Raw genomic sequence first — 88,262 nt, forward strand, 5'->3', positions numbered from 1 at the left:
TACGTTTATAATCAAGCGAAAGCGTGTCTGCGACGAAATATACAAACAGTAAAACGGACTATATAAAAACAATAAAGTATAGATTTTTGGATAAAAACTATTAGTCTTTAAAGCAGTAAATATAAAAGATGTTTAATTTCACATCTTAATCATATCATTTAGTTAGCCAAAAAAAGTAAGAGTTTTCAACATTCAACATTTAGACATTTATATAATCTGAAATTTATAGCAAGTCATCTATATATACCAATGTATATTTTTTAGTAGCAGTTTTAATATGTTAGTACAATTTACTCTTGAAAATTATAGGTCTGTAAAAGACAGTGTAACTTTTGATTTGCAGGCATTGAACAAAGTTCATGAAAAAACGGAACACATAATTGAGAAGTTTGATGATAAGATTCTTCCGTTTGCGGTTATATTTGGTGCGAACGGAAGTGGTAAGTCAACAATTGTTAATGGTCTTACACAACTTAGAGAAATTATTCTTGGGGAGATTCCGCTTACATCTATCACTCCTTATTATTTTTCTGAAGAAAAGAAAAAAGAAAGCACCACATTTGAACTTGTTTTTACAGTAAACGAAAATGAATACCGCTATATAATAAAGATTCTTAGCGGTAAGATAGAATACGAAAGTTTGGAAATGGTCAGATTTTCAACTGGAAGAAAATCACTTCTGTTTGAACGAAAGAAAAATGAATACCATTTTGGAAGATGTTTTATCAACCTGAAAATACTGTCTGAATTGTATGATCAGGAATCCTTATTTAAAGTTTTATATGACAGATATCCTGGAAATGACATCCTTAGCGAAACAATGAATTTTATAAAAAATGAAATAGATTATATTGGTACCAAAGATATGGCGGAGCATATTCTTCCTGATATTTTCAAGAAGGATAAAGTATGGGATCTTTTTAGACAGATGTTACAGGAACTTGACCTTGACATAAAAGAAGTAAAAGTTGTGGGTGAACATGTAATTGTAATACATCAGGTTAAAGATACCTGCATGCACCTTCCACTTGCTGCAGAGTCAAATGGAATAAGAGAATTATTAACTCTTTTGCCCAAAATTGCAGATAGTCTTTTGTCAGGAAAAGTGCTTATAGCCGATGAAAGTATAAGAGGACTTCATCCTAATGTATTAAAACATATCATTGGATATTTTATCAATAATGAAAGTAACAAATTTGGAGCTCAACTTCTCATGACATCCTGTGACATATCGATTTTAAAAAAAGAATTTCTTAGAAGAGATGAGATATGGTTTGCCGCCAAAAATGAGGAACAGAGTACTATTTTGTATAGCCTTGCAGACTTTTCTAAGGTTCGGGATAATAGAAAAACTGTTGATTATGATAAAAGGTACCTTGATGGCGTATATGGAGCTAACCCGTATATAAGAGATACTATTAACTGGACAAAGTTTTTTGGATGTGAATGAAAAATAGCCGATAATTCGTTGATTTTGCAAAAATATATTGACGAAACACACTAATATGTGGTAAGCTAGCGTAGCGGCGAGAAAGATTTAGGTCTTTTTTTTATGCATAAATTTAAATAAATTAAAAAATTCAGCTACAAAAAGCGCACGGAGGTAAAGAGATGCGTACAAGAATTACACTCGCTTGCACAGAGTGCAAGAATCGTAACTACGATACAACTAAGGATAAGAAGACACACCCAGAGCGTATGGAAATCAAGAAGTACTGTCCGTTCTGCAGAAAGCACACTCTTCACAAAGAGACAAAATAATCTAGTGATCTAGAAATCTATTATGATTTCCGGAAGGGAGACCAATAGTTATGGAAGAATCCAAAAAGGCAACACAAGTTAAGACAAATGTTTCAAAATCTTCTGACAAACAAAAGAGTGCTCCCGAAAAGAAAGGGAAAATCAGCGCAATTATAAGCGCCATCAGCGCATTCACAAAGGGCTTGAAAACTGAGTTTTCTAGGATAGTTTGGCCGACTCGTGATACAGTTGTTAAACAGACTTTCGCAGTTGTTGTTATTTGTGCGATTGTTGCTGCTCTGATTGGTATCCTTGATTATGGTTTCGAAGCAGGTTTGAATTTCCTTCAGACGCTTTAAATCTGAGGGTAGTGACTTAGAGGATATTCCCTAAAGCCGCAGTTGTGCATCCAATGAATTTTGATGAGGAGATTCAAATGGCAGAAGAAGAAAAAAACGTTCAGGATGAGCCTGTTGAAGAAGGTTTGACAGAAGAAGTTGAATCTGTTGAAACAGTTGAATCACTTTCAGAAGAAGCAATATCTTCTGATGCAAAGTGGTATGTTGCTCATACATATTCTGGGTATGAGAACAAAGTAAAGGCAAATCTGGAAAAAACTATCGAGAACCGTCACCTTGAGAACCAGATTCTTGAGGTTCGTGTTCCACTTCAGGATGAAGTGGAAGTTAAGAATGGTAAGAAGCGTACTGTTCAGCGCAAGATGTTTCCTGGATATGTTCTTGTTCATATGATTATGAATGATGATACATGGTACGTTGTCCGTAACACAACTGGTGTTACTGGATTCGTAGGTCCTGGATCAAAGCCGGTACCGCTTTCAGATGCTGAAGTTAAACCTTTAGGAATCAAGACTGAGACTGTTAAGATTGACTTTGGTGTAGGCGATGAAGTTAGAGTCATTGCCGGAGTTTGGAAAGATACATCTGGTTATATCGATAGAATCGATATGAACAAGCAGACAGCTACAATTAGTGTTGAATTGTTTGGTCGTGAGACACCAGTAGAGATTAGCTTTGCTGAAATTCGTAAGATTGACAGCTGAGAAATCTTTTGATATAGTATCTAATTGAGTTAAAATTCAAGTAGTAGGGTGTGATGCATCCAAACTGAGAGTAATCTCTACGCTTGCGGACATGGTATTATGCTTTTGGCATAGGCTGTGGTTGAAACAAGAAGCTTGCAAATAATTGCAGGAATGTCGATTATAAACCCTATGGAGTGGGAGTGAGAGTGCTATGCACTAACACGTCCAACCACATAAATTCTTAGGAGGAAGCCACAATGGCAAAGAAAGTCGAAGGATACATTAAGTTACAGATCCAGGCTGGAAAAGCAACACCAGCACCGCCAGTTGGACCAGCACTTGGTCAGCACGGCGTTAACATCGTTGAATTCACAAAGCAGTTCAACGCAAGAACAGCAGATAAGGGTGACCTTATTATCCCTGTTGTTATTACAGTTTACACAGACAGAAGCTTTACATTTGTTACAAAGACTCCACCTGCAGCAGTTCTTTTGAAAAAAGCTTGCAACCTTCAGAAAGCATCTGGCGTACCTAACAAGAATAAGGTAGCTAAGATTTCTAAGGACAAGATTCGTGAAATCGCTGAGATGAAGATGCCTGATTTGAATGCTGTTGATATCGATGGTGCTATGAGCATGATCGCTGGTACAGCACGAAGCATGGGTATCGTAGTAGAAGACTGATAGGAGGAGAGCAAATCATGAAGCACGGAAAGAAATATACAGAAGCTGCAAAGCTGATTGAAAAAACAAAGCTGTATGAGCCTGCAGAAGCAATTGCTCTTGCAAAGAAGTCTGCTACAGCAAAATTTGATGAAACTGTAGAAATGCACATCAAGACTGGTTGCGATAGCCGTCATGCAGATCAGCAGATTCGTGGAGCTGTTGTACTTCCTAATGGAACTGGTAAGACTGTTAAAGTTCTTGTATTTGCAAAGGGAACAAAGCTTGATGAAGCACAGGCTGCTGGAGCTGACTTTGTTGGTGGACAGGAACTTGTTCCGAAGATTCAGAACGAAGGCTGGCTTGATTTCGATGTTGTAGTAGCTACACCTGATATGATGGGTGTTGTTGGTCGTCTTGGTAAGGTTCTTGGTCCTAAGGGACTTATGCCAAACCCTAAGGCTGGCACAGTAACTATGGATGTTACAAAGGCTATTAACGATATTAAAGCAGGTAAGGTTGAGTATAGACTTGATAAGGCTAACATCATCCATGTACCGCTTGGAAAAGCTTCTTTCACAGAAGAGCAGCTTAACCAGAACTTCGATGCTGTTATGGAAGCTATCGTAAAGGCTAAGCCATCAACAGTTAAAGGTCAGTATCTTAAGTCAATCTCCATTGCTACAACAATGGGTCCTGGCGTAAAGGTTATTGCAAACCGCTATTAATTAAAATATTCGTAGCTGAATATTAATAATGAGCGTCATCTTGATTTATATCAGGGTGACGTTTTTTATTATATAAAAATTTTGGTAGTCATTGTGTTATACTTAGAATAGATTGATGTACATAAGTGATTATTCATGAATTGAGTTTTGATGGATGCGAATATGATTATTTGCCAAAAAACATATGCTCAAGACGGTTTCTGAATAAATTCTAATCAAATACAATGTAAAGGTGACAGCATATATGAAAAAGAAGAAACGCTACAGTGGTCAAATAAAAAAAAATAGTAAAAGAGAAAAATCGGAACGAATGCTATTATTTTTAACAGTTGTAGTAGTGGTATTGTTTTTCATGGCGTTAGAGCTAGGATTTAGATGTATTTTTGCGTCTGAAAGAAACCAAAATAATATAGGCAAGGCAGAAAATAACGATTATTCAAAAGTGGTTGCATCGGAGAATAATAATTCTTCTGATGCTGAGTATGCAGTGGCGGTTCCGTTTGAAGGAATAGATACTGTTACATCAGCAAATGATAATACTACTGATAGTAATCTTAGTAATGAGCAAGATGGAACTTCTTTTTCTTATCCTTCAGGCGGTTGTGTAATTACAGAAAATATTTATAATAATGATTATTCTGTAAAACTGCCGGATGGACAAGATACAATAACTGTGTCGTTTGCCGGAGATGTGTTGTTTTCGAATGATTATGCAGTTATGTCAAATATTAGACGAAATGGTGGAAGTATTGAAGGAGTAATGGATGCTAATCTTCTTGATTTAATGAAGAATAGTGACTTATGTATGGTTAACAATGAATTTCCATATACACTTGAAGGAAGTCCTAATCCAGGCAAAGAATGGACATTTCATGCTAGCCCTGACACTGTAGCTTATTTGTATGGCATGGGTGTGGATTTTGTGACTCTCGGAAATAATCATGTTTTTGATTATGGCGAAGTTGGAATGAATAATACGTTTACAACATTGAAAAATGCAAAGATTCCGTATATTGGTGCAGGTGAAAATATTGATGAGGCTTCTAGGATTCTTTATTTCACAACCAGTAATGGGATAAAACTTGCTTTTATTAATGGATGTGATATTGAAAAAGGAGATAACCCATTTACACGTGGTGCAACACAGACGCAGGGGGGAGTTTTTAGAACCAGGGATGACTCATTATTGTGCAGTAAGATAAGTCAGGCAAAGTCAAATGGAGCATTTGTGATAGTGTATATGCATTGGGGCGTTGAACAGACAACTCAGCTCAATCATATTCAGCAGTCACAATCAGTAGATATTGCGAGGGCTGGAGCTGACTTAATAGTAGGAGATCATCCACACTGTCTTCAAAAAGTGGATTATGTAGAAGGTGTTCCGATTATTTATAGTCTTGGAAACTTCCTTTTTAATTCTAAAACAGTGGATACAGGTTTGCTGCAGGCAACATTTAGCACGCAGGGTGTAGTTTCCTGGAAATTTGTTCCTGCTATACAGAGAAAATCATCTTGCAAACTTGCTACAGGCGCTGAAAAAATACGTATATTGAATTATCTTCAGTCGCTATCATCAAAAGTTATAATAGATGCAGATGGGAATATAAGTCCAAGATAATCAATAGAAAGTTGCAGTATAATGCTGATTTAAAGCGTTTTGGAAAAAACAGATAATAAAAAATAAATTAAATACAGTTTAGTACTTGACAATAAACTATGATTAATTGTATAGTACTAAAGGTCGTTGACCAAGCCGAAGACAGCAGGTGGTGTAAACCGTAAACATGATAGTACCTGCCGAGGAGAAGTTTATAATTTGACTTTTCGCCTCCCTATGTCTTTGGGAGGTTTTTTGTTCGGCCAAAATCTATAAGGAGGTTAGAAACATGGCAAAGGTTGAATTAAAGCAGCCTGTAGTAAAGGAAATCGCTGAAGTGGTTAATGGTGCTCAGGCAGCTGTTCTTGTAGATTACCGCGGACTTACAGTTGCTGAAGATACAGCTCTTCGTAAAGCACTTCGTGCTGAGGGTGTATCTTACAAGGTATACAAGAACACAATGATGAAGCGTGCATTCGAGGGTACAGATTTTGCACAGCTCGATGAGCTTCTTGATGGACCGAGCGCACTTGCAGTATCCAAAGAGGATCCAGCAGCTCCAGCTCGTGTTATCGCTGAATTTGCTAAGACTGCAAAGGCACTCAGCATGAAGGGTGGCGTTGTAGAAGGCAAGTTCTATGATGAGAACGGTATTCAGGCAGTTGCAGCTATTCCACCAAAGGATCAGTTGCTTTCCAAGTTGCTTGGATCTATGCAGTCTCCAATTACAAACTTCGCTCGCGTTATCAAGCAGATCGCAGAGAAGAATGCAGAAGGTGGAGAAGCAGTTTCTGCAGAAGCAGAAGCACCTGCAGCAGAGTAATTTTGTTGCTTGCTTTTGGTTATACACTGAATGTTTTTCAGTTGTTATACCTAATTGAATCTTCTACTAGGGAAGAATTATATTATTAAAAATTAACCAATTTTATATGGAGGTAATTATCATGGCAAAGTTATCCACACAGGAAATTATTGATGCTATTAAAGAGCTTTCCGTTCTTGAGTTGAACGATCTTGTAAAGGCTTGTGAAGAAGAGTTTGGTGTATCTGCAGCAGCAGGTGTTGTAGTTGCAGCAGCAGGTGCTGGCGCAGCAGCTGAAGAGAAGACAGACTTCAATGTAGAGCTTACAGAAGTAGGTCCTAACAAGATTAAGGTTATCAAGGTTGTACGTGAGATTACAGGTCTTGGTCTTAAGGAAGCAAAGGAACTCGTTGAGGGTGCTCCTAAGAACCTTAAGGAAGGTGTTGAGAAGGCAGAAGCTGAAGACATCAAGGCTAAGCTTGAGGCTGAAGGCGCTAAGATTACTCTTAAGTAATTTTTGCTTTTTTGATTTTTCAGGGGGGTGTATTTATACACTCCCCGTTTTTTTACCAAAAGTTCTATAAATGTGACTTCTTTTCTTACTTCTACTTAAATAAAGAAAAATTCTTACCGTATCTAAAACAATAATCGTTATTCTTTATTCTTTATTATCTTTAAATCATACTAGTATGATTTATTTTTTTGTTTCAATACGTTATTTTATAAAAAAGAATATTGACATTTGACAATAAAAGAGTTATTATATAAAGTGCACTTATTGTGGAGCGATAGGCTCAAAAAGTGAGTCGTAAGCTCTTTTTTATATAAAACTTAGAACGGGGTGAATGTCAATGGAAAAGTTCAGAATACATCCTACTGGTTCGGACGAAAGTGTCCGCATGAGTTTTCAGCGCCAGAAGGAAAACCTTGAGATGCCTAACCTCATTGAAGTCCAGACTAACTCTTACAAGTGGTTTTTGGATGAGGGACTTAAGGAAGCCTTCGACGATATTTCTCCAATTGAAGACTATGCTGGTAAGTTGAGCCTGGAATTTGTAGACTTTAAACTTTGTGAAGATGAAGTAAAGTATTCTATAGAAAAATGCAGAGAAAGAGATGCTACTTATGCAGCGCCTCTTAAAGTGAAGGTTCGCCTTCATAATAAAGAGAAGGATGAAATCACAGAACATGAGATTTTCATGGGTGATCTTCCTCTTATGACCGCTAACGGTACATTCATTATCAATGGTGCCGAGCGAGTAATTGTATCACAGCTTGTACGTTCACCTGGTATTTACTATGATATAACATTTGATAAACTAGGTAAGAAGCTTATTGCATGTACAGTTATTCCTAACCGTGGTGCATGGCTTGAGTATGAAACTGATTCTAATGATGTATTTTATGTACGTGTAGACCGTACTCGTAAAGTCCCGGTAACTGTACTTATTCGTGCACTTGGAATTGGTACAAACGAAGAAATTATCGATCTCTTTGGAGACGAACCTAAGTTACAGGGCTCTTTCTCCAAAGATCCTTCAACAGATTATCAGTCGGGTCTTCTTGAATTATATAAGAAGATTCGTCCTGGTGAACCACTTTCTGTTGATAGTGCTGAATCTTTGATTAATGCAATGTTCTTTGATTCTAGAAGATATGATCTTGCTAAGGTTGGACGATATAAGTTCAATAAAAAGCTTCATTTCAAGAATCGTATTGCTGGTCATGTTCTTGCAGAGGATGTTGTTGATGAGACAACAGGTGAAATGATTGCTGCTGCAGGCACTAAAGTTGATCGCAAGCTTGCTAAAGAGATTCAGGATTCAGCTATTCCTTATGTTTGGCTTCAGGAAGAAGACCGTAACGTTAAAGTTCTCTCCAATATGATGGTTGATTTAACTCATTATGTTGATTGTGACCTTAAGGAACTTGGAATCAACGAAGATGTATACTATCCAGCACTTCGTGAGATTTTGGATGAGTACGCAGCTCTAGATGATGGCGAAGCTTTAGCAGAAGCACTTGCTGCAAGAGTACGTGATCTTATTCCTAAGCATATTACAAAGGAAGATATTCTTGCTTCCATTAACTATAATATGACTCTTGAATATGGCATTGGTTTTGATGATGATATCGATCATCTTGGGAATCGTCGTATTCGTTGTGTGGGCGAACTTTTACAGAACCAGTATCGTATTGGATTGTCAAGACTTGAGCGTGTTGTTCGTGAGCGTATGACAACAAGAGATGCTGAAGAAGTTTCTCCTCAGACTCTTATTAACATTAAGCCAGTACAGGCTGCCGTTAAGGAGTTCTTTGGTTCTTCACAGCTTTCTCAGTTCATGGATCAGAATAATCCACTTTCTGAGCTTACACATAAGAGACGTCTTTCAGCACTTGGTCCTGGTGGTCTTTCAAGAGATCGTGCCGGATTCGAGGTTCGAGATGTACATTATACACACTATGGTCGTATGTGTCCTATTGAGACACCTGAAGGACCTAACATCGGTTTGATTAACTCTCTTGCATCCTATGCGAGAATTAATGAGTATGGTTTTGTAGAGGCTCCTTATAGAAGAGTTGATCATACAGATCCACAGAATCCTGTTGTAACAGATGAAATTGCATATATGACAGCAGATGAGGAAGATAATTATCATGTAGCTCAGGCTAATACACCTTTGGATGAAGATAATCACTTCATTCGTAATAGTGTATCCGGTCGTTTCAGAGAAGAAACTTCTGAGTATCCAAAGGCTCAGATTGATTATATGGATGTATCTCCAAGAATGGTATTCTCTGTTGCTACAGCACTTATTCCTTTCCTTGCAAACGATGATGCTAACCGAGCTCTTATGGGTTCTAACATGCAGCGTCAGGCAGTGCCTCTTCTTACAACAGAAGCACCTGCAGTAGGAACAGGTATGGAGAGAAAAGCAGCAGTCGATTCAGGAGATAGCGTAGTAGCTCGTAAGGCAGGTGTCATTGACTATGTTGATGCTAAAGTTATTCGTGTAAGTTATGATGATGGAGATAAGGAAGAATTCCATCTTCTTAAGTTCCAGAGAACTAACCAGAGTAACTGCTATAATCAGAGACCTATCGTATTTAAGGGTGATCATGTAAATGCAGGACAGGTTATTGCTGATGGTCCTTCTACACATGATGGAGAACTTGGTCTTGGTAAGAACCCTCTTATCGGTTTTATGACATGGGAAGGTTACAACTACGAAGATGCTGTTCTGCTTTCAGAACGTCTTGTTCGTGATGATGTATTTACATCCATACATATGGAAGAATTCGATGCAGAAGCACGTGAGACAAAGCTTGGACCAGAAGAAATTACTCGTGATGTTCCTGGTGTTGGTGATGATGCACTCAAGGATTTGGATGACAATGGTATCATCCGTATTGGTGCTGAAGTTCGCGCCGGAGATATCCTTGTAGGTAAAGTTACACCAAAGGGTGAAACAGAATTAACAGCAGAAGAGAGACTTCTTCGTGCAATTTTTGGTGAGAAGGCAAGAGAGGTTCGTGATACATCACTTAAAGTTCCTCATGGATACTATGGTATCGTAGTAGATGCTAAGGTATTTACACGTGAAAACGGTGATGAATTAAGTCCTGGAGTTAACAAGGCAGTTAGAATCTACATTGCACAGAAGAGAAAAATTGGCGTTGGTGATAAGATGGCTGGACGTCACGGAAACAAGGGTGTAGTTTCACGTGTACTCCCAATCGAGGATATGCCTTATCTTCCAAACGGAAGACCGCTTGATATCGTACTTAATCCTTTGGGTGTGCCTTCACGTATGAATATCGGACAGGTTCTTGAAATTCACCTTTCTCTTGCAGCTAAGGCTCTTGGCTTTAATATTGCAACACCTATTTTTGATGGTGCTAATGAGAAAGATATTGCCAATATGCTTCAGATGGCTAACGATTATGTTAACTTCGAATGGGAAGAGTTTGAGGCTAAATATAAAGAAAGTCTTGATTCAGGTATTATGGATTATCTTTATGAACATAGAGATCACCGTGAACTTTGGAAAGGCGTTCCGATTACAACAGATGGTAAAGTACAGCTTCGTGACGGTAGAACAGGTGAGAAGTTTGATGGAAAGACAACAATTGGTCACATGCATTACCTGAAGCTCCACCACCTTGTAGACGATAAGATTCATGCTCGTTCAACTGGTCCTTACTCTCTTGTTACTCAGCAGCCACTTGGTGGTAAAGCACAGTTTGGTGGACAGCGTTTCGGAGAAATGGAAGTTTGGGCATTGGAAGCTTATGGTGCTGCATATACACTTCAGGAAATCCTGACAGTTAAGTCTGATGACGTTATCGGACGTGTTAAGACATATGAAGCAATTATCAAGGGCGAGAATATTCCTGAACCTGGTGTTCCTGAATCATTCAAGGTTCTTTTGAAAGAGCTTCAGGCACTTGGTCTTGATATCCGTGTACTTCGTGATGATGATACAGAAGTTGAGATTCTTGAATCAAGCGAATATGATACAAGCACAGATTATCGTTATGAAATTGAAGGCGAGAAGCGTAGCCGTGATTTCAAGAGCGAAGGATTTGCAGAAAACGGATTTAGTGAACAGGGCTTCGATGAAAATGGAGAGCTTGTTAACAGTGAAGATTCTGTATCCAGTGAATTTGATGCAGCCATGGATATGCAGGCTGATGACGATAATATGTAATTTTGTTACTGTACATGAACCAAAAGTAAATGAACAGTAAAATAAGGTTGAAGATGGCACCAGAAAAATATTCTGGTGCCGGACAAGGAGAATAGATAGCATGTCAGATTCAACAATGAATAAAGCAATCAATGAAGCTTCCAGCGGCAAATCGACTCTTCAGCAGCCGTATCAGCCGATGACCTTCGACAAGATCAAAATTGGTCTTGCTTCTCCGGAAAAGATTCGTGAGTGGTCTCATGGTGAAGTAACAAAGCCAGAGACAATCAACTACAGAACACTTAAACCAGAACGTGATGGTTTGTTTTGCGAGAGAATCTTCGGACCTACAAAGGACTGGGAATGTCATTGTGGAAAATATAAGAAAATTCGTTACAAGGGTGTAGTTTGTGATAGATGTGGAGTAGAAGTAACAAAGTCTTCTGTACGTCGTGAACGTTTAGGACATATTGAGCTTGCAGCTCCGGTATCTCATATTTGGTATTTCAAAGGAATTCCTAGCCGAATGGGACTTCTTTTGGACATTTCTCCTAGAATTCTTGAGAAGGTGCTCTATTTTGCATCTTATATAGTTCTTGATCCAGGAGAATCAACACTTGAGTACAAGCAGGTTCTTTCTGAAAAAGAATATCAGGATGCTCGCGAAGAATTTGGTAACAGATTCCGAGCTGGAATGGGTGCAGAGGCTATTAAAGAGCTCCTTATGGATATTGACCTTGAGAAAGAATATCAGCAGCTTAAAAGCGAGGTGGACACTTCAAGCGGACAGAAGAGAGCAAGAGTTATTAAGAGACTTGATGCTATTGAAGCTTTCCGTGAGTCTGGTAATCTTCCTAGTTGGATGATAATGGATTGTATTCCTGTTATTCCACCAGATCTTCGTCCTATGGTACAGCTTGATGGTGGACGTTTTGCAACATCAGATCTTAATGATTTGTACCGCAGAATTATTAATAGAAATAATCGACTTAAGAGATTGTTAGAGCTTGGTGCACCTGATATCATCGTTCGTAACGAAAAGAGAATGCTTCAGGAAGCAGTAGATGCTCTTATCGATAATGGACGTCGTGGTCGTCCTGTAACAGGACCTGGTAATAGAGCGCTTAAGTCACTCTCTGATATGCTTAAGGGTAAGTCTGGACGTTTCAGACAGAACCTTCTTGGAAAGCGAGTTGACTATTCTGGACGTTCAGTTATCGTAGTAGGACCAGAACTTAAGATTTGGCAGTGTGGTCTTCCAAAGGAAATGGCAATCGAATTGTTCAAGCCTTTCGTTATGAAAGAACTTGTTTCCAGAGGAATTTCACAAAATATTAAGAATGCAAAGAAGCTTGTAGAACGTTTGGATACACGCGTTTGGGATGTACTTGAAGATGTAATTAAAGAGCATCCTGTTATGCTTAACCGTGCCCCCACACTTCACAGACTTGGTATCCAAGCATTTGAGCCTATTCTTGTAGAAGGTAAAGCTATTAAGCTTCATCCTCTTGCATGTACACCTTTCAATGCCGACTTTGATGGTGACCAGATGGCTGTACACCTTCCATTGTCTGTAGAGGCTCAGGCAGAAGCTAGATTCCTTATGCTTCTTCCAAACAACTTGTTGAAGCCAGCTGATGGAGGACCGGTTAACGTACCTACACAGGATATGGTACTTGGATGCTATTATCTTACACAGGAACGACCAGGAGCAATCGGCGAAGGAAAGTATTTCAAGTCTGTAAATGAAGCAATTCTTGCTTATGAAAATGGTGCAGTAACACTTCAGTCTCGTGTATTTATTCGTATGAGTAAAAAGCGTGCTGACGGAGAAGTTGTAACCGGATTTGTATCAAGTACAGTTGGACGTTTTATTTTCAATGAGGGAATACCTCAGGATCTTGGATTTGTTGATCGTTCCAAGGAAGAAAACTTCCTTAAACTTGAAGTAGACTTTATGGTAGGTAAGAAACAGCTTAAGCAGATTATTACAAAGTGTATTAATGTGCATGGTACATTTGGAACTGCTCCTGTTCTTGATTACATCAAGGCTACAGGTTATCACCTTTCAACAAGAGCAGCTATGACAGTTTCAATTTCTGATATGACTGTACCACCACAGAAGGCACAGATGCTTGAAGAAGCTCAGAAAACTGTTGATAGAATTTCTGCAAACTACCGCCGTGGTCTTATTACTGACGAAGAGCGTTATCGTGCAGTAATTGATACATGGATGGCTACCGATAAGGAACTTACAGAAGTTCTTCTTAAAGGTCTTGACAAGTATAACAATATTTACATGATGGCTGATTCCGGTGCACGAGGATCTAACCAGCAGATCAAACAGCTTGCAGGTATGCGTGGACTTATGGCTGATACAACAGGTCGTACAATCGAACTTCCTATCAAGTCAAACTTCCGTGAAGGTCTTGATGTTTTGGAATACTTCATGTCAGCGCATGGTGCTCGTAAGGGTCTTTCTGATACTGCTCTTCGTACAGCCGATTCAGGATACCTTACACGTCGAATGGTTGATGTATCTCAAGAACTTATTATTCGTGAGATTGACTGTTCACTTGGAAAAGAAGAAATTCCAGGAATTGTTGTTAAAGCATTCATGGATGGAAAAGAAACAATTGAGCCATTGATTGATAGAATTACAGGTAGATTTACTTGTGAAACAATTAAGGATAAAGATGGTAATGTAATTGTTAAGAAAAATCACATGATTACACCTACAAGAGCTGAAAAAGTTCTCTCTGAAGGAGTTGACAATAATGGTAATCCAATTGATGCAGTAAAGATTAGAACAATCCTTACATGTAGAAGTCATGTAGGAATCTGTGCTAAGTGTTACGGAGCTAACATGGCTACTGGTGAAGCAGTTCAGGTTGGTGAAGCAGTTGGTATCATTGCAGCTCAGTCAATCGGTGAGCCAGGTACACAGCTTACAATGAGAACATTCCATACAGGTGGTGTTGCCGGTGGTGATATTACACAGGGTCTTCCTCGAGTAGAAGAGTTGTTTGAAGCACGTAAACCAAAAGGACTTGCAATTATTTCAGAACTTAAGGGACGTGTAGAAATTAAGGATACAAAGAAGAAGCGTGAAGTCGTAGTAACAGACGATGAAAGCGGAGAATCAAAGACTTATCTCATTCCTTATGGTTCACGTATTAAGGTTCAGGATGGACAGATGATTGAAGCTGGTGATGAACTTACAGAAGGTTCTGTAAACCCACATGATCTTCTTAAGATTAAGGGTATTCAGGCAGTTCAGGATTATATGCTTCGTGAGGTACAGCGTGTATATCGTCTCCAGGGTGTTGATATCTGCGATAAGCATATCGAAGTAATTGTTCGTCAGATGCTTGGAAAAGTAATGATTGATGAAGCAGGGGATACAGGATTCCTTCCAGGAACACTTGTGAACTTCCTTGATTTTGAAGAGAAAAATGAGGAACTTGAAGTTGAAGGAAAGAAACCTGCAATTGGTAAGAATGTAATTCTTGGAATTACAAAAGCAGCACTTGCAACAGATTCATTCCTTTCAGCCGCATCTTTCCAGGAAACAACAAAAGTACTTACTGATGCAGCTATTCGTGGAAAGATAGATCCACTTCTTGGACTTAAGGAAAACGTATGTATTGGTAAGCTTATTCCAGCTGGTACAGGTCTTAAGAGATACAGAGATGTAGGTCTTAATACCGACGAAAACTTCCGTGATCCACAGAAGATGATTTTAAGAAACCAGCCAAAGGTTAAACATACAATCACAATAGATGATGTAAATGATTCTGATAGCAAGGATCGTGAAGAAGACATTATCAGTGTTGGTGATGATGTTGAATAAAGTATTAGAGGAAAATACTTTATAAAAATTTCTTTAATATAATATAAAAAAGAAATTTAAACCAGGATTTCAGGCTTTTTCGCACGAAAAGGCCTGAAATTTTGTTTAAAAAAATTATGTCGGTTATACAGAAAAAGATTGACAAGAATTTGCAAATTCATTATAATATCGAGTTGTGTGAAAATGGGAATTGAGAATGGTTAAGAGCTCAATTCGGTCACACGTTGATATACATTTTTTAAAATCCAACAGGAGGTGAAAAGAATGCCAACATTTAACCAGTTAGTCAGAAAGGGTCGTCAGACAACTGTAAAGAAGTCTACTGCTCCTGCACTGCAGAAGGGTTTCAATTCTCTTCATAAGAAGGATATTGCAACATCTTCTCCTCAGAAGCGTGGTGTATGTACAGCTGTTAAGACAGCAACACCTAAGAAGCCTAACTCTGCTCTTCGTAAGATTGCAAGAGTACGTCTTTCAAACGGTATCGAAGTTACATCCTATATTCCTGGCGAAGGTCACAACCTTCAGGAGCATAGCGTTGTTCTTATCCGTGGTGGAAGAGTTAAGGATTTGCCAGGTACAAGATATCACATTATCCGTGGTACACTTGATACAGCTGGTGTTGCAGATCGTAAACAGGCTCGTTCAAAGTATGGCGCTAAGAGACCAAAGGCTTCTAAGTAATTATAATTGAAGCTAAGAAAAATTAATTAAGTGTTGGAATTCTTTAAACATATATAGATATAATAGTCATTTATTGATGCAAGTTATATTGAAAGTTTTGGAAAACCGCACGAACACTTATATTGCAGACAAAGATTCTGCAAGTGAGTACCGATGATTTATTGAATAATTCGTAAGGAGGGAAGAACCGTGCCGCGTAAAGGACATATTGTAAAACGTGATGTATTGGAAGATCCGATGTACAACAGCAAGGTTGTAACAAAGCTTGTAAACCAGGTAATGCTGGATGGCAAGAAAGGTGTTGCACAGAAGATTGTATATGGCGCTTTCGCACAGATTGAAGAGAAGGCTGGTAAGCCAGCTCTTGAAGTATTCGAAGAAGCTATGAACAATATCATGCCTGCACTTGAAGTAAAGGCTAGACGTATTGGTGGTGCTACATATCAGGTTCCGATTGAGGTTAGACCTGACAGACGCCAGGCCTTGGCTCTTCGCTGGCTTGTAATGTTTTCACGTAAGAGAGGCGAGAAGACTATGATCGATCGTCTTGCTGGAGAGATTATGGATGCATCTAACAATACAGGTGCAGCTGTAAAGCGTAAGGAAGACATGCACAAGATGGCAGATGCAAACAAGGCTTTCTCACACTATCGTTTCTAATAGTTGAGACCTTGTTTCAGCTCTATTTTTTAAGGAGGAAGAACCATTGGCTAAAAGAGAATACCCATTGGAGAGAACCAGAAATATAGGTATTATTGCTCATATCGATGCTGGTAAAACAACATGTACAGAGCGTATCCTCTATTACACTGGTGTTAACTACAAGATTGGTGAAACACACGACGGCGCTTCTACCATGGACTTCATGGAGCAGGAGAAAGAGCGTGGAATCACAATTCAGTCTGCTGCTACAACTTGCCACTGGACTCCACAGGAATACGGAAAGAAAATTGAAGGAGCACCTGAGTATCGTTTGAATATCATTGATACTCCTGGCCACGTTGACTTCACAGCTGAAGTAGAACGTTCACTCCGTGTACTTGATGGCGCAGTTGGTATTTTTGACGCTAAAAATGGCGTTGAGCCACAGTCTGAAAACGTATGGCGTCAGGCTGACACATACGGCGTACCTCGTATCGCATTTATCAACAAGATGGATATCGTAGGTGCAAATTTCTACCATGATTTGGACATGATTCGTGATCGTCTTGGTAAGAACCCAATCGCTATCAATATCCCGATTGGTGCTGAAGATACATATGAAGGACTTATTGATCTCTTTGAAATGAAAGCATATTATTTCAAGGGAGCAAATGGTGCTGATGAAGATTGTGAGGAAATCCCAGAGGAACTCAAAGATCAGGCTGAAGAATGGCACAACAAGATGGTTGAGCAGATTGTAGAGCTTGATGAGGAACTTATGGAGAAATTCCTTGAAGGCGAAGAGATTTCTAATGCTGAACTTAAGGCAGCTCTTCGTAAGGGAACAATTGCTTCTGAGGCAGTTCCGGTTTGTAACGGAACAGCTTATAGAAACAAGGGTGTTCAGAAGCTTCTTGATGCTGTTATCGAGTATCTTCCAGCTCCAACAGATGTACCAGATGTTGAAGGTACAGATATGGATGGTAACGAAATTACATGTAAGTCTACAGAGGATGGACCTCTTGCAGCACTTGCATTTAAGATTGTATCAGATCCATTCGTTGGTAAGCTTGCATTTATCCGTGTCTACAGAGGAATTCTTAAGTCCGGATCTTATGTACTTAACTCAACAAAGGATAAGAAGGAACGTGTAGGTCGTATCATGCAGATTCATGCTGATAAGCGTACTGAGATCCAGGAAGCATTTGCTGGTGATATCGCTGCAGCAGTTGGATTTAAGGATACAACTACAGGTGATACAATCTGTGATGAAAGCAATCCAGTTATCCTTGAGTCTATTGAGTTCCCTGATCCAGTTATTGAGCTCGCTATCGAGCCTAAGACAAAAGCTGGTCAGGCTAAGCTTGGTGAAGCTCTTGGTAAGCTTTCTGAAGAAGATCCTACATTCCAGGTACACACAAACCATGAAACAGGCCAGACAATTATCGCTGGTATGGGTGAGGTTCAGTTGGAAGTTATCGTAGACCGTCTCCTTCGTGAGTTTAAGGTTGAAGCTAACGTAGGTGCACCTCAGGTTGCATATAAGGAAGCTTTCACAAAGGCTGTTGATATCGAATCTAAGTATGCTAAGCAGTCTGGTGGACGTGGTCAGTACGGACACTGTAAAGTTAGATTCGAGCCAATGGATGCTAACGGAGAAGAGCTTTATAAGTTCGATAACGAAGTTGTTGGTGGTGCTATTCCTAAGGAATTCATCCAGCCAATTTCTGAAGGTATCGAAGAAGCTATGAGAGCTGGTAATATTGCTGGCTTCCCAGTTGTTGGTGTTCATGCTACTGTATATGATGGATCATATCATGAAGTCGATTCTTCTGAAATGGCATTCCACATTGCAGGTTCTATGGCATTCAAGGATGCTATGGCAAAGGCAGCTCCAACTCTTCTTGAGCCTATCATGAAGGTTGAAGTAACAATGCCAGAAGAGTACATGGGTGATGTAATTGGTGATATCAACTCTCGTCGTGGACGTGTTGAAGGTATGGATGATCTTGGAAATGGTAAGATTGTTCGTGCATACGTTCCACTTGCTGAGATGTTTGGTTATGCTACAGATCTTCGTTCTAAGACTCAGGGACGTGGTAACTACTCAATGTTCTTTGAGAAGTATGAGCCAGTTCCAAAGAACGTAGCTGATAAAGTTATCGCTCAGTACAAGCAGGGTTAATTTAAGTTTGAACCTATCCTGAGATAATTCAGCTTTCTAAACAGTTTTTATCAAATTGCGATGGAAAGCTTGAATTATTGACGGAATTTTAATATAATCGATATTAGTCGGTTAAAAAATTAATGTTGTCACACATTTATTTTAAGGAGGACATTTAAAATGGCAAAGGCACATTTCGACAGAACAAAGCCGCATGTTAACATCGGTACAATCGGACATGTCGATCACGGTAAGACAACTCTCACAGCTGCTATCACAGCAGTTCTTGCTGAGAGACTTGGTGTTGATCCAGCAGTTCCGTTCGATCAGATTGATAAGGCACCAGAAGAAAAGGCTCGTGGAATAACCATTTCTTCTGCTCATATCGAGTATGAGACAGCTAACAGACACTATGCTCACGTTGACTGCCCAGGTCACGCTGACTACGTAAAGAACATGATCACAGGTGCAGCTCAGATGGATGGTGCTATCCTTGTTGTTGCTGCTACTGATGGTGTTATGGCTCAGACAAAGGAGCACGTTCTTCTTGCTCGTCAGGTAGGCGTTCCTTACATCGTTGTATTCCTTAACAAGTGCGATATGGTTGATGATGATGAGCTTCTTGATCTCGTAGAGATGGAAGTTAGAGATCTTCTTAACGAGTATGATTTCCCAGGCGATGATACTCCAATCATCCGTGGATCTGCTCTTAAGGCTCTTGAAGATCCTAAGTGCGAGTGGGGCGACAAGATCATGGAACTTATGGATACAGTTGATTCCTATATTCCAGATCCTCAGCGTGATGTTGATAAGCCATTCCTTATGCCTGTTGAAGATGTATTCACAATCACAGGTCGTGGAACAGTTGCAACTGGCCGTGTAGAGAGAGGTCAGCTCAAGATGAACGACGAAATCGAAATCGTTGGTATTAAGGAAGAGACAAAGAAGTCTGTATGTACTGGTATCGAGATGTTCAGAAAGACTATGGATTACTGCGAAGCTGGTGATAACGTAGGTCTTCTTCTCCGTGGTGTAGATCGTACAGATATCGAAAGAGGTCAGGTTGTTGCTAAGCCTGGTACTGTAACTTGCCACAAGAAGTTCACAGCAGAGGTTTACGTACTTACAAAGGATGAAGGTGGTCGTCATACTCCATTCTTCAATAACTATCGTCCTCAGTTCTATTTCAGAACTTCTGACGTTACAGGTGTTTGCGTACTTCCAGAAGGAACAGAGATGTGCATGCCTGGTGATCACGTAACAATGACTGTTGAATTGATTCACCACATGACAATGGAGCCAGGTCTTACATTCGCTATTCGTGAAGGTGGACGTACAGTTGGTTCAGGTCGTGTTGCTACAATCATTGAGTAATTACGAGCGAACAGCCCAACCCAAATTTTAAATTTCAGCTCTCGAGGATTTTCCTCGGGAGCTTTTTTAGATTTTTATACTAATAACAAAAATTTTAACCTTGATTTTTTGAGTGATATGCAGTAGGATGTACAGGGTTTTCATAATATAAACACATTTACGGGGTACAATAATCTTAATCTTTTGATAAAAACATATTATAAACAAGTTATTTTTCTATTTTAGAACTTTTTGAAAAGTAACATAGACGAGGAGTTTGATGGAAAGAGATAGAAGACCAGCAGATAGAATGCTTGGAAATATAGCATTATCAGATTTGAAGACAATTTCACAGGAAGATATTAATAGATTGCTGTTATTTACAGATCAAGTTGATTCGTTTCAAGATTTGATGATGCGATATGAATGTGCGATGTATGAAATTCGTACTAAGCTTGATGTCTTGAATAAAGAGTTATCACTCAAAAATAATCGTAACCCTTTTGAATCTATAAAGACAAGAATCAAAACACCATTAAGCTTGTATGAGAAAATGCAGCGTAAGGGAATAGAATTTTCTGTAGAGAACATAGAAAAGAACATTAATGATGTAGCTGGAATTCGTGTTATATGTTCATTTCTTGATGATATATACATGCTGGCTGATTGTTTGAGAAAACAGGATGATATTGAACAAATTGAAGTTAAGGATTATATAAAAAATCCAAAGCCAAGTGGTTATAGAAGCTTACACTTAATATTGCAAGTGCCTATTTTTTTGACACATCAGAAAAGCTTTATGAAAGTAGAAGTCCAGTTTAGAACAATAGCAATGGATTTCTGGGCAAGTCTTGAACATAAAATGAAATATAAAAAAGATGTTCAGGATGCTGAGATGATTACAGAAGATTTGGCTTTTTCTGCAGATTTAATTAACCAGTTGGATAGAAGAATGCAACAAATAAGAGAAAGAATTGATGCTGATAAGAATTCTAATGATGTGGTTGATAAAATAACTGCTAAGGATTTTGAGTTGGAAACAGAAAACATACAAGTTTTGGATGAAACAAAGTCAGAATCTAATGTAAAAAATAAAAGCGCAAATGATGCTCCTAAAAATAAAGAAGATTCATCTGATCCAGATTATTTGTATGATTCTATGATTGAGTCGGATAAATTGGATATTAAAGAAAACTATGATGGCGCAGGTAACAAATACTTGTATGTAAGAGCATCTAGTGATGAAAGAAAAAAAGCAAATTATGTTCAATCGTCAATTAATGAATAGAGAGTAATAAAAGCTTAATTAGATTTTATTATTGTGTTTCGTAATAGAAAAACTAGCGTTTTAAAGCCGAGAGGCATAAAACGCTAGTTTTTTGTATAAAAGAAAAATAAATTATAATTTAAAATCTATTAACAAGATGTCCATCTTCCGCTTGCTCCACATGGTAATACAAGACCGTTACTACTAATAGGAATTCCTATTTCTTGTGCCTCAACAACACCTTTATGAATTGGATTTAGAACAGTATTGAGCATGTAAGATAAAACTGCCGGCTGTAATCCCGTGGTATATGAATTAATAAGGAAAAATAAAGGATCATCAGATAACAATTTTGAGCACAATTCAACAAATGGGAAAATATTATCTTCAATCTTCCAAATTTCTCCTTTTGGACCTCGACCGTAAGAAGGAGGATCCATGATAATAGCATCATAATGATTGCCGCGCCTGATTTCGCGCTGAACAAATTTAATACAATCATCAACAAGCCATCGAATGGGCGCATCAGCCAAACCTGAGGAACATGCGTTTTCTTTTGCCCAAGTAACCATTCCTTTGCTGGCATCAACATGAGTAACACTTGCACCAGCAGCCGCAGCTGAAACAGTTGCTCCTCCTGTATATGCAAAAAGATTTAAAACTTTAATAGGTCTGTTGGATTTTTTGATTAATTCAGAAAACCAATCCCAGTTAGCTGCTTGCTCCGGAAAAAGACCAGTATGCTTAAAACTAAAAGGTTTAAGGTGAAATGTTAGTTCGTTATAATGAATTGTCCATTCTTGTGGAAGATTATTAAAATCCCATTCGCCGCCACCTTTGTTGCTTCTATAATAGTGACCATTTGGTTTTTTCCATCCAAAGTGATTTTTGGGTGTATTCCATATTACCTGAGGATCTGGACGAACAAGAAGGTAATCACCCCATCGTTCAAGTTTTTCACCATGTGAAGTGTCAATTACTTCATAATCTTTCCAATTGTTAGCTAACCACATAAATTACTCCATTCTAAAACATCAATATAAATATAATAGAAACGTATCAAAAACGTATAGCAAATAACTAAACAAAATATTTGTTGTAAAAATTATTTAGCCATTCAAATCGTACATCTTGTAGAAAGACATCTTCATTCTTTACAAGAGTACATGAATGCGCAAAAATCATTTTTGTAGCGTTTACTAATAAATTATTATTTGGTTAAACAATATATTTTAAAGCATAGCTTTGATTATACATTATTTATCGGAATGTTGAAAGGTGATAATATATTTTTTGCAAAATGAAGTTAGAAAAGAAATAAGGCAAGAAGAGAATAAAATAAGAAATGAAACAAAGTAAGAATTGAAATGGAGAAAGATATGAAATAGAGAAAGAAACAAGAAAGAAAATAAAGTAATAGGAAGTAAAAGCGAGATAATTTCAGTAGGTATAGAAAGGGGGATTCAGGCTGGATAGGTTAATTATATAATGTTAATAAATTATTTATACTATAAATATAGTATTTGAGACGAAAAAGTGTAGAATGTTTAAATGTAAGGCAATAAAACAAAAAATAATAATCAATAAACTTGATTATTATTATCTAATTTAGTAATTCAGAAACTTTTTTTGATAAACCACTTGCAAATAAACAAAAAAAGGAATAATATAGCAAATGCTGTGACATGATAGCGATGAAGCGTGAGGTTGCCACATAATCCAGTGATGTGGGTTTTCCGCGGAGCGAATGTCCTGAGGCTTAATTTTTAAGCCACACAATCATGACGACAAGTCACTGTACAAGCAAATGATGTCTGTTACAAATCCAAATGGATTGATGGACAGAAACGACGTGAAAGTGAAAATCTGGTTTATTTTGATGATGGACCAGGACACACACGGGAGAGTGTACAGTCACCGCTTGTCGTACTTATCAAAAAGTGCGAAAAGGAGGCGACTTTTTTTATGGCAAATCAGGTAATGAGAATCACACTTAAGGCATATGATCATCAGTTGGTTGATGCATCTGCTAAGAAGATTATCGAAACAGTCAAGAAGAACGGATCTCAGGTTAGTGGACCTGTACCGCTTCCAACAAAGAAGGAAGTTGTTACAATTCTTAGAGCCGTACATAAGTACAAGGATTCTAGAGAACAGTTCGAACAGAGAACACATAAGAGATTGATCGATATCATCACCCCTACACCTAAGACAGTCGATGCATTGCAGAGACTTGAAATGCCTGCAGGTGTTTACATTAACATTAAGATGAAATAATCATCACGAAACATTAAATTCACCTCTACTAGTATGATGCAAGGCGCATGATGCCGCGACACTGGAAATTATCATCATTATGGATAATGAAACGACATTGCGATCGTAACACGCATCCGCTGTAGATGAATAAAGGAGGTAATTTTCATGAAGAAGGCTATTTTAGCTACTAAAGTCGGAATGACACAGATCTTCAAGGAAGACGGTTCCCTTGTTCCGGTAACTGTACTTCAGGCAGGACCTTGTGTTGTAACACAGGTTAAGACTGTTGAAAACGATGGCTACGAAGCTGTTCAGGTTGGCTTTGTAGATGCAAAGGAAAAGGTTTACATGGATGGCAGACTTAGACACACACATGGTGTTAATAAGCCTGAGGCTGGTCATTTCAAAAAGGCTGGCGTTACATCTAAGAAGTATGTAAGAGAGCTTAAGCTTGAGAACGCTACAGAGTATCAGCTTGGTGCTGAAATCAAAGCAGATATCTTTGAGAACGGCGATAGAATCGATGCTACAGCAATCACAAAGGGTAAAGGATTCCAGGGCGCTATTCGTAAGAATGGTCAGCATAGAGGACCTATGGCTCACGGTTCCAAGTTCCATCGTCATCAGGGTTCTAACGGTTCAAGTTCTGATCCTAGCCGTGTATTCAAGGGCAAAGGGATGCCTGGTCACATGGGTAGCGTAAGAGTTACAATTCAGAATCTTGAGATTGTTAAGGTAGACGCTGAGAAGAATCTTATTCTTGTTAAGGGCGCTATCCCAGGACCTAAGAAGGGCCTTGTTACAATCAAAGAGACAACGATCGTTGAGGCATAACGAAGGAAAGGAGGAACATTCAGATGGCTAATGTATCTGTTTTAAATATGGAAGGCAAAGAAGTTGGCACAATCGAATTAAGCGATGCTGTATTCGGTGTTGATGTTAACGAGAATCTGGTTCACCTTGCAGTTGTTCAGCATTTAGCTAACAAGCGTCAGGGAACACAGAAGGCAAAGACACGTTCCGAAGTTTCTGGAGGCGGTAGAAAGCCTTGGAGACAGAAAGGAACAGGTCATGCAAGACAGGGTTCAACAAGATCTCCTCAGTGGACAGGTGGTGGTGTTGTATTTGCACCAGCTCCAAGAGATTATTCCTTCAAGATGAACAAGAAGGAGAAGCTTGCAGCTCTTAAGTCTGCTCTCACAGACAAGGTTCAGAATGGTAACCTTATCGTTGTTGATGAACTTAAGCTTGATGAGGTTAAGACAAAGAAGTTTGCAGAGGTTATGACTAACCTTAACGCAACACGCAAAGCTTTAGTTGTAATTCTTGATAATGATCAGAACGTAGTTCTTTCCGCAAGAAATTATGCAGAGGCTATGACAACTCAGGCAAATCTGTTGAATGTTTATGATATTGTTAATGCAAGAACACTCGTTCTTACAAAAGACGCAGTGAACAAGATTGAGGAGGTATATGCATAATGGCAGCACTTGAATATTATGATATTATCCTTAAGCCAGTTGTAACTGAGAAATCCATGAACATTATGGAAGGAAAGAAATACACATTTCTCGTAAATCCTGAAGCAAACAAGATTCAGATTAAAGAAGCTGTTGAGAAAATGTTCGAAGGCACAAAAGTTGCTAAGGTTAATACACTCAATGCTAAGGGAACAAAGAGAAGAAGAGGTATGACAGTAGGTTACACAGCTAAGACTAAAAAGGCTATTGTTACTCTTACAGCAGACAGCAAGGATATCGAGCTGTTCTAAGGGCTTAATTTGAAAATAACTATGCGTACAGGCTCTTCTAAGTCCTAGAGCCGAGGGAAAAATCCCTAGTATGCGATAAAGCTTATGAAGAGTCACAAGTGATTCTTCATAAATAAAGGAGAAAAATAATCATGGGAATTAAGAAGTATGGTCCTTATACCCCATCCAGAAGAAATATGACTGGTTCTGATTTCGCTGAAATCACTAAGAAGACTCCAGAAAAGAGCCTCTTGGTTTCTAAGAACAGCATTGCTGGACGTAATAATCAGGGTAAGATTACAGTTAGACACAGAGGATGTGGAAATAGAAGAAAGTACAGAGTTATCGATTTCAAGAGATACAAAGATGATGTACCTGCAAAGGTTATCGGTATCGAGTACGATCCTAACCGTACAGCTAACATCGCTCTTATTTGCTATCAGGATGGTCAGAAAGCTTATATCCTTGCTCCTGCAGGATTAACAGATGGAATGACTGTTATGAACGGTGTAAATGCTGAAATCCGTGTTGGTAACTGCTTACCATTATCTGCTATTCCAGTAGGTACTCAGGTTCACAATATCGAGCTTTATCCTGGAAAGGGTGGTCAGCTTGTTCGTTCAGCTGGTAACTCTGCTCAGTTGATGGCTAAGGGTGAGAAGTATGCAACTCTTCGTCTTCCTTCAGGTGAAATGAGAATGGTTCCTATTGAGTGCCGTGCTACTATCGGAACAATCGGAAATATTGAGCATAACCTCATTAATTATGGTAAGGCTGGACGTGTTCGTCATATGGGTATCCGTCCAACAGTTCGTGGTTCTGTTATGAACCCTAATGATCACCCACATGGTGGTGGAGAAGGTAAGGCACCTGTTGGTCGTCCTGGTCCTTGCACACCTTGGGGCAAGCCTGCTCTTGGATATAAGACTCGTAAGTCTAAGAAGGCTTCTAACAAGTTGATCATCAGAAGAAGAAATGGTAAGGCTATCAAATAATTAAGGAGGAACATAATGTCCAGATCATTAAAAAAGGGACCATTTGCTGATGCAAGTCTCTTAAAGAAAATAGATGCTATGAACGCAAACAATGACAAGCAGATCATCAAGACCTGGTCTCGTCGTTCCACGATTTTCCCGTCTTTCGTAGGACATACAATCGCTGTACACGATGGTAGAAAGCATATTCCGGTATATGTTACTGAGGATATGGTAGGTCATAAGCTTGGTGAGTTCGTTCAGACAAGAACTTTCCGTGGCCATGCAGGCAATGAGAAGTCAACTGGAGCTAGATAATAGCTGATCGAAAGGAGGTTCGTCATGGCAGAAGAAAAGAAAAAGTCCAGATCTCAATATAAAGTTGAGAGAAATAAAACAAATAGAGAAACCAGACCGCATGCTAAGCTGACTAACGCTAGAATCCCGGTTCAGAAGGGTTGCTTCGTTATGGATGCTATCCGTGGTAAAGATGTAACAACAGCTCTTGCTATCTTACAGTTCAATCCAAGATATGCTTCCAGCGTTATCTATAAGCTTCTTGCATCCGCTATTGCAAATGCAGAATTCAAGGGAATGAATCGCGAGAATCTGTATATCGCAGAGTGCTATGCAAACAATGGCCCTATTATGAAGAGAATTCAGCCTCGTGCACAGGGCAGAGCTTACAGAATCAACAAGAGAATGAGCAATCTTAGCATCATTCTTGGTGAGAGATAAGAAAGGAGACTGAAATCAAATGGGACAGAAAGTTAATCCGCATGGCATGAGAGTAGGCGTTATCGCTGACTGGAATTCCAGATGGTACGCTGAAAGTGGTGCATTTGCTGATAATCTTGTTGAAGATCATAAGATTAGAGAGTTTCTTAAAAAGAAACTTTATGCAGCTGGTGTTTCCAAGATCGAGATTGAAAGAGCATCTGATCGTGTTAAGGTTATCGTTTTCACAGCTAAGCCTGGTGTTGTAATAGGTAAGGGCGGCGCTGAGATCGAAGCTACAAAGAAAGAGCTTCAGAAGATAACAGATAAAAAGGTTATGATCGATATTAAAGAGATCAAGAGACCTGATAAGGATGCACAGCTTGTTGCTGAGAACATTGCACAGCAGCTTGAGAACCGTGTATCTTTCAGAAGAGCAATGAAGTCTTGTATGAGCAGATCAATGAAGAGCGGCGCGCTTGGTATTAAGGCATGCTGCGGCGGTCGTCTTGGTGGTGCTGATATCGCTCGTAAGGAGTTCTACAGCGAGGGTACAATCCCGCTTCAGACACTTAGAGCAGACATTGATTATGGATTTGCGGAAGCTAATACAACCTATGGTAAGGTTGGTGTTAAGGTTTGGATTTATAAGGGAGAAGTTCTTCCTAACAAAGCAAACTCTGTTGACGCAGTCAAGGAAGGGAGCGATAAATAATGTTAATGCCAAAGAGAGTGAAACATCGTAAACAGTTCCGTGGTTCTATGGCTCACAAGCTTAACCGCGGCACAACAATTAGTTACGGTGAGTTCGGAATTGTTGCTCTTGATCCTTGCTGGATCAAGTCAAACCAGATTGAAGCAGCCCGTGTTGCTATGACACGTTTCACAAAGCGTGGTGGTCAGGTTTGGATTAAAATTTTCCCTGATAAGCCGGTTACAATTAAGCCTCTCGGAACTCGAATGGGTTCTGGTAAAGGTGCTGTAGACGGTTGGGTTGCAGTTGTTAAGCCAGGTCGCGTAATGTTCGAGATCGGTGGAGTTGCCGAGGCAGATGCTAGGGAGGCTCTTCGTCTTGCTATGCACAAACTTCCGTGCCGTTGCAAGATTGTTTCCAAGGCAGATTTGGAAGGCGGTGTATCTAATGAGTAATGTAAGAAACGCATATGTACAGGAGCTTAAGAATAAGGACACAAAGGCTCTGCAGGAAGAGCTTGTTGCTGCCAAGAAAGAGCTTTTCAATCTGAGATTCCAGAAAGCTACCAATCAGCTGGATAATACTGCAAGAATCACTACAGTTAGAAAGAATATTGCAAGAATCCAGACATTCATAACAGAGAAGTCCAAGGCAGCTGAATAATTCCGGTATCCGGGAAAGGAGAAACAATCGTGGAAAGAAATCTTAGAAAAACACGTGTTGGTAAAGTAACAAGCGATAAGATGGATAAAACCATCACTGTTTCCATTGAAGACCATGTAAAACATCCGCTTTATAAGAAAATCGTAAAGAGAACTTATAAGCTTAAGGCACATGATGAAAACAACGAGTGCCATATCGGTGATACCGTTAAGGTTATGGAGACAAGACCGCTCTCTAAAGATAAGAGATGGAGACTTGTTTCAATCATTGAGCGCGCAAAGTAATTTTGAAAGCTCACGTTTATTAGAAGGAGAATTAGCATGATTCAACAGGAAAGCAGACTTAAGGTCGCTGATAATACTGGTGCTAAAGAGCTTTTATGCATTCGTGTTATGGGTGGATCTACAAGAAGATATGCAAGAATCGGCGACATAATAGTTGCGTCCGTTAAAGAAGCAACACCCGGTGGTGTTGTAAAGAAGGGTGACGTTGTTAAGGCTGTTGTCGTTCGTACTGTAAAGGAAACACGCCGTAAAGACGGTTCCTATATAAAGTTTGACGAGAATGCTGCAGTTGTTATCAACGACGAAGGCAACCCAAAGGGAACTCGTATTTTTGGACCGGTTGCAAGAGAACTTCGTGAGAAGAAATTCATGAAGATTTTGTCACTTGCTCCGGAAGTATTATAAGGAGGAACCAATAATGGCTACAAGAATTAAAACAGGTGATACAGTTAGAGTAATTGCTGGTTCCTATAATTACAAAGGTAAAGAAGGAAAGGTTCTTTCAGTTGATGAGAAGAATCATCGTGTAGTTGTTGAAGGTATCAACAAGGTTAAGAAGCACGAGAAGCCTTCTATGCAGAACCAGAACGGCGGAATCGTTGAAGTTGAAGCTCCAATCGATATCTCAAATGTAATGCTTGTCGTTGATGGTAAGACAACTCGAGTTGGTTATAAGTTCGAAGAAGGTGCTGATGGTAAGCTTGTAAAGAAGCGTTATGCTAAAGCTACTGGTAAAATCCTTGACGAAGTTAAGACTAGAAACAAGGGTAAACTCGACAAGCAGGATAAATAAGGAAAGGAGGTATCATTGTGAGCAGATATAAAGATTTATATAAAAACGAGATCGTGGATGCCATGACAAAGAAGTTCGGTTATAAGAACGTTATGGAAGTACCGAAGCTCGATAAGATTGTTGTTAATATGGCAGTCGGTGAGGCTAAGGAGAACGCAAAGGTTCTTGAGAATGCTGCTGGTGATATGGAAATTATCACTGGTCAGAAGCCTGTATTGACAAAGGCTAAGAAGTCAATCGCTAACTTCAAAATCAGAGAGGGCCAGGCAATTGGTTGCAAGGTTACTCTTCGTGGTGAGAAGATGTATGACTTCTTGGATCGTCTTGTAAACTTGGCATTGCCTCGTGTACGTGACTTCCGTGGTATTAATCCTAACTCTTTTGATGGCAGAGGTAACTATGCTCTTGGTCTTCGTGAGCAGCTGATCTTCCCTGAAATCGAGTATGATAAAGTTGATAAGACCAGAGGTATGGATATAGTTTTCACAACTACAGCTAAGACAGACGAGGAAGCAAGAGAGCTTCTTAGACTGTTCAACATGCCTTTTGCAAAGTAATTATTAGGAGGAAAGATTAAACATGGCTAAATTATCCATGAAGAGAAAGCAGCAGATGAAACCGAAGTTCTCTACAAGAGCTTATACTCGTTGTAAAATCTGCGGTCGTCCTCATTCAGTTCTTAGAAAGTACGGAATCTGCAGAATTTGCTTCCGTGAACTTGCTTACAAGGGCGAGATTCCTGGCGTAAGAAAAGCTAGCTGGTAATTTAAAAATCGTTGCGGCTTCGTGTCTCTGCCCCTTTCGGTGGGCAGTAAGGCGAAGCAATAATAAATAATAATTAAGGAGAGTATTTAAAATGGCAATGAATGATCCTATCGCAGATATGCTTACAAGAATTCGTAACGCTAACGCTGCAAAACATGACACTGTTGATGTTCCATCTTCTAAGATGAAGCTCGCTATCGCTAACATTCTTCTTGAAGAAGGTTATATCAAGAAGCTTGACGTTGTTGATAATAAAGGATTCAAAGATCTTCACATTACTTTAAAGTATGGTGCTGATCGTAATGATAAAGTTATCACTGGTATCAAGAGAATCTCTAAGCCTGGTCTTCGTGTTTACGCTGGTAAGGAAGATCTTCCTCGCGTACTTGGCGGTCTTGGAATAGCTATTATTTCAACAAACCACGGTGTTGTAACTGATAAAAAGGCAAGAGAGCTGCAGGTAGGTGGCGAAGTTCTTGCATTTGTATGGTAAATTGGAGGTACGGGCATGTCACGAATCGGAAAAATGCCAATCGCAATTCCTGATGGAGTAACTATCAGTGTTGCAGAAAATAACAAGGTGACTGTAAAAGGTCCTAAGGGAGAACTTTCAAGAGAGCTTCCTAAGGAAATGACAATTGAGCAGAAGGATGGCGAAGTTGTTATTTCAAGACCTAATGATGATAAGAAGACAAGAGCTCTTCATGGTCTCACTAGAGCACTTCTTCATAACATGGTTGTAGGTGTACACGAAGGTTTCGAGAAGAAGCTTGAAGTTAACGGTGTAGGTTATAGAGCTGCTAAGAAGGGTAAAACACTCACACTTTCTCTTGGATATTCTCACCCGGTTGAGCTTGAGGATCCTGAAGGTCTTGAATCTGTTGTTGAAGGACAGATCATTACTGTTAAGGGTATTGACAAGGAAAAGGTTGGCCAGTACGCTGCTGTCATCAGAGAGAAGAGAAAGCCTGAACCATATAAGGGTAAGGGTATTAAGTATGTTGATGAAGTCATCAAGCGTAAGGTTGGTAAGACCGGTAAGAAGTAATAGATAAGGAGAGTGTAAAATGGTTAGTAAAGAATCCAGACAGGAAATTCGTGTTAAGAAGCACCTGAAGGAACGTAAGCGCTATAGTGGCACTGCTGAGAGACCTAGAATGGCAGTGTTCAGAAGCAACAAGAATATCTATGTTCAGGTTATTGATGACGTAGCACAGACAACTCTTGTTTCTGCTTCTACTCTTGAAAAGGATATCAAAGCTGAGCTTAAGCACACAGATGATGTAGAAGCTGCTGCATATGTTGGAGATGTAATTGCAAAGAGAGCCCTTGAAAAGGGAATCAAGACTGTTGTATTTGACAGAGCTGGTTACATCTACCAGGGTAAGGTTGCGGCTCTTGCCGATGCTGCCAGAAAAGCTGGCTTGGAATTCTAAGAGAGGAGAAGAAATTAAATGAAACATACAATCGTTGATGCAAGTCAGCTTGAGTTAACAGATAAAGTCGTTACCATCAAACGTGTTACCAAGGTTGTTAAGGGCGGACGTAACATGAAATTTGCAGCTCTTGTAGTTGTTGGTGATGGTAATGGTCATGTTGGTGCTGGTCTTGGTAAAGCTACAGAAATCCCAGATGCAATTCGTAAGGGTAAAGATGCAGCAATTAAGAACATGATTACTGTTGCTCTTGATGAAAACAATAGTGTTACACATGACTTCGTTGGTAAGTTTGGTAGTGCTTCTGTTCTTTTGAAGAAGAGCCCAGAAGGTACTGGTATTATCGCAGGTGGTCCAGCTCGTTCTGTTTGCGAACTTGCAGGTATCAAGAACATCCGTACAAAGTCTATGGGTTCCAATAACAAGCAGAATGTTGTATTTGCAACCCTGAGCGGACTTAGTCAGCTCAAGACACCTGAGGAAGTTGCTAAGATGCGCGGTAAATCAGTAGAAGATTTAAAGGCTTAAGTTACAGCAACTTATTGAAAGGAGTAAATCAATGGCAACAAATGAAAAGAAACTCAAGATCACATTGGTTAAGTCCACAATCGGTGCTGTACCTAAGCAGGTAGCTACCGTAAAATCAATGGGATTTAAGAAGCTTAACAGTGTTGTTGTTCTTCCGGATAACTCTGCAACAAGAGGACAGATCCAGCAGATCAGACACCTTGTTAAGGTTGAAGAAGTTTAATTTAAAAGCATAATTGCGAGCGAGCCGTGTCCACCTTACGCTGCGAGACACGGCTTGCGTTATAGTGATTTCGCAGCGGGAAATGAGGATGTAAAATGGAATTATCCAATTTAAGACCAGCAGAAGGTTCTGTACACAGCGATAACTTTAGAAGAGGTCGTGGTCACGCTTCAGGAAACGGAAAGACTGCAGGTAAGGGTCACAAGGGTCAGAAGGCTCGTTCTGGAGCACCAAGACCAGGATTCGAAGGTGGTCAGATGCCATTGTTCAGAAGACTTCCTAAGAGAGGTTTCCAGAACATCAATTCTAAGCACATCGTAGCAATCAACTTGGATAGATTGGAAGTATTTGAAGACGGAGCTGAAGTTACTGTTGACGCACTTAAGAATCAGGGTATCATCAAGAAAGAGTATGATGGTGTTAAGATTCTTGGAAGTGGTGAGCTGACTAAGAAGCTTACGGTTAAAGTAAATGCATATTCTGCATCTGCAAAAGAAAAAATCGAGGCACTTGGTGGAACTGCTGAGGTGATCTAATGTTCACAACCTTAAAGAATGCATTCAAAATCAAAGATATTAGAAATAAGATTTTCTTTACTTTTTTGATGCTTGCTATTGTCAGACTTGGAACTGCAATTTCAGCTCCAGGAATTAAATCAGATGTATTTACTAACTGGTACAATGGCATGACATCTAATAAGGCTCTTGGTTTTATGGATCGTTTTACAGGTGGTTCATTTGAAAAAATGTCTATTTTGGCATTAAATATAACCCCCTATATCACATCCTCTATTATCATTCAGCTGCTGACGATTGCAATTCCTAAATTGGAGGAGTTGCAGCATGATGGAGAAGAAGGACGTAAAAAGCTTACTGCCTATACTCGTCGTGTTACTATTGCTCTTGCTCTTATAGAATCAATAGCAATGTCTGTTGGATTCTATCGAAATGGCAATATGATTAAGTCTCAAAATATGATTTATTGTGTAGAGATAGTATTAGCTCTTACAGCTGGTAGTGCATTCCTTATGTGGATTGGTGAAAGAATCACAGATTATGGTGTAGGCAATGGTATATCCATTGTCTTGACAATTAATATTGTGTCTAGAATGCCGCAAGATTTAGGAGCACTCTATACAAAGTTTTTGAGCAATCATTCAATTGTTCAGAAAGTTGTATATGGACTAATTATTTTTGCGATTATTGTAGCAATGGTAGTTGTTGTAGTAATCTTAAATGATGCTGAAAGAAGAATTCCTGTTCAATATGCAAAGAAACTTCAAGGGCGTAAAATGGTTGGAGCAGGCGGAGCTGAAATTCCTCTTAAGGTTAATACAGCTGGTGTTATGCCAATTATTTTTGCTATGTCACTTTTTCAGTTCCCACTTATTGTATCTCAATTAGTTGGATATAACGGAACTGGTGTTTGGGGCGAAGTACTTAAGTATTTGAACGAAGGAAACTGGTTTGACAAGACTGCTCCAAAGTATTCTATCGGTCTTGTTGTTTACCTTTTGTTGATGATCTTTTTTGCTTATTTTTATACATCGATTACTTTTAATCCGTTGGAAGTTGCTGATAACCTGAAAAAGCAGGGTGGCTTTATTCCTGGAATTCGTCCTGGAAAACCAACAAGTGATTATTTGAATACTGTATTAAACTACATTATTTTTATCGGTGTATGTGGCCTTATGATTGTCGCAATTCTTCCGATTATGTTTAGTGGTCTGTTTGGAGCGAATATTTCATTTGGTGGTACATCAATGATAATTGTAGTAAGTGTTATACTTGAGACAATTAAACAGATTGAATCACAGATGCTTGTTCGTAACTATAAGGGCTTTTTAGACGATTAAAAATGACAGAGGCCGGAAAACATGGAATTGCCATGCTCGGTCTCTGCCTTTTTCTATTATTGACTGTAGTGGGTATTTTCGGTTTAAATTTAGGTTTTGTTAAATCTTATTTAAGAAGAAAAGGAGCAAAAGGATGAAAATAATTATGCTGGGTGCACCTGGTGCTGGAAAAGGCACACAGGCTCAAATGATCTGTGATAAGTACAGTATTCCACACATTTCTACAGGAGATCTTTTCCGTTCAAATATTAAGAACGGTACTGAATTAGGAAAAAAAGCTAAAGAGTACATGGATAAAGGACAGTTAGTACCAGATGAATTAACAGTTCAGCTTTTGCTTGATAGAGTAGCAAATGATGATTGCAAAAATGGTTATGTGCTTGACGGATTTCCACGTACTATTCCACAGGCAGAAGTTCTTGATAAAGAACTAAGCGGTCTTGGAGATAAAGTAGATTTTGCAATTAACGTAGATGTCCCAGATGAAAATATTGTTCGAAGAATGTCTGGTCGTCGTACTTGCCCTAAGTGTGGTGCAAGCTATCATATTGAGCATATTCCTCCGAAAAAAGAAGGTGTATGTGATAGATGTGGTGCAGAGCTTATTCAAAGAGATGATGATAAGCCAGAGACCGTTCAGAATCGTTTAAGTGTTTATCATGAACAGACTCAGCCATTAATTAATTTTTATGATGAAAAAGCTATTCTTAAAACAGTTGATGGCACTAAAGATTTGAATGATGTTTTTGCTGACATTGTGGCTATTTTAGGATAATGGAGTTTTATCATGTCGGTTGTTATTAAGACAAAGGATGAGATTGCTCTTATGAGAGAATCTGGTCATATTCTTGCTAAAGTTCATCAAGAATTGCATGAGGCTCTTCATCCGGGAATGTCAACTTTAGAAATAGACCAGTTAGGTGAAAAATTAATTCGACAGATGGGTGGTGTACCTAATTGTAAGAATTATGAAGGGTTTCCAGGATCAATTTGCATTTCAATAAATGATGAAGTTGTACATGGCATACCAAAATCTGACAGATATGTAGAAGAGGGTGATATAGTTACCTTTGATACAGGTCTTATATATAAGGGATGGCATTCTGATGCTGCTCGAACATGGGGAGTTGGAAAAATATCAGATGATGCCAAACAATTAATTGATGTAACAAAGCATAGTTTTTTCGTTGGTATAAAAAAGGCAGTAGCAGGCAATAGATTATTTGAGATTTCTAAATCCATTGATAAATATGTTACTTCTTATGGTTATGGAATTGTTCATGAATTATCAGGGCATGGAATCGGAAGAGAACTTCATGAAGATCCGATTGTTCCTAATTATAGGCAGTTGAGAAGAGGAATTCTTTTAAAAGAAGGAATGACTATTTGCGTTGAGCCTATGATAACAATGGGACAACGATATGTCGATTGGCTTGATGATGAGTGGACTGTAGTTACTGCGGATCATAGCCTTTCAGCTCACTATGAAAATACAATAGCTATTACTGATGGAGAACCAGAAATATTAACCATGCTTGATGATGAACAAGGAGAATAAAATGTCGAAAGCAGATGTTATTGAAATCGAAGGAAAAGTAATTGAAAAGCTTCCTAACACAATGTTTCGTGTTGAGCTTGAAAACGGTCACATCGTTCTCGCTCATATAAGTGGTAAGCTTAGACAGAACTTTATCCGTATTCTTCCTGGAGATAAAGTTACAATGGAGCTTTCTCCATATGATCTTAGTAAAGGAAGAATTATTTGGAGAGATAAGTAATTACAAAACAGTTTATTTTCGAAAAAATTGTATAAATCGTAGAAAAAAATTGTCGAAAATTTACAAAAAGTTATTGCAATAAAAAAAACAATGATGTATACTTTAAAACGGTCTTTTGTGTAGAGACCTATATTTGTGTCCTCAAGGCACAAAATTGAGGTATTTCATTATATATGCGTTTAATCGCAAGAAAGGAGTCAGGATGAAAGTCAGATCTTCTGTTAAGCCAATGTGCGAAAAGTGCAAGGTTATTAAGAGAAAGGGTGTTATCAGAGTTATCTGTGAGAACCCTAAGCACAAGCAGAGACAGGGTTGATTCGATTCGTCTGGACTTAGAAGTCTGTTCGATTAATATATCGTAGAGCCTACGTATATTACTTTTTGATACCAAGCGTATTGGAAAGATCGGATGAAAAAACCTGTCCGATTGGGCATATAGATTTCAGCTTTTAGCGAAGTTATGAATTATTATTAATTCAGGTGCCTCAATCAATAAGTAACCGTATGCCACAATAATAAAAGCATTCTTACACTGAACCGGTAGGAATAGCAGTGACATACCTATTCAATATTATGGAGGAATTTTTAAAATGGCTCGTATTGCAGGTGTTGATTTACCTAGAGACAAGCGCGTTGAAATCGGCTTGACTTATATCTATGGAATCGGTAGAACAAGTTCTAATAAGATTCTCGCTAAGGCTGGTGTTAATCCAGATACTCGTTGCCGTGACCTTACAGATGAAGAGGTTAAGAAGCTTAGCGAAGTAATTTCAGATGATTATATGGTAGAAGGTGATCTCCGTCGTGATGTTGCTATGAACATCAAGAGACTCACTGAGATTGGTTGTTATCGTGGATCTCGTCATAGAAAGAACCTTCCTTGCCGTGGTCAGAGAACAAAGACCAATGCAAGAACTCGTAAGGGTCCTAAGAGAACAATTGCTAATAAGAAGAAGTGATAAATTTCGTGTGAATTAAGGATTATTAGTATAGTCACTCGTAAATTTGATTCACAAATAGGAAGAAAGTAGGTTAGTTTACTATGGCAAATATAAAAGCTGGCGCTTCTAAGAAGCGTGTTAAGAAAAACGTTGAACACGGTCAGGCACATATTCAGGCATCTTTTAACAACACAATTGTAACATTAACAGATGCTGCTGGAAATGCTCTTAGTTGGGCAAGTGCTGGTGGACTTGGATTTAAAGGTTCAAGAAAATCTACTCCTTATGCTGCACAGGTAGCTGCTGAGACAGCAACAAAGGCTGCTCTTATTCACGGTCTTAAGACAGTAGATGTATTCGTAAAGGGACCAGGTTCAGGAAGAGAAGCTGCAATAAGAGCTCTTGCTGCGAACGGTCTTACAGTAACAAGCATTACAGACGTAACACCAGTTCCGCATAACGGATGTCGTCCACCAAAGAGAAGACGTGTATAATCGTAACCTTTGATTATTGGTGTATTAAGTTATTATAGTTGTTTTATATGATGTAATATCATAATTTGATATTACATCATTGTATAAATGAAAGTTGGAAGAAGGTTTATAACTGTAAACAACAACAGGATTTTTCCTGAAAGAAAGGAGCCCAAAATGGCAGTAAATAGAACTCCCGTCCTTAAGAGATGCAGATCTCTTGATCTTGATCCTACATTCCTTGGATATGATAAGAAGTCTAAGAGAAATTCTCAGAGAGCAAATCGTAAGTTATCTGAATATGGTCAGCAGCTTCGTGAGAAGCAGAAGGCTAAGTTCATCTATGGCGTACTTGAGAAGCCTTTCAGAAATTACTACAAAAAGGCTGATCAGATGAAAGGCCAGACTGGTGAAAACCTTATGATTATCCTTGAGAGAAGACTTGACAATGTCATCTTCCGTCTTGGTTTTGCAAGAACAAGAAGAGAAGCTCGTCAGATCGTTCTTCACAAGTTTGTTACAGTTAATGGCGCTACAATAAATGTACCATCTTACATGATTAAAGCTGGTGATGTAGTAGCTATTAAAGAGTCTGCGCAGAATATGCAGAGATTTAAAGATGTTGCAGAAATTGCTGGATCACGTCTTGTTCCAGAGTGGATTGATGCCGATAAAGAAAATTGGAAGGGTACAATTAAGCAGCTTCCTGCTAGAAACATGATTGATGTTCCTGTAGATGAAATGCAGATCGTCGAGTTGTACTCCAAGTAATTAGTGTATTAACTGGATTGCAGCCATTGATGAAGCATATAAGGAGGAAATATCAGTGTTTGATTTTGAGAGACCAAATATTGAAGTTGCAGAAATCTCAGATGATAAGAAGTATGGAAGATTCGTTGTAGAGCCTCTGGAAAGAGGTTATGGTATTACACTTGGTAATTCCCTCAGAAGGATCATGCTTTCTTCATTACCCGGTGCTGCTGTAAGTCAAGTCAAAATTGATGGTGTTCTTCATGAGTTCAGTACTATTCCAGGAGTAAAGGAAGATGTTACTGAAATAATCATGAATATCAAGAGTCTTGCTATTAAGAATAATTCCGAGACAAATGAGCCAAAGACTGCTTACATCGAATTTTCAGGTGAAGGTGTTGTTAAAGCATCTGATATTCAGGTTGATCAGGATATCGAGATTATGAACCCTGATTTGACTATCGCAACTCTTTGTGGTGCTGATGCTAAGCTTTATATGGAGCTTACAATTACAAAGGGAAGAGGATATGTAAGTTCAGACAAGAATAAATCACCTGAACTTCCAATTGGTGTTATTGCAATTGATTCTATTTATACTCCAGTTGAGCGTGTGAATGTAATCGTTGAAAATACTCGTGTTGGTCAGGTAACAGATTTTGATAAACTGACATTGGATATTCATACAAATGGAACACTTGGTCCTGATGAAGCTGTTAGCCTTGCAGCTAAGGTTTTATCTGAGCATTTGTCTTTGTTTATTGATTTATCCGAGAATGCTAAGGCTACTGAGATTATGGTAGACAAAGCAACAGATACTAAGGGTAAAGTTCTTGAGATGAATATTGATGAACTTGAACTTTCTGTTCGTTCTTTTAATTGTCTTAAGAGAGCCGGAATCAATACTGTTGAAGAACTTTGCAATAAGACTCCGGATGACATGATGAAGGTTCGTAATTTAGGACGTAAATCTTTAGAGGAAGTATTAGCTAAGTTGAAAGAGCTTGGTCTTGCCCTTAGAGATTCAGAGAATTCAGAGCTTTAATTATATTTGAGTGTTATTTAATTAATAAAATAATACTCAATCCGTTGATGGTAAAACCAAAGAGTACGGAAACGGATTCTCAAACGGTGTAGTTAACATTTTGTAGGTAAGTCCGATGAGCACTGCATTATGTACCTTGTAGAGAGAACTCTACATAGAGAAAGGAAATAAAAAAATGGCAATGTATAGAAAGCTTAGTAAAGCAACAAAACCTAGAAAGGCTCTTTTGAGAAATCAGGTTACAGCTCTTCTTTATAATGGAAAGATCGTTACAACTGAGGCTCGTGCAAAGGAAGTACGTAAAATTGCTGAGCACCTTATAACTCTTGGTGTTAGAGAGAAAGATAACACAGTTGAAGGTGTTGTAAAGGTTAAGCATGTAAAGAAGGACGAGAACGGAAAGCGTATCGTTCTTAAGAAAGTCATGAATGCTGAACACAAGAGTGTTAAGGTTTATGATTATGTTGTTGAAGAGAAGACAGTAACAAAGGATCAGCCTTCTCGTCTTCACGCTAGACGTCAGATGTACAAAATGCTTTATGCAGTAACAGAAGTACCTGCTGATGGTAAGGCTCGTAAGAAGAATACAAACAGAGTTGATCTTACAGATAAGATTTTTGATGAGTATGCTCCAAAGTATGCTGATCGTAAGGGTGGTTACACTCGTATTATCAAGCTTGGAACTCGTAAGGGTGACGCAGCTGAGATGGTTATTCTTGAGCTTGTTTAATTTTTATTGTTTTTTATAAAAAAATATCGGTCACTAGCTTAGTGACTGGTATTTTTTTTTGTGTGACAAAAATGTATTCGCGACGTTCTTGTAGCGTATGCAAATATTTACATAGATATTTATATAAGAGTTTGTACAAAATTTTTCGCAGGCTTTGCCTGGTTCAAATATGGAAGAAATGTGTCCATTCAACCTATATGCTGCTATTGTAAAAATTCCCGTATGAATATAAAATGATTAGAGTATGTTTAAAAATAACTTTTTTATGTTGTTCGAAAAATGATGCTTAAATTGGTAATTAAAAAGCTTTGTAGGATAAAAAATTAACGTCTAGTCTTGGCTATGATGTTTTTTATTATTTGATTAAAGCATGAATCTATTGATTTTTGTCACTGTGTTCCGAAAAATGCGCAAACTGACCATTTAAAAAGGCTTCGCCTTGGATCATTCTGCCGCTTGACTTTTGTTCTCACGAAACTCGCAGTAAATGCGAGTTTCTGAATATAAGTGACAAGAAGTTTAGGACAACGCCAAGAATCCTGCTTTGCAGGACAAAATTTGTCTTAACGACAAATTTTGGTCTGGTACGGTTCTTGATTTTTCTGATGAAAGCAAGAACCTATAGATTTTTGTCACTACGTTCCAAAAACTACGCAAACTGGCCATTTAAAAAGCCTTCGCCTTGAACCAGTTTGCCGCTTGACTTTTGTTCTCACGAAACTCGCAGTAAATGCGAGTTTCTGAATATAAGTGACAAAAAGTCATGCTATTAAGTATAATACTAATATTGTTAAATAATATGACCGATTTCTAGGAGATTAACATGAACACTAGAATTGATGAGATGATTAAAGCTCAAAATGTAAAGTTTAAATATATAAAGCATGATGAAGAAGGAAATCCTGAAGGTGAAATTACTGCAATTGATGATGTTTCTTTAAAAATTAAAAAGGGTGATTTTGTTGCTATTTTAGGCCACAATGGTTCAGGTAAGTCAACGCTTGCAAAACACTTCAATGCATTATTATTTCCATTAGATGGAACGATACAGATAGATGGAATGGATACGCAAGATGAGTCTCTTTTGTGGGATATTAGGCATAATGCAGGTATGGTATTTCAAAATCCTGATAATCAGATTATTGGACAGATTGTAGAAGAAGATGTAGGATTTGGACCTGAAAATATGGGTGTACCTACAGATGAAATATGGCAGAGAGTTGAAAACAGTCTTAATATTGTAGGAATGAACAAGTATAGAAAAAAATCTCCAAATCATTTATCAGGAGGTCAAAAACAACGCGTTTCAATTGCTGGTGTTATTGCTATGCAGCCTAAGTGCATAATCATGGATGAACCCACTGCAATGCTTGATCCAAGTGGTCGCAGAGAAGTTATTCGCGCTGCACATGATCTTAACAAGAATCATGGAATAACAATCATTCTAATTACTCACTATATGGAAGAAGTAGTGGATGCTGATTATATATATGTTATGGAAAAAGGGAAAATAGAGATGCAGGGCAAACCTAGAGAGATTTTTTCTAAGGTTGAAAAGCTGAAAGAGTTGAGACTTGATGTTCCTCAAGTAACACTTCTTGCTCATGAACTCAGAAAAAAGGGTATTCCTTTATCTGAATGCATCCTTTCACGTCAGGAATTGGAAAATGAATTATTAAATTTGTATAGAAACAAATAAATATTTTATCTACATTAAAAGATATTCAAATTTTTGTTTGAATATTTGGTTTAATATTTTTGAATAAATACATCGATATATAACAACGAATTTATGTAAGTTAAGTGAATAAATTATTGGAAGGAAACAGTAGAAGATGTCAATTAAACTAGAGCATGTACAGCATATATATGAAAAAGGTACAGCGATGGAGCAGATTGCTCTAGATGATATAAATTTAGAAATTCTTGATGGACAGTTTATTGGGTTAATTGGACATACAGGATCTGGTAAATCTACTCTTGTAACACATCTAAATGGATTAACAAAACCAACAAGTGGAAGAATACTATGGAATGGTGAGGATATTAATGCATCAGGTTTTGATATGAAAAAACTTCGCTCAAAGGTAGGACTTGTTTTCCAATATCCAGAGCATCAGCTGTTTGAAGCAGATGTTTTTAGTGATGTGTGTTTTGGACCCAAAAACCTTAAACTACCAAAAGAAGAAGTTGAAAAAAGAGCTTACGAAGCTTTGAAAATGGTAAAACTAGGAGATGAATTTTATAAACAATCTCCATTTGATTTGTCAGGAGGACAGAAGAGAAGAGTAGCAATAGCAGGAGTACTTGCAATGAATCCAGAAGTGTTGATTTTGGATGAACCAACTGCGGGGCTTGATCCAAAGGGAAAGAAAGATATTTTAAATTTGATTTCTGATCTTCATAAAGAAAAGAAAATAACTATAGTACTTGTTTCACATAGCATGGAAGATGTTGCTGAATATGTAGAACGAATAATAGTGATGAATTTTGGAAAAGTAATGTTTGATGATACTCCAAAACTTGTTTTTAGAAATATACAAGAACTTGAAAAAATGGGGCTTGCTGTTCCTCAAGTTACATATGTGATGCATGATTTGTATAATGCAGGCATCCCGGTTGATAAGGATGTCACTACAATAGAAGAAGCAAAGAATGAAATTTTAAAAATTTTCCATTCTTAAAGGACGGGTAAAAGTATGTTAAGAGACATAACAATTGGACAATACTATCAAGCCGATTCGTTAATACATCGTCTTGATCCTCGAGTAAAAATTTTATCAACTTTTGTATTTATAATTTCATTATTTGCTGTAAATAACTTTTTTGGCTATTTTATTGCCGCGTTATATTTAGCTATTATTATAAAAATTTCAAAAGTTCCATTTAGATTTATCATGCGAGGGATGAAAACTATCTTTTTTCTCTTGCTAATAACAGTGGTGTTTAATTTGTTTTTAACGCCAGGAAATACTATTTTTAAACTTGGTTTTTTGACTATTTCTGATCAGGGACTAAAAATGGCTGTAAGAATGGCTGTTAGACTTATTTTTCTATTGATTGGTTCATCAATTATGACATTGACAACAACTCCCAATCAGTTAACAGATGCTCTTGAGTCTTTATTAAAACCACTAAAAAAAATCGGAATTCCTGTTCATGAAATTTCCATGATGATGTCAATTGCACTCAGATTTATTCCGATACTGATGGAAGAAACAGATAAGATTATGAAGGCACAAATGGCTAGAGGAGCAGATTTTGAAAGTGGAAATCTATTACAGCGTGCCAAGAGTTTAATACCAATTTTAGTGCCATTATTTATATCTGCGTTTCGAAGAGCCAACGATTTAGCAATGGCTATGGAGGCAAGATGTTATCGAGGTGGTGATGGTAGAACAAAGATGAAACCGCTTATATATAAAAGATGCGATTATTACGCTTATAGTTTTATGGCTGTATGTAATATTGCTATTATAGTTCTTGGACGAATTAGTAAAATTTATTGAAAGGTATTTTAGACATGCGTAGAATTATGCTGACAGTAGCATATGATGGCACAAATTATAATGGTTTTGCTTATCAGGTTGGAATAAAATCAGTTGAAGGAATATTAAATAATGCAATATATGGATTAACGGGCGAGAAGGTTGCTGTTATTGGCGCAAGCAGAACTGATGCAGGAGTTCATGCATATGGAAATATTGCAGTTTTTGATACTGAGTCTAAGATTCCAGATACAAAATTCACTCCAGCGTTAAACCGGCTTTTGCCAGACGATATTAAGATTATGAATTCAAGAGAAGTTAATGTAGCTTTTCACCCAAGACACTGTTCAAGTAAGAAAACATATGAATATAGAATTTGGAATGGTGATATAATCCCGCCTACAAATCGATTTTATTATTACCCTTGCAGTTATAAATTAGATGTACAAAAAATGGAAGAGGCAGCGCAATATTTAGTAGGCGAGCATGATTTTACTTCCTTTTGCAATGTCGAATCACAAGCACTTACTAAGATTAGAACCATTTATGAAATAGAAGTAATTAGAGAAAATAATACTGTTACCATAAAGGTTGTAGGCGGCGGTTTTTTATATAATATGGTTCGTATAATTGCAGGAACATTACTTTTGGTAGGAAGAGGCAAAAAAACTCCTGAAGAAGTTAGAGAAATGTTGGAAGCGTGTGACAGGAAAAAGGCTGGACCAACAGCGCCTCCTCAGGGGCTTTTTCTGATAGGATATGATTTTTTAGAGCCGGAATTGCTTTCTTGTATCGATACTAGTGAGGATTGAATGTTAGTGAGTTTGTTATCGCTTTTTGTTGAAAAATCAAATTCCGCGTTTGACATTTTAATTTATAATTTACCTTTTCACTAGTTGTTTTTTGGTTTCTTTTTATTAATAAAATAGAGTTAATAGGATTGACAGAATAGAGTGAATTAATATATAATGTTTTACTGTCTGAATAGATATTGTTTAAATTTCCCGGTAAGAGTTTAAACAATGAGTAAGGTTCCGCGTCACGAACGGAGAAGTCGAATCCACCGGCTTTATGCCTTACATATAGTTCAAGGTGGAAATCAGGTGAAGGGTTTCTGCATCACGGAAGAGACTGGCGGCAGTTGATTTCGTCGGAAAGTTATTGAACAGTAATTATGGAGGTAACATAATGAAGACATTTATGCCGAGCGCAACTACAGTTGAGAAGAAATGGTATGTAGTTGATGCTACAGATAAGACTCTTGGTCGTTTAGCTACAGAGGTTGCTAATGTTTTAAGAGGAAAAAATAAGCCAATTTTTACACCTAACATTGATACAGGTGATTATGTAATCGTAATTAACGCTGAGAAGATTAAGGTTACTGGTAAGAAGATGGATCAGAAGATTTACTGGCATCACACAGACTACGTTGGTGGTCAGAAGCAGGCAACTCTTCGCGAGATGCTTAATACACATCCAGAAAGAGTTATCGAGCACGCAGTAAAGGGTATGCTTCCAAAGAATTCTCTTGGAAGAGCTATGTACACAAAGCTTCATGTATATGCAGGAGCCGAGCACAATCATGCTGCTCAGAAGCCTGAAGTACTGGATTTTTAATACAGGGATTTGAAAGGAGAATTCAAAATGGCTAAAGCAGCTAGTTTTTATGGAACAGGTAGAAGAAAGAGCTCTGTAGCAAGAGTATATCTTTTCCCTGGTAAAGGTAATATTACAATCAATAAGAAGAATATTGATGAGTATTTCGGTCTTGAGACTTTGAAGACAATCGTTCGTCAGCCACTCGTTGCAACAGAGACTGTTGATAAGTTTGATGTTGTTGTAACAGTTAAGGGCGGCGGTACAACTGGTCAGGCTGGTGCTATTCGTCATGGTATTTCCAGAGCACTTCTTCAGGCTGATACAGAAGAGTACAGACCAACTCTTAAGAAAGCAGGATTCCTTACAAGAGATCCTCGTATGAAGGAGCGTAAGAAGTACGGCTTAAAGGCAGCTCGTCGCGCACCTCAGTTCTCAAAGAGATAATCAATCTGCTATTGCAGATTTCAAAGGCTCGGTACGAAAGTACCGGGTCTTTTTTGTGTGCCGTTGAACAGGATGATAGATATAGGTATAATTATAAACAGTTGCTACAAAGTAAAAATTTAAGTATTTCTGAATAGATTAACTTTAAGTTTAAAATATCTAACAGGGGAGAGTATGAAGACTATCATTAAATCAGATATAGTAAGTGCATTAAAAAGTGTTGGGCTCCAGAATGGTGATTCAGTAATGGTACATACATCACTTGGACAGATTGGATATGTATGTGGTGGTGCACAGACTATTATTGAAGCTTTGATTGATGTTGTGGGGCAGAATGGAACTATTATGATGCCTACACAGTCATGGAAAAACCTTGATCCGGAAACAGGAGTTCATTGGGATGCAGATGAGGCTGACTGGGATACAATACGCGAAAACTGGCCGGCATATGATAAGGCAATTACTCCGACAAACACTATGGGTGCGGTTGCCGAAATGTTCCGTTCATGGCCGGGAACATTAAGGAGTGACCATCCTGCCAGATCTGTTGCGGCTTGGGGAAAGAATGCTAAGTATTTAACTGAGAACCATGATCTTTCGAATATATTTGGAGACTCATCACCAATTGGGAGGCTTTATAAACTCGATGGGAAAGTTTTACTGATTGGAGTTGATTATGATAAGAATACTTCCATTCATTTAGCGGATGCGCGTGCAGAATACTCAAGCAAACATACCTGCATTGAACACAGTGCAGTCATGGAGAATGGTGTTCGGGTCTGGAAAGCGTATGAAACATTGTATGTTGATGGAGAGGACTTCAAAGATATAGGAAGGGCATTTGAAGTAGCCTATACTACATGTAAGGTAAAAGTGGGCAATGCTGACATAAAGCTGATGAACCAACGTGAATTAGTAGATTTTGCTGTATCGTGGATAGAATGTAACAGAAAATAACTTCCAGTATAACTTAGAATAGGAAACAGTATTTGTAGGGAGAATTATATGTGCGGAATATGTGACAGAATTAAAGAAACAAAGGCTGGCAACAATCCATTTCTTGTAAAAGAACTTGAAACTGGATATGTGGTAATTGGAGATTTTCAACATTTTAAGGGGTATACGCTTTTTTTATATAAAGACCATGTTGTTGAACTGTTTGATTTGGATGAGAAGACAAGGGCAAAGCACTTATATGAAATGACACTGATTGCTGAAGCGGTGAAAAATGCTTTCGGAGCCGAAAAAATGAATTATGAATGTCTGGGAAACGGTGAAGGTGGTGCACATATTCATTGGCATCTGTTTCCAAGAAGGGCTGGCGACATAGATAACTATGGAAACCAAGGCAAGGGACCTGTCTGGTGTTATCCAAGCGAAAAAATGTATGCTGACATAAACAGACCCAGCAGTGAAGAACTAGGAGAAATGAAAGAGAAGCTCCTTTATGAGCTGGATAAACTATTGATGATGTTATAAAAATGTTTTGTAGGTATATTACGACGTAAAATCAAACGAGGAAAAGAGGGGATTTTTGAAGATATTGGAGGACAGTATGTCTGAAAGACCTACACTAACGTTGGGATTAAAGAGACAAGATTTTCTTGAATATTATTACCTGAAGGAAGAACTTGTAAAGTTCTGCCACGATAACGGGTTGCCTGCTTCCGGCGGAAAACAAGAGCTTACTGAGAGGATTGCATACTATCTTGATACGGGGAAAATCAAGAATTCATCGGGGACAGCATCTACTAAAAGAAAGGCAAAGATAACCACTATAACAGAGGCCAGTAAAATTGAAGAGAACATTATTTGTTCGGAGGTTCATAGAGCCTTTTTTAAGAGCAAAATAGGGGAGTCATTTTGTTTCAATGTGACATTTCAAAAATGGCTCAAAGCGAATTCCGGGAAAACATATAGTGATGCCATTGATGCTTATTATGAGATCAAAAGAACAGTAAAGCAGGGGCAGACTGTTATTGGAAAGCAGTTTGAGTATAATACCTATATCAGGGATTTCTTTGCAGATAACAAAGGTGCTTCGCTGGATGATGCTATAAGATGCTGGAAGTATAAGAAAAGCCTCAAAGGTCAAAACAAATATGAGAGATCTGATCTTAAAGTGTTGGAACAGTAAAACGGAATATATTTCAGTAAAAACGACTAAACTTTAATTCGAAAAAAGTTAATATTTATTTTCAATCGTATAAATGTCTAGAAGCAAGGAGATTTATTATTTGATTAAAATAGAATTATTATCAGAAAAGAATTTCTCTATTAATTCATTGGATTCATATAACAGAAAACAGGATGTAAATAAGGTATATCGCAGAATTGACGGGGAATATATATTGATTGAATGCAAATATACCGAAGATTGGGATCTAAATAAAAAACGTTCAGTAGCCAAGCAAATAAGCAGTGATGAATATATTACATACATTGCATTAGAAAATGATAGAGTTGTTGGTTTTATAGGACTATTAAAACAGCTAAAAGGTCGATATATGATTCTTGATATGATGCAGGTATCTTCTGAATGTAGAGGTCTAGGCATCGGCAGACGATTATTTGAAGTAGGAAAAGATGAAGCAAGAAAAAATGGTGCGGAAGCTTTGTACATATCTGCTTGCTCTTCAGAGGAGACGATTGCGTTTTACAGAGTGATGGGGAGTGATTTGACAGTTAACCCAATAAAAGAAATTGCTGAAGAAGAACCATTTGACCTTCAGATGATGTGCCCTGTGTAAGATTAATTTCAGTTTTATTTACGATGGGGGATTTTTATATGATAGTGATGAAAGAAATGGAAGCAATATTTGGAGAAAGTTCATATATCGATTCGTGGATGCAGCTTGTTCGAAAGGTTAGCTGGAATTTCCCCGGGCTCGAAACAGAAGAGAATTTAGAAGAACATAAGCAGACTGTATTGAAGTTTATGAACAAGCTGCAAGCTGTATGTGTCAAAGACAGTGAAACTATTGTGGGAGTTCTTCTGTTTTCACGTAATAGAAATATGATCTGTTGTCTTGCTGTGGATCCTGAATACAGGCAGCAAGGGTTTGCTTCAATCCTTCTGAGAAAAGCGCTTGCTGAATTGGATAGAAGTAGGGAAATCACGGTATCAACGTTTCGTGAAAATGATGAAAAAGGAATTGCTCCGAGAGCTTTGTATAAAAAATTCGGATTTCAAGAGGGCGAAATGACTGAGGAGTTTGGGTATCCCAATCAAGTATTTGTTTTACATCCTTAAATTCCAGGATAACTGAGAAAAAACGCTGTTTGTAGGAAGGGGATAAGGATGTTTTATTTTATATTTAATCTTATTATGGCACTCATTATGTTTCTGCTGGGGATATGTTTTTATAAATCTAACGGAAAAGCTGCTGAATTTTTAACCGGTTATAATTCAAGATCAAAAGAAGAACGAAAAAACTATGATGAAAAAACTATGTGCGAGGCTTATGGAAGAAGGATTATGTTTATGGCTTTTCCTTTTATAGTTGGGACAATTATTGATTTTTTCTATCAAGGAATTGGATGCTTGATCGCGTGGGCAATATGGTGTGTCATGTTTGTTTTATTACTTATTAACAGACATATGACAGAACACTAACTTCAAGTTTGCTGAGGAAATAAAAATGGAAATAAGATATGTGGAGCTAAAAGATAAGGAAGAGTGGTATTTGCTGGATAGACATTTGCCTGATTCTGGATTTGAGGAGAAAGTCAGAAACAAGCAGGGTTATGTTGTGGTTGATGAGGATAAAATTGTAGGCGTTTTACGTTACAACCTTTTCTGGGATAATACGCCTTTTTGTACTATGCTTTATGTCGACGAAAAATATCGGAGCCGTGGATATGGAAAACTCCTAATGGAACACTGGGAAAACGATATGAAGGCCATGGAATATGGAATGCTTATGACTTCAACACAAGTTGATGAGAATGCGCAGCATTTTTATCGAAAGTTGGACTATAAGGACTGCGGAGGCTTCATTGTTGATGTGCCGGGATATGAGCAACCGATGGAAATGATCATGATCAAGGCTGTACAGTAAAGCTTGAAGAAGATATCTTGCAGAATAACAATCGAAAGAGGAGACAAACTAAATGGCTGAAATAACAGTAAAAGAGGCAAATCCATCGGATGCTCAAAAGATACTTGATTATATGAAAATAATCGGTGGAGAGACAGATAACCTTACTTATGGGGCAGAAGGAAGAGATATTTCTGTTGAGAAAGAAGCAAGTATTCTGAAAACTATGCATGATGATAATAAAAGCGTATTTTATTGTGCGTGGGATGGATCAGAGTTAGTAGGAACGGCTAATATGAGTGGGATGCCACGAAGAATGGCGCATAGGGCTGAAATAGGGATTTCTGTCCTTAAGGCATATTGGAACAGAGGGATAGGCACTAAGTTGCTTCGGCATCTTATAGATTATTCCAAGGAACATGAAATTGAAATAATAAACTTGGAAGTTCGAAGTGATAATGCAGCGGCGATTCATCTTTATAAAAAATATGGATTTGATAAGACTGGAACAATACCGGCTTTTTTCAAAATTGGAAATGAATATATTGATTTTGATCTTATGAGTTTGGATATGAGGAAATAAATATATGACACTGAATGTGTAGATATTATTAAATGTAATAATAACCGGAAGATAATCTTACAAAAGACAGACAAAGATTTAATGAGTAGAAAGTAAAATCAGAGAATTATTTTTGATCGCTGATATTAAAGTTGCCACCAGCCGCATACAGTAGCCCTGAGCTTTCTACCGTACGCAGCAGGTAAACAGCAACTCGCTTTACAAATGCCCAAAACAAGGCACTTAAGGCAGTGAAAAAGTTCTCAAAGAGGTAAAACATCCCTTTGGATGTTTTACGGGCACGTATTCGAGCACTATGTGCGAGAGTGCCCCGGTGAATCAATCTGCGTTGCAGATTTCAAAAGACTCGGTACAATGTAACGGGTCTTTTTTTGTGTGCCGAAAGCCTTTAAAACATTCAACGAATGGTGGGACAGGACTAAGAAGCCTGAGATAGCTGAAAAGGCTAAAATGAGCATTTTACAAAAGCTAAGAGAAAGCCAGGAAATAGTTGATTAGAGAAAAGAGCAACAAGTCCCTAATCTTAATAGGAATAATCTCAGTCTGGAGAGATGAGTACTCTGCTGTGGTAAGCAGGTGCGTGAAAACGTCCTTGTTTTACGTATGTACATTGGATAAAATAAGGAATAGAGGTTATAAATTCAATCACAGAGTTTGTAGCAACATATTACATTACAGGGCAACTTAGAATGGCATGGGGAGAAGAATATCAATGATAAGACTGGTTGAAAAACGTGATAAAGAAGCATGGTATGCTCTCGACAAGCATTTGCCAGAATCTGTGTTTGATGAAAAGGTAAGATGTGGACAAGGGTATGTATATACTGAAGATGAGGTAATCATCGGGGTGCTCAGATATAATCTTTTCTGGGATAATACTCCGTTTTGCACAATGCTATTCATAGATTCCGATTATCGCAATCAGAAATATGGAAAACAGTTGATGGAATACTGGGAACAGGATATGAAGTCACGGGGATACGGAATGCTGATGACATCCACTCAGGTCGATGAGTATGCACAACACTTCTATCGCAAGTTGGGATATAAGGATTGCGGAGGATTCGTCGTAGATGTTCCCGGGTATGAACAGCCAATGGAGATGATAATGATAAAGGGAGTGTAAAATGGCATCAAGTAAAGAGTATTTGGATTTCATATTGGAGCAGCTTTCGGAGCTGCATGAAATTTTATCTCGGGCGATGATGGGAGAATACATTATATATTATCGCGGCAAGGTGGTGGGAGGTATCTATGATGATCGTTTTTTGGTAAAGCCGACAAAATCCGCTGTGACAATGATGCCTGATGCTGATTTGGAACTGCCGTATGATGGGGCAAAGGAAATGATCCTCGTGGATGATGTTGATAGCAAGGCTTTTCTGCGAGATTTGCTGGAAGCGATGTACAATGAACTGCCGGCGCCAAGGAAGAAATGATTATATTCCAGTATAATGTACTAACCTGAATGATGAATAAGTTGATTTTTTTGCCTTAGGGATATACAATGTATATACAAAGGAGGTATTGCTTATGCAAGCTCAAGTTAAAGCATGGGGAAATAGTCAAGGAATTAGAATACCCAAAGAAGTGCTTCAGGAAGCAGCTGTTTCAGTTGATGATGTTCTCGATGTCAAGGTATCTAATGGCATGATAATGCTTGTTAAACCATTTAGACATAGAACGCTGGAAGAACGTGCTGCAGAATATGGTGGGCAGCTCCATTTAGACGGTGAATTTGACTGGGGTGAATCGGTAGGAAGAGAGATTTGGGAATGAAGGAAGAATTGCATCAGGGGGATATACTTAAGATTGAGCATATCAAGAAACCGGTTCTTATTGTGAGTAAGGATTTCTTTAATCAGACCTTTGAAATAATCGGCTGTCCTATTTTTGAAAAAGGGGAAGCAGGACCCTTACATATACATATCAAAACTGAAGATGTAGAAGGTTATGTGCAATGCGAAAAAATGGCACTCCTTGATTTAAATATCAGGGGTTATTCGATGATTGATAGGATACATTATCATGACATTATAAATATCACAGACGCTATTCAAGGAATCTTTGACTACATCTGAAAATGAATGAACTACCCTCACAGACTCCACTTTGGAAAGGGTAGTTTATTTACGAAAGATAATATAGACAATCTGTTGTTCCAACTGGCAAAAGAGTACAAAAAGATCAATAGAAAGAATACACTTGCAGAGATTGTTATTATAGGTGGAGCAGTAATAGTGTTAAAATATGGCTGCCCGGAGATTGTAAAAGGTTTTTGTGATGCAGATGATATCTGTTATGCAAATATGCATTCAAAGTTATCCTGGGATAGGAACAGCTTTGGTAAATACGATTATCCGAGAGGCTGAGCAATGTGGATATTGGAGCATATATTCTGCAATATTTTCAATTAATAAAGCAAGTATAGCATTACACAAAAAATGTGGTTTCAGGGAAATTGGCTATAGGGAAAGAATAGCTAAAGATCGATTTGGAAAATGGCAGAACACAACTCTTATGGAGTACAGAGCTTCATAATTAGTTTATAGGAGAAACTAATTATGACTATTGAAGAAAAAGCAAACAGGATTATTGAAGATATACGTGATGAAAAAGGCGTAAATCCTATCAAGATGTTTAAGTCAATGGCAAAAAAAGAGTATATAAGCATACATGGGCCAGGGCATCATATATTAGATTTTAATGGCTTATCATAATGCTGGTGGTAAAATAGATATAGACTCTGCGTTGGAGATGCTTTTGAAAGAAGGACTCCGGATGCCGGGAGCAATGTGCGAGAGTGCCCCGGTGAATCAATCTGCGTTGCAGATTCGAAACCCCCAGATTTTATCTGGGGGTTTTCTTATATTAATCATGTAGTTCAGATATTCTACGGCCGTTCTAAATCTTCATCGTTGCCTTGTTCTTAATTATTACGGTATTCACGAGGTGAACAGTGGAACAGTTCCTTAAATGATTTAGAGAAATAACTGTTGTTATCAAATCCACATAACTCATAAATTGTTTGAACTGAGTAAGTGCTGCTTTTAAGCATATATGCCGCATTTTGCAATCTGAAATTCTTAAGATATTTAATTGGTGAAATATTGATAATTGACTTAAAGCACCTAAGAACTTCACTTTTACTAACATTTGCAGCATTAGCCAGGTCATCTAACGTTATATTTTTAGAATAGTTTGAATGGATGTAGTTTAGGATTATCTGTACGCGCTCCTCTAACAGTGGATTTACTGTGTGGGTAAGCATACTTTCTGTTAGATTCATATGATTTAGTACAGCAAAAAAATCAGATAATTCATTTCTGACTGATATCTCGTAATCCTCTGGTTCATGATTTATTATTTCCCATACAGTTTTGATAATATTGTCCAATTTGCTAAAGAATATGGAATCTGACTTCAGTATAAAATCTCTAATACTTGCGCTATGGATGATAGGATGTAAATACTTTTTATAATAAATACTTTCTGTATTGCTGCTTATAACAGAGCTGTCAAATATGACAGATTTAAAAATTGCTGCATTGACGGGGGTATGATTACGCATGGAATGCAAAACATTGGTATTTATGAAAAATAAGTCTCCTTCTGAAAGTATATATTTTCTGTTACCGCATTCTAAAAGAATAACGCCCTTTTCGACATGGCCTATCTCAATTTCAGCGTGCCAGTGCCAGTTGACAAAATCTTCGGTGATATCATCTCTATATATGGCAACTGGAAACTCTACAGTTCCATGGGTTCCAGTTTCATCTATATTGAATGGAGTTGCTTGTTTTGATAATGATATACATGATGAGAGTGCCATAATTATTCCTCTTGAAGATATAGTTATACTATTTGACCATTTTATTCCTTTTATTATATTAATAATACGATATAATTACAATAATTTCTTTCGATTAACAAAAAAGCACTAACAAAAAGAGGAGGCTGTAGATTATGTTTGATAATTTTAAATGGATCAATAAAGGTGAGATAAAAATTGAAGAGAATAAGGTTACAATAAAAGCACCGGCTTTGACAGATTTCTTCTGTGGTGGAAGTACAACAAGTGAAGAAGGAATTCTTCCTGAATCACTTTGTAATGCTCCATATTTCTACACAGATGTTAAGGGCGACTTCGTTCTTAATGTAAAGGTATCTCATGATTTTAAGGAAACTTATGATTCTGCATCTGTAATGGTTATGCAGGATATGGACAACTGGGCTAAATGCTGTTTTGAACTTACTGACTTTGGAACACACGCTGCTGTAAGTGTTGTAACTAAAGATGGTGAATCCGATGATGCTAATGGATGCGATATTGAAGGACAGAATTTTGCATATCTTAGAGTTTGTCGCGTGGGCAGAGCATTTTCTTTTCATTACTCCCTGGATGGAGTGCATTTCCACATGACAAGATATTTCTTAATGAAAGATGCTGAGTCTGTGAAAGTAGGTTTACTTGCTCAGGCACCTACAGGCCAAGGTGGAGACAGAATATACGAGAATCTTTCTATTGAAAGCAAAACGGTAAAAAATATCAGGGCCGGGGAATAAAAATGGAAGTAGAAAAGAATTATAAAAAAACACAGCTTGCATGTTATCTGGGATTTGTAACACAGGCCATCTGCGCTAATTTTGTACCGCTATTGTTTATAACATTTCATAATACATACAATATATCATTTGGAAAGCTGGCCGCTATTTCAACAGTATTCTTTGTTACACAGCTTGTAGTTGATTTTTTATGTGCAGGTATAGTAGATAAACTGGGTTACAGAGTATGCGTAATAGCTGCAGAGATTACATCAGGATTAGGACTTGCAGGACTTGCTGTATTACCTGACTTATTGTCAGTACCATTTTGGGGAATCCTTGTGTGTGTATTTATATATGCTGTTGGAAGTGGATTGACAGAAGTGCTGGTAAGTCCAATTGTAGAAGCATGTCCATTTGAAAATAAGGATACAATGATGAGTCTTCTTCATTCCTTTTATTGCTGGGGATGGGTTGGAGTTGTCTTGGGCTCCACAGCCTTCTTTACGGTTTTTGGTATAGAAAAATGGAGAATAATGGCACTTATATGGTCGGTCATTCCGCTTTATAACATTTTCAATTTTGCAACCTGTCCAATCGAACCACTGGTAGAAGATGGTAAGAGCATGACAATGCCCCAACTGTTGAAAACAAAAGCATTTTGGATTTTTATTATACTCATGATCTGCGCAGGTTCTTCAGAAATAGCGATGGGACAGTGGGCATCCGCCTATGCTGAATCAGCACTACATGTTTCCAAAACAGTTGGAGATTTGGCTGGACCCTGCGGATTTGCAGTGTGCATGGGAATCAGTAGACTTCTTTATGGAAAGTTCGGTGAAAAAGTTGATCTGACAATTTTCATGATGGCATCCGGAGTAATGTGCCTTATGTGTTATCTGGTTGCCGGACTGGCAAATATACCATGGGTTGGATTGATTGGATGTGCATTATGCGGATTTTCTGTAGGTATAATGTGGCCAGGTTCAATTAGTATATCATCACAGATACTTCCAACTGGAGGTACAGCAATGTTTGCACTTCTAGCGCTCGCAGGAGATTTAGGGGGAGCAATGGGCCCTGCTATTATTGGAAGTATATCTGAAAAAGCGGCTAATAATTTGCAGGCAGGAGTATTGGCAGGTATAGGTTTTCCTATCATTTTAGTAATTTCAGTGTTCTATATTCGAAATAAGTATCGATAGATATTCAAATTGGTGGAAGTAATATAGCAGGCAATATCGTCATATTATAAACTTTCGTTGCTAACAGCCTCGCACAGTAGCCCTGAGCTCTCTACCGTACGCAGCAGGTAAACAGCAACTAGATGAAGAAATGCCTCAAATACGGCATTTTCACTTCATTAATCGTTCTCAAAGAGATAATCGTTTCACAACGTATTACGTCTTTGGACAATCATATACGACTTATTACACCTCAGGACAATTGTCCTGAGGTGATTTTTTGATACTCGCTCTACCAAAAAAAGGTTAAAAAACTTATTGACATAAAGGTATAATATGAATACTATTAAGTTATGAGGATGAAAGGAGAAACAGCATGTATACGAAATTTGGTGAATTTGTCAGAATTCTTAGAATTAAGAATCATGAGGTGATGGGTGATATGGCTAAAATGCTTGGAACTACGACACCATTTTTATCAGCTGTTGAAAACGGACGAAAAAATGTACCAAAGGACTGGATGGGGAAAATATCAACCCATTACAATTTATCATCAGAGGATAAGACCTTATTAAAAAAGGCAATAGATGAGTCTAAATTACAGACAAAGATTGATATGAAGGATTCATCCATTATGCAAAGAAGGGTAGCGCTTCAGTTTGCAAGATCATTTGATGATATTGATGATGAGACAGCAGAAAAGATAATTGCATTGTTGAAACAGAAGGAAAAATAGCTTTGGATTATATTACAAAACCTGTTAGCAGAAAACAACTGAGACAGTATGCAGTATTATTTAGAGAATTGTTTGATGTTTCGCAAGGAGGCCCATTTCCGGTGTTAGATGCACTGGAAATGTTGCCTGATGTATTTGAGGGGAGCACATATGTAGTTGTCCAAGATGATGAACTGCCTAAGAATGTTGTAGCTCAATGCGTAAAGAATGAAGGAAAAGGATTCACTATCGAGATTAAGCAATATGTCTACGATGGTGCATTAGAAAGAATAGGTGCATATTGTGGATTTATATTGCATGAGATGGCACACATATTTATGTATGAGATAGGTTACACTCCAATATTACAGAGATCATTTGAAAAAATGCCACTTTATTGTAGTGTGGAGTGGCAAGTTAAGGCGCTGACTGGTGAAATTGCTATGCCTTATGAAGAAACAAAAGAAATGTCTGTTCCTGAAATAATGAAAAAATATAACGTATCAAAAGGCTTTGCTAAGAAAAGACAACGATATTAAGGAGGGATGATGCCTATGATTTAATTGATTTTGAAATGTACTGTATACTGTTGGCGCAGTTCCAATACATTTCAAATACTATTTAAAACTGAATATGGAACTGGAAGTGATGATGTGTTAAACATACCAAATCGTATATGTTATGCATATCACATCCCAAACAATGTTAAACGGAGGGTATGAAAATGCATATCAAAAGTTTAAAAGACATATTTGTAATAATTGATGAGCTATACTTGTATCTCGAGGGGGAAGAGATTTCTTTTGACAAAGATGGCTTTCCGATATTCACTAATGAGATGTTTTTAAGAGATTGGCCAGACTTAGTAATTCCTTTTTCTCAGCGAAAAAACAAAAGAGTCATTAATAGAAAAAAGACTGTATTATGTTTTTTTGACAAGGATCATCATTTATATCCAAGGCTGAGCAAGCTACTGAAAGAGATCGACGAATACAAAATGTATATGGGTGTTATAGGGCTGGATGTTACTTTTACGGATGATATGGACGAAGAGTGGCAGAGCGCAATGGCTTTATTAAACCAACTCTTTCTAGCAGTTTTAGCTGTTAATGGAATTAGTATTGTTTTGAACACGAGGACTGCAGGATTAGATGCTGCTTGTGTGTGGCAAAATATTCCGCAAGGAGTGATGGCTGCGTCAGGTTTTCTGGGATGCGATCCATTAGATTCTGAGGATGATTTTTCATACCTGAAAAAAATCTTAATGCTTTTGCCAGAAAAGCTCATCATATATGGCAAACACGACGAAAAGGCTGAAAAACAGCTGGACACCATGGGCATTGATTACAGGGTCTACACTGACTTTCATAGATTGTGTAAGGAGGTGCGCCACGGCTGATAGTAAAGCGAGATATTCACAGGCTGCAAAACACTATGCTCGAATACTGATTCATAGTTCTATGCTTGATGCTATAAGATACTATAGGAGCAAAGTACGTGAATCAAAATTCAACGAGAATTGGAAAAAGCATATGGTTAATCTCAATGATGTGGTTAATCAGTATACTCTAGGAGTAAAAGGAAAACCGAAGGGCGTTAAATACCAGTTCGAAAACAACAAGTACATTATAAAAGTGGACATGCCGTCTGGATATCTTAGGATATATGACAAAAGTGCAAAGATGTATACAAAAATTGACGGAACCCCAAGTACAGACTTTGAATTAACGCATTTCAAAATAATGAAAAGAAAGGAGATGTCAAGATGAGATTATATTTAGCTAAAACATTAGAAGGGCTTAGAATGTACGGACCCATATATGATCTTGGGAGCGGTGTGCCAGATAAAGTTGAAGATTATGTGATGGAATTCGATGAGCATGACTGGTTGATGGATAATTTAGTCGATAAAATAAATGCTACTTGTGACACATTACTTGATGATGGTGATGTTGACTATATACCTGCAGAGAAATGTGAGAAGCTTATTTCATTACTCGATGATCTTCCGGATCAATTTGTGCCTCAAAAGTATATTAAAGTGGTTTCAGTGTTGAAAGATTTCGCGACTCGTGCACTTGAGTATAACACAGGCATTGCTATTGAAATGTAGGAGGTACAGATATGAAAACATCATATAAATTGTTTGGTACCTTTTGGGATAACAAAGATGTTTCGAGTAAAAAACTCATGATAAACATCTCTGGAGAACACGCAAACTCAGAAAGCTGTTTGTCACTATCAGAGGTGTTAAGCAATGAGCAGCCAATAGAACAAAGTTGCGTCGTAGGGGAAAGTGTTGTTTTATTATTGGATTATATGCCAGTGAATGAGTCTGCGATAGTATGGGATTTTTTTCTGAAAAGACTGCTTCAAATCGTAGAATACTATAACGTTGAGGCTATTAATTGCATAGATCAACAGCAGGTATCGCGATTGGAATATGCTATTGATAATTATTTAAAAAAGAAAACACCGAATAGATTGTTGGCGCAATCAAACGGTGTTCTCTAGATGATATGTTAAACATACCAAATCGCGTCTTAATTGTATCATCGGATTTGTAATTGTTCAATAGTGAGTATAGAGTTGTCACAAGAGTTGTCACAAGCCGCATACAGTAGCCCTGAGCTTTCTACCGTACGCAGCAGGTAAACAGCAACTTGAAGGAGAAATGCCTAAAATACGGCACTTTCACTTCATTAATAGTTCTCAAAGAGATAATCTTTCGAGATTCAAAAAGAATTTACAAATCTCAGAAACTCAGTGTTTCTGGGGTTTTTCTTTTATCTATAATTGTATTAAGTGGCGGAATACAACAAAGGTAAAAGAAGTGACAGACAGATTCATGACTATCTGGAGTATGTATCCGAAAGTAAAAAGAATGATGTGGCTACTGAGGTAATTCTCCAAGTAGGGATAAGGAATTCTGGGCAGATAAGACGAGAGAACAGTGGAATGCAATGAAGCCACTCTTGAGGGAACAGCTTGAATATGTAAAAGAGATAGTTCCGGAATTCAAAATTGCTTCGGCAGTAACACACTTGGATGAGGATTCACCTCATATGCACGTAGTAGGAGTTCCGGTAGCAACAGGATACAAACGAGGACTAAGCAAACAGGTGGCAAAAACAAAAGTGTTTGATCAGGAGAGACTAGAAAAAATACAAGATCTAATGCACGATTTTGTAGAGCATCAGATGAAAGACCACCCGGAGATCTTTGGAGATGAAACCTTAATGAAAAAGGAATTCATGAGATACGCAACACTTGAAAATCCCAAGACTACACTGGGAAAAATAGTCTCAAAAGCCTTCAAAACATTTAAGGAGTGGTGGGACAAGACCAAGAAGCCTGAGATAGCTGAAAAGGCTAAAACAAGCATTTTACAAAAGCTAAGAGAAAGCCAGGCAATAGTTGATCAGAGAAAAGAGCAACAAGTCCCTAATCTTAATAGGAATAATCTAAGACCTGAGAGATGAATAACTGATAGCAGTAAGCAAGGGCGTGAAAACGCCCTTGTTTTCTGAGGCTATATGTTGAAGAGGATAATAGAAATAAGTATAATTGTAGTGTTTGCTGCATGAATATGGAAGGTTAGAATGGGATTTATTGATATATGGATATTAGAATAACTAAACAAGTCACGGATTCAGATATCAAAGAAATATATGAAAGATTAAAAAAGTTTAATCTAAGTAATAGAGAAGAGTCTGAGAACGTTCCTATAGGTGTTTCTTTGAAGATAAAGATGGTAAAAAAACAGCTGTATTGACAGGGGAAACTTTTGGGAATTGGCTTTGCATACAATACTTATATGTGGATGACGAATACAGGGGGCAGGGAATAGGCCGTAATTTATTACTTGCTGCTGAGAAAGAGGCGGCTGAACGAGGGTGTAAATATGTATTTGTAGACACTTTTTCTTTCCAAGCACCTGAATTTTATAAAAAAATGGGATATGAAACAGTGTTTGTCTTGGATCAATATCCATATACCGGGAAAAGGTATTATTTTTCAAAGGTATTATCCCAGTGAGATTATAAGGAGATGACAAATGGCAACTTATGTATTAACCAGTATGTATGAAAAAGAATTTCCTTCAGAAACAATCAAGATGCTTAAATCCGAAATTAAAGGGAGGCACAGCATTGTTTGCATAGCATCCGACTTTTATTCATACAAAATGACAGACCATTTTTGGAGCATATTCTATGATATGTTCTGTAATGCCGGATTAGAATTTGAAAGCTCAATGGTCATAGATTCAAGAATTACCCCGGAGATGGCAAGAGAATATACTAAAAATGCTGATGTGGTATGGATTTCTGGTGGCGATACTCCTACAGAATATAAATATATAAAAGAATATGGATTAGATGACATTTTGAAAGAATATGATGGGGTAGTAATCGGTATGAGTGCTGGAACGCTAAATCTTGCACAAACAGTCATTTGTGCTATTTGTAATGGCCATTACGAGCAAGTTATTTATGATGGACTTGGCTTAGTGGATATAACTGTTATATCACACTATGACATGAAGGAGGTACAGCAGGAAATACTTGATCTGTCAATGAAATACGAAATCTATTTAATGACAGATGGTAGCCATATTCTGTGCAATGAGAATGGAAAGCGTTACTATGGCGATATAATATGCTTAAACAAGGGTGAGATCAAGACTATAAGTAATTTATAAGTCTATATGAGGATGAAAATGAAAAAATGCAGACTGACATATGATGAGTGGAAGAGTATGAAAAAGAAGAGAAGATATGGCGTTGATGCGCATACTTCTGATTTCAACGGATACATTGGTTTATTGTCAATAGATGAGGTTTCAGAACCTCAAAAATGGAAATATCAAAATGACACTATTACTGTGCTTGATAATGGTTATAAGTGGCTTTCAATTATGCCCGATGATGATTATTATTGTATAACTGTCATGATGAATCAGAATTACAGGATAGTTGTAAGCTACATTGATATGATTGATACGCATGGGAGTGATGAAGATGGCGTTCCTTTCTTTTATGATTGCTACCTGGATTTGATTGTTTATCCTGATGGAAATATTATTGTTGATGACAGGGATGAACTTGACGAAGCTTTAAAGACTAATGATATTTCTGAAGAACAATATCAAAGAGCTCTGTCAACCGCAGAGAAACTACAGAATGGATTGTTATCTGATTATAAGAAATATGAAGTGTTTATAGCGAAAATGCTAAATATAACCGGTTCCAAATAGGTTGCAAAGAATTCAAATCGTGTTATACTATGATTAACAGAGTTGCCAGGTGCGAATAACACTTGGGACCAAGCCGAGCGTTGAGCTTGGCTTTTTTACTTTATGGAGATTGTATGGATTTAAAGAAACCTTATACATTAGATGAACAGATAAAAAAGCTAAAAGATCATGGAGTAGTAATATCTGATGATGCATTTGCAAGAAATGTACTTCGGAAAGTCAGCTATTATAGACTTTCGGGATATATGTTGCAATATAGGTTGTCAACTGATAGTCATGAGATGATTAATGGTATTCGTTTTGAAGATATTTACACGGTTTATTGTTTTGACGAAGAAATCAGATCATTGCTTAGACAGTACATTGAAAAAGCAGAATTCTTCTATAAAGATTTGATAGGAAATAAATTTGCAGAACTAAAATGTCAGACACCACCATATGATCAGCACTATGATGTGAAGAACTATTACGATAAAGTTGGAATTACAAAGACATTGCAGAATTTCACCAAAGAAAAGTCATATTATAAGGATAGTGCAATTGTTAAGCATCATTTCAATAAATATGCTGATAAGATGCCGGTATGGGTTATGTTGGAACTGATGACTTGTTCAAGTGTTTCTCTGTTCTATCATGCATTGTATTTATCGGATAAGAATGTGATAGCATCTGAGGTTGGCATAAGCACAGCAACACTTGAGAATCACCTACATGCCTTGTCTGTGCTCAGAAATAAATGTTCTCATGGTGTGCGTTTGTATAATTCTACGATGAATCCTCCGGTAAAGTTCAATAAAAGTTTTTTGAGGAATAACCCGGCAATAAGGAATGATTCGCTGTTTGCGTATATACTTATGCTTATTAAGAGGTTACCTTCTGATGATGAAAGAAAGCAATTTAGAGATAAGCTTAATCGTATAGTAAAGAAATATGAGAAGGATATAGATATTAACCTTATAGGATTTCCCAAAAGCTATAGGGAACTTATGTATATAAAGAATTTGAAGAATATTACTTAAAGTTGCCACCAGCCGCATACAGTAGCCCTGAGCTTTCTACCGTACGCAGCAGGTAAACAGCAACTCGTCCTAGAAATGCCACAAACACAGCACTTAGGACATTGAAAAAGTTCTCAAAGAGATAATCACTGCTTCGGCAGATTTCAAAAGACTCGGTACAATGTACCGGGTCTTTTTTGCGCCGAAAGTGGACCTGGGGGACGGGGTTAGTGGTTCACTTTTGTGCTAAAAGATTAAGGGTAAGGCTTGCTTATTTTAATATGACTTTATTAAAATGTAAGAAAGCACCATGGAATAATATTGGATTAACCGATGAGAGAAGATAGATTATGGACAAATTATGGTCAGAAAACAATAAAGAAATACAGAAATTGTTGACGAAGGAAGCAACCTTTAAAGATGCTATAAAGAAGCTTTTGGCTTTCCGCGAGGAAATGTTTGAGCAGATTACTCAGATTGTGAGTGGATACCCGGATGAGGCCTTTGCCAAAATGCCTTTTGCGGGTGCAGATGGATATCACAGTAAAACCCTTGCCTATTCTATCTGGCATATTTTCAGGATTGAAGATATAGTTGCCCATGAGATGATAGCAGGGGATAGTCAAATCCTTTTTACACATGACTTTCATAATCGCATTGGCGCACCTATTATTACTACGGGTAATGAACTTCAGTGGAACGAGATTGCAGAGTTTTCAGAAAAACTGAATATTAAAGAACTATATCTGTATGTAAAAGCTGTAAAGGAGTCTACGGATCAGATTCTTGGAGATCTGACATACAAGGATTTAAAGCAAAAATTCGGCGGCGATGTAAAGGAAAAACTTATCCGGAGTAAATGTGTCAGTGAGAATGAGAATGCCTTTTGGCTGATTGATTACTGGTGCGGAAAGGATATAAAAGGACTGATTCAGATGCCATTTAGCCGTCACTGGATCATGCATATCGAAGCCATGCGCCGCATCAAGAATAAACTTTGCAAGATAGCACGAAAGGGTGTTGATCCTGTTGCTTATTGTGGCTTTTCCTGTAATCACTGTTTCCTTTCAGAGTGGTGCGGATCCTGCAGAACGAAGTACAATGTCTGCTCTTTTGCTACCTGTGAGGAGGACAGAATATGTCCGAATGTGAAATGCTGTAAGGAAAAAGATTTGGACGGATGTTATGAGTGTGATGAGCTCGAAAATTGCAATAAAGGATTCTATATTTCATCAAATGACGGAGCAAATGCAGCAAAGGCTCAGGCATTATATATAAGGAAATACGGAAAGAAAGAGTTCTTAAAGGTTCATGACAGACTACATGAGAAGTATGACTTCCAAAAGACACAGGAAGTTTTGGGACAGGATTATAAGGAAGGACTGAGAATTCTGGAGGAAAGCTATATGGAATAAGGAACTGGGAGAGGGCTGGCTGACGGAGATTCAGTTGCCAATATAGCCTATTAAATGATGAATCCGGTGAAGCAAACCGGTTTGTCTAAAAACGCTACTTATGGTATCTTTATTATAGTGAACGTACTGGAGAAACTTGTGAAGCCTCTGGTCCGGAGGGTCCCTGCGGGGGCCTTTCGTTATTTTTAGGAGATATTATGGACAAAATCATTTAAGACATACAATGAGTTGCTGGATTAAAAAAGAAGGAGACTGGACATGAATATAAGGCAAGCTAAGCCATCGGATGCTTCTAGAATTGCAGAAATGATTGTTACAAATTATAGAAAGAATTTCTTTCCGATATTTAAAAATGAGCAATTTTATTTTGGGGAGTTAAATGTTGTTGATGTAGCTAAAGAGTACATTGATAACAAGAAAATACTGCAGGATACGTATGTATATGATGATGGTGCTGTTAAAGGAGTTATTCGATTAAATCATGATGAAATAGTAAAGCTTTATGTTGAACCCCAGTTTCAAGGGGAGAAGATTGGCAGTAAATTACTAAACTTTGCGATCTTAGACAAAGGAGCAAAATGGCTGTGGGTTTTAGAACAAAATGAGCGAGGCATTAAGTTTTATAAGAAGAATGGATTTGATTTTACTGGCGATACAATGATAGAGGACGAATGGATCCCATTAAAGAAAATGTCGATTGAATGAAAACTATGTATTTGTAGGGTAATGCGATATGAAGATTCCTAATGGCATTAGGAAAATGATTGAGATTTAAGGCGGATACAGAAACGTGATAAGAAAAGCAGAACCAATAGATATATCTAGAATTGCCGAAATCCTGGTGTTTACAAAAAGAATGAAGTACAGAGCAATATTTCACAATGATGATTACTCTTTTAACGAATTGCAGGTAGTAAAGGTCACCAATGAATTCAAGGATCCTGAACTTCTCAATAAAGTTTGGGTATATGATGATGGTATAGTTAAGGGGATGATGCATCTGGAGGGAAAAGAAATTTCGGAATTATATGTAGATTACTTCTTTTGGAAACAGGGCATAGGAGCCAAATTGATAGAGTTCGCAAAAGAAAAATATGATAGCAGATTCCTATGGACGCTGGAGAAGAACAAAGAAGCTATTCATTTTTACGAGACACATGGTTTTTATCTCAACGGGAAAAGACAATTAGAAGAAGGCACACCTGAATATATCGTGATGCTAGAGCGAGACTGAAACTAGGATTATTTTTGAAAGAAATAATAAAGTTGCCACCAGTCGCATACAGTAGCCCTGAGCTTTCTTGCGTACGCAGCAGGTAAACAGCAACTCGCCTTACAAATGCCCAAAACAAGGCACTTAAGGCAATGAAAAAGTTCTCAAAGAGATAATCGTTTCACAACGTATTACGTCTTTGGGCAATCAAATACGACTTATTACACCTCAGGACAACTGTCTTGGGGTGTTTTTGTTATGCCCTCATGTTGTTAAGTAGTTGGCTAGTAAAGCGCAATAATGATATGTAAAGAAGGAGATTACAGGATTTGAGCTAACTGAATTCATTATAAAAAGCACAGGAACGTCATATGATGCTATGGTTTCAGACATAACTCGTGATAAGCTGACGTTTGAAGCGTTCAAAAAAAGATATCTTGATGTACTGTCTGGTAATCACGATTTTGAAGAAGATCTTATTAGCTTTAGATTAATGCAAGAAGACGGACAAATGACAAACGCAGGTGTTGTGTTTGCTGATCATGTAGAGAGCCTTGGCATGAAATTTGGCCTGTGGTTTGAACCGGAGATGGTCAATGAGGATTCTGATCTTTACAGGGCACATCCCGACTGGGCACTCACTGATCCCGGCAGAAAGCCGGTGATGGCAAGAGATCATTTGGTGCTTGATATGTCAAGGTCTGAGGTTATATAATATTTGTATGAGAGTATTTCAGCGGTGCTTAGGAGAACTAAGATATCCTATATCAAGTGGGACTTCAACAGATCACTGTCAAATGTCTTTTCCAGAGGGCTCTCCGCAGACAGGCAGGGAGAAGTTGCCCACAGGTTTGTTCTCGGTTCATACCCGGCGATACAACTTTATTTTAGAAAGAAATGTTAAGAGACATCAATGGATTTTAAAATAGTTTTTTCAGATATAGACGGAACAATTCTAAACAGTGAACATAGAATGCTTAAGGGCACACTTGATGCAATATTTGCCCTAAAGAAAGCCAATATCCCTTTCGTCATTGCGACAGCAAGAGGGCCATCCGGAGTACGGCCGATTTTTAAAAGATACGGGTTTACCTGCCCGATGATCTGTTATAGTGGGGCGCTTATCATTGATGAAAACGATAAGATAATGCACTCGGAGGGATTTGATGCCGATGACGCGAGGGATATTATTTCTTATATAGAGGCGGAGAAGATTGACTGTACATGGAATATCTATTCAGAAGAATTGTGGATTGTAAATGACAGGAATGACCGACTGGTCCGCGCAGAAGAGGAAATCGTTGAGGTCTGTGCAACAGAGGGCGGCATAGAGCTTCTTCCAAAAGATGCAATCATAGGAAAGCTCCTTTGCATATGTGAGCCTGAAGCAATATGTGGTATAGAAAATGAATTGAAAAAGAGATTTCCAAAGCTGTCGATAGTTAAATCCTCAGATGTTCTTCTTGAAATCATGGGAAAGGGAATTACAAAGGCCGCCGGAGTCAGGCGAGTATGCTCGTATATGAACATTCCGCCGGAGAAAGCGGTTGCTTTTGGTGATCATTTTAATGATGCAGAAATGCTACGATCTGTAGGATTTCCTTTTCTGATGGGAAATGCTCCGGAGGAATTGAAGAAGGAATTCTCGTGTGTGATCGGAAGTAATGATGACGAGAGCATTTCAGAAGCCTTTAGGAGTATTGGCCTATTATTGGAGTGAGGGAGATGACAGTGTGGATAGAGCTCATATGTCATAACTTTCCATTTCATTTTTCTCACAGATATATTTAATGAGTAGAAAGTAAAATCAGAGTATTATTTTTGATCGCGGTTATTAAAGTTGCCACCAGCCGCATACAGTAGCCCTGAGCTTCCTTGCGTACGCAGCAGGTAAACAGCAACTCAACTTGAAAATGCCGAAGGCACGGCACTTTCGAAGTAGTAATAGTTCTCAAAGAGATAATCATCTGCTATTGCAGATTTCAAAAGACTCGGTACATTTGTACCGGGTTTTTTGTGTGCCGAAAGCCTTTAAAACATTCTAATCTTAATAGGAATAATCTAAGACCTGAGAGATGAATAGCTGATATGCAGTAGGCAGTGGCGTGAAAACGCCCTTATTTTATGCACATAATATTGGACAGGATGGTAGATATAGGTATAATTATAAACAGTTGCTACAAAGAAATAATTTAAGTATTTCTGAATAGATTAATTTATATAATAACTGATTATAATACAGATGAACTACGGGAAAGGAGATTCGAGAAAAATATGAGCAAAGAGATAAAATGGGCTGTACTGGGAACAGGTGTAATTGCAAATGAAATGGCTGCAGGTCTTCAGAAAATGGGTAAATCTCTTTATGCAGTAGGAAATCGAACCTATGATAAAGCGGTTGCTTTTGCAGAAAAGTATGGTATCGAAAAAGTCTATCCGTCAATCGATGAAATGTTTGCCGATGAAGATGTGGATATTATCTACATAACGACTCCTCATAATACCCATTATGGTTTTATGAAAAAAGCTTTGGAAAATGGTAAACACATCCTGGTTGAAAAATCTATCACTTTGAATTCTTCAGAACTATGCGAAATGATCAGCCTGGCAAATGAAAGAGGCCTTATACTTGCAGAAGCAATGACAATCTGGCACATGCCGATATACAAGGAACTGTGGAAGATTATAGAAAATGGAGAGCTTGGAAAAGTTCAGATGATAACGGTGAACTTTGGAAGCTTCAAAGATTATGATATGAAGAACAGGTTTTTTAATCGAAAATTGGCTGGTGGAGCAATGCTTGATATTGGAGTATATGCCCTAAGCATTGTCCGTAGCTTCATGGAAGAAAAACCCGAAAAACTGATGAGCCAGTGGAAGAGTGCACCGACCGGAGTTGATGAGCAGGCGACTATTCTATTACAAAATGATAAGAATCAGATGGCAACTGTAGCTCTTACCATGCACTCAAAGCAACCTAAACGAGTAATGATAAGTTGTGAAAAGGGCTATATAGAGATAATGGAGTTTCCACGTGCTGATAAAGCGATTATTACAGAAGCCTTAACCGGCGAAAAAAGGGAAATATCAGCAGGGAATACGGCAGATGCTTTGTACTATGAGCTTACAGATATGGAAACAGCAATTAATAGCGGAGATGCTTCTGTTATGAAACTACAGTATTCGATTGATGTAATGGATATTATGACAAGGCTTAGAAATGAATGGGGATTGAAATATCCTGAGGAAGAGTAAATCAGAAGATAATCTTACAAAAGACAGACAAATATTTAATTACCAGAGATAGCATCTGTAGCACAAAGAAATGATGTGATTAAGGATTTGGCAAAACAGAAAATTAATCAAGAGACCATAGCTGCTATGTTAGACATTTCTCAATCAACGGTGTCCAATGTTCTTAGAAAGAAATGATTAATTAGAGGTGTCAACGGTCAGTGAATTTATAGATGGATTATGCTCGAACAACAAACTTGTTTTAAATAAAGGTTTTTATGATATTTTGGAATTTAGTTCTGACAATAAAAACGTAAAAAAAGAAGAGGTATTTGATGGAAATGAATTAGTTTTGTCAAATTTGTCAAATATTACAATTGTGGGGGATAATTACACACTTTTAGTAAGCCCTAGATATGCAAATGTAATGAATTTTTGTGGATGTAGCAATATTAAACTTATAGGATTAACAATAGGGCATACTCCACATAAAGGTAGTTGTACAGGAGCGGTTTTACGGTTTAGTGATTGTAATAATATACAGGTGGATTCGTTGGAACTGTTCGGTTGCGGTACGTATGGTATCGAATTAGAAAATTGTTCAAATGTGAGAGTTAATGGAACAAGAATATATGAATGTACGTATGGGGCATTAAATATTTTGCATTCAAGCTTAGAGTTTACTAATAGTATGATATATGATTGCAATAAGACAGCTGGATGTTTAATTGAAGCAATTAAGCGCATCATTAGTTCTTGTGGGAAGATAGAAGAAATGATTTTCGAAGATGGAAATATGACGATTGTGGCAAATCTAGAATCGTATGATAGTTATATGAAAGTTAATTCGTTAATAGAATCTTACGGTAATATGGATATAATTTGTGGATAGGTTATTTTAAATTATAGACTGTTGGCGATTAAGACGATTGTATTATTTTTAGTAACTAGGGGAACCTGAAGTACATAATATGTAAAGAATAAATGAAGTGTGTAATGCATTGAAATGAACGCAAAAACGAACGCAAAAAAATACGTTTGTTTTTGCGTTCGTTTTTTGTTAGAATATATTCATAAGGAGAGAGAAGGCAGATGAAAGAAAATAAAAACCTTGAATTTAAAAGTGATCTTACAAATTCGTTTTTAAAAACGGTAAGTGCCTTTGCAAATTATGATGGAGGCAAGATTATTTTTGGAGTTGATGATAATGGCGAAAATATTGGAATTGAAGATCCTAAAAACTTTTGCTTGGATGTTGAAAATAAAATAAATGATAACATAAAGCCTTTACCGGATTATACGCTGGAAGTAAATGAAAGAACAAAAGTTGTTACTTTATCGGTGAAAGGTGGTAATTATAAACCATATTTTTACAAGTCAAAGGCATATAAACGAAGTGATACAGCTACGATAGAGGCGGATGGATTTGAACTTAAAAGGCTGATACTTGAAGGTGAAAACTTGTCTTATGAAGAATTGAGTGCGCAAAATCAAGAGTTATCATTCAATGAATTGGAGAAAAGCCTTCGAAATCAACTTGGAATTACGTCTTTTTCTAAAGATATATTAACTTCATTGGGACTATATGATAAGGAAAAAGGATACAATAAAGCCGCAGAGTTATTGTCAGATTCAAATAGTTATCCAGGTATAGATGCAATTAGATTTGGCTCTAACATCAGTATAATTTTGGATAGAATGACTTTTGAAAACAGCTCTATTTTGGAACAATATGATGGAGCTGTAAATCTGTTTTGCAAGTATTATCAGTATGAAGAAATCATTGGTAGTAAAAGAGAAAACAAGGAATTAATTCCTGAAAAAGCTTTCCGTGAAGCAATAGCAAATGCACTTGTGCACAGAACTTGGGATGTACCTGCAAGTATTAATGTTTCAATGTTTGAAAAGTGCATAGAGATTACTTCACCAGGAGGCTTACCGAAAGGAATTACTATAGATGAGTATTTGGCGGGAGGACTTTCTATTCCAAGGAATCCAATTATATGTTCTATATTTTTGAGATTGAAACTGATTGAAAGATTTGGAACGGGAATTCGTAGAATAAATGAAGCCTATAAGGATTCTGAAACTAAACCCCAATATTTTGTCACAGATTCTATGATAAAAATTTCCTTGCCCTTGATAGAATCACAAGTTGACATTAGTGATAATGAGAGATTGGTTTTAAATATTCTGAAGAAATATGGCAATATGAACCTGACAAGCACTGAGATAGCAGAATATGCAAATGCAGGAAAAACTAAAGTTGTAGCTACATTAAATAAGCTCGTTGAGTCCGGCCAGGTTACAAAAAATGGTAATGGGCGAGGAACGACTTATACTGTGTCAAAATAAATATTTAAGGAGAAATGATATTAGTTTGGAAATACAATGTATTTGATATGAGTGTATGAAAGCACTGATAAATATATAGATGCATTTTATGATGGCGCAAAAAGAATTAGATGACATATTTTCAGTATATGTAAGGGAAAATGAGTTGAGATAGTATTGAGGTAGAGGGGACAGACGTATGAATGAAGATCGGGATCTGACTAAGGGGAAACCATTATCACTGATTTTAAGTTTTGCTTTTTCGTTGATAGTTGGTAATGTTTTTCAGCAGCTCTACATTATTGTAGACAGCATCATTATAGGTCAAAAAGTTGGCGCAAAAGGGCTCTCAGCCATAGGCGGAACTGATTGGTATATATTTCTGGTGAATGGATTTGTCATAGGCTTAATCCAGGGATTTTCAGTTTTATTGGGTAATAAGTATGGGGAAAAAGACGAAGCTGCTTTTTCTCAGTACTATAAAAAGGCTAAGGCAATCTGTTTCGGTCTAACCATATCTCTTGTGGCGCTTCTGCTTGGCACTTCCGGATTTGTACTAAGAGTGCTTGATACAAAAGATGAGGTGTTCTCTTTTGCTAAAACCTACGTTGATGTCATATTTGCAGGGCTTCCTTTTCTTATTTTTTATCAGCTTTTTGCTGCGGTTTTAAGAAGTAGAGGAAACAGCAAAACTCATCTTATGGCGATGACTGTTTCTTCACTGTGCAACATTGTTTTGGACATATTGTTTGTAAGCGCCCTGAATATGGGGGTAGGAGGAGCGGCTCTTAGTACAATCCTTTCGGAATGCCTAGTTATGCTTATCTGTGGTTATAACGTATATAAAAACAGGCAGGGCATTGCTGATGCGACTTCCGCAAAGAGCTCCGGATTAAAGAGTGGATTTACCGTGGTAAAAGAGCTGATGACAATTGGCCTTCCAATGGCGCTTCAGAGTGTGATCACTGCAATAGGGGGACTTATCGTCATCAATAGGATCAACCAGTATGAGCTCTCTTTTCTCACCGGATATACCATAGCAGGAAAAATATATGCACTTCTTGAGATTGCAGCATCTTCTTATGGATTAGCTGTAGTTGCATATGTGTCGCAGAATATGGGGGCAAAAGATTATGAACGTGTACGCAGCGGAGTAAAAGTAAGCGTACTGCTTGGTATTATAACGGCTCTTTTATGTTCTGTGGTGATGATCATTTTTGGGCAGCCTTTGATGAAACTATTCATAGATACAGGGACTGCAAACGCCAAGGTATTTTCATATGGATACAATTATCTGCAGGTACTGGCTGCATTTTTCCCGCTTCTCTACATTTTGTATATTGTCAGATCAACCTTGCAGGGTATGGGAAACAGCATAATTCCTATGCTTTCAAGCTTTGCGCAGCTGATAATGAGGGTGGCCTGCGCGATTTTCTTAACTCGTATCATAGGATATTATGGTATCTATTTTGGGGAAATCTGTGCCTGGGCACTTGCTAATTGTATTTTGATAATTACATATTTTGTATCTTTGCGGAGCTTGACGATCAATAAGTTGGCCACTGACGGTGTAATAAATTGATTCAGCATTAAGATTACTTTAAGATGCGCGTAATATTGGGATAAAAACCATCGAATATCAGCATGATTGGTTTTTACGAGCTTATTTGCACACAGTCGATAATGATTGTGTGCAAATATACGGGAGGAGATGGACTAATATGAATATAGATATGACAGTGCCATGTGACAATGGACTTATAAATATAAGAGTAGGAGCAATCATTCTGAAGAATGGCAAATTTCTCATGGTCGGAAATAATATCAGACCAGAGTATTTGTATTCCGTAGGCGGCAGAATCAAATTCGGAGAAACTGCGGAAGAGGCAGTAATTCGTGAGGTATATGAAGAGACGGGTGTCCGTATGGAAGTGGACAGGCTTGGATTCATAAATGAAAACTATTTTTATGGGGACGCAGAGTCTAATCTCGGAAAGTTAATATATGAGATATCTTTCTTCTTTTACATGAATGTGCCCGAGGACTTTGAGCCGAAGTGCAACAGTTTCACAGAGGATGATCATGAAGAGTTTCTTAAATGGATTGATCCCGATGATCCGATTAAATTTTATCCAGAGTTTTTCAGAAAAGAATTACTGCATCCTGTAAATGAAGTTAAACATTTTTTGACAGATGAGCGGTAAAGCATGATTATTACAAAACAGACAGATTAAGAGGAATAACAAAGTTGCATAAGTGTAAAACTTTCCATAACGGAAAGTTTTTATTTTATAACTAGTACAACCAGTGTATTATACTTAGTGTAAGTTCCATATAGAATGAAGTCATGAAAACAAGTAAGGAGGCTTCAGATATGGAACAGAACAGGAAAATGTATGGGGAAATCATTAAGGAACGTGAATATAGAAAGCTGATTTTTGCTACGGTGATAAACCGATTTGGTGATTCTGTAGATGCAATCGCTTTTACATGGCTGGTTTATCAGATTACACACAGTGCAGCATGGTCAGCAATAGTTTTTGCACTTAATACACTTCCAAACGTGGTGGTTCAGCCCTTTGCCGGAGCTATTGTTGAGAAGATGGACAAGAAGCATGTGATTGTAGCAACACATCTTCTTAGGGCAGTCATTATTACATTGTTTGCACTTCTATATAGAGCAGGCCTGGTGAATGCACTGGTTATGGCAATCTTTACTTTGGTCATCACAACAGTGGAATCCTTTAATCTTCCTGCAACTACAGCATTTACAATCCAGGTGGTCAAGAAAGAGCATATGACCTGCTGAATGAGCCTTAATTCAATGCTTTCAAGAGCAGCATCACTGGCAGGTACAGGTGCTGCCGGTGTGATCATTGCAACAGCAGGCGCTTTAACAGCAATGATGATCGATGTGGCTACTTTTGCAGTGGCAGCAGTATTTATTGGTGCAATGAAGGCCGGCAGAGCTGCAATTAACGATGAAACACAGGATGATACTACCCAGCTTAAAGCACATGAGGTAGCATCCTTAACTGGAAAAACAGAGAACAAAAAAGAGCAGAGCAAACTTGAATTCTTTTTAGACGGCTTTAGATATGTGGCAAATTCACGAGTTATCTGCAATTATGGCTTACTTGCAGTTGCCCTTAATTTTATGCTCATTCCAATAAATGCACTTCAGGCACCAATTGCAAGCGAGATATTCAAGATGGGCGGAGAAATCCTTAGTATTGCAGGTGCATTTGCTGCAATCGGAGGTATTGCCGGATCCGCATTTGTACCGGTTCTTTCACAGAAGCTTTCACCACTTAAGATGATCATGCTTGGAACATCCCTTCTCGGAGCAGGAATGCTTGGTATGGCTTGCGGCGGAGTTTTTGTTGGAAATAATATTGCTTGTTCTATGGACGTAGCAGCTTCATTTTTTATCATGATGGTGGCAGCTTCAATCATAGGCGGTACAATCAATATCCAGTTTATGAAAAATGCTGATCCAAAATATATTGCAAGAGCAGCCGCAGTAATGGGTGCTTGCGGAGAAGCATGTATGCCTGTGGGTTCACTTCTTTTAAGCGCAGTTGTAACTAAGGTCAGCATAGAAGCAATTCTTGTATTCTGCGTGATTTTTGCAATAGCTATTCTTGCAATCTTAGTCTTTGTAAAGCCACAGATGGAGATTGAGGAAGGCTCCCTTGGAATTAAAAACGAGAAAGTATCAGCAAATTTAGGATAATAATTCTTTCATTAAAGGAGTTTGCAATGCAGATAAAGCTTAATGAAAACATAAAGAAGTACCGAAAGAGCATGAATCTGACCCAGGAAGAATTGGCAGAAGCCTTTGGAGTTACTGTTGGAGCTGTATCAAAATGGGAAAGCGGCAGTAACGTGCCGGATATTCTAACTCTTATGCAGCTTGCAGACTTTTTTAGCATATCTGTCGACGTGCTTCTGGGATATAGCATGTCCTCCAAGAACGTCAAAGACATTTCTGACAGGTTGGATGCTCTTTTACATGAGGATAAATATGACGAGGCTATCGCTGAGGCAGAAAAAGCACTGGTTAGATATCCGGGTAACTTTAAGATTCTCACAAGCTGTGCGGACACATACCATATCGTTTCATCGATGAAAGATTTGAAGGATTATCGGGACAAAGCAATCGAACTTTATGAGTCGTCTCTTCGCTATATTTCACAGAGTGACAATCCGGAGCAGGAAACCTTTAGCATTAAATATCGCATAGCAACTATAAAAGGTCGTGATAACCCTGAGAAATCTCTTGAGGAGTTTAAAAAGATAAATTATCAGGGGATAGCAGACATCAATATAGCTAATATTTTAAGAATGACGGGCAAGCCGGAGAAAGCAATGGAGGTTTATACTAGAGTTCTGGTTTCAATTCTGGTAAAGACCTTGGAGTTTTCTACAGAGATGTTTATGGTGCTGGTTTCTATGGACAATACGAAGGCTTACAAGGAAGCTGGTGAGATTATGGATTGGTATATGACTATAGTAGATGCTACCAGCATTGATAGGAGCAAGAACAGCTATCTTTCCAAGATGAAGATCATGGGGCTTGTCTTTAAATCATTGGTTCTTTGTTGCCTCAAAAAGGATGATGAAATGAAAAACTGTATTGATACAGCCTTAGAAATAGCAAAGCAATACGACAAAAAACCTTCAAATGATTTTGCCGGAAAGATCAAATTCTGGCATGGAAGTAAGGATTATCACATTTCTCTATATGATAATTTTGGTGTTGGTGCCGTGGCCGGTATCGATAATCTTTTTAATATGGGACCTAAGGTGCTGCCTCCTAAGGTTATAAAAAAGATGGAAGCAGCGCTTGAATACTGGAATAGCGTAAGATAGACTGATCATGAAGAATTAAAAAAGAATTGACTCTTTCACCGGAGGTATCATATTGGAGTAGGGAGGGGAGTATAATCTGATGAAAACAAGAGAAGAAGCATTAAGCTATGGATTGTCTTTTCCTGACACCTACCAGGAGGCGCCATTTCATGACCTTAATTGGCAGCTTGTAAGGGTAAAAAAAACCAGGAAAGCTTTTCTGTGGACCTATGAAAAAGGCGGTTTTATCAATTTGAATCTGAAGGTGGATCCGCAGTGGCGAGACCTTTGGAGAAAAACATATACAGCTGTACTTCCTGCATATCATCAGAACAAAGAGCACTGGAATACTGTTGTTTTGGATGGATCGATTCCTGATGATGTCATAAAAAGAATGATTGCAGAGAGCTATGATCTTGTCACAGATTCCCCAACCAAAAGAATTTATGAAGCGGTAAAGAAAATTCCAAAAGGGAAAGTTGCCACATATGCTGATGTTGCACAGATGGCTGGAGATAGGAAAATGGCAAGAGCAGTTGGAAATGCTCTCCACAAAAATCCTGATCCGGGCACAATTCCCTGCCATCGCGTTGTCAATTCGAAGGGAGAACTTGCAGGTGAATATGCCTTTGGTGGAGCATGGAAGCAGGCGCAGATACTGGAAAGCGAAGGTGTTGAGATTGTTGGCAATAAGGTGAATCTTGAAAAATACCGCTTGGTGGACCTGGGGGACGGGGTTAGTGGTTCATTTTTGCGATTATGAGTGTGATGAGCTCGAAAATTGCAATAAAGGATTCTATATCCTATCAAATGACGGAGCAAGATTATTTCTACAACGTTGCAGAAGATGCTTGTTTTGATAAAACTGTTTTGTAGGTATATTACGACGTAAAATCAAACGAGGAAAAGAGGGTATTTTTGAAGATATTGGAGGACAGTATGTCTGAAAGACCTACACTAACGTTTGGATTAAAGAGACAAGATTTTTTTGCAGATAACAAAGGTGCTTCGCTGGATGATGCTATAAGATGCTGGAAGTATAAGAAAAGCCTCAAAGGCCAAAACAAATATGAGAGATCTAATCTTAAAGTGTTGGAACAGTAAATTGGAATATAATGTAATAACTAATTCAAGGGAGCCATTGTGCTCCCTTTTCTTATTTTTCTGGCGGCGATTCAGCCGTAAAAATCCCCAGAGGCATTTAGAGGCAAAAAAAGGCAAAATTATTTATTTTTCGCTTGACTATGATATCTTTTGCGCATTATTCTTTCTGCATATAACTTTCAACAGGCCCCAAATAAGATTCCGGAAGTTTTATTCCGCTTCGTACAAGTAAAATCCTTTCCAATACTATTCCGGGGCTTATGGCATAAAACCTGAGCTTATTAACTCCTGCCGTGCATAAAATCTTATCTTCAACTGTTTTCACATTTTCCTTTGCTTCTTTCTCCCACTGAGGACTGAGAAAAAAGGGAATCTCAGGCTGTCTGACGGTATTTAACACCCGAATGTCGCCCTCGTTTACAGAATATCCCATAAACTGCTCATTCTTGAATGTAACCGGTGTAGTAGGCGCAAGAATAAAACTTAAATCATACTCGCCCGTTTCCTGTATCTGAAAATGATATTCAACATAAGGTCTGTTCTCCGTTTTCAAAAGATCCGAAGTCGTCGGAAATACCTTTACCGCGCTACCGCTTCGGCCGTATGGTTTTAAGACTTTAAACTCAGCCCCTTCCGTCTTAATATTCTGCGCAAAGTGTTCAGATTCCATGCATACATAACCGTCACTTTCCACAAAACACTTTTTTTCATACCGGATAACAGGTGACGCCTCTACAGTTACCATCGCCTTTCCACAACCGGTGCACTCTACAGTGAACCTGCCTGTTGATTTCTTTTTCAAAAGATCCTTGTCGGCAGTAAGCTTAATTCTTTCCCTTACCTTTACCGTACCTGCTGTTTTGCTGAAGCCGATCCAATTACAATCAGTCTCTATTTTGAATTCATATGGAAATTCACTTCCGTTTATGAGATCAAACTCGATCGTATTAACATCCGGCCGAAGCATATCTCTCCATGTTTGAGGTCTGTCGCACCATTCAAGACCTGTCATGTAATGCTCGTCATCCTTCCTCGACACGAGCATTCTCGGCCTGTTTGCCCCGCGTACCAGATGCCTTAGAGGATATTTATTGTCCTCATCGTTCCAATTAACAAAACCAATATGCTCGGACTTGCCAAATCCTTTGTAATACCCGCCATCAACAGACTCATACTCCTCAATGAGCCTCTCATCCTCTATGAAGCATTCTTCAATTTCTTGTGCAAGCTCATTGGCTTCAATTCTGTTTTGATCTGCAAAAAGCTTATTTCTGCCTGCTAAAATCCACATTTTCATCAGATTCGCAGTGGCACAGGCAGGATAATACAAAAGCGAGATAAATGCCGAAAGGTCTTTATCTTCAATCTTTTTTCTAAGGCGTGATGCTTCACTTAATATTTCTTCAGAAATCTCCAAAACATTCTGTGCTTCTCCAAAATGCATAGGATGATAAACATCAGCATTCATTATCTCATGACGCCTTTTTTCAAGAAGCTCTGTATAATCCCAGCTTATCTTATTTGCGATCCTGCAATCGGATTGTAACATCATTCCTTTAAATTGTTTGTTAATCCAGTCGGACATGTAATCTTCCGTAATACGGCAATCGCTGCCTCCCCATTTGTCCATGTCATAGGCAAGATCCAGGAAAAAAGAAAGCCCGAGCTCCTGCGTTCCGACATCCCCGGCATTGACGACCCAAATCTCCCTGACCCCGTATTCATAGGCCTGAGTCATCTGCTCCCAGATCCTTGGAAGGTAAGCGCCGCCGATCCACTGATAAGAATAAGGTCCACCATGCATATCAAGATGATAATACATTCCATAGCCGCCTTTGTGCCCCCTCATCTTTTCATCCGGCAAAGTTCTGGTATAACCGCAGTTGTTATCGCTTAACATCAGAGTAACACCCTCAAGCTCCGGATCATCAATAAGCCCCCGGGTCTTGTCATTTCCATAAAAGAATTCCTCAACTTCCGTAAAAAGAACTATCTGTCTGGGAACCTTATCAATATCTTTGTTTATAACTTCCCTGATGAGATCATTCTGGGTTTTTAGTATATTTCTTAATAGCCGGATATTTTTATCAAGGCCGTCATTTTCATCCAGGAGCCTTGAATCTCTTTCTCCTCTCATTCCAAGAGTTATAACATTTTCAAAGGCTTTATTTCTATCAAGACCGTCGCGCCAAAATCTTGTTATGCCTTCCGTATTAGCCTCAAAATCCCAGGCATCGCCATAGACAGAATTCTCACCTCTGAGAAGACCATACTCCTCGCCGCTTCGCATACATGGTTCATGATGAGAGGTACTCATTACAACGCCATATTCATCAGCAAGCCGCGCACTCTCAAGCCCGGGTCCATCCATACTAAAATTTGAATTCCACATGGCAGGCCAGAGGTAATTTCCCTTTAATCTCAGGAGCAATTCAAAAATTTTCTCATAGCACTTTGCATTAATCCCGCCAAAATGCTCTGTTGCCCAGTTTCCAAAGGCAGGCCACTCATCATTTATAAAAAATCCCCTGTATTTTACAGACGGTTCCTTAGAAACAATATTGTAACCATCGGTTAAAACCACATTTTCCTTTTTTTGAGGGAAACAGTGATTCCAATTAACCAAAGGTGATACTCCTAAAAGCTCTGATAAATGAAACAAGCCGTAGATTGTGCCTCTTTTGTCACTGCCTGCTATTATAAGCGCTTGATCTGCGCCTTCAAAAGAATTATCGACCACCTTAAAAATATAGCTCTCCCATTTGCCTCTGATCTCGCTTAACCTGATAATTCCGCTTCTATCAAGTTCTTCTAAATAATCGCTCCTGTCAACTGTCCCATATATGATCAGATTTTTACATCCTGTGCCTTTAACATATCTGCCCGCTTTAAAACCGGTAACGAGGAATATGTCCTCTTTAACCAGCTCCGCAACCCTGTTGACTCCGAGAAAAGCTTTTTCTTCGCAGGTAAACATCAATTCTTTATCAAGATACAAATTTGCCATTTCCTGTCCTCCGGCTCTATATAAATATTTATAGATTTTTGTCACTACGTTCCAAAAACTACGCAAACTGGCCATTTAAAAAGGCTTCGCCTTGGACCAGTTTGCCGCTTGACTTTTGTTCTCACGAAACTCGCAGAAAATGCGGGTTTCTGTATGAACGTTCAAGAAGTCATACAACTCACATTAAATATATGATATGAGATTATATAATATGGGATTATATGATAAATACACATAAAAATGGATAAACTTTGCATTTTACGATATAATATCTGAAAAACGTTAGTTTTGGGGAGAATCCATGAAAAAGATGCTGAAAAAAGACCTTAACTGTCCGTATAGTCTTATTGACAGAGAGTATATCTGCGAGCACAAGACCGCCGGACTTAAACAAACAAATACCAAATATTTACACAATCATGATGGCTACGAGATCGTCCTTTTCCTGCGCGGAGAAGTTAATATCATGATAGAGCCTGAGATTTTCAAAATGAAACGAGGGGATATGTTCTTTATAAGCCCTCTTGTTTTCCACGGACTTGATCTTCAAGACAGCAGCGATTACGAGCGAATCGTCATCAATCTGCAATATGAATATCTTAAAAAACTTGGAGACGATGAAACTGATTTTTCAACACTTTTTCAAAGTGCCGCATCCCCTTATATGAACCACTTCATAATACCTGAAGATGCACTTTTGGACTTCATAGAAACAGCAGAACGCCTTCACGACTGTATGGATAGCACAGCCTTTGGTCATGTTGCTCTTGCAAAAGCTCTTATTATAGAATTAATGCTCAAGGCTAACGGCTATTCTTCCGCAGAGCGGCCACAGAATAAGAGCAGCCTGATACCACCTCTTGTTTCTAAAATATTTGACTATATTGAATCCAACATAAATGATGATCTTAAGATAAACAAGATGGCCCAGGATCTCCACTATAGCAGTGATCACTTAAGCCGGGTTTTTAGTGAAGTAACAGGCGATTCTCTGAAGCATTATATAAACGCAAAAAAATGGTTCTGGCGCAAAAACTATTACTTCAGAACTATTCTCCTTCTGACGTGTGTTTTATGCTTGGGTATAACAACTATTCCAGCTTTTCAAGGCGTTTTAGCAAGCAGATCGGAACATCACCCAAACAGTTCCAGCTATTGCACAGAACTTGACTCGCTACAATGTACCGGGTCTTTTTGTGTGCCGTTGAACAGGATGGTAGATATAGGTATAATTATAAACAGTTGCTACAAAGAAAAAATTTAAGTATTTCTGAATAGATTAACTTTCAGCATAATAGACTAAGGCACATCGGAGATTGAATATGGGCATTGAGATAAAGAAAATGGAATCTGATGAAGAGATTAAAGGGAAAGCTTATGTTCATTGGAAGTCATGGCAGGATGCATATAAAGGAATAGTGGATCAAAGCTATTTGGATTCAATGACTTTAGCAAAGTGTGAAGAAATTGCTTTCAAGTGGCCTGATAATCTTATAGTTGCAAAAGATGGCAATCAGGTAGTTGGATTTGTGGGTTATGGAAAATACCATGATGAAGAACTAACTGAGACTGGCGAGATTTTTGCAATTTATGTATTGGAAGAATACTGTGGTACCGGTGTTGGCAAGGCACTTATGCAAGCCGGTTTGGGTGAACTCGATTACCAAACGGTGGCAGTTTGGGTACTTAAGGATAATAAGCGTGCAATCAAGTTTTATGAAAAATGTGGCTTTTGTATTGATGGACGAGAAGAAGTAATAAATCTGGGTTCTCCGATTGTGGAAGTCAGAATGATACGAAAGACTGAATAAGACGCTTGGTATTTATGAAATGAATCTATCAAAGCTTTAGACAACTTCTAGTTTGTCGGGATGGTGAGTTATATTGGAAGATAATCTCACATAAGACAGACAAAGATTTAACACAAAAAGTTCTCAAAAAGATGGATTATAACACTAGAACTTTTAGGTGCGATAAAAATCTTTCTGCTATAGGTGTAAATGCCTGATAGCGGTTCCATGCGAAATATATTTTGTTTTCAAGCTTAGGAGACAACGGTCTGAATACAAGGCCGTTGTTTTTTGATGTATCAATAAGGTGATCATAGGTGAGAAGATACCCAAGACCTTCCATTGTGAAAATAGAGCCATTGTAGGAAAGACGGAAAGAACCTTCAAGCTGTAGCTCTGAAAATCTGCTCCCGGCCCATTTCTTTATATCGCCGTTCCAAGCTTGATCTGAGCAGAAAAGAGGTAATTCTATCAGGTCATCCAAACGAATGGATTCCTTTTTTGCCAGAGGGTCACTTTCAGGAATGATAAGTCCCCAGGTATCAGCCTGTGGAAATTCTATATATTCATACTTTCTGATGTCCGGCTGCTCAACCAGAACAACAAAATCAAGAAGCCCTTTTTCTGTTTTTTCAGATAGTTGCTCTGTATCACCACTTGTGATGTGATAGTGGAGATTGGGATAGCTTTCTTTAAAGGTCTTGATTGCTCTTGCAAGGAATCTTAGCTGATAAGATTCTGCAAGTCCGAGGTAAAGATCGCCTCCGCTTATGTCATCAAGTGAAACAAATTCCTGCTCGATTTTATCAGCCATGCTCACAAGATCTTCTGCACGGTTTCTGAGAAGAATGCCTTCTTCTGTCAGCTTTATACTGAAACTGTGCCTCGTAAATAGCTTCTTACCCAATTCTTCTTCCAATGATTTTAATTGTTTGGATAGAGTTGGCTGAGTCACATGCAGTATCTCAGCGGCTCTGCTCATGTTTTCTTCTCTTGCTACAGCTAAAAAATATCTTAAAGTCCTGATTTCCATGGCGCTTCCTTTCCCTACGCAGTGCAGTACTCGAAATGCTACGCATTTCTCGTTCTTCGGCATTCGCCGAATACCAATATTTACAAAAATATGCACTTATGTGAGCAAGCTCCCAAGTGCATATTTTTATAAATATTGCTGCACTGCTCATTGCTAAATGATATGCCAAAATGGAATAATATGATATTCATTATAACTATTAGCAAAAAATCTTACAAGCTCATAAAATAGAATTGTAAGTGAAATAGTTACATGGAAATGAGGAATACTCATGGATAAAGAATATTTAAAGCAAAGCCTTTCAGATGCGGGATGCTGTAATGAGGTAACAGACACTATCCTGGAAAGATTTGAGTCAGGCAGTATCGATGAAATGGTAAGGCTTCTGAAAAAAGAAAGATGCCGTGCCATGGACGAGTACCACGAATGTGGAAGAAAAGTTGACTGCATGGATTTCATGCTAAGAAAAATCGAAAACGAAATGAAGCAGAGATGACGGAGGTATCAAATGATGATCAGAACAGAAGAACTTAATTTAGTAACAGAGTGGGATAAGACCTTTCCAAAGAGTGAGGAGATAGAACACAGCAAGGTGACATTTGCAAATCGCTACGGTATAACTCTTGCGGCAGATATGTATATACCAAAGGATATAGATGGCAAGCTTCCGGCTATTGCAGTTTCAGGACCTTTCGGAGCTGTTAAGGAGCAGTGTTCAGGATTATACGCCCAGACTATGGCAGAAAGAGGATTTCTTACAATAGCCTTTGATCCCTCTTTTACAGGAGAGTCAGGCGGCAACGTAAGATATATGGCATCACCTGATATCAATACAGAGGATTTTATGGCTGCAGTTGATTTTCTTTCATTTAATGAAAAGGTAGATCCGGAAAGAATAGGAATCATAGGAATCTGCGGATGGGGCGGAATGGCTATCAATACAGCTGCTCTTGACACAAGAATCAAAGCTACAGCTGCAATGACTATGTATGACATGACAAGAGTTAATGCAAAAGGTTACTTTGATGCCGATGACAGTGAAGAAAAGAGATATGAAGCGAAAAAGGCTTTGTGCACACAGCGTCTTGAAGATTTAAAGAATGGAGAATATAAGCGTGCGGGAGGTGTTGTAGATCCTCTACCTGCAGATGCACCTTTCTTTGTAAAAGACTATTTTGATTACTACAAAACTGATCGCGGATATCATGCCCGTTCCCTTAATTCCAATGATGGATGGAATGTGATAGGCTGTGAATCTTTCGTGAATCAGCCAATCCTTAAATACAGCAATGAAATCAGAAGTGCAGTGCTTCTTGTACATGGCGGGAAGGCTCACTCCTGCTACTTCAGTAAAGACGCTTATGCCGACATGATAAAGGACAGCAAATATGCTGATAATAAAGAACTGATGATTATTCCAGATGCAGTTCATACAGATCTGTATGATGGAGGAGATAAGGATTATATTCCGTTTGACAAACTTGAGAGCTTCTTCAATGAATATCTTAAATAAGAAGAGGAGAAGCAGGAAGCTTATGAGTTTGGAAAATCTCTTTTGCAAAAATACAGGTAAAACGCTTACAGCATTATGTGTGATGGCTGTAACCCTCTTTACTGGATGTGGATATAATGAGAATACACAGGCTAAAACGAACAGTAATACGGCAACGGAAGATCACTTAAAGGATGAAGAAGACGTAATTACTAATGATGAAAGGTCGACGGAAAGTATGCTTAAGCTTTTTATAAATGATAAAGAGATACAGGTAATCTGGGAAGAAAATGAATCAGTAGAAGCTCTGAAAAATCTGGCTGAAGATAAACCTATCATCATTGATATGTCTATGTATGGCGACTTTGAGCAGGTTGGCTCTATTGGTCAGTCTATTCCAAGGAATGATAAGCAGATGACTACAAGTGCCGGGGACATTGTTTTGTATTCAGGTAATCAGCTGGTAGTGTTTTACGGTTCAAATAGCTGGGCTTATACAAAGCTCGGGCATATTGAAAATACATCTGCGGAAGAAATGAAAAAAAGGCTTGGTTCCGGGGACGTTAACGTAACAATAAGTATTACTGAATAAGCTTATGAGAAGTGAGGCAATATTATTGCAAAAGTTCTCAAAGAGATAATCAATCTGCAGTTGCAGATTTCAGAAATCCACAACCAAATGGTTGTGGATTTTTTGTGCAATAAAAGTGTAAAATGGAGAGACTAGTGTTAAACTTTGTTGGATTGGTACTTGTTATAAAACTACACTAAGGAGAAACGTAAATGGGAGTATTGGCAGGGAAAGAATGGGCTTTTGATACTGCTGCATCCAAATATGAGAGGATGCGACCGGGCTATGTAGATGATTTGTATAAACAGATATTTGATTATTGTACTATAGATAATAGAAGCGAACTCATCGAGGTAGGTATTGGAGGTGGTCAGGCTACACTGCCTTTTCTTAAAAAGAACTGTAGTGTTACAGCTATTGAGTATGGAAAGAATCTGGCTGATATTTGCAGAGAGAAATTTAAGGAATATACTGGCTTTAATGTTATAACATCAAAATTTGAAGACGTTGAACTTGAAGATAATGCATATGACTTGATTTATTCTGCATCTGCTTTTCATTGGATTCCGGAGGAAATAGGGTATACAAAAGTGTTTAAGGCATTAAAACCCGGCGGAGTATTTGCCAGATTTGCGAATCACCCGTTTAGATGTAAGAACGAGCCGGAGTTAGCTAGCGCTATAGATGCCAGTTATAAGAAGTATTACTACAAGTTTTACAATAAAAAAGCTGAGCAGATAAAGGAATACTCTGAAGAAGATGCAAAGAGGCGAGCAAATATAGCCGAAAAATACGCATTTTCTGATATTAAATATGGGTTGTTTTACAGAATCAGGGAGTTTACAGCAGAGGAATATGTAGAACTTTTAGGGACATATTCAGATCATATCGCTATAGATGAAGAAATTCGTACGTTATTCTTTAAGGATATTAAAAATATCATCAATTCATTTAATGGAGTAATAAAGATATATGATACTATGGATCTTCAGTTGGCGAGAAAAGTGAAGAAGGATTAGCTTTCTCGATTTTGAGTTATTGTAATATTTTACGAGGAGTATCTGTTTTTGTTACAATACTGCAATACCGAAAAAACTCAAAGGGAGAATCAGCGTGGAGAATATTTTTGTAGAAGGTTTAAAAGAAAACAATATAAATAAGCTTTTATCTGCACCTAAAAGTGACCTCCATAATCACTCAACCAAAGGCTGCAGAAGAGAGTGGCTTGCCCAGAAACTGAATGTTGATATTTCAAAGCCGCCACAGCACCTTGATGGCTTGGAAGGTATGCAGAATTGGTTCAGGTCAAATATAAAACTTGTATGTGATGGCTATGAAAATATGCTTCTTAGGTGGGAAGGTGCTTTTGCTGAGGCAAAGCGAAATAATATAACTCGTCTTGTAATGAATTTTGGTACCGCTGAAGTGGATCAGGTAGGATCAGTAGAAGCGTTCCGCAAGCTTATTGAAGAATTCCATAAAACATATTGTCCTGATAGTATTTTTGAAGCTGAGCTCACATATCCCTCCTTTGGAAACGTGGAAGAAGAGGCAGCTGAGCTCGATAAATATGCCGAGGAAGGATACTTCAAGGCAATTGATATTTGTGCAGGAGAAAATGTTCAGCCATTCGAAGCTTTTTTGCCACTTTACAAGAAGGCTGAGAAATACCATTTAAACAAGAAGATGCATGTTGGAGAAACAGGTTCGGCTGAAGATGTAAGAAGAGCTGTAGAGACTTTAGGCCTGTCAGAAGTTCATCATGGAATTAATGCATCAACATCCAAAGAAACCATGAGATTTCTTGCGGATAATCATATACAGGTTAATGTCTGCCCTAGCAGCAATGTAATGCTGGGTTTTGCAAAGGATTATAAATCACATCCAATCAAGACGTTAGTAGAGAATGGTGTCAGAGTCACCATTAATACTGATGATCTTCTTATTTTTGATTCCTCAATTGAAAATGAATATCTAAAGCTTTACAAGTCGGGGACACTTAGTGCAGAGCAATTAGATGAAATAAGACAAAGAGGATTGGGAAATCTATAAGAAAGATGGATAAAACTTCTTTAGCTTGGTGTGGGCACAATTTCAACGGCATTATAGCTGAGTGGTAGATAAATAAATCAGAGGTAATAAGAAAATTATGACAATGGGACAATTTGAAATAAATGAAGTAAGTGACAGAATACAGCATCTAGCTGAAAATATTCTTGGTAGGGGCATTATTGAAACTATGTCTAGGGTATGTGAGAGATATGGTCTCCGAGAGAATGAGTTCAGAAAATATGATGTCTATAAGATTATAACTAAAGATGGAAAAAGAATAATGAAAAAAGCATCTGATTGCGAGGCTTCAAATTATAAAAAGTATCTTAATACAAATCGCTTTAATGTTCCTAGCTATTATGGGAGTTATGTAGATGGAAAAGATTTGTGGATTATTCTAGAAAATATTGAAGGTAATGATTTGCGCGATATGACAGATGAATTGGCAATAGAGGCGGCAGAGAGTCTAGCTGTTATTCAAAATGCCTATTGGAACTGTACGGATACCGAGCGTTTCGAGACCTATTTAAAGAGAATAGAAAAGAGATATTCATTTATTAAAGATAATGATGTTATTGGTAAAGCTTATAAAATATTTCTTGAACGCCAATTGGTTTGCCCTCGTACTATGTCAAATGGTGATTTCCTGGAATTTAATTCTGTAAATCATGAAGGCAAAGTATATATAATCGATTGGGGATTTGGTGGAATTCTGCCTTATTCTCTCGATATAGCTAGGTTTATCGCTCATGCAACTGAAAATAGAGCCACATTCCCATTCTACATGAATGAAAAACAAAAGAAGCTTTTTGTTGACCATGTTTATGAATTACTTAATATGAAGCCTGACTACGAGCAGTATCTTTATGATATTAAACTCGCTATCCTTAATGAGTATGTAGAATTTATTGAGGCTGATGAGGACGAAGATAATTGGTATTTAGAGCATGCCAATATACTTGCAAAAGAACTAATAGAATCCAATTGAGAGGGAGGTTAATAACTGTTGAATAATACTTATAAAACTATATAAATAGATGTTGTGTTTTATAGTTTGCTGATGTATAATAATGTTGAAAGGAGCTAGCACTTTGAGTAAATATTATTCTATACATAAATTTTCAAAGATTATAGGTGTATCTGCGCAGACATTACGAAATTGGGATGCTAACGGAAAACTTCATCCACATCATACTACAGCAAGTGGTTATAGATATTATTCTGATGAACAACTTAACCAAGTAATGAATGTAAAGCCTAAAAATCGTATCACAATTGGATATTGCCGAGTATCGAGTCAAAAACAAAAAGATGACTTAGAGCGGCAAATTGAAAATGTGAGAACGTATCTTATAGCAAAGGGACAACCATTTGAAATAATAAGTGATATTGGTTCCGGTATAAACTACAAGAAAAAAGGACTTCAG

The 88,262-nt window shown here is 37.9% G+C and carries 109 protein-coding genes, 1 pseudogene and 1 other annotated feature; of the genes and pseudogenes, 106 read left to right on the top strand and 4 right to left on the bottom strand.

The window, feature by feature from the left end; all coding sequences use genetic code 11:
* Window positions 1-277 precede the first annotated feature (277 nt).
* The 16 genes from G634_RS0105545 (at window position 278) to G634_RS18155 (ending at window position 21,249) form a co-directional block, all read left to right on the top strand.
* On the top strand, window positions 278-1,450 hold the full coding sequence (locus G634_RS0105545) for an AAA family ATPase (RefSeq protein ID WP_026504453.1): 1,173 nt from the start codon (window positions 278-280) through the stop codon (window positions 1,448-1,450).
* A gap of 161 nt (window positions 1,451-1,611) precedes the next feature.
* The gene (rpmG, locus tag G634_RS0105550) at window positions 1,612-1,761 is read left to right on the top strand and encodes a 50S ribosomal protein L33 (protein WP_026504454.1); all 150 of its coding nucleotides are present in this window, start codon (window positions 1,612-1,614) and stop codon (window positions 1,759-1,761) included.
* Window positions 1,762-1,811: 50 nt separating this feature from the next.
* Window positions 1,812-2,099, top strand: a complete 288-nt coding sequence (gene secE, locus G634_RS0105555; protein WP_081676511.1) for a preprotein translocase subunit SecE — start codon at window positions 1,812-1,814, stop codon at window positions 2,097-2,099.
* A gap of 77 nt (window positions 2,100-2,176) precedes the next feature.
* Window positions 2,177-2,803 (top strand): transcription termination/antitermination protein NusG, encoded by a 627-nt coding sequence (gene nusG / locus G634_RS0105560; protein ID WP_081676512.1) that lies wholly within the window; start codon window positions 2,177-2,179, stop codon window positions 2,801-2,803.
* 239 nt (window positions 2,804-3,042) lie between these two features.
* Window positions 3,043-3,468, top strand: a complete 426-nt coding sequence (rplK, locus tag G634_RS0105565; RefSeq protein WP_026504457.1) for a 50S ribosomal protein L11 — start codon at window positions 3,043-3,045, stop codon at window positions 3,466-3,468.
* Between the two features lie 17 nt (window positions 3,469-3,485).
* Window positions 3,486-4,175: a 50S ribosomal protein L1 gene (rplA, locus tag G634_RS0105570; protein ID WP_035799084.1), complete on the top strand. Its 690-nt coding sequence runs from the start codon at window positions 3,486-3,488 to the stop codon at window positions 4,173-4,175.
* A 244-nt stretch (window positions 4,176-4,419) separates the two neighbouring features.
* Window positions 4,420-5,793: a CapA family protein gene (locus G634_RS18150; RefSeq protein ID WP_051233708.1), complete on the top strand. Its 1,374-nt coding sequence runs from the start codon at window positions 4,420-4,422 to the stop codon at window positions 5,791-5,793.
* A gap of 117 nt (window positions 5,794-5,910) precedes the next feature.
* Window positions 5,911-6,038 (top strand) — a sequence feature (ribosomal protein L10 leader region).
* Between the two features lie 23 nt (window positions 6,039-6,061).
* The gene (gene rplJ, locus G634_RS0105580; protein ID WP_026504459.1) at window positions 6,062-6,595 is read left to right on the top strand and encodes a 50S ribosomal protein L10; all 534 of its coding nucleotides are present in this window, start codon (window positions 6,062-6,064) and stop codon (window positions 6,593-6,595) included.
* A gap of 121 nt (window positions 6,596-6,716) precedes the next feature.
* Window positions 6,717-7,088 carry a 50S ribosomal protein L7/L12 gene (gene rplL / locus G634_RS0105585; RefSeq protein ID WP_026504460.1) on the top strand — a complete coding sequence of 124 codons (372 nt, stop codon included), beginning with the start codon at window positions 6,717-6,719 and terminating at the stop codon, window positions 7,086-7,088.
* Window positions 7,089-7,425: 337 nt separating this feature from the next.
* Window positions 7,426-11,286, top strand: coding sequence for a DNA-directed RNA polymerase subunit beta (gene rpoB, locus G634_RS0105590; RefSeq protein ID WP_026504461.1), 3,861 nt, complete (start codon window positions 7,426-7,428; stop codon window positions 11,284-11,286).
* A 115-nt stretch (window positions 11,287-11,401) separates the two neighbouring features.
* Entirely contained in the window at window positions 11,402-15,118 is a 3,717-nt protein-coding gene (rpoC, locus tag G634_RS0105595; protein ID WP_035799136.1) for a DNA-directed RNA polymerase subunit beta', read from the top strand.
* 264 nt (window positions 15,119-15,382) lie between these two features.
* On the top strand, window positions 15,383-15,802 hold the full coding sequence (gene rpsL / locus G634_RS0105600; protein WP_026504463.1) for a 30S ribosomal protein S12: 420 nt from the start codon (window positions 15,383-15,385) through the stop codon (window positions 15,800-15,802).
* A 189-nt stretch (window positions 15,803-15,991) separates the two neighbouring features.
* Window positions 15,992-16,462 (top strand): 30S ribosomal protein S7, encoded by a 471-nt coding sequence (gene rpsG, locus G634_RS0105605; protein ID WP_026504464.1) that lies wholly within the window; start codon window positions 15,992-15,994, stop codon window positions 16,460-16,462.
* Window positions 16,463-16,508: 46 nt separating this feature from the next.
* Complete coding sequence (gene fusA / locus G634_RS0105610) at window positions 16,509-18,629, top strand: elongation factor G (protein WP_026504465.1); 2,121 nt, start codon at window positions 16,509-16,511, stop codon at window positions 18,627-18,629.
* Between the two features lie 159 nt (window positions 18,630-18,788).
* The gene (gene tuf, locus G634_RS0105615) at window positions 18,789-19,982 is read left to right on the top strand and encodes an elongation factor Tu (protein WP_026504466.1); all 1,194 of its coding nucleotides are present in this window, start codon (window positions 18,789-18,791) and stop codon (window positions 19,980-19,982) included.
* A 259-nt stretch (window positions 19,983-20,241) separates the two neighbouring features.
* Window positions 20,242-21,249, top strand: coding sequence for a GTP pyrophosphokinase (locus G634_RS18155; RefSeq protein WP_330364768.1), 1,008 nt, complete (start codon window positions 20,242-20,244; stop codon window positions 21,247-21,249).
* 128 nt (window positions 21,250-21,377) lie between these two features.
* Here the strand turns inward: G634_RS18155 and G634_RS0105625 are convergent, their stop codons facing one another.
* Complete coding sequence (locus G634_RS0105625) at window positions 21,378-22,241, bottom strand: class I SAM-dependent methyltransferase (RefSeq protein WP_026504467.1); 864 nt, start codon at window positions 22,239-22,241, stop codon at window positions 21,378-21,380.
* A gap of 952 nt (window positions 22,242-23,193) precedes the next feature.
* Here G634_RS0105625 and rpsJ point away from each other — a divergent pair.
* From rpsJ to G634_RS21115, 52 genes are all read left to right on the top strand, one after another.
* A complete protein-coding gene (gene rpsJ, locus G634_RS0105630; protein ID WP_022754383.1) occupies window positions 23,194-23,505 on the top strand; it encodes a 30S ribosomal protein S10 in 312 nt (103 codons plus the stop codon).
* A gap of 147 nt (window positions 23,506-23,652) precedes the next feature.
* The gene (gene rplC, locus G634_RS0105635; protein WP_026504468.1) at window positions 23,653-24,321 is read left to right on the top strand and encodes a 50S ribosomal protein L3; all 669 of its coding nucleotides are present in this window, start codon (window positions 23,653-23,655) and stop codon (window positions 24,319-24,321) included.
* A 23-nt stretch (window positions 24,322-24,344) separates the two neighbouring features.
* On the top strand, window positions 24,345-24,968 hold the full coding sequence (rplD, locus tag G634_RS0105640) for a 50S ribosomal protein L4 (RefSeq protein WP_026504469.1): 624 nt from the start codon (window positions 24,345-24,347) through the stop codon (window positions 24,966-24,968).
* Entirely contained in the window at window positions 24,968-25,258 is a 291-nt protein-coding gene (rplW, locus tag G634_RS0105645) for a 50S ribosomal protein L23 (protein ID WP_026504470.1), read from the top strand. Before rplD ends, rplW begins: the two co-directional genes overlap by 1 nt.
* A gap of 131 nt (window positions 25,259-25,389) precedes the next feature.
* Entirely contained in the window at window positions 25,390-26,232 is an 843-nt protein-coding gene (gene rplB / locus G634_RS0105650) for a 50S ribosomal protein L2 (RefSeq protein WP_026504471.1), read from the top strand.
* A 15-nt stretch (window positions 26,233-26,247) separates the two neighbouring features.
* On the top strand, window positions 26,248-26,529 hold the full coding sequence (rpsS, locus tag G634_RS0105655) for a 30S ribosomal protein S19 (protein WP_026504472.1): 282 nt from the start codon (window positions 26,248-26,250) through the stop codon (window positions 26,527-26,529).
* Window positions 26,530-26,553: 24 nt separating this feature from the next.
* A complete protein-coding gene (gene rplV / locus G634_RS18160; RefSeq protein ID WP_035799094.1) occupies window positions 26,554-26,949 on the top strand; it encodes a 50S ribosomal protein L22 in 396 nt (131 codons plus the stop codon).
* Window positions 26,950-26,968: 19 nt separating this feature from the next.
* Window positions 26,969-27,643, top strand: coding sequence for a 30S ribosomal protein S3 (gene rpsC, locus G634_RS0105665; protein WP_026504474.1), 675 nt, complete (start codon window positions 26,969-26,971; stop codon window positions 27,641-27,643).
* Window positions 27,643-28,077, top strand: coding sequence for a 50S ribosomal protein L16 (rplP, locus tag G634_RS0105670; RefSeq protein ID WP_026504475.1), 435 nt, complete (start codon window positions 27,643-27,645; stop codon window positions 28,075-28,077). Before rpsC ends, rplP begins: the two co-directional genes overlap by 1 nt.
* Window positions 28,070-28,285, top strand: a complete 216-nt coding sequence (gene rpmC / locus G634_RS0105675) for a 50S ribosomal protein L29 (protein WP_026504476.1) — start codon at window positions 28,070-28,072, stop codon at window positions 28,283-28,285. Before rplP ends, rpmC begins: the two co-directional genes overlap by 8 nt.
* A 29-nt stretch (window positions 28,286-28,314) precedes the next feature.
* Window positions 28,315-28,569 (top strand): 30S ribosomal protein S17, encoded by a 255-nt coding sequence (gene rpsQ, locus G634_RS0105680; RefSeq protein WP_026504477.1) that lies wholly within the window; start codon window positions 28,315-28,317, stop codon window positions 28,567-28,569.
* A gap of 36 nt (window positions 28,570-28,605) precedes the next feature.
* Complete coding sequence (rplN, locus tag G634_RS0105685; RefSeq protein ID WP_026504478.1) at window positions 28,606-28,974, top strand: 50S ribosomal protein L14; 369 nt, start codon at window positions 28,606-28,608, stop codon at window positions 28,972-28,974.
* Between the two features lie 13 nt (window positions 28,975-28,987).
* Window positions 28,988-29,362: a 50S ribosomal protein L24 gene (rplX, locus tag G634_RS18165; protein WP_051233709.1), complete on the top strand. Its 375-nt coding sequence runs from the start codon at window positions 28,988-28,990 to the stop codon at window positions 29,360-29,362.
* Window positions 29,363-29,379: 17 nt separating this feature from the next.
* Window positions 29,380-29,919, top strand: a complete 540-nt coding sequence (rplE, locus tag G634_RS0105695) for a 50S ribosomal protein L5 (protein WP_026504479.1) — start codon at window positions 29,380-29,382, stop codon at window positions 29,917-29,919.
* A 22-nt stretch (window positions 29,920-29,941) separates the two neighbouring features.
* Window positions 29,942-30,127: a type Z 30S ribosomal protein S14 gene (locus tag G634_RS0105700; RefSeq protein WP_026504480.1), complete on the top strand. Its 186-nt coding sequence runs from the start codon at window positions 29,942-29,944 to the stop codon at window positions 30,125-30,127.
* A 91-nt stretch (window positions 30,128-30,218) separates the two neighbouring features.
* The gene (gene rpsH / locus G634_RS0105705; protein ID WP_026504481.1) at window positions 30,219-30,620 is read left to right on the top strand and encodes a 30S ribosomal protein S8; all 402 of its coding nucleotides are present in this window, start codon (window positions 30,219-30,221) and stop codon (window positions 30,618-30,620) included.
* Window positions 30,621-30,635: 15 nt separating this feature from the next.
* Window positions 30,636-31,175 (top strand): 50S ribosomal protein L6, encoded by a 540-nt coding sequence (gene rplF, locus G634_RS0105710; protein WP_026504482.1) that lies wholly within the window; start codon window positions 30,636-30,638, stop codon window positions 31,173-31,175.
* A 19-nt stretch (window positions 31,176-31,194) separates the two neighbouring features.
* Window positions 31,195-31,563: a 50S ribosomal protein L18 gene (rplR, locus tag G634_RS0105715; protein ID WP_026504483.1), complete on the top strand. Its 369-nt coding sequence runs from the start codon at window positions 31,195-31,197 to the stop codon at window positions 31,561-31,563.
* An 18-nt stretch (window positions 31,564-31,581) separates the two neighbouring features.
* Complete coding sequence (gene rpsE / locus G634_RS0105720) at window positions 31,582-32,091, top strand: 30S ribosomal protein S5 (protein ID WP_026504484.1); 510 nt, start codon at window positions 31,582-31,584, stop codon at window positions 32,089-32,091.
* A 31-nt stretch (window positions 32,092-32,122) separates the two neighbouring features.
* Window positions 32,123-32,314, top strand: coding sequence for a 50S ribosomal protein L30 (gene rpmD / locus G634_RS0105725; protein ID WP_026504485.1), 192 nt, complete (start codon window positions 32,123-32,125; stop codon window positions 32,312-32,314).
* 95 nt (window positions 32,315-32,409) lie between these two features.
* Window positions 32,410-32,850, top strand: a complete 441-nt coding sequence (rplO, locus tag G634_RS0105730) for a 50S ribosomal protein L15 (protein ID WP_026504486.1) — start codon at window positions 32,410-32,412, stop codon at window positions 32,848-32,850.
* Entirely contained in the window at window positions 32,850-34,169 is a 1,320-nt protein-coding gene (gene secY / locus G634_RS0105735) for a preprotein translocase subunit SecY (RefSeq protein ID WP_026504487.1), read from the top strand. The genes rplO and secY overlap by 1 nt, the downstream gene beginning before the upstream one ends.
* 133 nt (window positions 34,170-34,302) lie before the next feature.
* A complete protein-coding gene (locus G634_RS0105745) occupies window positions 34,303-34,944 on the top strand; it encodes an adenylate kinase (protein ID WP_026504488.1) in 642 nt (213 codons plus the stop codon).
* A gap of 12 nt (window positions 34,945-34,956) precedes the next feature.
* Entirely contained in the window at window positions 34,957-35,727 is a 771-nt protein-coding gene (map, locus tag G634_RS0105750; protein WP_026504489.1) for a type I methionyl aminopeptidase, read from the top strand.
* A gap of 1 nt (window position 35,728) precedes the next feature.
* A complete protein-coding gene (gene infA, locus G634_RS0105755) occupies window positions 35,729-35,947 on the top strand; it encodes a translation initiation factor IF-1 (RefSeq protein WP_026504490.1) in 219 nt (72 codons plus the stop codon).
* Between the two features lie 202 nt (window positions 35,948-36,149).
* Complete coding sequence (gene rpmJ / locus G634_RS0105760) at window positions 36,150-36,263, top strand: 50S ribosomal protein L36 (RefSeq protein WP_022754357.1); 114 nt, start codon at window positions 36,150-36,152, stop codon at window positions 36,261-36,263.
* Window positions 36,264-36,537: 274 nt separating this feature from the next.
* On the top strand, window positions 36,538-36,906 hold the full coding sequence (gene rpsM, locus G634_RS0105765; protein WP_026504491.1) for a 30S ribosomal protein S13: 369 nt from the start codon (window positions 36,538-36,540) through the stop codon (window positions 36,904-36,906).
* A gap of 83 nt (window positions 36,907-36,989) precedes the next feature.
* On the top strand, window positions 36,990-37,382 hold the full coding sequence (gene rpsK / locus G634_RS0105770) for a 30S ribosomal protein S11 (protein WP_026504492.1): 393 nt from the start codon (window positions 36,990-36,992) through the stop codon (window positions 37,380-37,382).
* Window positions 37,383-37,538: 156 nt separating this feature from the next.
* Window positions 37,539-38,132, top strand: a complete 594-nt coding sequence (gene rpsD / locus G634_RS0105775; RefSeq protein ID WP_026504493.1) for a 30S ribosomal protein S4 — start codon at window positions 37,539-37,541, stop codon at window positions 38,130-38,132.
* Between the two features lie 55 nt (window positions 38,133-38,187).
* Window positions 38,188-39,153 carry a DNA-directed RNA polymerase subunit alpha gene (locus G634_RS0105780; protein WP_026504494.1) on the top strand — a complete coding sequence of 322 codons (966 nt, stop codon included), beginning with the start codon at window positions 38,188-38,190 and terminating at the stop codon, window positions 39,151-39,153.
* Between the two features lie 175 nt (window positions 39,154-39,328).
* Complete coding sequence (locus G634_RS0105785; protein ID WP_026504495.1) at window positions 39,329-39,883, top strand: bL17 family ribosomal protein; 555 nt, start codon at window positions 39,329-39,331, stop codon at window positions 39,881-39,883.
* An 823-nt stretch (window positions 39,884-40,706) separates the two neighbouring features.
* Window positions 40,707-41,582, top strand: coding sequence for an energy-coupling factor transporter ATPase (locus G634_RS0105790; protein WP_035799103.1), 876 nt, complete (start codon window positions 40,707-40,709; stop codon window positions 41,580-41,582).
* A 136-nt stretch (window positions 41,583-41,718) separates the two neighbouring features.
* Complete coding sequence (locus G634_RS0105795; protein ID WP_026504497.1) at window positions 41,719-42,567, top strand: energy-coupling factor transporter ATPase; 849 nt, start codon at window positions 41,719-41,721, stop codon at window positions 42,565-42,567.
* 15 nt (window positions 42,568-42,582) lie between these two features.
* Entirely contained in the window at window positions 42,583-43,392 is an 810-nt protein-coding gene (locus tag G634_RS0105800) for an energy-coupling factor transporter transmembrane component T family protein (RefSeq protein ID WP_026504498.1), read from the top strand.
* A gap of 14 nt (window positions 43,393-43,406) precedes the next feature.
* Window positions 43,407-44,183, top strand: a complete 777-nt coding sequence (gene truA, locus G634_RS18170) for a tRNA pseudouridine(38-40) synthase TruA (RefSeq protein WP_035799106.1) — start codon at window positions 43,407-43,409, stop codon at window positions 44,181-44,183.
* Between the two features lie 376 nt (window positions 44,184-44,559).
* Window positions 44,560-44,988: a 50S ribosomal protein L13 gene (gene rplM / locus G634_RS0105810; RefSeq protein ID WP_035799109.1), complete on the top strand. Its 429-nt coding sequence runs from the start codon at window positions 44,560-44,562 to the stop codon at window positions 44,986-44,988.
* 27 nt (window positions 44,989-45,015) lie between these two features.
* Entirely contained in the window at window positions 45,016-45,414 is a 399-nt protein-coding gene (gene rpsI / locus G634_RS0105815; RefSeq protein WP_026504500.1) for a 30S ribosomal protein S9, read from the top strand.
* 174 nt (window positions 45,415-45,588) lie between these two features.
* Window positions 45,589-46,371: an aminoglycoside N(3)-acetyltransferase gene (locus G634_RS0105820; RefSeq protein ID WP_026504501.1), complete on the top strand. Its 783-nt coding sequence runs from the start codon at window positions 45,589-45,591 to the stop codon at window positions 46,369-46,371.
* 48 nt (window positions 46,372-46,419) lie between these two features.
* On the top strand, window positions 46,420-46,893 hold the full coding sequence (locus G634_RS0105825; protein WP_026504502.1) for an HIT family protein: 474 nt from the start codon (window positions 46,420-46,422) through the stop codon (window positions 46,891-46,893).
* 55 nt (window positions 46,894-46,948) lie between these two features.
* Complete coding sequence (locus G634_RS0105830) at window positions 46,949-47,551, top strand: DUF6434 domain-containing protein (protein ID WP_330364769.1); 603 nt, start codon at window positions 46,949-46,951, stop codon at window positions 47,549-47,551.
* Window positions 47,552-47,651: 100 nt separating this feature from the next.
* Window positions 47,652-48,164, top strand: coding sequence for a GNAT family N-acetyltransferase (locus tag G634_RS0105835; protein WP_026504504.1), 513 nt, complete (start codon window positions 47,652-47,654; stop codon window positions 48,162-48,164).
* A gap of 38 nt (window positions 48,165-48,202) precedes the next feature.
* Complete coding sequence (locus G634_RS0105840) at window positions 48,203-48,667, top strand: GNAT family N-acetyltransferase (RefSeq protein WP_051233710.1); 465 nt, start codon at window positions 48,203-48,205, stop codon at window positions 48,665-48,667.
* Between the two features lie 48 nt (window positions 48,668-48,715).
* Window positions 48,716-49,030 carry a DUF3784 domain-containing protein gene (locus tag G634_RS0105845; RefSeq protein ID WP_026504506.1) on the top strand — a complete coding sequence of 105 codons (315 nt, stop codon included), beginning with the start codon at window positions 48,716-48,718 and terminating at the stop codon, window positions 49,028-49,030.
* A 25-nt stretch (window positions 49,031-49,055) separates the two neighbouring features.
* Complete coding sequence (locus tag G634_RS0105850) at window positions 49,056-49,475, top strand: GNAT family N-acetyltransferase (RefSeq protein ID WP_026504507.1); 420 nt, start codon at window positions 49,056-49,058, stop codon at window positions 49,473-49,475.
* A 52-nt stretch (window positions 49,476-49,527) separates the two neighbouring features.
* The gene (locus G634_RS0105855) at window positions 49,528-50,037 is read left to right on the top strand and encodes a GNAT family N-acetyltransferase (RefSeq protein WP_026504508.1); all 510 of its coding nucleotides are present in this window, start codon (window positions 49,528-49,530) and stop codon (window positions 50,035-50,037) included.
* 712 nt (window positions 50,038-50,749) lie between these two features.
* Window positions 50,750-51,163 (top strand): GNAT family N-acetyltransferase, encoded by a 414-nt coding sequence (locus tag G634_RS0105860; protein ID WP_035799125.1) that lies wholly within the window; start codon window positions 50,750-50,752, stop codon window positions 51,161-51,163.
* A 1-nt stretch (window position 51,164) separates the two neighbouring features.
* Entirely contained in the window at window positions 51,165-51,476 is a 312-nt protein-coding gene (locus tag G634_RS0105865; RefSeq protein WP_026504510.1) for a TfoX/Sxy family protein, read from the top strand.
* 94 nt (window positions 51,477-51,570) lie between these two features.
* The gene (locus G634_RS0105870) at window positions 51,571-51,816 is read left to right on the top strand and encodes an AbrB/MazE/SpoVT family DNA-binding domain-containing protein (protein WP_026504511.1); all 246 of its coding nucleotides are present in this window, start codon (window positions 51,571-51,573) and stop codon (window positions 51,814-51,816) included.
* Window positions 51,813-52,118, top strand: a complete 306-nt coding sequence (locus G634_RS0105875) for a type II toxin-antitoxin system PemK/MazF family toxin (protein ID WP_026504512.1) — start codon at window positions 51,813-51,815, stop codon at window positions 52,116-52,118. Before G634_RS0105870 ends, G634_RS0105875 begins: the two co-directional genes overlap by 4 nt.
* 6 nt (window positions 52,119-52,124) lie before the next feature.
* Window positions 52,125-52,409: a hypothetical protein gene (locus G634_RS21350; protein ID WP_035799127.1), complete on the top strand. Its 285-nt coding sequence runs from the start codon at window positions 52,125-52,127 to the stop codon at window positions 52,407-52,409.
* Entirely contained in the window at window positions 52,339-52,578 is a 240-nt protein-coding gene (locus tag G634_RS21950) for a GNAT family N-acetyltransferase (RefSeq protein WP_242826775.1), read from the top strand. Before G634_RS21350 ends, G634_RS21950 begins: the two co-directional genes overlap by 71 nt.
* Window positions 52,579-52,601: 23 nt before the next feature.
* On the top strand, window positions 52,602-52,757 hold the full coding sequence (locus G634_RS21115) for a hypothetical protein (RefSeq protein ID WP_155830516.1): 156 nt from the start codon (window positions 52,602-52,604) through the stop codon (window positions 52,755-52,757).
* Between the two features lie 209 nt (window positions 52,758-52,966).
* On the opposite strand, the gene G634_RS0105895 is transcribed toward G634_RS21115, so the two are convergent.
* The gene (locus G634_RS0105895) at window positions 52,967-53,869 is read right to left on the bottom strand and encodes an AraC family transcriptional regulator (RefSeq protein ID WP_026504513.1); all 903 of its coding nucleotides are present in this window, start codon (window positions 53,867-53,869) and stop codon (window positions 52,967-52,969) included.
* Between the two features lie 134 nt (window positions 53,870-54,003).
* Between G634_RS0105895 and G634_RS0105900 the strand changes: the two genes are divergently transcribed.
* The 29 genes and pseudogenes from G634_RS0105900 to G634_RS21125 all read left to right on the top strand — a co-directional run bounded on the left by G634_RS0105900 (window position 54,004) and on the right by G634_RS21125 (window position 76,890).
* Window positions 54,004-54,603, top strand: a complete 600-nt coding sequence (locus G634_RS0105900) for a DUF1349 domain-containing protein (protein WP_022780009.1) — start codon at window positions 54,004-54,006, stop codon at window positions 54,601-54,603.
* 2 nt (window positions 54,604-54,605) lie between these two features.
* Window positions 54,606-55,787, top strand: a complete 1,182-nt coding sequence (locus G634_RS0105905) for an MFS transporter (RefSeq protein WP_026504514.1) — start codon at window positions 54,606-54,608, stop codon at window positions 55,785-55,787.
* Window positions 55,788-56,142: 355 nt separating this feature from the next.
* Window positions 56,143-56,502, top strand: a complete 360-nt coding sequence (locus G634_RS0105910; protein ID WP_026504515.1) for a helix-turn-helix transcriptional regulator — start codon at window positions 56,143-56,145, stop codon at window positions 56,500-56,502.
* 2 nt (window positions 56,503-56,504) lie between these two features.
* Window positions 56,505-57,020, top strand: coding sequence for a hypothetical protein (locus tag G634_RS0105915; protein WP_026504516.1), 516 nt, complete (start codon window positions 56,505-56,507; stop codon window positions 57,018-57,020).
* A 185-nt stretch (window positions 57,021-57,205) separates the two neighbouring features.
* Entirely contained in the window at window positions 57,206-57,880 is a 675-nt protein-coding gene (locus G634_RS0105920) for a DUF4417 domain-containing protein (RefSeq protein WP_051233711.1), read from the top strand.
* Window positions 57,881-58,013: 133 nt separating this feature from the next.
* Window positions 58,014-58,250 carry a hypothetical protein gene (locus tag G634_RS21355; protein ID WP_196805290.1) on the top strand — a complete coding sequence of 79 codons (237 nt, stop codon included), beginning with the start codon at window positions 58,014-58,016 and terminating at the stop codon, window positions 58,248-58,250.
* Window positions 58,247-58,594: a hypothetical protein gene (locus G634_RS0105930; protein ID WP_026504519.1), complete on the top strand. Its 348-nt coding sequence runs from the start codon at window positions 58,247-58,249 to the stop codon at window positions 58,592-58,594. The genes G634_RS21355 and G634_RS0105930 overlap by 4 nt, the downstream gene beginning before the upstream one ends.
* 11 nt (window positions 58,595-58,605) lie before the next feature.
* Window positions 58,606-58,995 (top strand): hypothetical protein, encoded by a 390-nt coding sequence (locus G634_RS0105935; RefSeq protein WP_026504520.1) that lies wholly within the window; start codon window positions 58,606-58,608, stop codon window positions 58,993-58,995.
* 449 nt (window positions 58,996-59,444) lie between these two features.
* On the top strand, window positions 59,445-59,963 hold the full coding sequence (locus G634_RS18185) for a plasmid recombination protein (protein WP_242826773.1): 519 nt from the start codon (window positions 59,445-59,447) through the stop codon (window positions 59,961-59,963).
* Window positions 59,964-60,100: 137 nt separating this feature from the next.
* On the top strand, window positions 60,101-60,256 hold the full coding sequence (locus tag G634_RS21865; protein ID WP_330364772.1) for a hypothetical protein: 156 nt from the start codon (window positions 60,101-60,103) through the stop codon (window positions 60,254-60,256).
* Entirely contained in the window at window positions 60,253-60,519 is a 267-nt protein-coding gene (locus tag G634_RS21955; protein WP_334291185.1) for a GNAT family N-acetyltransferase, read from the top strand. The genes G634_RS21865 and G634_RS21955 overlap by 4 nt, the downstream gene beginning before the upstream one ends.
* A gap of 19 nt (window positions 60,520-60,538) precedes the next feature.
* Window positions 60,539-61,183 carry a Type 1 glutamine amidotransferase-like domain-containing protein gene (locus tag G634_RS0105950; protein WP_026504521.1) on the top strand — a complete coding sequence of 215 codons (645 nt, stop codon included), beginning with the start codon at window positions 60,539-60,541 and terminating at the stop codon, window positions 61,181-61,183.
* A gap of 18 nt (window positions 61,184-61,201) precedes the next feature.
* Complete coding sequence (locus G634_RS0105955) at window positions 61,202-61,738, top strand: DUF402 domain-containing protein (RefSeq protein ID WP_026504522.1); 537 nt, start codon at window positions 61,202-61,204, stop codon at window positions 61,736-61,738.
* Between the two features lie 113 nt (window positions 61,739-61,851).
* Complete coding sequence (locus tag G634_RS20185) at window positions 61,852-62,757, top strand: Abi family protein (RefSeq protein ID WP_026504523.1); 906 nt, start codon at window positions 61,852-61,854, stop codon at window positions 62,755-62,757.
* A 329-nt stretch (window positions 62,758-63,086) separates the two neighbouring features.
* Window positions 63,087-64,151: a DUF3795 domain-containing protein gene (locus G634_RS21805; protein WP_081676516.1), complete on the top strand. Its 1,065-nt coding sequence runs from the start codon at window positions 63,087-63,089 to the stop codon at window positions 64,149-64,151.
* 258 nt (window positions 64,152-64,409) lie between these two features.
* Window positions 64,410-64,856, top strand: coding sequence for a GNAT family N-acetyltransferase (locus tag G634_RS0105970; RefSeq protein ID WP_022772980.1), 447 nt, complete (start codon window positions 64,410-64,412; stop codon window positions 64,854-64,856).
* 85 nt (window positions 64,857-64,941) lie between these two features.
* The gene (locus G634_RS0105975; protein WP_026504524.1) at window positions 64,942-65,385 is read left to right on the top strand and encodes a GNAT family N-acetyltransferase; all 444 of its coding nucleotides are present in this window, start codon (window positions 64,942-64,944) and stop codon (window positions 65,383-65,385) included.
* A 490-nt stretch (window positions 65,386-65,875) separates the two neighbouring features.
* Window positions 65,876-66,268, top strand: a pseudogene (locus G634_RS21530) (alpha-galactosidase).
* Between the two features lie 9 nt (window positions 66,269-66,277).
* Window positions 66,278-67,084: a Cof-type HAD-IIB family hydrolase gene (locus G634_RS0105985; protein ID WP_026504526.1), complete on the top strand. Its 807-nt coding sequence runs from the start codon at window positions 66,278-66,280 to the stop codon at window positions 67,082-67,084.
* Between the two features lie 503 nt (window positions 67,085-67,587).
* Entirely contained in the window at window positions 67,588-68,619 is a 1,032-nt protein-coding gene (locus G634_RS0105990) for a Gfo/Idh/MocA family oxidoreductase (protein WP_330364777.1), read from the top strand.
* 187 nt (window positions 68,620-68,806) lie between these two features.
* Window positions 68,807-69,490: a right-handed parallel beta-helix repeat-containing protein gene (locus tag G634_RS18205; protein WP_035799129.1), complete on the top strand. Its 684-nt coding sequence runs from the start codon at window positions 68,807-68,809 to the stop codon at window positions 69,488-69,490.
* A gap of 200 nt (window positions 69,491-69,690) precedes the next feature.
* Window positions 69,691-70,953, top strand: a complete 1,263-nt coding sequence (locus tag G634_RS0106000; RefSeq protein ID WP_026504528.1) for an RNA-binding domain-containing protein — start codon at window positions 69,691-69,693, stop codon at window positions 70,951-70,953.
* 178 nt (window positions 70,954-71,131) lie between these two features.
* Window positions 71,132-72,514, top strand: coding sequence for an MATE family efflux transporter (locus G634_RS18210; RefSeq protein ID WP_051233712.1), 1,383 nt, complete (start codon window positions 71,132-71,134; stop codon window positions 72,512-72,514).
* Between the two features lie 139 nt (window positions 72,515-72,653).
* The gene (locus G634_RS0106010; RefSeq protein WP_035799131.1) at window positions 72,654-73,136 is read left to right on the top strand and encodes an NUDIX hydrolase; all 483 of its coding nucleotides are present in this window, start codon (window positions 72,654-72,656) and stop codon (window positions 73,134-73,136) included.
* A 143-nt stretch (window positions 73,137-73,279) separates the two neighbouring features.
* Window positions 73,280-73,741 carry an MFS transporter gene (locus G634_RS0106015; RefSeq protein WP_081676517.1) on the top strand — a complete coding sequence of 154 codons (462 nt, stop codon included), beginning with the start codon at window positions 73,280-73,282 and terminating at the stop codon, window positions 73,739-73,741.
* Window positions 73,742-74,668, top strand: coding sequence for an MFS transporter (locus G634_RS0106020; RefSeq protein WP_026504531.1), 927 nt, complete (start codon window positions 73,742-73,744; stop codon window positions 74,666-74,668).
* 26 nt (window positions 74,669-74,694) lie between these two features.
* Complete coding sequence (locus G634_RS20190) at window positions 74,695-75,807, top strand: helix-turn-helix domain-containing protein (protein WP_051233713.1); 1,113 nt, start codon at window positions 74,695-74,697, stop codon at window positions 75,805-75,807.
* 79 nt (window positions 75,808-75,886) lie between these two features.
* Window positions 75,887-76,549, top strand: coding sequence for a methylated-DNA--[protein]-cysteine S-methyltransferase (locus G634_RS18220; protein WP_051233714.1), 663 nt, complete (start codon window positions 75,887-75,889; stop codon window positions 76,547-76,549).
* Between the two features lie 155 nt (window positions 76,550-76,704).
* Window positions 76,705-76,890: a hypothetical protein gene (locus tag G634_RS21125; protein WP_155830517.1), complete on the top strand. Its 186-nt coding sequence runs from the start codon at window positions 76,705-76,707 to the stop codon at window positions 76,888-76,890.
* Between the two features lie 157 nt (window positions 76,891-77,047).
* Here the strand turns inward: G634_RS21125 and G634_RS0106045 are convergent, their stop codons facing one another.
* Window positions 77,048-79,897, bottom strand: coding sequence for a glycosyl hydrolase 115 family protein (locus tag G634_RS0106045; RefSeq protein WP_051233715.1), 2,850 nt, complete (start codon window positions 79,895-79,897; stop codon window positions 77,048-77,050).
* Between the two features lie 301 nt (window positions 79,898-80,198).
* Here G634_RS0106045 and G634_RS0106050 point away from each other — a divergent pair, with 301 nt between their 5' ends.
* On the top strand, window positions 80,199-81,161 hold the full coding sequence (locus tag G634_RS0106050; protein ID WP_026504533.1) for an AraC family transcriptional regulator: 963 nt from the start codon (window positions 80,199-80,201) through the stop codon (window positions 81,159-81,161).
* A 58-nt stretch (window positions 81,162-81,219) separates the two neighbouring features.
* The gene (locus tag G634_RS0106055) at window positions 81,220-81,708 is read left to right on the top strand and encodes a GNAT family N-acetyltransferase (protein ID WP_026504534.1); all 489 of its coding nucleotides are present in this window, start codon (window positions 81,220-81,222) and stop codon (window positions 81,706-81,708) included.
* 136 nt (window positions 81,709-81,844) lie between these two features.
* Here the strand turns inward: G634_RS0106055 and G634_RS0106060 are convergent, their stop codons facing one another.
* Window positions 81,845-82,720 (bottom strand): LysR family transcriptional regulator, encoded by an 876-nt coding sequence (locus G634_RS0106060; RefSeq protein ID WP_026504535.1) that lies wholly within the window; start codon window positions 82,718-82,720, stop codon window positions 81,845-81,847.
* A gap of 271 nt (window positions 82,721-82,991) precedes the next feature.
* Here G634_RS0106060 and G634_RS0106065 point away from each other — a divergent pair, with 271 nt between their 5' ends.
* The 7 genes from G634_RS0106065 to G634_RS0106095 all read left to right on the top strand — a co-directional run.
* Complete coding sequence (locus G634_RS0106065; RefSeq protein ID WP_026504536.1) at window positions 82,992-83,216, top strand: hypothetical protein; 225 nt, start codon at window positions 82,992-82,994, stop codon at window positions 83,214-83,216.
* A 15-nt stretch (window positions 83,217-83,231) separates the two neighbouring features.
* Window positions 83,232-84,233, top strand: coding sequence for an alpha/beta hydrolase (locus G634_RS0106070; protein WP_026504537.1), 1,002 nt, complete (start codon window positions 83,232-83,234; stop codon window positions 84,231-84,233).
* A 22-nt stretch (window positions 84,234-84,255) separates the two neighbouring features.
* Window positions 84,256-84,804, top strand: coding sequence for a cyclophilin-like fold protein (locus G634_RS20195; RefSeq protein ID WP_155830518.1), 549 nt, complete (start codon window positions 84,256-84,258; stop codon window positions 84,802-84,804).
* A gap of 191 nt (window positions 84,805-84,995) precedes the next feature.
* Window positions 84,996-85,802 (top strand): class I SAM-dependent methyltransferase, encoded by an 807-nt coding sequence (locus G634_RS0106080; RefSeq protein WP_026504538.1) that lies wholly within the window; start codon window positions 84,996-84,998, stop codon window positions 85,800-85,802.
* Between the two features lie 94 nt (window positions 85,803-85,896).
* A complete protein-coding gene (locus tag G634_RS0106085) occupies window positions 85,897-86,835 on the top strand; it encodes a hypothetical protein (RefSeq protein ID WP_026504539.1) in 939 nt (312 codons plus the stop codon).
* A gap of 103 nt (window positions 86,836-86,938) precedes the next feature.
* On the top strand, window positions 86,939-87,823 hold the full coding sequence (locus G634_RS0106090) for a hypothetical protein (protein ID WP_155830519.1): 885 nt from the start codon (window positions 86,939-86,941) through the stop codon (window positions 87,821-87,823).
* Window positions 87,824-87,926: 103 nt separating this feature from the next.
* A partial coding sequence (locus tag G634_RS0106095; protein ID WP_026504541.1) for a MerR family transcriptional regulator occupies window positions 87,927-88,262 on the top strand: 336 nt, incomplete at its 3' end.

This window comes from Butyrivibrio sp. NC3005, from assembly GCF_000424545.1.
In the GTDB taxonomy this organism is placed as follows: Bacteria; Bacillota; Clostridia; order Lachnospirales; family Lachnospiraceae; genus Butyrivibrio.

Bases quoted from the DNA above. Each gene is read 5' to 3' on its own strand.
- G634_RS0105545 (WP_026504453.1), top strand. From the start codon at position 278: ATGTTAGTACAATTTACTCTTGAAAATTATAGGTCTGTAAAAGACAGT.
- rpmG (WP_026504454.1), top strand. From the start codon at position 1,612: ATGCGTACAAGAATTACACTCGCTTGCACAGAGTGCAAGAATCGTAAC.
- secE (WP_081676511.1), top strand. From the start codon at position 1,812: ATGGAAGAATCCAAAAAGGCAACACAAGTTAAGACAAATGTTTCAAAA.
- nusG (WP_081676512.1), top strand. From the start codon at position 2,177: ATGGCAGAAGAAGAAAAAAACGTTCAGGATGAGCCTGTTGAAGAAGGT.
- rplK (WP_026504457.1), top strand. From the start codon at position 3,043: ATGGCAAAGAAAGTCGAAGGATACATTAAGTTACAGATCCAGGCTGGA.
- rplA (WP_035799084.1), top strand. From the start codon at position 3,486: ATGAAGCACGGAAAGAAATATACAGAAGCTGCAAAGCTGATTGAAAAA.
- G634_RS18150 (WP_051233708.1), top strand. From the start codon at position 4,420: ATGAAAAAGAAGAAACGCTACAGTGGTCAAATAAAAAAAAATAGTAAA.
- rplJ (WP_026504459.1), top strand. From the start codon at position 6,062: ATGGCAAAGGTTGAATTAAAGCAGCCTGTAGTAAAGGAAATCGCTGAA.
- rplL (WP_026504460.1), top strand. From the start codon at position 6,717: ATGGCAAAGTTATCCACACAGGAAATTATTGATGCTATTAAAGAGCTT.
- rpoB (WP_026504461.1), top strand. From the start codon at position 7,426: ATGGAAAAGTTCAGAATACATCCTACTGGTTCGGACGAAAGTGTCCGC.
- rpoC (WP_035799136.1), top strand. From the start codon at position 11,402: ATGAATAAAGCAATCAATGAAGCTTCCAGCGGCAAATCGACTCTTCAG.
- rpsL (WP_026504463.1), top strand. From the start codon at position 15,383: ATGCCAACATTTAACCAGTTAGTCAGAAAGGGTCGTCAGACAACTGTA.
- tuf (WP_026504466.1), top strand. From the start codon at position 18,789: ATGGCAAAGGCACATTTCGACAGAACAAAGCCGCATGTTAACATCGGT.
- G634_RS18155 (WP_330364768.1), top strand. From the start codon at position 20,242: ATGGAAAGAGATAGAAGACCAGCAGATAGAATGCTTGGAAATATAGCA.
- G634_RS0105625 (WP_026504467.1), bottom strand. From the start codon at position 22,241: ATGTGGTTAGCTAACAATTGGAAAGATTATGAAGTAATTGACACTTCA.
- rpsJ (WP_022754383.1), top strand. From the start codon at position 23,194: ATGGCAAATCAGGTAATGAGAATCACACTTAAGGCATATGATCATCAG.
- rplC (WP_026504468.1), top strand. From the start codon at position 23,653: ATGAAGAAGGCTATTTTAGCTACTAAAGTCGGAATGACACAGATCTTC.
- rplD (WP_026504469.1), top strand. From the start codon at position 24,345: ATGGCTAATGTATCTGTTTTAAATATGGAAGGCAAAGAAGTTGGCACA.
- rplW (WP_026504470.1), top strand. From the start codon at position 24,968: ATGGCAGCACTTGAATATTATGATATTATCCTTAAGCCAGTTGTAACT.
- rplB (WP_026504471.1), top strand. From the start codon at position 25,390: ATGGGAATTAAGAAGTATGGTCCTTATACCCCATCCAGAAGAAATATG.
- rpsS (WP_026504472.1), top strand. From the start codon at position 26,248: ATGTCCAGATCATTAAAAAAGGGACCATTTGCTGATGCAAGTCTCTTA.
- rplV (WP_035799094.1), top strand. From the start codon at position 26,554: ATGGCAGAAGAAAAGAAAAAGTCCAGATCTCAATATAAAGTTGAGAGA.
- rpsC (WP_026504474.1), top strand. From the start codon at position 26,969: ATGGGACAGAAAGTTAATCCGCATGGCATGAGAGTAGGCGTTATCGCT.
- rplP (WP_026504475.1), top strand. From the start codon at position 27,643: ATGTTAATGCCAAAGAGAGTGAAACATCGTAAACAGTTCCGTGGTTCT.
- rpmC (WP_026504476.1), top strand. From the start codon at position 28,070: ATGAGTAATGTAAGAAACGCATATGTACAGGAGCTTAAGAATAAGGAC.
- rplN (WP_026504478.1), top strand. From the start codon at position 28,606: ATGATTCAACAGGAAAGCAGACTTAAGGTCGCTGATAATACTGGTGCT.
- rplX (WP_051233709.1), top strand. From the start codon at position 28,988: ATGGCTACAAGAATTAAAACAGGTGATACAGTTAGAGTAATTGCTGGT.
- G634_RS0105700 (WP_026504480.1), top strand. From the start codon at position 29,942: ATGGCTAAATTATCCATGAAGAGAAAGCAGCAGATGAAACCGAAGTTC.
- rpsH (WP_026504481.1), top strand. From the start codon at position 30,219: ATGGCAATGAATGATCCTATCGCAGATATGCTTACAAGAATTCGTAAC.
- rplF (WP_026504482.1), top strand. From the start codon at position 30,636: ATGTCACGAATCGGAAAAATGCCAATCGCAATTCCTGATGGAGTAACT.
- rplR (WP_026504483.1), top strand. From the start codon at position 31,195: ATGGTTAGTAAAGAATCCAGACAGGAAATTCGTGTTAAGAAGCACCTG.
- rpsE (WP_026504484.1), top strand. From the start codon at position 31,582: ATGAAACATACAATCGTTGATGCAAGTCAGCTTGAGTTAACAGATAAA.
- rpmD (WP_026504485.1), top strand. From the start codon at position 32,123: ATGGCAACAAATGAAAAGAAACTCAAGATCACATTGGTTAAGTCCACA.
- rplO (WP_026504486.1), top strand. From the start codon at position 32,410: ATGGAATTATCCAATTTAAGACCAGCAGAAGGTTCTGTACACAGCGAT.
- secY (WP_026504487.1), top strand. From the start codon at position 32,850: ATGTTCACAACCTTAAAGAATGCATTCAAAATCAAAGATATTAGAAAT.
- G634_RS0105745 (WP_026504488.1), top strand. From the start codon at position 34,303: ATGAAAATAATTATGCTGGGTGCACCTGGTGCTGGAAAAGGCACACAG.
- map (WP_026504489.1), top strand. From the start codon at position 34,957: ATGTCGGTTGTTATTAAGACAAAGGATGAGATTGCTCTTATGAGAGAA.
- infA (WP_026504490.1), top strand. From the start codon at position 35,729: ATGTCGAAAGCAGATGTTATTGAAATCGAAGGAAAAGTAATTGAAAAG.
- rpmJ (WP_022754357.1), top strand. From the start codon at position 36,150: ATGAAAGTCAGATCTTCTGTTAAGCCAATGTGCGAAAAGTGCAAGGTT.
- rpsM (WP_026504491.1), top strand. From the start codon at position 36,538: ATGGCTCGTATTGCAGGTGTTGATTTACCTAGAGACAAGCGCGTTGAA.
- rpsK (WP_026504492.1), top strand. From the start codon at position 36,990: ATGGCAAATATAAAAGCTGGCGCTTCTAAGAAGCGTGTTAAGAAAAAC.
- rpsD (WP_026504493.1), top strand. From the start codon at position 37,539: ATGGCAGTAAATAGAACTCCCGTCCTTAAGAGATGCAGATCTCTTGAT.
- G634_RS0105785 (WP_026504495.1), top strand. From the start codon at position 39,329: ATGGCAATGTATAGAAAGCTTAGTAAAGCAACAAAACCTAGAAAGGCT.
- G634_RS0105790 (WP_035799103.1), top strand. From the start codon at position 40,707: ATGAACACTAGAATTGATGAGATGATTAAAGCTCAAAATGTAAAGTTT.
- G634_RS0105795 (WP_026504497.1), top strand. From the start codon at position 41,719: ATGTCAATTAAACTAGAGCATGTACAGCATATATATGAAAAAGGTACA.
- G634_RS0105800 (WP_026504498.1), top strand. From the start codon at position 42,583: ATGTTAAGAGACATAACAATTGGACAATACTATCAAGCCGATTCGTTA.
- truA (WP_035799106.1), top strand. From the start codon at position 43,407: ATGCGTAGAATTATGCTGACAGTAGCATATGATGGCACAAATTATAAT.
- rplM (WP_035799109.1), top strand. From the start codon at position 44,560: ATGAAGACATTTATGCCGAGCGCAACTACAGTTGAGAAGAAATGGTAT.
- rpsI (WP_026504500.1), top strand. From the start codon at position 45,016: ATGGCTAAAGCAGCTAGTTTTTATGGAACAGGTAGAAGAAAGAGCTCT.
- G634_RS0105820 (WP_026504501.1), top strand. From the start codon at position 45,589: ATGAAGACTATCATTAAATCAGATATAGTAAGTGCATTAAAAAGTGTT.
- G634_RS0105825 (WP_026504502.1), top strand. From the start codon at position 46,420: ATGTGCGGAATATGTGACAGAATTAAAGAAACAAAGGCTGGCAACAAT.
- G634_RS0105840 (WP_051233710.1), top strand. From the start codon at position 48,203: ATGATAGTGATGAAAGAAATGGAAGCAATATTTGGAGAAAGTTCATAT.
- G634_RS0105845 (WP_026504506.1), top strand. From the start codon at position 48,716: ATGTTTTATTTTATATTTAATCTTATTATGGCACTCATTATGTTTCTG.
- G634_RS0105850 (WP_026504507.1), top strand. From the start codon at position 49,056: ATGGAAATAAGATATGTGGAGCTAAAAGATAAGGAAGAGTGGTATTTG.
- G634_RS0105855 (WP_026504508.1), top strand. From the start codon at position 49,528: ATGGCTGAAATAACAGTAAAAGAGGCAAATCCATCGGATGCTCAAAAG.
- G634_RS0105860 (WP_035799125.1), top strand. From the start codon at position 50,750: ATGATAAGACTGGTTGAAAAACGTGATAAAGAAGCATGGTATGCTCTC.
- G634_RS0105865 (WP_026504510.1), top strand. From the start codon at position 51,165: ATGGCATCAAGTAAAGAGTATTTGGATTTCATATTGGAGCAGCTTTCG.
- G634_RS0105870 (WP_026504511.1), top strand. From the start codon at position 51,571: ATGCAAGCTCAAGTTAAAGCATGGGGAAATAGTCAAGGAATTAGAATA.
- G634_RS0105875 (WP_026504512.1), top strand. From the start codon at position 51,813: ATGAAGGAAGAATTGCATCAGGGGGATATACTTAAGATTGAGCATATC.
- G634_RS21350 (WP_035799127.1), top strand. From the start codon at position 52,125: ATGAACTACCCTCACAGACTCCACTTTGGAAAGGGTAGTTTATTTACG.
- G634_RS21950 (WP_242826775.1), top strand. From the start codon at position 52,339: ATGCAAATATGCATTCAAAGTTATCCTGGGATAGGAACAGCTTTGGTA.
- G634_RS21115 (WP_155830516.1), top strand. From the start codon at position 52,602: ATGACTATTGAAGAAAAAGCAAACAGGATTATTGAAGATATACGTGAT.
- G634_RS0105895 (WP_026504513.1), bottom strand. From the start codon at position 53,869: ATGGCACTCTCATCATGTATATCATTATCAAAACAAGCAACTCCATTC.
- G634_RS0105900 (WP_022780009.1), top strand. From the start codon at position 54,004: ATGTTTGATAATTTTAAATGGATCAATAAAGGTGAGATAAAAATTGAA.
- G634_RS0105905 (WP_026504514.1), top strand. From the start codon at position 54,606: ATGGAAGTAGAAAAGAATTATAAAAAAACACAGCTTGCATGTTATCTG.
- G634_RS0105910 (WP_026504515.1), top strand. From the start codon at position 56,143: ATGTATACGAAATTTGGTGAATTTGTCAGAATTCTTAGAATTAAGAAT.
- G634_RS0105920 (WP_051233711.1), top strand. From the start codon at position 57,206: ATGCATATCAAAAGTTTAAAAGACATATTTGTAATAATTGATGAGCTA.
- G634_RS21355 (WP_196805290.1), top strand. From the start codon at position 58,014: ATGGTTAATCTCAATGATGTGGTTAATCAGTATACTCTAGGAGTAAAA.
- G634_RS0105930 (WP_026504519.1), top strand. From the start codon at position 58,247: ATGAGATTATATTTAGCTAAAACATTAGAAGGGCTTAGAATGTACGGA.
- G634_RS0105935 (WP_026504520.1), top strand. From the start codon at position 58,606: ATGAAAACATCATATAAATTGTTTGGTACCTTTTGGGATAACAAAGAT.
- G634_RS18185 (WP_242826773.1), top strand. From the start codon at position 59,445: ATGAAGCCACTCTTGAGGGAACAGCTTGAATATGTAAAAGAGATAGTT.
- G634_RS21865 (WP_330364772.1), top strand. From the start codon at position 60,101: ATGGATATTAGAATAACTAAACAAGTCACGGATTCAGATATCAAAGAA.
- G634_RS0105950 (WP_026504521.1), top strand. From the start codon at position 60,539: ATGGCAACTTATGTATTAACCAGTATGTATGAAAAAGAATTTCCTTCA.
- G634_RS0105955 (WP_026504522.1), top strand. From the start codon at position 61,202: ATGAAAAAATGCAGACTGACATATGATGAGTGGAAGAGTATGAAAAAG.
- G634_RS20185 (WP_026504523.1), top strand. From the start codon at position 61,852: ATGGATTTAAAGAAACCTTATACATTAGATGAACAGATAAAAAAGCTA.
- G634_RS21805 (WP_081676516.1), top strand. From the start codon at position 63,087: ATGGACAAATTATGGTCAGAAAACAATAAAGAAATACAGAAATTGTTG.
- G634_RS0105970 (WP_022772980.1), top strand. From the start codon at position 64,410: ATGAATATAAGGCAAGCTAAGCCATCGGATGCTTCTAGAATTGCAGAA.
- G634_RS0105985 (WP_026504526.1), top strand. From the start codon at position 66,278: ATGGATTTTAAAATAGTTTTTTCAGATATAGACGGAACAATTCTAAAC.
- G634_RS0106000 (WP_026504528.1), top strand. From the start codon at position 69,691: ATGAAAGAAAATAAAAACCTTGAATTTAAAAGTGATCTTACAAATTCG.
- G634_RS18210 (WP_051233712.1), top strand. From the start codon at position 71,132: ATGAATGAAGATCGGGATCTGACTAAGGGGAAACCATTATCACTGATT.
- G634_RS0106010 (WP_035799131.1), top strand. From the start codon at position 72,654: ATGAATATAGATATGACAGTGCCATGTGACAATGGACTTATAAATATA.
- G634_RS0106015 (WP_081676517.1), top strand. From the start codon at position 73,280: ATGAAAACAAGTAAGGAGGCTTCAGATATGGAACAGAACAGGAAAATG.
- G634_RS0106020 (WP_026504531.1), top strand. From the start codon at position 73,742: ATGAGCCTTAATTCAATGCTTTCAAGAGCAGCATCACTGGCAGGTACA.
- G634_RS20190 (WP_051233713.1), top strand. From the start codon at position 74,695: ATGCAGATAAAGCTTAATGAAAACATAAAGAAGTACCGAAAGAGCATG.
- G634_RS18220 (WP_051233714.1), top strand. From the start codon at position 75,887: ATGAAAACAAGAGAAGAAGCATTAAGCTATGGATTGTCTTTTCCTGAC.
- G634_RS0106045 (WP_051233715.1), bottom strand. From the start codon at position 79,897: ATGGCAAATTTGTATCTTGATAAAGAATTGATGTTTACCTGCGAAGAA.
- G634_RS0106050 (WP_026504533.1), top strand. From the start codon at position 80,199: ATGAAAAAGATGCTGAAAAAAGACCTTAACTGTCCGTATAGTCTTATT.
- G634_RS0106055 (WP_026504534.1), top strand. From the start codon at position 81,220: ATGGGCATTGAGATAAAGAAAATGGAATCTGATGAAGAGATTAAAGGG.
- G634_RS0106060 (WP_026504535.1), bottom strand. From the start codon at position 82,720: ATGGAAATCAGGACTTTAAGATATTTTTTAGCTGTAGCAAGAGAAGAA.
- G634_RS0106065 (WP_026504536.1), top strand. From the start codon at position 82,992: ATGGATAAAGAATATTTAAAGCAAAGCCTTTCAGATGCGGGATGCTGT.
- G634_RS0106070 (WP_026504537.1), top strand. From the start codon at position 83,232: ATGATCAGAACAGAAGAACTTAATTTAGTAACAGAGTGGGATAAGACC.
- G634_RS20195 (WP_155830518.1), top strand. From the start codon at position 84,256: ATGAGTTTGGAAAATCTCTTTTGCAAAAATACAGGTAAAACGCTTACA.
- G634_RS0106080 (WP_026504538.1), top strand. From the start codon at position 84,996: ATGGGAGTATTGGCAGGGAAAGAATGGGCTTTTGATACTGCTGCATCC.
- G634_RS0106090 (WP_155830519.1), top strand. From the start codon at position 86,939: ATGGGACAATTTGAAATAAATGAAGTAAGTGACAGAATACAGCATCTA.